Source organism: Aliirhizobium cellulosilyticum, assembly GCF_014198105.1.
GTDB classification, from domain to species: Bacteria; Pseudomonadota; Alphaproteobacteria; order Rhizobiales; family Rhizobiaceae; genus Neorhizobium; species Neorhizobium cellulosilyticum.
Genome location: NZ_JACIGW010000007.1, coordinates 114136 through 225090 on the forward strand (window position 1 = coordinate 114136; position 110955 = coordinate 225090).

Annotated in this window: 113 protein-coding genes, 1 tRNA gene and 2 pseudogenes (2 of these 116 cut by a window edge); 42 read left to right on the forward strand and 74 right to left on the reverse strand. The window is 59.8% G+C overall.

The annotated features are described in order from the left end of the window. From atpA to GGE33_RS22745, 5 genes are all read right to left on the reverse strand, one after another. Positions 1-447, reverse strand: partial view of a F0F1 ATP synthase subunit alpha gene (atpA, locus tag GGE33_RS22725; protein ID WP_183828365.1) — the 5' portion only. Its footprint begins 1083 nt before the window's first position; only the first 447 of its 1530 coding nucleotides appear in the window; it begins with the start codon at positions 445-447; the stop codon falls past the left edge of the window. Then, positions 447-1013 carry a F0F1 ATP synthase subunit delta gene (locus tag GGE33_RS22730; RefSeq protein WP_148148172.1) on the reverse strand — a complete coding sequence of 189 codons (567 nt, stop codon included), beginning with the start codon at positions 1011-1013 and terminating at the stop codon, positions 447-449. The genes atpA and GGE33_RS22730 overlap by 1 nt, the downstream gene beginning before the upstream one ends. 261 nt (positions 1014-1274) lie before the next feature. Continuing rightward, positions 1275-1658, reverse strand: a complete 384-nt coding sequence (locus tag GGE33_RS22735; protein ID WP_148148171.1) for an AGROH133_08824 family phage infection protein — start codon at positions 1656-1658, stop codon at positions 1275-1277. A gap of 124 nt (positions 1659-1782) precedes the next feature. Beyond that, positions 1783-4020, reverse strand: a complete 2238-nt coding sequence (locus tag GGE33_RS22740; protein WP_183828368.1) for a primosomal protein N' — start codon at positions 4018-4020, stop codon at positions 1783-1785. Positions 4021-4074: 54 nt separating this feature from the next. Further along, positions 4075-5004, reverse strand: coding sequence for a GNAT family N-acetyltransferase (locus tag GGE33_RS22745; protein WP_183828371.1), 930 nt, complete (start codon positions 5002-5004; stop codon positions 4075-4077). Between the two features lie 137 nt (positions 5005-5141). Between GGE33_RS22745 and GGE33_RS22750 the strand changes: the two genes are divergently transcribed. From GGE33_RS22750 to GGE33_RS22760, 3 genes are all read left to right on the forward strand, one after another. Then, on the forward strand, positions 5142-6077 hold the full coding sequence (locus tag GGE33_RS22750; RefSeq protein ID WP_183828374.1) for a tyrosine recombinase XerC: 936 nt from the start codon (positions 5142-5144) through the stop codon (positions 6075-6077). Positions 6078-6172: 95 nt separating this feature from the next. After that, complete coding sequence (locus tag GGE33_RS22755; protein ID WP_183828377.1) at positions 6173-7240, forward strand: TraB/GumN family protein; 1068 nt, start codon at positions 6173-6175, stop codon at positions 7238-7240. A 239-nt stretch (positions 7241-7479) separates the two neighbouring features. Beyond that, the gene (locus GGE33_RS22760) at positions 7480-8379 is read left to right on the forward strand and encodes a TraB/GumN family protein (RefSeq protein WP_183828380.1); all 900 of its coding nucleotides are present in this window, start codon (positions 7480-7482) and stop codon (positions 8377-8379) included. A gap of 77 nt (positions 8380-8456) precedes the next feature. Here GGE33_RS22760 and GGE33_RS22765 read toward each other — a convergent pair whose 3' ends face one another. From GGE33_RS22765 to sdhC, 15 genes are all read right to left on the reverse strand, one after another. Further along, a complete protein-coding gene (locus tag GGE33_RS22765; protein WP_183828383.1) occupies positions 8457-8951 on the reverse strand; it encodes a cytochrome b in 495 nt (164 codons plus the stop codon). Between the two features lie 108 nt (positions 8952-9059). After that, positions 9060-10466, reverse strand: coding sequence for a dihydrolipoyl dehydrogenase (lpdA, locus tag GGE33_RS22770; RefSeq protein WP_183828386.1), 1407 nt, complete (start codon positions 10464-10466; stop codon positions 9060-9062). A gap of 62 nt (positions 10467-10528) precedes the next feature. Continuing rightward, a complete protein-coding gene (locus tag GGE33_RS22775; RefSeq protein WP_183828389.1) occupies positions 10529-11173 on the reverse strand; it encodes a LysE family translocator in 645 nt (214 codons plus the stop codon). Between the two features lie 12 nt (positions 11174-11185). Next, positions 11186-11599 carry an MAPEG family protein gene (locus GGE33_RS22780; RefSeq protein ID WP_148148162.1) on the reverse strand — a complete coding sequence of 138 codons (414 nt, stop codon included), beginning with the start codon at positions 11597-11599 and terminating at the stop codon, positions 11186-11188. A 30-nt stretch (positions 11600-11629) separates the two neighbouring features. Beyond that, positions 11630-12871, reverse strand: coding sequence for a 2-oxoglutarate dehydrogenase complex dihydrolipoyllysine-residue succinyltransferase (gene odhB, locus GGE33_RS22785; RefSeq protein ID WP_183828392.1), 1242 nt, complete (start codon positions 12869-12871; stop codon positions 11630-11632). Between the two features lie 60 nt (positions 12872-12931). Next, the gene (locus GGE33_RS22790) at positions 12932-15931 is read right to left on the reverse strand and encodes a 2-oxoglutarate dehydrogenase E1 component (RefSeq protein WP_183828395.1); all 3000 of its coding nucleotides are present in this window, start codon (positions 15929-15931) and stop codon (positions 12932-12934) included. A 213-nt stretch (positions 15932-16144) separates the two neighbouring features. Then, a complete protein-coding gene (gene sucD / locus GGE33_RS22795; RefSeq protein WP_183828398.1) occupies positions 16145-17050 on the reverse strand; it encodes a succinate--CoA ligase subunit alpha in 906 nt (301 codons plus the stop codon). A gap of 17 nt (positions 17051-17067) precedes the next feature. Beyond that, entirely contained in the window at positions 17068-18261 is a 1194-nt protein-coding gene (gene sucC, locus GGE33_RS22800; RefSeq protein ID WP_092999534.1) for an ADP-forming succinate--CoA ligase subunit beta, read from the reverse strand. Positions 18262-18329: 68 nt separating this feature from the next. After that, positions 18330-19292 carry a malate dehydrogenase gene (gene mdh / locus GGE33_RS22805; protein ID WP_112509119.1) on the reverse strand — a complete coding sequence of 321 codons (963 nt, stop codon included), beginning with the start codon at positions 19290-19292 and terminating at the stop codon, positions 18330-18332. Between the two features lie 175 nt (positions 19293-19467). Continuing rightward, complete coding sequence (zapE, locus tag GGE33_RS22810; RefSeq protein ID WP_183828401.1) at positions 19468-20634, reverse strand: cell division protein ZapE; 1167 nt, start codon at positions 20632-20634, stop codon at positions 19468-19470. 24 nt (positions 20635-20658) lie between these two features. Then, positions 20659-21186, reverse strand: a complete 528-nt coding sequence (locus GGE33_RS22815; RefSeq protein ID WP_183828404.1) for a protease inhibitor Inh/omp19 family protein — start codon at positions 21184-21186, stop codon at positions 20659-20661. A 210-nt stretch (positions 21187-21396) separates the two neighbouring features. After that, positions 21397-22176, reverse strand: coding sequence for a succinate dehydrogenase iron-sulfur subunit (locus GGE33_RS22820; protein ID WP_148148156.1), 780 nt, complete (start codon positions 22174-22176; stop codon positions 21397-21399). A gap of 18 nt (positions 22177-22194) precedes the next feature. Continuing rightward, complete coding sequence (gene sdhA, locus GGE33_RS22825; RefSeq protein ID WP_148148155.1) at positions 22195-24039, reverse strand: succinate dehydrogenase flavoprotein subunit; 1845 nt, start codon at positions 24037-24039, stop codon at positions 22195-22197. 6 nt (positions 24040-24045) lie between these two features. Next, the gene (gene sdhD / locus GGE33_RS22830) at positions 24046-24426 is read right to left on the reverse strand and encodes a succinate dehydrogenase, hydrophobic membrane anchor protein (RefSeq protein WP_148148154.1); all 381 of its coding nucleotides are present in this window, start codon (positions 24424-24426) and stop codon (positions 24046-24048) included. 12 nt (positions 24427-24438) lie between these two features. Then, positions 24439-24828, reverse strand: coding sequence for a succinate dehydrogenase, cytochrome b556 subunit (gene sdhC / locus GGE33_RS22835; RefSeq protein WP_148148153.1), 390 nt, complete (start codon positions 24826-24828; stop codon positions 24439-24441). Positions 24829-25106: 278 nt separating this feature from the next. Here sdhC and GGE33_RS22840 point away from each other — a divergent pair, with 278 nt between their 5' ends. Next, on the forward strand, positions 25107-25589 hold the full coding sequence (locus GGE33_RS22840; protein ID WP_183828406.1) for a hypothetical protein: 483 nt from the start codon (positions 25107-25109) through the stop codon (positions 25587-25589). A gap of 12 nt (positions 25590-25601) precedes the next feature. Here GGE33_RS22840 and GGE33_RS22845 read toward each other — a convergent pair whose 3' ends face one another. From GGE33_RS22845 to tsaD, 6 genes are all read right to left on the reverse strand, one after another. Continuing rightward, a complete protein-coding gene (locus GGE33_RS22845; protein ID WP_183828409.1) occupies positions 25602-25985 on the reverse strand; it encodes an ester cyclase in 384 nt (127 codons plus the stop codon). Positions 25986-26875: 890 nt separating this feature from the next. Continuing rightward, entirely contained in the window at positions 26876-27520 is a 645-nt protein-coding gene (locus GGE33_RS22850) for a class I SAM-dependent methyltransferase (protein ID WP_183828412.1), read from the reverse strand. A gap of 10 nt (positions 27521-27530) precedes the next feature. After that, entirely contained in the window at positions 27531-27971 is a 441-nt protein-coding gene (locus tag GGE33_RS22855) for an EVE domain-containing protein (RefSeq protein ID WP_183828414.1), read from the reverse strand. An 8-nt stretch (positions 27972-27979) separates the two neighbouring features. Then, positions 27980-28282: a YciI-like protein gene (locus tag GGE33_RS22860; protein WP_183828417.1), complete on the reverse strand. Its 303-nt coding sequence runs from the start codon at positions 28280-28282 to the stop codon at positions 27980-27982. Between the two features lie 25 nt (positions 28283-28307). Continuing rightward, complete coding sequence (locus GGE33_RS22865; protein WP_183828420.1) at positions 28308-29291, reverse strand: NAD(P)H-dependent glycerol-3-phosphate dehydrogenase; 984 nt, start codon at positions 29289-29291, stop codon at positions 28308-28310. Then, positions 29288-30385 carry a tRNA (adenosine(37)-N6)-threonylcarbamoyltransferase complex transferase subunit TsaD gene (gene tsaD, locus GGE33_RS22870; RefSeq protein ID WP_183828423.1) on the reverse strand — a complete coding sequence of 366 codons (1098 nt, stop codon included), beginning with the start codon at positions 30383-30385 and terminating at the stop codon, positions 29288-29290. Before tsaD ends, GGE33_RS22865 begins: the two co-directional genes overlap by 4 nt. 70 nt (positions 30386-30455) lie before the next feature. On the opposite strand from tsaD, the gene hemC reads away from it, so the two are divergent. The 6 genes from hemC to GGE33_RS22900 all read left to right on the forward strand — a co-directional run bounded on the left by hemC (position 30456) and on the right by GGE33_RS22900 (position 36382). Next, the gene (hemC, locus tag GGE33_RS22875) at positions 30456-31385 is read left to right on the forward strand and encodes a hydroxymethylbilane synthase (protein ID WP_183828426.1); all 930 of its coding nucleotides are present in this window, start codon (positions 30456-30458) and stop codon (positions 31383-31385) included. A gap of 3 nt (positions 31386-31388) precedes the next feature. After that, a complete protein-coding gene (locus tag GGE33_RS22880; protein WP_183828428.1) occupies positions 31389-32099 on the forward strand; it encodes a uroporphyrinogen-III synthase in 711 nt (236 codons plus the stop codon). Positions 32100-32190: 91 nt separating this feature from the next. Continuing rightward, positions 32191-33456 carry a COG4223 family protein gene (locus GGE33_RS22885; protein ID WP_183828431.1) on the forward strand — a complete coding sequence of 422 codons (1266 nt, stop codon included), beginning with the start codon at positions 32191-32193 and terminating at the stop codon, positions 33454-33456. Between the two features lie 14 nt (positions 33457-33470). Further along, positions 33471-35090: a heme biosynthesis protein HemY gene (locus GGE33_RS22890; RefSeq protein WP_183828434.1), complete on the forward strand. Its 1620-nt coding sequence runs from the start codon at positions 33471-33473 to the stop codon at positions 35088-35090. 23 nt (positions 35091-35113) lie between these two features. Then, positions 35114-35596, forward strand: coding sequence for a tellurite resistance TerB family protein (locus GGE33_RS22895; protein WP_148147838.1), 483 nt, complete (start codon positions 35114-35116; stop codon positions 35594-35596). A 3-nt stretch (positions 35597-35599) separates the two neighbouring features. Further along, complete coding sequence (locus GGE33_RS22900; protein ID WP_148147837.1) at positions 35600-36382, forward strand: glutamine amidotransferase; 783 nt, start codon at positions 35600-35602, stop codon at positions 36380-36382. Between the two features lie 28 nt (positions 36383-36410). Here the strand turns inward: GGE33_RS22900 and GGE33_RS22905 are convergent, their stop codons facing one another. Next, positions 36411-37649 carry an MFS transporter gene (locus tag GGE33_RS22905; protein ID WP_183686355.1) on the reverse strand — a complete coding sequence of 413 codons (1239 nt, stop codon included), beginning with the start codon at positions 37647-37649 and terminating at the stop codon, positions 36411-36413. A gap of 189 nt (positions 37650-37838) precedes the next feature. Between GGE33_RS22905 and GGE33_RS22910 the strand changes: the two genes are divergently transcribed. Both GGE33_RS22910 and GGE33_RS22915 read left to right on the forward strand, forming a co-directional pair. Next, the gene (locus GGE33_RS22910; RefSeq protein WP_148147835.1) at positions 37839-38129 is read left to right on the forward strand and encodes a YggT family protein; all 291 of its coding nucleotides are present in this window, start codon (positions 37839-37841) and stop codon (positions 38127-38129) included. Next, positions 38126-38434, forward strand: coding sequence for a DUF167 family protein (locus tag GGE33_RS22915; RefSeq protein WP_183828437.1), 309 nt, complete (start codon positions 38126-38128; stop codon positions 38432-38434). Before GGE33_RS22910 ends, GGE33_RS22915 begins: the two co-directional genes overlap by 4 nt. Here GGE33_RS22915 and ppa read toward each other — a convergent pair whose 3' ends face one another. The 7 genes from ppa to GGE33_RS22950 form a co-directional block, all read right to left on the reverse strand. Continuing rightward, on the reverse strand, positions 38435-38968 hold the full coding sequence (gene ppa, locus GGE33_RS22920; protein WP_148147833.1) for an inorganic diphosphatase: 534 nt from the start codon (positions 38966-38968) through the stop codon (positions 38435-38437). Positions 38969-39102: 134 nt separating this feature from the next. Beyond that, positions 39103-39612, reverse strand: a complete 510-nt coding sequence (locus tag GGE33_RS22925; RefSeq protein ID WP_183828439.1) for a GNAT family N-acetyltransferase — start codon at positions 39610-39612, stop codon at positions 39103-39105. Between the two features lie 198 nt (positions 39613-39810). Then, positions 39811-41631, reverse strand: coding sequence for a translational GTPase TypA (gene typA / locus GGE33_RS22930; RefSeq protein WP_148147831.1), 1821 nt, complete (start codon positions 41629-41631; stop codon positions 39811-39813). Positions 41632-41755: 124 nt separating this feature from the next. Further along, entirely contained in the window at positions 41756-43435 is a 1680-nt protein-coding gene (locus GGE33_RS22935) for an ABC transporter permease (protein ID WP_183828442.1), read from the reverse strand. A gap of 130 nt (positions 43436-43565) precedes the next feature. Further along, complete coding sequence (locus GGE33_RS22940) at positions 43566-44525, reverse strand: ABC transporter substrate-binding protein (RefSeq protein ID WP_183828447.1); 960 nt, start codon at positions 44523-44525, stop codon at positions 43566-43568. Positions 44526-44553: 28 nt separating this feature from the next. After that, the gene (locus tag GGE33_RS22945) at positions 44554-45648 is read right to left on the reverse strand and encodes an ABC transporter ATP-binding protein (protein ID WP_183828450.1); all 1095 of its coding nucleotides are present in this window, start codon (positions 45646-45648) and stop codon (positions 44554-44556) included. 112 nt (positions 45649-45760) lie between these two features. Beyond that, positions 45761-47848 (reverse strand): M3 family metallopeptidase, encoded by a 2088-nt coding sequence (locus GGE33_RS22950; RefSeq protein ID WP_183828453.1) that lies wholly within the window; start codon positions 47846-47848, stop codon positions 45761-45763. Positions 47849-48006: 158 nt separating this feature from the next. On the opposite strand from GGE33_RS22950, the gene GGE33_RS22955 reads away from it, so the two are divergent. Both GGE33_RS22955 and GGE33_RS22960 read left to right on the forward strand, forming a co-directional pair. Continuing rightward, positions 48007-48504, forward strand: a complete 498-nt coding sequence (locus GGE33_RS22955) for a MarR family winged helix-turn-helix transcriptional regulator (protein WP_148147826.1) — start codon at positions 48007-48009, stop codon at positions 48502-48504. Positions 48505-48526: 22 nt separating this feature from the next. Then, the gene (locus tag GGE33_RS22960) at positions 48527-49702 is read left to right on the forward strand and encodes a multidrug effflux MFS transporter (protein ID WP_183828616.1); all 1176 of its coding nucleotides are present in this window, start codon (positions 48527-48529) and stop codon (positions 49700-49702) included. A 53-nt stretch (positions 49703-49755) separates the two neighbouring features. On the opposite strand, the gene GGE33_RS22965 is transcribed toward GGE33_RS22960, so the two are convergent. The 3 genes from GGE33_RS22965 to GGE33_RS22975 form a co-directional block, all read right to left on the reverse strand. Continuing rightward, entirely contained in the window at positions 49756-50979 is a 1224-nt protein-coding gene (locus GGE33_RS22965) for an argininosuccinate synthase (protein ID WP_183828456.1), read from the reverse strand. A gap of 111 nt (positions 50980-51090) precedes the next feature. Further along, positions 51091-51309 (reverse strand): type II toxin-antitoxin system RelE/ParE family toxin, encoded by a 219-nt coding sequence (locus GGE33_RS28025; protein WP_394353686.1) that lies wholly within the window; start codon positions 51307-51309, stop codon positions 51091-51093. A gap of 72 nt (positions 51310-51381) precedes the next feature. Beyond that, entirely contained in the window at positions 51382-51630 is a 249-nt protein-coding gene (locus GGE33_RS22975; RefSeq protein ID WP_183828461.1) for a type II toxin-antitoxin system ParD family antitoxin, read from the reverse strand. 102 nt (positions 51631-51732) lie between these two features. Between GGE33_RS22975 and GGE33_RS22980 the strand changes: the two genes are divergently transcribed. Next, entirely contained in the window at positions 51733-52590 is an 858-nt protein-coding gene (locus GGE33_RS22980) for an SDR family NAD(P)-dependent oxidoreductase (protein WP_183828464.1), read from the forward strand. A gap of 70 nt (positions 52591-52660) precedes the next feature. Further along, positions 52661-53302: a LysE family translocator gene (locus GGE33_RS22985; protein WP_183828467.1), complete on the forward strand. Its 642-nt coding sequence runs from the start codon at positions 52661-52663 to the stop codon at positions 53300-53302. Between the two features lie 21 nt (positions 53303-53323). Here the strand turns inward: GGE33_RS22985 and GGE33_RS22990 are convergent, their stop codons facing one another. From GGE33_RS22990 to GGE33_RS23000, 3 genes are all read right to left on the reverse strand, one after another. After that, the gene (locus tag GGE33_RS22990) at positions 53324-54118 is read right to left on the reverse strand and encodes an ABC transporter ATP-binding protein (protein ID WP_183828470.1); all 795 of its coding nucleotides are present in this window, start codon (positions 54116-54118) and stop codon (positions 53324-53326) included. Continuing rightward, complete coding sequence (locus GGE33_RS22995) at positions 54115-55026, reverse strand: ABC transporter permease (RefSeq protein WP_183828474.1); 912 nt, start codon at positions 55024-55026, stop codon at positions 54115-54117. The genes GGE33_RS22990 and GGE33_RS22995 overlap by 4 nt, the downstream gene beginning before the upstream one ends. Positions 55027-55095: 69 nt before the next feature. Further along, positions 55096-56049, reverse strand: a complete 954-nt coding sequence (locus tag GGE33_RS23000) for an ABC transporter substrate-binding protein (protein ID WP_183828477.1) — start codon at positions 56047-56049, stop codon at positions 55096-55098. Positions 56050-56312: 263 nt separating this feature from the next. On the opposite strand from GGE33_RS23000, the gene GGE33_RS23005 reads away from it, so the two are divergent. Together GGE33_RS23005 and GGE33_RS23010 are read left to right on the forward strand one after the other, a co-directional pair. Continuing rightward, positions 56313-56708, forward strand: coding sequence for a MarR family winged helix-turn-helix transcriptional regulator (locus GGE33_RS23005; protein ID WP_246436409.1), 396 nt, complete (start codon positions 56313-56315; stop codon positions 56706-56708). Continuing rightward, complete coding sequence (locus tag GGE33_RS23010; protein WP_183828483.1) at positions 56705-58573, forward strand: FUSC family protein; 1869 nt, start codon at positions 56705-56707, stop codon at positions 58571-58573. Before GGE33_RS23005 ends, GGE33_RS23010 begins: the two co-directional genes overlap by 4 nt. A gap of 11 nt (positions 58574-58584) precedes the next feature. Here the strand turns inward: GGE33_RS23010 and rlmN are convergent, their stop codons facing one another. Continuing rightward, positions 58585-59829: a dual-specificity RNA methyltransferase RlmN gene (gene rlmN, locus GGE33_RS23015; protein WP_148147817.1), complete on the reverse strand. Its 1245-nt coding sequence runs from the start codon at positions 59827-59829 to the stop codon at positions 58585-58587. A gap of 218 nt (positions 59830-60047) precedes the next feature. Beyond that, positions 60048-60551, reverse strand: coding sequence for an invasion associated locus B family protein (locus GGE33_RS23020; protein ID WP_183828488.1), 504 nt, complete (start codon positions 60549-60551; stop codon positions 60048-60050). Positions 60552-60804: 253 nt separating this feature from the next. Here GGE33_RS23020 and GGE33_RS23025 point away from each other — a divergent pair, with 253 nt between their 5' ends. Next, positions 60805-61365: a sigma-70 family RNA polymerase sigma factor gene (locus tag GGE33_RS23025; protein WP_148147815.1), complete on the forward strand. Its 561-nt coding sequence runs from the start codon at positions 60805-60807 to the stop codon at positions 61363-61365. Positions 61366-61384: 19 nt separating this feature from the next. On the opposite strand, the gene GGE33_RS23030 is transcribed toward GGE33_RS23025, so the two are convergent. From GGE33_RS23030 to GGE33_RS23045, 4 genes are all read right to left on the reverse strand, one after another. Continuing rightward, positions 61385-61777 (reverse strand): YkvA family protein, encoded by a 393-nt coding sequence (locus tag GGE33_RS23030; protein ID WP_148147814.1) that lies wholly within the window; start codon positions 61775-61777, stop codon positions 61385-61387. A gap of 97 nt (positions 61778-61874) precedes the next feature. Continuing rightward, the gene (locus GGE33_RS23035) at positions 61875-62177 is read right to left on the reverse strand and encodes a 4a-hydroxytetrahydrobiopterin dehydratase (RefSeq protein ID WP_183828490.1); all 303 of its coding nucleotides are present in this window, start codon (positions 62175-62177) and stop codon (positions 61875-61877) included. Positions 62178-62207: 30 nt separating this feature from the next. Beyond that, positions 62208-62795 (reverse strand): RNA 2',3'-cyclic phosphodiesterase, encoded by a 588-nt coding sequence (gene thpR / locus GGE33_RS23040; RefSeq protein WP_183828492.1) that lies wholly within the window; start codon positions 62793-62795, stop codon positions 62208-62210. Between the two features lie 69 nt (positions 62796-62864). Beyond that, positions 62865-63515 (reverse strand): arylesterase, encoded by a 651-nt coding sequence (locus GGE33_RS23045; RefSeq protein WP_394353685.1) that lies wholly within the window; start codon positions 63513-63515, stop codon positions 62865-62867. A 55-nt stretch (positions 63516-63570) separates the two neighbouring features. Between GGE33_RS23045 and GGE33_RS23050 the strand changes: the two genes are divergently transcribed. From GGE33_RS23050 to GGE33_RS23065, 4 genes are all read left to right on the forward strand, one after another. Then, complete coding sequence (locus tag GGE33_RS23050; RefSeq protein WP_394353684.1) at positions 63571-64302, forward strand: ABC transporter ATP-binding protein; 732 nt, start codon at positions 63571-63573, stop codon at positions 64300-64302. After that, a complete protein-coding gene (locus GGE33_RS23055; protein ID WP_183828498.1) occupies positions 64299-66842 on the forward strand; it encodes an ABC transporter permease in 2544 nt (847 codons plus the stop codon). Before GGE33_RS23050 ends, GGE33_RS23055 begins: the two co-directional genes overlap by 4 nt. Before the next feature lie 331 nt (positions 66843-67173). Continuing rightward, on the forward strand, positions 67174-67911 hold the full coding sequence (locus GGE33_RS23060; protein WP_148147808.1) for a Bax inhibitor-1/YccA family protein: 738 nt from the start codon (positions 67174-67176) through the stop codon (positions 67909-67911). Positions 67912-68029: 118 nt separating this feature from the next. Continuing rightward, the gene (locus GGE33_RS23065; RefSeq protein WP_148147807.1) at positions 68030-68587 is read left to right on the forward strand and encodes a GNAT family N-acetyltransferase; all 558 of its coding nucleotides are present in this window, start codon (positions 68030-68032) and stop codon (positions 68585-68587) included. 30 nt (positions 68588-68617) lie between these two features. Here GGE33_RS23065 and GGE33_RS23070 read toward each other — a convergent pair whose 3' ends face one another. Beyond that, positions 68618-69007, reverse strand: a complete 390-nt coding sequence (locus GGE33_RS23070; protein ID WP_183828501.1) for a DUF2794 domain-containing protein — start codon at positions 69005-69007, stop codon at positions 68618-68620. A 363-nt stretch (positions 69008-69370) separates the two neighbouring features. Beyond that, entirely contained in the window at positions 69371-70120 is a 750-nt protein-coding gene (locus tag GGE33_RS23075; RefSeq protein ID WP_183828505.1) for a DUF1223 domain-containing protein, read from the reverse strand. Here GGE33_RS23075 and GGE33_RS27755 point away from each other — a divergent pair. Next, positions 70119-70244 (forward strand): hypothetical protein, encoded by a 126-nt coding sequence (locus tag GGE33_RS27755; RefSeq protein WP_281388878.1) that lies wholly within the window; start codon positions 70119-70121, stop codon positions 70242-70244. The two genes, GGE33_RS23075 and GGE33_RS27755, sit on opposite strands and share 2 nt — an antisense overlap. 64 nt (positions 70245-70308) lie before the next feature. Here GGE33_RS27755 and GGE33_RS23080 read toward each other — a convergent pair whose 3' ends face one another. Both GGE33_RS23080 and acnA read right to left on the reverse strand, forming a co-directional pair. Continuing rightward, on the reverse strand, positions 70309-71046 hold the full coding sequence (locus tag GGE33_RS23080; RefSeq protein WP_210297992.1) for a sulfite exporter TauE/SafE family protein: 738 nt from the start codon (positions 71044-71046) through the stop codon (positions 70309-70311). Positions 71047-71264: 218 nt separating this feature from the next. Beyond that, positions 71265-73958: an aconitate hydratase AcnA gene (gene acnA / locus GGE33_RS23085; protein ID WP_183828508.1), complete on the reverse strand. Its 2694-nt coding sequence runs from the start codon at positions 73956-73958 to the stop codon at positions 71265-71267. Positions 73959-74228: 270 nt separating this feature from the next. Here acnA and ccmA point away from each other — a divergent pair, with 270 nt between their 5' ends. The 5 genes from ccmA (at position 74229) to GGE33_RS23110 (ending at position 77401) form a co-directional block, all read left to right on the forward strand. Beyond that, positions 74229-74873 (forward strand): heme ABC exporter ATP-binding protein CcmA, encoded by a 645-nt coding sequence (gene ccmA, locus GGE33_RS23090; RefSeq protein ID WP_183828622.1) that lies wholly within the window; start codon positions 74229-74231, stop codon positions 74871-74873. A 265-nt stretch (positions 74874-75138) separates the two neighbouring features. Then, positions 75139-75798 (forward strand): heme exporter protein CcmB, encoded by a 660-nt coding sequence (gene ccmB / locus GGE33_RS23095; protein WP_183828511.1) that lies wholly within the window; start codon positions 75139-75141, stop codon positions 75796-75798. A 43-nt stretch (positions 75799-75841) separates the two neighbouring features. Further along, a complete protein-coding gene (locus GGE33_RS23100; RefSeq protein ID WP_183828514.1) occupies positions 75842-76612 on the forward strand; it encodes a heme ABC transporter permease in 771 nt (256 codons plus the stop codon). A 1-nt stretch (position 76613) separates the two neighbouring features. Beyond that, on the forward strand, positions 76614-76793 hold the full coding sequence (gene ccmD / locus GGE33_RS23105; protein ID WP_183828517.1) for a heme exporter protein CcmD: 180 nt from the start codon (positions 76614-76616) through the stop codon (positions 76791-76793). Continuing rightward, positions 76790-77401, forward strand: coding sequence for a DsbE family thiol:disulfide interchange protein (locus GGE33_RS23110; RefSeq protein ID WP_183828520.1), 612 nt, complete (start codon positions 76790-76792; stop codon positions 77399-77401). Before ccmD ends, GGE33_RS23110 begins: the two co-directional genes overlap by 4 nt. Positions 77402-77409: 8 nt before the next feature. Here the strand turns inward: GGE33_RS23110 and GGE33_RS23115 are convergent, their stop codons facing one another. The 6 genes from GGE33_RS23115 to dapF form a co-directional block, all read right to left on the reverse strand. Continuing rightward, complete coding sequence (locus GGE33_RS23115) at positions 77410-78591, reverse strand: GGDEF domain-containing protein (RefSeq protein WP_183828523.1); 1182 nt, start codon at positions 78589-78591, stop codon at positions 77410-77412. 112 nt (positions 78592-78703) lie between these two features. Continuing rightward, on the reverse strand, positions 78704-79291 hold the full coding sequence (locus tag GGE33_RS23120; protein WP_183828526.1) for a DUF2585 family protein: 588 nt from the start codon (positions 79289-79291) through the stop codon (positions 78704-78706). Continuing rightward, the gene (locus tag GGE33_RS23125) at positions 79288-79938 is read right to left on the reverse strand and encodes a septation protein A (RefSeq protein ID WP_183828529.1); all 651 of its coding nucleotides are present in this window, start codon (positions 79936-79938) and stop codon (positions 79288-79290) included. Before GGE33_RS23125 ends, GGE33_RS23120 begins: the two co-directional genes overlap by 4 nt. Before the next feature lie 54 nt (positions 79939-79992). Further along, complete coding sequence (gene ftsY, locus GGE33_RS23130) at positions 79993-81567, reverse strand: signal recognition particle-docking protein FtsY (RefSeq protein WP_183828532.1); 1575 nt, start codon at positions 81565-81567, stop codon at positions 79993-79995. A 19-nt stretch (positions 81568-81586) separates the two neighbouring features. Then, entirely contained in the window at positions 81587-82867 is a 1281-nt protein-coding gene (mtaB, locus tag GGE33_RS23135; protein ID WP_183828535.1) for a tRNA (N(6)-L-threonylcarbamoyladenosine(37)-C(2))-methylthiotransferase MtaB, read from the reverse strand. Next, on the reverse strand, positions 82864-83766 hold the full coding sequence (dapF, locus tag GGE33_RS23140; RefSeq protein ID WP_183828538.1) for a diaminopimelate epimerase: 903 nt from the start codon (positions 83764-83766) through the stop codon (positions 82864-82866). The genes mtaB and dapF overlap by 4 nt, the downstream gene beginning before the upstream one ends. Positions 83767-83925: 159 nt before the next feature. Between dapF and GGE33_RS23145 the strand changes: the two genes are divergently transcribed. Then, the gene (locus GGE33_RS23145; protein ID WP_183828541.1) at positions 83926-84597 is read left to right on the forward strand and encodes a spermidine synthase; all 672 of its coding nucleotides are present in this window, start codon (positions 83926-83928) and stop codon (positions 84595-84597) included. A gap of 18 nt (positions 84598-84615) precedes the next feature. On the opposite strand, the gene GGE33_RS23150 is transcribed toward GGE33_RS23145, so the two are convergent. Continuing rightward, on the reverse strand, positions 84616-85203 hold the full coding sequence (locus GGE33_RS23150; RefSeq protein WP_183828544.1) for a biliverdin-producing heme oxygenase: 588 nt from the start codon (positions 85201-85203) through the stop codon (positions 84616-84618). A gap of 54 nt (positions 85204-85257) precedes the next feature. Beyond that, positions 85258-86343, reverse strand: coding sequence for an MBL fold metallo-hydrolase (locus tag GGE33_RS23155; protein WP_183828547.1), 1086 nt, complete (start codon positions 86341-86343; stop codon positions 85258-85260). 303 nt (positions 86344-86646) lie between these two features. Between GGE33_RS23155 and ffh the strand changes: the two are divergent. After that, a pseudogene (ffh, locus tag GGE33_RS23160) lies at positions 86647-87921 on the forward strand (signal recognition particle protein); the annotation flags it as partial. On the opposite strand, the pseudogene GGE33_RS28030 reads toward ffh, so the two are convergent. After that, a pseudogene (locus GGE33_RS28030) lies at positions 87884-88321 on the reverse strand (hypothetical protein); the annotation flags it as partial. The pseudogenes ffh and GGE33_RS28030 overlap by 38 nt on opposite strands. Between GGE33_RS28030 and GGE33_RS23165 the strand changes: the two are divergent. From GGE33_RS23165 to trmD, 4 genes are all read left to right on the forward strand, one after another. Then, on the forward strand, positions 88228-88545 hold the full coding sequence (locus GGE33_RS23165; RefSeq protein ID WP_183828555.1) for a chorismate mutase: 318 nt from the start codon (positions 88228-88230) through the stop codon (positions 88543-88545). The pseudogene GGE33_RS28030 and the gene GGE33_RS23165 overlap by 94 nt on opposite strands. A gap of 80 nt (positions 88546-88625) precedes the next feature. Then, positions 88626-88985 (forward strand): 30S ribosomal protein S16, encoded by a 360-nt coding sequence (gene rpsP / locus GGE33_RS23170; protein WP_148147788.1) that lies wholly within the window; start codon positions 88626-88628, stop codon positions 88983-88985. A 126-nt stretch (positions 88986-89111) separates the two neighbouring features. Further along, positions 89112-89723 carry a ribosome maturation factor RimM gene (gene rimM, locus GGE33_RS23175; RefSeq protein WP_183828558.1) on the forward strand — a complete coding sequence of 204 codons (612 nt, stop codon included), beginning with the start codon at positions 89112-89114 and terminating at the stop codon, positions 89721-89723. After that, positions 89720-90400 (forward strand): tRNA (guanosine(37)-N1)-methyltransferase TrmD, encoded by a 681-nt coding sequence (gene trmD, locus GGE33_RS23180; RefSeq protein WP_183828561.1) that lies wholly within the window; start codon positions 89720-89722, stop codon positions 90398-90400. Before rimM ends, trmD begins: the two co-directional genes overlap by 4 nt. 8 nt (positions 90401-90408) lie before the next feature. Here the strand turns inward: trmD and GGE33_RS23185 are convergent, their stop codons facing one another. Then, positions 90409-91158: a sulfite exporter TauE/SafE family protein gene (locus tag GGE33_RS23185; RefSeq protein WP_183828564.1), complete on the reverse strand. Its 750-nt coding sequence runs from the start codon at positions 91156-91158 to the stop codon at positions 90409-90411. 264 nt (positions 91159-91422) lie between these two features. Between GGE33_RS23185 and rplS the strand changes: the two genes are divergently transcribed. Then, positions 91423-91959 (forward strand): 50S ribosomal protein L19, encoded by a 537-nt coding sequence (gene rplS / locus GGE33_RS23190; RefSeq protein ID WP_148147784.1) that lies wholly within the window; start codon positions 91423-91425, stop codon positions 91957-91959. Positions 91960-92019: 60 nt separating this feature from the next. On the opposite strand, the gene GGE33_RS23195 is transcribed toward rplS, so the two are convergent. Further along, positions 92020-93327: an MFS transporter gene (locus GGE33_RS23195; RefSeq protein ID WP_183828567.1), complete on the reverse strand. Its 1308-nt coding sequence runs from the start codon at positions 93325-93327 to the stop codon at positions 92020-92022. A 119-nt stretch (positions 93328-93446) separates the two neighbouring features. Next, the gene (locus tag GGE33_RS23200) at positions 93447-94472 is read right to left on the reverse strand and encodes a sensor domain-containing diguanylate cyclase (RefSeq protein WP_148147782.1); all 1026 of its coding nucleotides are present in this window, start codon (positions 94470-94472) and stop codon (positions 93447-93449) included. Positions 94473-94823: 351 nt separating this feature from the next. Here GGE33_RS23200 and leuC point away from each other — a divergent pair, with 351 nt between their 5' ends. Beyond that, positions 94824-96233 carry a 3-isopropylmalate dehydratase large subunit gene (gene leuC, locus GGE33_RS23205; RefSeq protein ID WP_148147780.1) on the forward strand — a complete coding sequence of 470 codons (1410 nt, stop codon included), beginning with the start codon at positions 94824-94826 and terminating at the stop codon, positions 96231-96233. 61 nt (positions 96234-96294) lie between these two features. Here leuC and GGE33_RS23210 read toward each other — a convergent pair whose 3' ends face one another. Further along, on the reverse strand, positions 96295-96858 hold the full coding sequence (locus GGE33_RS23210; protein WP_183828570.1) for a L,D-transpeptidase family protein: 564 nt from the start codon (positions 96856-96858) through the stop codon (positions 96295-96297). Between the two features lie 136 nt (positions 96859-96994). Here GGE33_RS23210 and GGE33_RS23215 point away from each other — a divergent pair, with 136 nt between their 5' ends. Together GGE33_RS23215 and GGE33_RS23220 are read left to right on the forward strand one after the other, a co-directional pair. Beyond that, positions 96995-97675: a response regulator transcription factor gene (locus GGE33_RS23215; protein WP_112453880.1), complete on the forward strand. Its 681-nt coding sequence runs from the start codon at positions 96995-96997 to the stop codon at positions 97673-97675. Further along, positions 97676-98131, forward strand: coding sequence for a cyclic nucleotide-binding domain-containing protein (locus GGE33_RS23220; protein WP_183828573.1), 456 nt, complete (start codon positions 97676-97678; stop codon positions 98129-98131). 257 nt (positions 98132-98388) lie between these two features. On the opposite strand, the gene GGE33_RS23225 is transcribed toward GGE33_RS23220, so the two are convergent. The 6 genes from GGE33_RS23225 to tesB form a co-directional block, all read right to left on the reverse strand. Next, the gene (locus tag GGE33_RS23225) at positions 98389-99189 is read right to left on the reverse strand and encodes an exodeoxyribonuclease III (RefSeq protein WP_183828576.1); all 801 of its coding nucleotides are present in this window, start codon (positions 99187-99189) and stop codon (positions 98389-98391) included. 105 nt (positions 99190-99294) lie between these two features. Beyond that, positions 99295-99942, reverse strand: coding sequence for an outer membrane lipoprotein carrier protein LolA (locus tag GGE33_RS23230; protein ID WP_183828579.1), 648 nt, complete (start codon positions 99940-99942; stop codon positions 99295-99297). A gap of 105 nt (positions 99943-100047) precedes the next feature. Next, complete coding sequence (locus GGE33_RS23235) at positions 100048-102744, reverse strand: FtsK/SpoIIIE family DNA translocase (RefSeq protein WP_183828582.1); 2697 nt, start codon at positions 102742-102744, stop codon at positions 100048-100050. Between the two features lie 208 nt (positions 102745-102952). Continuing rightward, a complete protein-coding gene (locus tag GGE33_RS23240; protein ID WP_148147774.1) occupies positions 102953-104314 on the reverse strand; it encodes an ammonium transporter in 1362 nt (453 codons plus the stop codon). A gap of 28 nt (positions 104315-104342) precedes the next feature. Next, on the reverse strand, positions 104343-104693 hold the full coding sequence (locus GGE33_RS23245; RefSeq protein ID WP_183686359.1) for a P-II family nitrogen regulator: 351 nt from the start codon (positions 104691-104693) through the stop codon (positions 104343-104345). Between the two features lie 207 nt (positions 104694-104900). Further along, complete coding sequence (gene tesB / locus GGE33_RS23250) at positions 104901-105779, reverse strand: acyl-CoA thioesterase II (RefSeq protein WP_246436412.1); 879 nt, start codon at positions 105777-105779, stop codon at positions 104901-104903. Positions 105780-105866: 87 nt separating this feature from the next. Here tesB and GGE33_RS23255 point away from each other — a divergent pair, with 87 nt between their 5' ends. Continuing rightward, positions 105867-107081, forward strand: coding sequence for a ubiquinone biosynthesis hydroxylase (locus tag GGE33_RS23255; RefSeq protein WP_183828585.1), 1215 nt, complete (start codon positions 105867-105869; stop codon positions 107079-107081). A 153-nt stretch (positions 107082-107234) separates the two neighbouring features. Here the strand turns inward: GGE33_RS23255 and GGE33_RS23260 are convergent, their stop codons facing one another. The 4 genes from GGE33_RS23260 to GGE33_RS23275 form a co-directional block, all read right to left on the reverse strand. Then, positions 107235-107423, reverse strand: coding sequence for a Trm112 family protein (locus GGE33_RS23260; RefSeq protein ID WP_112505770.1), 189 nt, complete (start codon positions 107421-107423; stop codon positions 107235-107237). Positions 107424-107705: 282 nt separating this feature from the next. After that, entirely contained in the window at positions 107706-108383 is a 678-nt protein-coding gene (locus GGE33_RS23265; protein WP_183828588.1) for an LON peptidase substrate-binding domain-containing protein, read from the reverse strand. A 105-nt stretch (positions 108384-108488) separates the two neighbouring features. Continuing rightward, on the reverse strand, positions 108489-109493 hold the full coding sequence (gene trxA / locus GGE33_RS23270) for a thioredoxin (RefSeq protein WP_183828591.1): 1005 nt from the start codon (positions 109491-109493) through the stop codon (positions 108489-108491). A 62-nt stretch (positions 109494-109555) separates the two neighbouring features. After that, complete coding sequence (locus GGE33_RS23275; protein ID WP_183828595.1) at positions 109556-110065, reverse strand: YbaK/EbsC family protein; 510 nt, start codon at positions 110063-110065, stop codon at positions 109556-109558. 255 nt (positions 110066-110320) lie between these two features. Here GGE33_RS23275 and GGE33_RS23280 point away from each other — a divergent pair. Then, a tRNA-Gly gene (locus GGE33_RS23280) sits at positions 110321-110395 on the forward strand. Positions 110396-110581: 186 nt separating this feature from the next. After that, positions 110582-110818: a hypothetical protein gene (locus GGE33_RS23285; protein WP_148147768.1), complete on the forward strand. Its 237-nt coding sequence runs from the start codon at positions 110582-110584 to the stop codon at positions 110816-110818. A 129-nt stretch (positions 110819-110947) separates the two neighbouring features. Here GGE33_RS23285 and GGE33_RS23290 read toward each other — a convergent pair whose 3' ends face one another. Then, positions 110948-110955: the 3' portion of an aldose epimerase family protein gene (locus GGE33_RS23290; RefSeq protein WP_183828598.1), read on the reverse strand. 1015 nt of this gene lie beyond the right edge of the window; 8 of the gene's 1023 nt are visible here — the last part of the coding sequence; its start codon lies off the right edge, out of view; its stop codon occupies positions 110948-110950.

A 110955-nucleotide genomic window follows, 5' to 3' on the forward strand; every position in this document is an offset into this window, starting at 1 on the left:
GCCAGTCGACATCGGCTCATGAACCGACTTGCGCGGAATGATGCCGGGAGCCTTGACGTCGACGCGCGAACGACGGGTCGCGTTGATCGGGCCCTTGCCGTCGATCGGGTTGCCCAGCGCGTCAACGACGCGGCCAAGCAGTTCCGGACCAACCGGAACGTCAACGATGGCGCCGGTCCGCTTGACGGTGTCGCCTTCTTTGATCGAACGGTCGGAACCGAAGATAACCACGCCGACATTGTCGGATTCGAGGTTCAGAGCCATGCCCCGGATCCCGCCCGGAAACTCGACCATTTCACCAGCCTGCACGTTGTCGAGACCGTAGACGCGGGCGATGCCGTCACCAACGGAAAGAACCTGGCCGACTTCCGAAACTTCGGCATCCTGGCCGAAATTCTTGATCTGGTCCTTGAGAATTGCGGAAATTTCCGCTGCACGGATATCCATCAGCCGACCTCTTTCAATGCAAGCTTAAGGGTGGAAAGTTTGGTGCGAAGGGACGTATCGATTTGACGCGAGCCGACCTTGACGATGAGGCCGCCGAGGATCGACGGATCGATCGTAACGGCGATGGTTACGTCCTTGCCGGTTACGCCCTTCAGCGCCGACTTGAGTTCTTTTTCCTGCGTTGCAGTCAACGCATGAGCCGAAGTGACTTCGGCGGAAATTTCACCGCGATGCTCGGCAGCGATCGCGCGGTAGGCGCGGATCATGCCCGGCAGAGCGAAGAGGCGGCGATTGCCGGCCACAACTTTGAGGAAATTCAAAACGGTCACGGAAAGACCGGCTTTTACAGCAATGGCGCTGACCGCCTTCTGCTGCTCATCTGCAGAAAAGACCGGGCTCGCCACGAGGCGCCGCAAGTCTTCACTTTCGTCCATCATCGCTTGGAACCGATCAAGATCGGCACCGACAGGATCAATCGAACCGGTCTCCGATGCAAGCTCGAATAGCGACAGAGCGTAACGCTCCGCGACACCGGAAATAAGCGGGGATGTCTCGGCCACAGGCATAGTTTCCCTGAATTACACCCCAAGCACCAAGTCCGAAAATGACGATCGGACAAGACCTTGAAATTTATTGAATTTCCATCAGAACCCGCAGAGCCTCCGCTCGCCGTTTCCGACGTTCGCGGTTCGTCTAGCATAGGATGTAGGGACTCGCAACACGCCGAGACGCCGAAAAAGCCGCACCCACAAGGCGATGCAGAGATTATTTGCGGCTTTCGCCAGCAAATCCGGGCCATCGGCATTCGGGCGCGGCGATATGCGACATTAGATGTAGCCGAACACGTAGGCGAGCGGCGCGAGAGACAATACACCCTCAAGTAGAAAAAACGCAATATTCTGCGGCGTTACGCCGCGGTCCACGAAGATCGAAACCAGTCGGCCCAGCGCGCCAAGCGCAAGCACCACCCCGGTCGCCATATAGAACCATTCCTGCGCAAGCAGGATCGGCAATACGCCAAGACCTATATAGCGCGCGCCCGCGGCCCTGACCGAGCCGTAGCCTTCCGGCCTTACCTCTCCAACCTGGAAGGCGGAAAGTCGCAGGCAGGTGCCGGGAAACAGAAAGATCAGCAAGCCAAGCAGCGCCGTTACGGCACAGCCGACAAAAGCAATCTGTTCGTTCAGTTCAGTTGGGAAGTAGAGTTCCATGCCGTCGCACCCCTTCGAATCGCACTGATTCTAGCCAACAGGGTAAACAAGTTGCAAAGATTAGCGTCGCATCATGCAAACATCGCATTGCGCGAGAGCAAGTGGAGAGCGTCAGTCCGAAGGATTACAGGAAGCTCTGCGGGTCGACGTCGAGCTGAACCTGCACGGTTCCCCGCGCCTTGGGACCATTACCGAGCATCGTCTTCAGAAAAGCCTGCATGTCGGAATTCCGCCGCCCATGAACCAGCAGACGGAAGCGATACCGACCGCGAACCAGCGCGATCGGCGCTTCGGCCGGCCCGAGCACCGCAATGCCGGAAACATGTGGGGCCGCAGCACGCAACCCGCGGGCATGGTTTTCCGCGTCAGCCCGCGTATCGGCAGAAACGATCAGCGATGCCAGCCGCCCGAACGGCGGCAAAAGCGCCTTCTCACGCTCATTGATCTCGCGTTCGTAAAACGCGGTGGAATCACCCGAGACGATCGCCTGCATAACCGGATGCATGGGCTGGAATGTCTGGATCAAGCCGTGACTCTTCAAGCCCGTACGCCCGGCGCGCCCGGTCACCTGACTGAGCAGCTGGAATGTCCGCTCGGCCGCCCGCGGATCGCCGTTCGACAGGCCGAGATCCGCATCGACAATGCCGACCAGCGTCATCAGCGGAAAGTTGTGCCCCTTGGCGACAAGCTGCGTGCCGATGACGATATCGACATCCCCCTTGGCGATCGCTTCAAGCTCCAGCCGCATGCGCTTCACGCCGCCGAGAATGTCGGAAGACATGACGATCGTGCGCGCATCTGGAAAATGCTTCTCGACCTCTTCGGCAATGCGCTCAACGCCGGGACCGCACGCAACCAGATTATCGAACGTGCCGCATTCCGGGCAGGCTTCCGGCGTCGGTTGGTGATAGCCGCATTGATGGCATTGGATCTGGTTCCTGAACCGGTGCTCGACCAGCCAGCTCGAACATTGCGGGCACTGGAACCGGTGGCCGCAGACCCGGCAGAGCGTCAGCGGCGCATAACCGCGACGATTTAGGAACAGCAGCGACTGTTCTTTCTTTTCCAGCGTCCGCGCCATCGCCCTAAGCAGAAGCGGTGACAGGAATCCGCCGCGCTCGGGCGGATGCCGGCGCATGTCGATCAGGTGCAGGTCGGGCAAAGCCGCATCGCCGAAACGCGTCGGCAACTGCACGAGATTGTAGCGCCCCGACAATCCGTTGACCTGACTTTCCACCGATGGCGTGGCGGATACCAGCACGACCGGAAAATCGCCGATTCTGGCCCTTACCACCGCCATGTCGCGGGCATTGTAGAAAACACGATCCTCCTGCTTGTAAGCAGGGTCATGCTCTTCGTCGACAATGATGAGGCCAAGCTCTTCGAAGGGCAAAAACAGCGCGGAGCGGGCACCGGCAACCACCCTCACCTCACCCGTCACCACGCCGCGCCAGACCTTTTCGCGCATACGCGGGGAAAGATCGGAATGCCACTCGGCAGGCTTGGCCCCGAATCGCTGCTCGAAACGCTCAAGGAATGCGGGGGTCAACGCGATTTCGGGCAGAAGGATCATCACCTGCTTGCCGCGCCGCAAAGTCTCGGCCACGGCCTCGAAATAGACCTCCGTCTTGCCTGATCCGGTAACTCCATCGATCAGCGAAGCGGCAAACCCGCCCTCACGGATGGAGGCGACAATTTCCCGCGCAGCTTCCTTCTGCGGTCCCTCGATACGCGGCGCAATATAATCGGGCTCCGGTCGCGCCACGACAGGCGGCGGGGGCAGGAAGATCGTATCGAACATTCCCTGCTTGATCAGCCCGTCGATGACGCTGAGCGACACGCCGGCAGCATGCGCCATGCCGCTGCGGGTCCACGGCACGTCCTGCTCCTTTGCCAGATCGAGCACACGCGTTCTGGCCGGGGTCAGCCGATCCGGCTCGCCACCGAGATACCGCAGGCCCTCCACCATCGGCTCGGGATCAAGTGCGGCAGGCGCGCGGATCGCCATGCGGGCAACCAGGCCAGGCGGAGACAATGTATAGGCAGACACCCAATCGACGAAATCACGCATTTCCTTCGACAAAGGCGGGCAGTCGAACACGAGCGTGATCGGCCGAAGCTTTTTCGGATCGAGCCGTTCGTCGTTTTCACCGTCCCAGACGACACCGATAAGCTGCCGCGGCCCGACCGGCACCTGTACGACAGAACCCGGCTCGACATGCATGCCGTCCGGCACCGCATAACTATAGGCCCCCGGCACCGGCAAAGGCACCAGAATCGGCACGACGCGCACCGGCGTCCGCGACGGCAAAAGCGCGTCACCGAACAGCGAACCCATCATGTCAGCAGAATCCTTAGCCATGCGGCGCGACCATGACGAAAGACGGAACAAAAGTGAACAGTTCGATGAAGAAAATCACGCCGTGGCGGCAAGCGTCGGCACAGTCTGGAATTCGAAACGCGCATCGCCATCCCGGGCCAGGTCGAAAACCGTGTGGTTCTCCAGCGCCTTGGTCACCTCGGCCGGATCGCCCTCCAGCTCCTCCGGCTGGATCATGTGACCGACGGTAAAGTCGAACCGGTTGCCCTTCTTGTTGAGCAATTCATAAAACACCGTCATGTCACGCAATTCGGTCGACCACTTGGCGAACCAGTAGAACAGGCCGGAATTGCGCGCGGTGATATGGATCGGCAGAATCGGCAGATTGTATTTGCGTGCCAGGCTGACGGCAGATGTTTTCCATGGCCGCTCGTTCAGCTTTCCATTCGCCCAATAGGCGATGCGGCCGGACGGAAACAGCACCATCACCTTGCCGTCCTCGACCGCCTTGTTGGTCAGGACCAGCGTCTCGCGGGTCTTCAGCTTGCTCTTGTATTCGTCACGCCATTCGACCGGGATGATCATCTCGGCAAACCGCGGGTTGACGCGCACAGCATCGCGATTGGCAAACACCATCAGATCAGGCCGCTTTGCCTTCAACAGATCGAAGACCGCCACCCCATCGGCAATCCCGGTCGGGTGATTGCTGACCAGAATGAAACCGGCCTTTTCCGGAATACGCTCGACATGCTTGGCTTCGATTTGCAGTTTCAGCAGGTCGCTCATATATTCAAAACACTGGAAACCGCTTTTCGGCGCAACGTCGTCGGCGAATTCGATGGCTTTTCCGTAGCGCAGCAGCGTGTAGAGAAACGGCCGCATCACCGGCCAGAACGGGCTGCCGACAATCCGCTGGCCGCGTTCTCCGATCAGCGTATCGACGATATGCCCCGGCCGGCCACGGGAATTGAGTGTAATGGTCTCCGCGAATTGACTGAAGGTCGTCGAATTGTCACGGCGGGCCATACAAACTCCTTGCGCAGGGCAACCTTGTGGCAGCCCTGTATGATAAAACTTTGGCAGACAGCATCGGCTTAGTATTTCCGTAACGCTGTCGGTAGCAATCTGGTGCTCCTTTCCACCAAAATCAACGGTCGAGACGCTTGAACGAACTGCTGATCATCGCCGCGCCGGATCTCGCTGCCAAGCGCCACGAATGGCTGGAAAGCCTGAAAAGCGAGCGCCGGCTGTCGCCCAACACGCTCGATGCCTATGAGCGCGACACGCGGCAATTCCTTACCTTCCTGACCGGTCATCTCGCCGGCCCGCCGGCGATTTCCGACATCCACACGCTCCGCCCGGCAGACCTGCGTTCGTTTCTCGCCGCCCGTCGCCGTGATGGTTCAGGCTCCCGCTCGCTCGGCCGCCACCTTGCAGGCCTCCGTTCCTTCCTGAGCTACATGGAGCGTCAGGGACTGGTGAATGCCGCAGCCGCCGGCGCAATCCGTGCGCCAAAACAGCCGAAATCGCTCCCCAAGCCACTGAGCGACCGACAGGCGACAAGCCTCACCACGACCGAAACCCAGCTTCAGGATGAGCCCTGGATCGCCGCACGCGATGCCGCTGTCCTGGCGCTTCTCTATGGCTGTGGCCTGCGCATTTCCGAAGCACTCGGGCTTCTTCCCGGCGAGATCGAACCCGGCACGACAACGCTGCGCATCAAGGGCAAGGGCGGCAAGACCCGCATCGTGCCGCTTCTTGCCGTCGTGGCGGATGCCGTCACCCGCTACCGCGATATCTGCCCCTATCATCTGACCGACGAAAAGCCTCTCTTCCGTGGAGCGCGTGGCGGCCCGCTACAGCCGGCAATCATCCAGCGCCAGATGCAGAAATTGAGAAGCGCCTTTGGCCTGCCGGATACGGCAACGCCCCACGCGTTGCGCCACTCCTTCGCGACACATCTGCTTGCCGGCGGCGGCGACCTGCGCACCATCCAGGAACTGCTCGGCCATGCCAGCCTGTCGACGACGCAGGTCTATACCGGCGTCGATACCTCGCGCCTGCTTGAGGTTTATGACCGCGCCCATCCTCGCGCTTAAGGCCGGGGCCTGTGAACCAATCGGTAACCAATCCCGTTAAGCAACTGTCGAAGCCGCGATGATACGTTTTGGACCGATTAATCCGGATCCGTGACATGAATTCCTCATTCCTCGACAGCCCCCTTTTCGAACGCCTGCAGGGTTTTGCGCTCTGGCTGCTCGCATTGCTGCATGTCGCGGCCCTCGCCTCGCTGATCCTCATCCTCGGCATGTTGTCATCCGCCGATGCACAGGAAGAAGCCTGCCATGGCGTTAATCTCGTCGACGAGATGAGATCAGAAAATCCGGATGCTTATGCCAAGGCGCTTGCGGAAGCCGAAACGGTCCCGAACGCCAAGGGAATTTTCTGGAGAATAGAAAAGCCGGGCGTCGCCACCTCATATCTGCTCGGCACCATGCATGTCACCGATCCACGCGTCCTCAAAATGCCGCCCGGAGCCGACAAGGCGCTCGCCGATGCCAAGACTATTATCATCGAATCCAACGAGATCCTTGATGACAAAAAGGCCATGGCCGGCATTCTCGCCAAGCCGGAACTGACCATGCTGACCAACGGTAATACGATCGAAAAGCTGATGAAGCCGGATGATCTTGCCGTGCTCGAAGAAGGATTGAAGAAGCGCGGCGTTCCGCTGGCGACCGTCTCTCGCATGCAGCCCTGGATGCTGATGTCGCTTGTATCGCTGCCGGCCTGCGAACTCGCCCGCAAGGGAAACACCGCCTTTCTCGACAAGCGCATCGCACTCGATGCCGCAGCCGAGGGAAAACCGGTCAAAGGCCTGGAAACGCTCGCCGAACAGCTCACCGCCATGGCTTCTATCCCGACCGAGATGCATTTGAAGTCGCTTGTCGAAACGATCAAGCTCGGCCCGAAAATGGATGACGTTTTTGAGACGATGACGCAGCTCTATCTGACCGGCGAGATCGGCTTCACCATGCCTTTCCTCAAGCAGGTTGCGCCTGACGGCGGCGACAATGCCGGTTATGCCGAGTTTGAGGAACTGATCGTGACGAAGCGCAACCACCTCATGGCCGAACGCGCAGCACCTATCCTCGGCGAAGGCAACGTCTTCATGGCCGTCGGCGCCCTTCACCTGCCGGGCAAGGACGGCCTGGTGGAACTGCTGCGCAAACAGGGTTTCACGCTATCGAAAGCCGACTAGATACTTTTTGACGCTCGGCCCGGAGCAGTGAGATTTGGTCATTGCACCGGCTGGAAAACTCTACGATGGTTCGGAGCCTGAAAGCGATATTAACAGCTCTTTCGACGGTTCCCATGTTCGCACATATATTGCATCGTAGCCTTGTTTTCCTGGCCGCCAGTCTTTGCCTTCTTCTTGGCCTGTCCGCTATTGCCAACGCCGAGCCGGTATCATGCGGCGGGATCGATCTCCTCGCGAAAATGAAACGCGAGGACCGCAAGACTTACGACCAGATTCTTGCCGAAGGCCGCAAGATACCGAATGCGCGAGGCCTCTTCTGGAAGATCGAGAAACGCGGCTTCAAACCGTCCTACCTGTTCGGCACGATGCATGTGTCAGATCCGCGGGTGATCAAACTACCCCACACCGTCAAGAAGGCGCATCTCAAGGCCAAGGTCATTGTCCTGGAATCCGACCAGCTGCTGGAACTCGGCAAGGCCCACCTTCTGGCCTTCACCAAGCCGGATATGATGATGATGCCCGCTGGCAAGCGCATCGAAGATTTTCTGACTCCAGAGCAGCGCGGCGTCGTCGATACGGCCCTGACGGCGAGGGGCGCACCGCTTTCGGCAGTAAACTATCTGAGACCCTGGATGGTCACCAGCATCGTTGCCTCAGCCTGTGAGCAATCACGCGCCAAAGACAGAACACCGGTTCTGGATCAGCAGCTGGCACTTGATGCCATCGAGAACAACATACCCCTGAAAGGTCTGGAGACACTTGAGGAGCAATACGGCGCTCTGAACAAGATGTCGCTCGAAGCACAGGTAAAGAACCTCATCTCTGCTATCGCCCATCCCGAGCAGTTCGCGAACATCGATGAGACAATGCTCAGGCTCTATTTAAGCGGTGATATCAGGCCACTAGCACCGCTTTTGAGATGGCTTTCCCAAAACGACACGACGATGGCGGCTGACAGTTTCGCCGAATTCGAAGACGAGGTCATCACCCGGCGAAACCACACCATGGCGGACAGAGCCAAGCCATTCCTGCAGGACGGCAACGCCTTCATCGCCGTTGGTGCGCTTCATGTCCAAGGAGACGACGGCCTGGTCGAGCTATTCAGAAAACAGGGCTTCAAAGTCACGCCTGCGACCTGACCATCTGCGATCATGTCCAACTCCTCCGATGAGATCGAAGACGGTGTCTGTAGACTTGAGGCTGCCGAAATTCTAAATCACGTCCGCCCGCTCGTCATCCGGCGCAGGATATTGGTCTTCCAATAAAACTGATGCACGAGCACGCCGAGAATGTGCAGGCAGATAAGTACCCACAGGACCGTCTTCATCCAGCCGATATGGGCAAATGCCGCCATGCTGTTCTTGAAATAGAAGGCCCCGATCCCCGCAAGCGGCATGATGATGAACATCGCGTAGAGAGCCCAATGGGTGATCGTCGCAACGATGCGCGAAAAGGCTGGCTCTTCCGGCGGATGCGGCGGAGCACCCGTCGCGATGCGAAGACAGAGCCGTGTCAACGCCAGCGCCAGGATCGCGATCCCCACATAGGCATGGATATTCGCTGACGTCATGATGTCCGGCGGGATCGGCTTGTCGCCGAAATACAGTTCTCCGAATGCCGTCATCGCATCGGAAAACAGAAGATTGAACAGGATCAGCACGGCCATCAGCCAATGCAGGATGCGTTGCGGCACAGAGAATGCAGTCTTCATGTCCGTCACCTTCCTGAGTGAGCAATAGACATGAAGTTTAGGACGGATGCGCAAAAGAAAAAGGCGGGACCACAGTCCCGCCTTTCGCATTTCGAATATTCGGACCGATTACATATGGATCGGCTTGGCGAAGGTCGACAGGGCTGCTTCCTTGACGGCTTCCGACATGGTCGGATGCGCGTGGCAGGTACGGCCGAGGTCTTCCGAAGAACCGGAGAATTCCATCAGCACCGTGATTTCGTGGATCATCTCGCCGGCGCCGAAGCCGACGATATGGCCGCCGAGAACCCGGTCGGTTTCCTTGTCGGCAAGGATCTTGACGAAACCGTCGGTCGCCAGCATGGCGCGGGCGCGGCCGTTGGCGGTGAACGGGAACTTGCCGACCTTGTAGGCGACGCCTGCAGCCTTCAGTTCCTCTTCGGTCTTGCCGACAGAAGCGACTTCCGGCTGGGTGTAGACGACACCCGGAATGACATCATAGTTCACGTGACCATGCTGGCCGGAAAGGATTTCGGCGAGAGCAACGCCTTCGTCTTCCGCCTTGTGCGCCAGCATCGGGCCCTTGACCACGTCGCCGATCGCATAGATGCCGGCAACATTGGTCTTGAAGCCATGATCGATCTCGACCCGGCCACGGCTGTCGAGTGCGACGCCTGCAGCTTCCAGCCCGAGACCTTCGGTATAGGGCTTGCGGCCGGTGGAGATCAGCACCACGTCGGCTTCGACGGTGACGGCATCACCACCCTTGACCGGCTTATAGGTAACCTTGGCGCCGGTAGCAGTCTTTTCGACGGCCGTAACCTTTGCTTCGGTACGGATATCCATGCCCTGCTTGGCGATCATCCGCTGGAACTGCTTCGACACGTCGGCATCCATGGCGCCGAGCAGCTTGTCGAGATATTCGATCACGGTAACCTTGGAGCCGAGACGCATCCACACCGAACCGAGTTCCAGACCGATAACACCGCCGCCGACCACGATCATGTTCTGCGGAACCTTTTCCAGTGAAATCGCGCCGGTCGAGGACACTATGACCTTCTCGTCGATCTCGACATTGACGCCCGGAATGCCAGCAACGTCGGAACCGGTGGCGATGACGATGTTCTTCGTCTCCAGTTCCTGCACCTTGCCGTCTTCACCCGTAACGGAAACCTTACCAGCCGCAACGATCTTGCCGGTGCCGATAAAGCCGTCGATCTTGTTCTTCTTGAACAGGAAGGCGACGCCATCGGTGTTCGACTTGATGGTCGCATCCTTGTGGGCCATCATCTTGGTGAGGTTCAGCGTAGGCGCTGCAACTTCCACACCCAGCGTATCGACGCCATGGGCGACCTGGTGGAACATTTCCGAAGCATGCAGAAGAGCCTTCGACGGAATGCAGCCGACATTCAGGCAGGTGCCGCCATAGGTGGCGCGTTTTTCGACGACCGCGACCTTCAGGCCGAGCTGTGCTGCCTTGATTGCGCAGACATAACCGCCCGGGCCACTACCGATAACGACGACATCATAAGCCATGTTCTAATTCCTGATTTCTGGTTTTGGCAGGCTCATTCCCGCCAGCGTTTCGAGAATGGCCCTCAGGCCGCTTTTTCAGTTGCGAGTTTAATTCCGAGCGCGATGAACACCACACCGCTGGTCCGGTCGATCCACTTGCTGGCACGCGAAAACGCCGCCCGCATGCGCGGCGTCGTCATGAATGTGCTGACGCCGACGAACCAGATGATCAGGCAGGTCGCCATCACCAGCCCGTAGCCGAACTTGATCGCCATCGGCGTATGGGCGCCAACGACGGTCGAGAAGATCGACAGGAAGAAGAAGACCGGCTTCGGGTTGAGCGCGTTCGCGGCAAAGCCGAGCGTGAATGCCTTTAGCGCCGACTGGCGCCGCTTGACGCCATCAACCTGCCCATCCGCTGGAACGCTGATCTCGGTCCTGCCCGCCTTCAGCGCCTTCACACCGATATAGACCAGATAGGCGACACCCAGCCATTTAACGATGTTGAACAGATAGACCGACTGCGAAATGATCAATCCGAGACCGAGGATCGTGTAGCTGACATGGAACATCAGCGCCGTGCCGATGCCGAAGCTGGTGATGATCGCCTGCCGGCGGCCATGGACCAGCGCCTGTCGCATCACCATGGCAAGATCCGCCCCCGGCGAGACGATCGCAAAGGAGAAGATCGCCATCAGCGAGATCAGTTCGATCATATAGGCATGCATGTTGAATATCCCTCAGAGCAGCAGCGCGGCCATCATGATCAGCAGTCCGGCAAGGCTCAGTAGCCAGACCATCGAGCGGACATAGGGAATGCCCGCCAGATAGAGCGGAACATAGGCAATCCGCGCGATCAGCCACACCCAGGCGCCACCGATGCCAAGCCCGGTCGGGTCGCCGATAAAGGCAAGCCCGAGAAGCAGGCCGATAAAGGCCGGATAGGTTTCCTGATAGTTCTTCGAGGCACGCGCAGCACGCCCCGCCGCCGCATTCTTCGGTGCGATATCCTCGTCGCGCGGTCCGGCATTCCATTTGGAACCCAGTTCACGCGTGGCAAGAAATCCCTGCAGCAGAATATGAAAGAGCAGCAGGACCACACTCAGACAAAGCACGACCACGAGATGGGTTGCATTTGCCGAAGCGGGTTCCATGCTGCTCTCCCTTAGATCAGGACGTAAGGCTTAGAGATCGAGAACCAGGCGTTCCGGATCTTCCAGGCTTTCCTTGACGCGAACGAGGAAGGTGACCGCTTCCTTGCCGTCGACGATGCGGTGATCGTAGGAGAGCGCGAGATACATCATCGGGCGGATGACGATCTGGCCGCCGACGACGACCGGACGCTCCTGGATCTTGTGCATGCCGAGGATACCCGACTGCGGAGCATTGAGGATCGGCGAGGACATCAGCGAACCGTAGACGCCACCATTGGTGATGGTGAACGTACCGCCCTGCATGTCGGCCATCGAAAGCGAACCGTCGCGCGCTGCCTTGGCAAGACGGCCGAGTTCCTTTTCGACGCCGGCGATCGAGCGCTGGTCGGCGTCACGGATGACCGGAACGACGAGGCCCTTGTCGGTGCCGACAGCCATGCCGACGTGGCAGTAGTTCTTGTAGATGATGTCGGTGCCGTCGATCTCGGCGTTGACAGCCGGCAGTTCCTTCAGCGCGTGGGTCACGGCCTTGGTGAAGAAGCCCATGAAGCCAAGCTTGACGCCATGCTTCTTCTCGAACACGTCCTTGTAGCGGTTACGCAGGTCCATGACCGCCTTCATGTCCACCTCGTTATAGGTGGTCAGCATGGCGGCGGTGTTCTGCGCATCCTTGAGGCGCTTGGCGATCGTCTGGCGCAGACGGGTCATCTTCACGCGCTCTTCGCGAGGCGCATCCTCGGCCGAGGAAACCGCGCGCGGAGCAGCCGGGACGGCAGCCGGGGCCGGAGCGGACGGGCCCTTGGCGATGGCGGCAAGAACGTCGCCCTTCAGAACCTGGCCGCGCTTGCCCGAACCGTCGATATCGGCCGTCGAGATGTTGTTGTCGGCAGCAACCTTGGCAGCAGCCGGTGCAGCCGGCATCGACGATGCGGCAGCCGAGGGGGACGCAACTGCAGCAGCGGCCGGTGCGGCGGCAGCAGGAGCAGCAGCGGGCGCCGGGGCAGCAGCCGGAGCGGCAGTTGCAGCACCAGCAGCACCTTCCGCGATCTGGCCGAGCAGCGCGTCGAGACCGACGGTTTCGCCATTCTGGGCAACGATTTCGGTCAGGACGCCGGAAGCCGGGGCAGGAACTTCGACGGTAACCTTGTCGGTTTCCAGTTCGACCAGCGGCTCATCGGCCTTGACCGTATCGCCGACCTTCTTGAACCAGGTGCCGACGGTCGCCTCGCTGACGGACTCGCCGAGGGTTGGAACGCGGATTTCGGTTGCCATGATCTGTTTCCGTTTTTCTCAAGATTCGTTTCGAACAAATTAGGGGAGACGGCTGAAAAATCAGCCGCCGAGAGCGTCTTCGAGGAAGGCTTCCAGCTGTGCCAGATGCTTCGACATCAGGCCGGTCGCAGGCGATGCTGCTGCCGGACGGCCCGTGTAGCGGACGCGCTGATACTTGGCATCGATATGCGCCAGAACCCATTCCAGGTAAGGGTCGATGAACGACCAGGCGCCCATGTTCTTCGGCTCTTCCTGGCACCAGACCATTTCCGCGTTCTTGAAGCGCGACAACTCGTTGATCAGAGCCTTGGCCGGGAATGGATAAAGCTGTTCGATACGCAGCAGGTAGACGTCGTCGATACCGCGCTTTTCGCGCTCTTCGAGAAGGTCGTAGTAAACCTTGCCGGAGCACATCACGACGCGACGGATCTTGGCATCCTTCTGCAGCTTGATCGGGCCGTCCTTGATGACTTCGGCATCGTCCCACAGCAGGCGGTGGAACGAGCTTTCGCCCGCCAGTTCCGCAAGCGTTGAGGTTGCACGCTTGTGGCGCAGCAAGGACTTCGGCGTCATCAGGATCAGCGGCTTGCGGAAGTCGCGCTTCACCTGGCGGCGCAGGATGTGGAAGTAGTTGGCAGGCGTCGTGACGTTGGCAACCTGCATGTTGTCTTCCGCGCAGAGCTGCAGGAAGCGTTCCAGGCGAGCCGACGAATGTTCCGGACCCTGGCCTTCATAACCGTGCGGAAGAAGGCAGACGAGACCGGACATGCGCAGCCACTTGCGTTCGCCAGACGAGATGAACTGGTCGAACACGACCTGCGCACCGTTGGCAAAGTCGCCGAACTGGGCTTCCCAGAGCGTCAGCGCATTCGGACGTGCCAGCGAGTAGCCGTATTCGAAGCCGAGAACGGCTTCTTCCGACAGCATGGAGTTGATCACTTCATACTTGCCCTGGCCCGGCTGCAGATTGGCAAGCGGGATGTAGCGTTCTTCGGTGTCCTGATCGTAGAGAACCGAGTGACGCTGCGAGAAGGTGCCGCGTTCGCAATCCTGGCCGGAAAGACGGATCTTCGTGCCTTCGACGCAGAGCGAACCGAAAGCAAAGGCTTCCGCCATCGCCCAGTCGAGGCCTTCGCCGGTCTCGACCATCTGCGCACGGTTTTCCATGAAGCGCTTGATCGTGCGGTGCGCGTTGAAACCTTCCGGAATGGTTGACAGCTTGCGGCCGATTTCCTTGAGGCTCTTCATCGGCATCGAGGTCTTGCCGCGACGCTGCTCGTCGGCATCGTCGGCGGAACGCAGACCTGACCACTGGCCGTCCAGCCAGTCGGCCTTGTTCGGCTTGTAGGCCTGGCCGGCTTCGAACTCGGCGTCGAGATGGGCGCGCCAGTCGGCCTTCATCTTGTCGAATTCGGCGTCGGTGATCACGCCTTCGCCGACCAGACGTTCGGCATAGATCTCGGCCACGGCCTTGTGGGCGCGGATGACCTTGTACATCTTCGGCTGGGTGAACGCCGGCTCATCGCCTTCGTTATGGCCGAAGCGGCGGTAGCAGAACATGTCAAGCACGACCGGCTTGTGGAACTTCATCCGGTATTCGGTCGCAACCTTGGCGGCATAGGTGACCGCTTCCGGATCGTCGCCGTTGACGTGGAAGATCGGCGCTTCGATCATCTTGGCAACGTCCGACGGATAAGGCGACGAACGCGAGAAGCCAGGATTGGTGGTGAAGCCGATCTGGTTGTTGATGATGACATGCATCGTACCGGCAACGCGGTGACCGCGCAGACCCGACAGGCCGAGGATTTCGGCAACCACGCCCTGGCCCGCAAAGGCCGCATCGCCGTGCAGAAGCAGTGGCAGAACCTTGGAGCGCTCGGAGAGCGGGATGATGTTGTCCTTTTCCCAGACCTTGGCCAGCATGTCCTGCTTGGCGCGGGCCTTGCCCATCACGACCGGGTTGACGATCTCAAGGTGCGACGGGTTTGCGGTCAGCGACAGGTGAACCTTGTTGCCGTCGAATTCGCGGTCGGAAGAGGCACCGAGGTGGTACTTCACGTCGCCCGAACCTTCGACTTCGTCAGGCTTGAACGAACCGCCCTTGAACTCGTGGAACACGGCGCGGTGCGGCTTGCCCATGACGTTGGTCAGAACGTTCAGACGGCCGCGGTGGGCCATGCCAACGATGACTTCTTCAAGACCCAGCTGGCCGCCGCGCTTGATGATCTGTTCGAGTGCCGGGATCAGTGCTTCGCCGCCATCGAGGCCGAAACGCTTGGTGCCCTTGAACTTGACGTCGAGGAACTGCTCGTAGCCTTCACCTTCGATCAGCTTCGAAAGAATGGCCTTCTTGCCTTCCGGGGTAAAGGCGACGCCCTTGTCCGGACCTTCGATCCGTTCCTGGATCCAGGCCTTTTCTTCCGGGCTCGACATATGCATGAACTCGACGCCGATCGTCGAGCAATAGGTGCGCTCGAGGATCGCGATCATCTCGCGAACGGTCGCGTATTCCATGCCCAGAACGTTGTCGATGAAGATCTTGCGATCGTAATCGCTCTCTTCGAAGCCGTAGGACTTCGGCGACAGTTCGTTGTAGTCCTCGACCGGGCTTGCGATGCCGAGCGGATCGAGTTTGGCATGCAGGTGGCCGCGCATGCGGTAGGCGCGGATCATCATGATGGCGCGCACGCTGTCGCGGCTCGCCTGATGAACATCGGCTTCGTTGACGGTTGCACCCTTGGCAGCGGCAGCGGCTTCAGCCTTCGCCTTCACCTTGGTTTCGATCGCCTTTTCCACCACCGGCCAGTTACCGTCGAGAGCGGAAACAAGGTCGCCACCAGCTGCGATCGGCCAGTTCGAACGCTTCCAGGAAGCGCCCTGCGCTGCCTTCTTCACGTCTTCGGGGCTGTCGGCCAGGGCCTTGAAGAAGGCCTGCCACTCTTCCGAAACCGAATTCGGATCGGCTTCGTAATTGGCATAAAGTTGTTCGATATAGACGGCGTTCGCGCCATCTAGGAACGAAGTGATGAGAAACTGCTCGTTGGCTTCTTGCCGGGACATGGCCTATTGCGGGCGCCGCGCCCGCCTCCTCACGTGGTCGGAACCGAGGACCTCGCCGGCTCCGCATTCTCTGGTCTGTCGTCGTGTCTTGTCGCCGCTGCGACACCGTCTTTTGACGGGTGACCCGCAGGCAAAAAAGCTTCCGCCTGCGGGTTCTAAACCTTGAGGTCCATCGCCGCCTGTCTATCGGCGGCGAGTGACCGTTATGTGGCGTCAGCCCTTGAGAACTTCAACCAGCGTCTTGCCGAGGCGTGCCGGGGAAGGAGACACCTTGATGCCTGCTGCTTCCATGGCTGCGATCTTGGATTCCGCATCGCCCTTGCCGCCGGAAACGACAGCGCCGGCGTGACCCATGGTGCGGCCCTTCGGAGCCGTACGGCCGGCGATGAAGCCTGCCATCGGCTTCTTGCGGCCCTTCTTGGCTTCGTCGATCAGGAACTGGGCTGCATCTTCTTCAGCCGAACCGCCGATTTCGCCGATCATGATGATCGACTGGGTGGCTTCGTCAGCGAGGAACATTTCCAGCATGTCGATGAATTCGGTGCCCTTGACCGGGTCGCCGCCGATGCCGACAGCCGTCGTCTGGCCGAGGCCTTCGTTCGAAGTCTGGAATACGGCTTCGTAGGTCAGCGTGCCGGAGCGCGAAACGATACCGACCGAACCCTTGCGGAAGATCGAGCCCGGCATAATGCCGATCTTGCATTCTTCCGGCGTCAGAACGCCCGGGCAGTTCGGGCCGAGCAGGCGCGACTTCGACTTGTCGAGCTTTGCCTTGACGCGCACCATATCCATGACCGGGATACCCTCGGTGATGCAGGTGATGAACGGAACTTCGGCTTCGATCGCTTCGATGATCGCGTCGGCAGCACCTGCCGGCGGAACGTAGATCACGGTCGCATCAGCACCGGTGCGCTCCTTGGCTTCGGCAACCGAAGCGAAGATCGGCAGCGCCGTGCCGTCGACGCCCGACGACCAGGTTTCGCCACCCTTCTTCGGGTGGATACCGCCGACCATCTTGGTGCCGTAGTAAGCAAGCGCCTGTTCTGTGTGGAACGTGCCGGTCTTGCCGGTCAGGCCCTGAACGAGGATCTTGGTGTCTTTATTGACGAGAATAGACATGTAACAGGTTCCTCAGATTAGGCTTTGATCGCCGCAACGATCTTCTTGGCGGCATCGTCCAGATCGTCAGCAGCCGTGATAGCAAGGCCGGATTCGTTGAGGATCTTCTTGCCGAGCTCGACATTGGTGCCTTCGAGGCGAACAACGAGCGGAACCTTCAGACCGACTTCCTGAACAGCTGCGACAACGCCTTCGGCGATGACGTCGCAACGCATGATGCCGCCGAAGATATTGACGAGGATGCCCTCGACCTTCGGGTCAGCGGTGATGATCTTGAAGGCAGCAGCGACCTTCTCCTTGCCGGCGCCACCGCCGACGTCACAGAAGTTTGCCGGCTCTTTGCCGTAAAGCTTGATGATGTCCATCGTCGCCATGGCGAGACCGGCACCATTGACCATGCAGCCGATATTGCCGTCGAGGGCAACGTAGGCGAGATCCCACTTGGAGGCTTCGATTTCCTTGGAGTCTTCTTCGGTCTCGTCGCGCAGCGCCTTGACGTCGTCATGGCGGAACAGCGCGTTGCCGTCGAAGGACATCTTGGCGTCGAGAACGCGCAGGTGTCCGTCCTTCATGACGATCAGCGGGTTGACTTCGAGAAGAGCCATGTCCTTTTCGCCGAACGCCTTGTAGAGCGCCGGGAAGAGCGACTTTGCGTCTTCGGCAGCTGCACCCGAGAGTTCGAGAGCCTTGGAGATCTTGGCAACGTCGTCAGCCGTCACACCGGTTTCCGGGTCGATGGCGATCGTGTGGATCTTCTCAGGCGTGTCGTGGGCAACGGCTTCGATGTCCATGCCGCCTTCGGTCGAAACGACGAAAGCAACCTGACCGACGGAACGGTCGACCAGCAGCGAGCAGTAAAGTTCGCGGTCGATGTCTGCACCGTCTTCGATGTAGAGGCGGTTAACCTGCTTGCCGGCTTCGCCGGTCTGCGCGGTTACCAGCGTGTTGCCGAGCATGTCCTTGGCGTGAGCCACGACTTCCTCGATCGACTTGGCCAGGCGAACGCCGCCCTTGGCATCGGGCCCAAGTTCCTTGAACTTGCCCTTGCCGCGACCGCCGGCATGGATCTGGCTCTTGACGACGTAGAGCGGGCCTGGGAGCTGCTTGGCAGCAGCTTCGGCTTCTTCGACCTTGAGGATCGCGACGCCTTCGGCAACCGGTGCGCCGTAACCCTTCAAGAGAGCCTTGGCCTGGTATTCATGGATATTCATGGGGCTTGATCCCTATTTGAATGACGTGAGCGCTGGCAAAAGCCAGCGCCGAACTTTTTGGAAGCTGATTACTTCAGCGAAGGAACGAGGGCGATGCAGGCTTCGCAGAGACCGGCAACAGCACCGACCGACTTCTGGAAGGCCGCTTCTTCGTCCTTGTTGAATTCGACTTCGACGATGCGCTCGACACCACCGGCGCCGAGAACGACCGGAACGCCGACATACATGTCCTTGACGCCGTACTGGCCGGAGAGGTGAGCAGCGACCGGCAGGACGCGCTTCTTGTCCTTGAGGTAGGATTCAGCCATTTCGATCGCCGAGGCGGCCGGAGCGTAATAGGCAGAGCCGGTCTTCAGGAGGCCGACGATCTCTGCGCCGCCGTCACGGGTGCGCTGGATGATCTGGTCGAGCTTTTCCTGCGTCGTCCAGCCCATCTTGACGAGATCGGTGAGCGGAACGCCGGCAACCGTGGAGTAGCGAGCGAGCGGCACCATCGTGTCGCCATGGCCGCCGAGGACGAATGCAGTGACGTCCTGAACGGAAACGTTGAATTCTTCGGCGAGGAAGAGACGGAAACGGGCCGAGTCCAGAACGCCAGCCATGCCGACGACCTTGTTCTTCGGCAGGCCGGAGAACTTCTGCAGCGCCCAGACCATCGCGTCGAGCGGGTTGGTTATGCAGATGACGAAAGCGTTCGGAGCATATTTCTTGATGCCTGCGCCGACCTGTTCCATGACCTTGAGGTTGATGCCGATCAGGTCGTCGCGGCTCATGCCCGGCTTGCGGGCGACACCGGCGGTTACGATGCAGACGTCGGCGCCTTCAATCGCAGCATAGTCGCTGGCGCCGGTCAGCTTCGCATTGAAGCCTTCAACCGGACCGGACTGAGCGATGTCGAGGCCCTTACCCTGCGGGATGCCGTCGGCGATGTCGAAGAGGACGACGTCGCCCAGCTCCTTCAGGCTGGCAAGATGCGCCAGCGTGCCACCGATCATGCCCGAACCAATAAGTGCAATCTTCTTACGCGACATGGAAATGCTTCCTCTTCAAATCCTGACCTGCGGCAAGTTAGCGCAGGCTCATCTTGCGGCAGCACGGATAGCCTCATCTGCCAAAAATGGCAAACGATTATTTTGAGACTATATTTTTCAATCGGTTAGATACTATTTGAGTTACGTAAACGTAAGAATTTCTGCCATAAATATGTCAGACTTCCTGCCGCTTCTCATTATGGAGCAACAGATATTCCGCGCTTCTCATCTCGAAAAGTCGCGAAACCGTGCGGTCGAATTCGAAACCTTCGGTGCCTCTACGCTCCGTCAGCAATGCGTCTGGTGTGACTGCAGCCGAAATGAAAAGCCGCACGGAATGATCGTAGAGCGCATCGACCAGATTGATGAACCGCTTCACTTCATTGCGCTTTTCCGCGCCGAGCTGCGGCACGTGATCAACAAAGACGACGTCGAAACGCGCGGCGATGGCCAGATAGTCCGAAGCGCCGAGCGGCTTTTCGCAAAGATCGGAGAATGAGAAACGCGCAGCCCGCCCGACTGCCGCAGGCACATGAATGCTGCGCCCCTTCATCGGCAGTTCGACCGGCTCGGCCCTGTCGCCATCGGTGACCTGATGCCATGCGGCCTCCATCGCCGCATCCGCACGCCCGTCGAGCGGCGTCAGATAGACGGGCAGATTGGCATTCTTCTGCATCCGGTAATCGGTCGGACTGTCCAGCGTCAGCACATCGACATGGCTGCTTAGAAGTCCGATAAACGGCGTAAACAGGCCGCGATTGAGCCCGTCCTTGTAGAGATTTTCCGGCGCAACATTGGAGGTCGCGACCAGCACGCAGCCGAGATCGAACAGCTCGGTGAAAAGCCGCGCCAGGATCATCGCATCGGTAATGTCGGTCACGGAGAATTCATCGAAGCACAGAAGCTCGGCTTCCGCATAAAGTGCGGCGGCAACCGGCGGCACCGGATCGGCCTGCTTCGTCTCACCCCGCTTCAGCTTCTGCCGCTGTTCGTGGATGCGGTTATGCACGTCGGCCATGAACTCATGAAAATGCGCCCGCCGCTTTTTCTGCGTGGGCGCCTTCTTGAAGAACATGTCCATGATCATGGTCTTGCCGCGGCCGACACTGCCATAGACATAAAGGCCGCGCACCTTTTCCGCATGGCCATTGCCGCGACGGGCAAACAGCCAGCCAAGCGCACTCGACTTCTTCGCGGGTTTTGCCTCGCGCAACGCGACGAGCACGCGGTCGAGCCTGGCAGCGACCTCCATCTGCGCCTTGTCGGGCGTCAGAACGCCGGACGCCGCCAGAGCCTTGAGCTCTTCGCAGACGCTCGACGTATATTCTGGAATGGGTTCCACCGAGGGACGCCCCTTATGTCAGTATTAGCGGCTCAGACTGACCTGCTGGCCCGAATTCGTGGTACCGTCGAAGCGGTTGTCGGCGCTCTTGTAGACCCGACCGATCACATCGCCTGCACGGTTCTTGAACTGAACCATCTTGCCGGAGACTTCCCATGAGCCCATGGCCGTCAGCTCACCGGCGCAACCGCGGGTACCACCGCGCGAACCGCTGCCGAGATTGGTGAGCGTCAGGAACATGTCGCAGGATGCGCCGCCATTGGAAACGCGCCAGTTGCCGACCATCTGCTCCTTGGTGACATCGAGCGCGCTGGCGGGAGCAGCCGCGTTCGGGTTAGCCATGGCCATGTTCTGACCACCCTGAGGTGCGGAAGGATATTGCGAAGCGCCACCCGGAGGCGGAAGCTGACCGCCCTGAACACCCTGAACGGGCTGGGCCTGAAGCGGAGCGGGCTGCGCCGGCAGATCACTATAAGGGCTGTAGGATGTCCGCTGGCAACCAGCCAACGCAAGGGTCAGTACCAGACCTGTTGCCACATATTTGAACTGCATCAAAAACTCCTGTCCGGATCATTTCACACTGCCCTACAACTTGGGCACGACAGTTTGGCCGGGAATATCGTAAACGACCTTGGTTAATCAAGGGTATCCAGCCAATCCGGCATAATCGCGACGATCTGCACGGTCAATTCGGCGTGCGCACCGGGCAGCAAGACAAACCAAAGGCCGCAACGAAAGCTGCGGCCCTGGGCTTTTCAAAGACTAGACGCGGCGCTCGACCATCATCTTCTTGATTTCCGCGATCGCCTTGGCCGGGTTCAGCCCCTTCGGGCAGGCCTGCGCGCAGTTCATGATCGTGTGGCAACGATAGAGCCGGAACGGATCCTCGAGATTGTCGAGGCGCTCGCCCTTGGCTTCGTCGCGGCTGTCGATCAGCCAGCGATAGGCCTGCAGAAGAACTGCCGGACCGAGGTAACGGTCGCCGTTCCACCAATAGCTCGGACAGGAGGTCGAGCAGCAGGCGCACAGAATGCACTCATAGAGACCGTCGAGCTTGAGGCGATCCTCATGGCTCTGCTTCCATTCCTTCGCCGGCGTCGGAGACACCGTCTTCAGCCAAGGCTCGATCGAGCGATGCTGGGCGTAGAAGTTGTTGAGGTCCGGAACGAGGTCCTTCACCACCGGCATATGCGGCAGCGGGTAGACTTTGACCGTGCCGGAGATGTCGTCCATGCCCTTGGTGCAGGCGAGCGTGTTCGTGCCGTCGATATTCATCGCGCAGGAACCGCAAATGCCTTCGCGACAGGAACGGCGCAGCGTCAGCGTCGGGTCGATCTTGTTCTTGATGTACAAGAGACCGTCGAGCACCATCGGGCCGCAATCGTCGAGATCGACATAGAACGTGTCGATGCTCGGGTTCTTGCCGTCGTCCGGGCTCCAGCGATAGATGCGATATTCGCGAACGTTCGTGGCGCCTTCCGGCTTCGGCCAGACCTTGCCTTCGGACATCTGCGAGTTTTTGGGGAGAGCGAGTTCAACCATGGTCCAATTCCCTCCGGATCAATACACGCGAGCCTTGGGCTCGATCTTGTAGGGATCGATGCCTTCGGCGATCAGGTCCGTATGGACCGGACGGTAATCGAGCTTGACGTCGCCCTTTTCGTTGACCCAGGCCAACGTGTGCTTGCGCCAGTTGACGTCGTCGCGGCCGGCGAATGCGCCTTCCGTGAAGTCCTCGCGGGCGTGGGAGCCACGGCTTTCCTTGCGGGCCTCGGCGCCATAGACGGTGGTGATCGCATTCGCCATAAGGTTATGCAGTTCCAGCGTCTCGACCAGATCCGAGTTCCAGATCAGCGAACGGTCGGTGACCTTGACGTCGGGCAGCTCGCTCCAAATCTGCGACATGCGCTTGCAGCCCGATTCCAGCGATTCCTGCGTCCGGAACACGGCGGCATCGTCCTGCATGGTGCGCTGCATCTTGTCACGCAGCACGGCCGTCGGCGTTGCGCCATTGGCGTGACGCAGGCCGTCGAAGCGGTCCATGATCTTGTCGCAGGCAGCAACATTGAGCGCCGGGATCGCGCCTTCGCGGTCGATCACCTGGCCGGCGCGGATTGCGGCGGCGCGGCCGAAGACCACGAGGTCGATCAGCGAGTTGGAGCCGAGGCGGTTTGCACCGTGAACCGAAGCGCAACCTGCTTCACCTACAGCCATCAGGCCCGGAATGATCCGTTCCGGATTGCTCGAGTCGGCGTTGAGCACTTCGCCCCAGTAATTGGTCGGAATGCCGCCCATATTGTAGTGAACCGTCGGCAGAACCGGGATCGGCTCGCGGGTCACGTCGACGCCGGCAAAGATCTTCGCCGATTCCGAAATGCCCGGAAGGCGCTCGTGCAGCACGGCCGGGTCGAGATGGTCGAGATGCAGGAAGATGTGGTCCTTGTTCTTGCCGACGCCGCGGCCTTCACGGATTTCCATCGTCATGCAGCGCGAAACGACGTCACGCGAGGCAAGGTCCTTGGCCGAAGGCGCGTAACGCTCCATGAAGCGCTCGCCCTCGGAATTCACGAGGTAACCGCCTTCGCCGCGTGCGCCTTCGGTGATCAGACAGCCGGAGCCGTAGATGCCGGTCGGGTGGAACTGGACGAATTCCATGTCCTGCAAAGGCAGGCCGGCACGCGCCACCATGCCGCCACCGTCGCCGGTGCAGGTATGGGCAGAGGTTGCCGAGAAATATGCGCGGCCGTAACCGCCGGTCGCCAGAACCACCATCTTGGCGGCAAAGCGATGGATCGTGCCGTCGTCCAGGTTCCAGGCAACGACGCCTTCGCAGCGGCTGCCGTCATCGGACATGATCAGGTCGAGCGCGAAATACTCGATGAAGAACTCAGCGTTGTTGCGTAGGGACTGGCCATAAAGCGTGTGCAGGATGGCGTGGCCGGTACGGTCGGCCGCAGCGCAGGTACGCTGTACCGGCGGGCCGGCGCCAAAATTCTGCATGTGGCCGCCGAACGGACGCTGGTAGATTTTACCTTCCTCGTTACGCGAGAAGGGCACGCCGTAGTGCTCAAGCTCGTAAACGGCTTTCGGCGCTTCCATGACCATGTACTGCATGGCGTCAACGTCGCCGAGCCAGTCGGAACCCTTGACGGTGTCATAGAGGTGCCACTGCCAGCTGTCCGGCGTCATGTTCTGCAGCGAGGCGGCAATACCGCCCTGCGCCGCGACGGTGTGGGAACGTGTCGGGAAAACCTTGGTGATGCAGGCGGTCTTGAAACCCTGCTCGGCCATGCCGAGCGTGGCGCGAAGACCCGCACCGCCGGCGCCCACGACGATAACGTCGTAGGAATGGTCGACATAATTATATGCTTTGCCGTTCTGGGCTATCGGAGTCACGGATGCCATGATGGATTATCCTACGAACGCAATTTTCAGAACGGCGAAAAGACAGAGGCCACCGATCAGCATTGCAAAAAATGTATTGAGCATGACGGCCAGGAATTTCAGGCCTTCGTTATGCACGTAGTCGACGATGATTTCCTGAACGCCGATGCGCATATGCACGAGACCGGCAATGATCATCAGGCCGAAAAGCACGGCGATGAGCGGGTTCGACAGCGCCTGGACGACTTCCTCGTAAGGCGCGCCCGCATAGCGGATCAGGAAGATAATGAAGAAGATGGCGAGCGGCACGAGTGCCACTGCAGACATCCGCTGCATCCAGAAATGTTCGGTGCCGTCCTTTGCTGATCCGAGACCACGAACCTTGCCGAGGGGAGTACGCATATCCATGATGTTTCCTCCTCAGATGGCCAGGCCGATGATCCAGACCAGCACGGTCAGACAGATCGATACGATCGGCAGGATCACCGCCACCTTGGTCGCGAAGTGTTTTTCAAAACCATGACCCATGTCCCACACGAAATGGCGGATACCGCCGAGCATGTGGTGGATCAGAGCCCAGGTATAGCCGAACAGGACCAGCAGCCCGATCCAGGTGCCGAACAGCCAGCTGACCCAGTCGAAATAGGGCTTGCCGGATGCAGCTGCGATCAGCCACCAGGCAAGAAGCACGGTGCCGACAGCCAATGCACCACCGGTAATACGGTGGATGATCGACATCAGCATTGTGGGAATCAGTTTGTAAACTTGAAGATGCGGCGACAGAGGCCGATTATTTGTTATATTCGCCATCATTACCTCGCGGCGTCGTCTCAGCGGGCGGGCGCCCGGCAATGCACCATGCCGAGAAAATGTGCATTGCATCATCGGCGTGGTTTAATCTTGGAATTCCAAGACGACAAGATCAATTCCGACGTCGCGTGAATTTAATCGATTGTGAATTGCAAGAGGAAAAGCCTCGGACAAATCGCCGCGGCGCATTAACCATCAATTCCAAAGATTTGGGCGCCGACGTGCGCTGGCGCAGAGAACATGTTAACCTTTGATTAACCATGATCTCGGAGTTCGCCATGATCGCGAATCGCATAAAACCTGTTCTTTTTGCACTTACGCTATCCGGCGCCTTCGCCTCTGTAGCCTCCGCGCGCGATCGTTCTCCGGATTTTAACAGCGGCGAAACCGGTTACCGGGGCCATTATTACGGCCACGGGCATCATGGCCGACGCGGCCAGCTAAAGCTGTTTTCCGATCAGCGCCTGGGCGGCGCCAGCCGTGTAGTGTCATCGGCACGAAACAGCCGTCCCGACAAAGGTTCCATTCAGACACTCGGCTCATTCGCTACTGTCTCGGGCTCGTCGATCATCTACACTGACGGCTATCGCGAAATATACGTCGGCGAGTATGCCTCGGAACCCTCGCGCTCAGGTCTTTCCTATCCCGCACCCAAGGCGAAGATCATCACCGTCACGGAAGAACTTGCCAACGGCAACTTCCGGCCGGTCAACGGCTGCAGTTACGAGATGGATGTCTGCGTCATCCGTGGGGAGAAGTGAGGCCGGATATCCTCACCCAAGCTGGGCTTCGATCGCAGCCTTGTCGATGGCCGACCAGACCTGAGCGATCAGTCCGCCGGAAAATTGGTAGAAGACGTTTTCGGAAAACCGGATACGACGACCATTGACCGGAAGGCCGAAAAGCTCGCCTGCAGGCGTACAATCGAAAACCAATCGGCTCGCCACTTTCGGGGCCTCGACTACCAGGAAGTCGATGGTGAAACGCAGATCCGGAATGGCGCGAAAATCTCCCACCAGCATCTCACGATAACCGGCAAGCCCGATTTGCCGTCCATTATGGACCGCATTCTCATCGACGAAATCGCCAAGACTTTGCCAATCCTGCCGGTTCAGGCAATCGATATAACCGCGATAGATTTCGGACAACTCACACATTCCTATCACTCCTTCCGCATATCTTCCGACCGGTGGCGAACGCGACAAGCAGACGGCCCGTTCCATCCGAGCGCTCACGGCGGATCGCAGGCCTTGGACATCAAGAACACATCGGCGACAGACAACACCGGGGGTAAAATACCCGGACCACGGGGATGATTTCACCCCTCCACCTCAATCTCATCAACGGCTTGAGCCTTGTTGCATCCCCGCTCGCCCAACCCATGCCTAAAATCCCCTCGCTTCCGTCGCCGGAGTGTTGCGCGAGACGTTCGCGGGCAGGCGGGAGCCGGCGCTTTCGTCTGATCCGTAACGTGCGGCAAGGGCGCAAGGGGTGAAACGCATGGGAGAGGGACAACCTTTTCCCTATCAAGCCTCCCCCCGGCAGCCATGCCGGGTTCGGTTGAGCCGTCCAAGTGTGGGAAACCACATGCAGCGAGGCGAGAGGATCACCCGTAGGGACCGGAAGTCCCGAGACAAGCCGAAGGCCACGCATATGCGGAGCCACATTTTATATTCCAAAGAGGTTCCGCATAGGCGTGCGCTTCTCCGGAATGTTTTTTGACAACCACGGCGGGAGACTGCGCGGGGCAGGATTGGTACGTCTGGAACCTGACACCGTAATCGCTTGTGCATGGATCCTCGGGTCGAGCCTGAGGATGACGGCCGATGGGTGGTGCAAAGGTGCCCAAAACATAACTCCCATGGCAATGGATACAGTAACCAGGGCACGAGGCCTGTTTTGGCCTCCAACAGAAACCAAAACCTCCTTCATCCTCGGGCCTGCCCCGAGGATCCAGACACAAGCACGCCGCAGTTCATTTGGTTGTCGCCATCGTCTCTCGGCAGGCGGATGAGGGGCAATCCGCAACGATGTAGAAAAGCCTCCCCTACCCGAACCGCCAGACCGTCGTCTTCTTGACCTCGCTATCCTCCAGCGCCCGCGTCACTGGCACCTCGTAAACCGCAAGCTTCTCCAGCCGCTCCTTCGGCAGATAGCTCCGCCCCGGATCACCGACCAAGACCACCTTGCCTGCATCGGCTAAGGCCGTGAACCACGGCACCAGCGCCGCCGCAAAATCCCGGTCGTAGAAGACATCTCCGGCAAGCACGACCTCGGCATCAACCCTAAGGCCAATCTGGTTCTCGCCCGTGAACCCGATCTCGACCCCGTTCTCGGCCGCATTCAGCGTCACTGCCGTCCGCGTCCATGGATCGATATCCGCCGCCAGCACATGCGCTGCCCCCGCCATCTTTGCCGCAATCGCCACCAGCCCGGACCCGCTGGCAAAATCCAGCACTCGTTTGCCGGCTACCGTTTCAGGATTGTCGAGGATGTAACGGGCCAACCCCTGCCCGCCCGCCCAGGCAAAGGCCCAGAACGGCGGCGGCAGGCCGATCGCCTCCAGATCGTCTTCCGTCTTCAGCCACAGATCATGCGCCTCCGTTGCCAGATGCAGCTTTATCTCCGGCACATGCGGCGGCCGCATGAGATCGGTATTGTCGAGAATGAAGGCCTTCGGCTCGGTCTTCAAGCTTGTGAACTCAGGCGGGAGATTTCGGAGGATTGTCGAGACCGCCGAGACGGCAGATCTCGAAATACTCCTCATCCGTCACCGGCTGCACCGAAAGCCGCATCGAGGTGACGAGCGCCATCTTCTCGAATTTCGGATTGGCCTTGACGTCCTTCAGCGTAACCGGCTTCGGCATATCTGTGACAGCGCGGATATCGACGCAATCCCATTTGGGATCGCCCTTGGCCGAACTATCCGGATGCGACAGCGCACAGACCTCGACGATCCCGACGATCTCCAACCCCTCGTTCGAGTGGTAGAAAAAGCCCTTGTCGCCGATCTTCATCGCCCGCATGTTGTTGCGCGCCAGATAGTTGCGCACACCCGTCCATTCCTCACCGACCGCGCCCTTGGCTTTCTGCTGCTCCCAGGACCAGACATTCGGCTCAGACTTGTAAAGCCAATAGGCCATCTATTGCCTCACTTCTGCTCGTTGGCCGGGTTGTTGAACACCCAGTTCCACGGCTTCACGTCCACCTTCTCGAACAGGCCGGCAAGGTAATAGGGATCTGCTTCCGCAATCGTCCGGGCGGCTGCAATATCGGCGGCTTCGACCACGACAAGGCTGCCATTCGGCTTGCTGTCGTCATCAAGGAACGGGCCGGCAAATTTCAGCGTGCCTTCGGCATTGAGCTTGTTCAGATGCTCCACATGCGCGGGACGGGTATCCATGCGAACCTGCAGGTGGCCGGGCTTGTCGGTGCAGAGAAAGGCAAACAGCATTGGGGTCTCCTGAGTTTTAAATGGACTACTCGGCCTTGATCGGCCGGGTCATGAGCTGTTCCATCGCGGTCATCACATCGAGACGTCCGTCGATAATGGCCGCGACCGCATCCGTAATCGGCAGATCGACCGAAAATTTCCGACCGAGCCGGGCCGCGACCGAGGCCGCAAATGCACCTTCGACCAGCGGCCCACCGACGGTCTGCGCCGGCTCACCCTTCCCGATCGAAATACCGAAACTCAGATTGCGTGACTGATGGCTGGTACCGGTCAGCACAAGGTCGCCGAGACCGGACAGGCCCCGTACCGTATCCGCGTTGCCGCCCATCGCCTCGACCAGTCGCGACATCTCGGCCAAGCCCCGGGAAATCAGCGCCGCACGGGCAGATTCGCCAAGCCCCGCGCCCTCGACGATGCCGCAGGCAATCGCCAGCACGTTCTTCAGCGCCCCGCCAAGCTGCACGCCGATCACATCCGACGAAGCGTAAAGCCGGAAACTGCGGCTGGAGAGAACCTGCGCAAGCCTTTCCGCCAGCACCGGGTCCTGCGCGCCGAGGGACATCGCCGTCGGCAGACCGCGCGCGATATCGGCGGCAAAACCAGGCCCCGAAAGCACCGCCAGAGGCGTCTTCGGCAATTCCGCCGATATGACATCGGTCAGCAGCCGTTCGGCGCGATCGAGCCCCTTGGCGCAGATCACGACGGCAGCATCTTTCGAGAGATAAGGCCCATAATGACGCGCCGCATCGAGCTGCGCCCTCGACGGCATGGCGAAGAGAACGACATTCGCTTCCGCCACCGCATCCGGCTCGGCTGAAAACTGCAGCGCGTCCGGCAAGGGAACGCCCGGCAGTGCGGCATCATGCATGCGGTCGTCGCGCAGATCGGCCATCAGGTTCGGCTGGCGCCCGACCAGCGTCACCGGGTAACGACCCTCCAATGCGAACACGGTCGCAAGTGCCGTTCCGAATGCGCCTGCGCCGATGACGGCGATCCGCTCGTTGGTCATGCCTTCGCCCCTCGTTTGCCGGATCCGAGCAAAGTCTTCGCATCCTTGTCCAGCGGCCAGCGCGAACGCGGTGCCACATTGAGATCATCGGCCGGAAACTCTTCCGCCATCCGCTCCAGGCCCGCCCAGGCGATCATCGCGGCATTGTCTGTGCAGAGCCTCAGCGGCGGTGCGATGAAGCGGAACCCGTGCTCGAGGCAAAGCGCCTGTAGCGTGCGCCGGATTTCCTGATTGGCCGCAACACCACCGGCGACAACCAGCGCCGGCTCGGTTTCGAGACCTACAAACTCCTCACGGAACCGAAGCAGTCCGCGGCCGATGCGGTCCCGAAGCGTGCGCGACACCGCCTTCTGGAACGAGGCGCAGATATCGGCCACATCCTGCTCACTCAGCGGCGCGATCTCGGTCGCAGCCTGCCGTACGGCAGTCTTTAGGCCGGAAAAGGAAAAGTCGAGACGCGCCTCGCCTACCAGCGGACGCGGCAGCGAGAACCGGTCGGGATTGCCGGAAAGAGCAGCCTTCTCGACCGCCGGACCACCCGGATAAGGCAGGCCGAGCAGTTTCGCCGTCTTGTCGAAGGCCTCGCCCAGCGCATCGTCGATCGTCGTGCCCCAGCGCTCGTACTGGCCGACACCGCGGATCAGGATGAGCTGCGTGTGTCCGCCGGAAACCAGCAGCATCAGATAGGGGAAGGAAAGCCCGTCCGTCATCCGCGCCGTCAGCGCATGGCCTTCGAGATGGTTGATGGCGAGAAGCGGCTTGCCCGAAACGCGGGCGATCGCTTTTGCCGTCATCAGGCCGACCAACAGACCACCGATCAGGCCGGGACCGGAGGTCGCGGCAATCGCATCGACATCGTCGAGCGTCACGTTGGCGCGGCGCAAAGCTTCCTCGACCAGCTCGTCCAGCACTTCGACATGGGCGCGTGCGGCGATTTCCGGCACGACGCCGCCATAGGCCGAGTGTTCATCGAGCTGCGACAGGACCACATCGGACAGAATTTCACCGCGTCCGTCCTCATGGCGTGCGACGACCGCAGCAGCGGTCTCGTCGCAGCTTGTTTCAATGCCGAGGATGCGCAGATATGAGGTCATTGGCCCTTGTTCATTGCGATGCCGGATGATCCGGTTTACGAGAGCTTCCGGTAACAACGGAATGAGACGGATGCAAACAAAACCTTTCCGGATCGGTACGCGCGGCAGCCCGCTGGCGCTGGCGCAGGCCCATGAAACGCGGTCACGGCTGATGGCGGCCCATGGTCTGCCGGAAGAGATGTTCGAAGTCGTCGTGCTGTCGACGACGGGCGACCGCATCACCGATCGGTCATTGAGCGAGATCGGCGGCAAGGGTCTGTTCACCCAGGAACTCGAGGAACAGCTGTCCTCCGGCGAGCTGGATATCGCAGTGCATTCGTCGAAAGACATGCCGACCAAGCTGCCGGACGGATTGCATATCGCAGCCTACCTGCCGCGCGAGGACTTTCGCGATGCCTTCATCGGCCGCACGGCCTCGACGCTCAAGGCCCTGCCCGATGGCGCAACGGTCGGCACGGCCTCGCTGCGGCGTCAGGCGCTCATCCGCCGCCTTCGCCCCGATATCCAGCTGACGATTTTCCGCGGCTCCGTCGGCACCCGATTGCGCAAGCTGGATGAAGGCCAGGTCGATGCGACCCTGCTCGCCTTTGCCGGCCTGAAGCGGCTTTCGATGGAAGAGGTCGTGACCGAACTTCTCGATCCCGCCGATTTTCCGCCGGCTCCCGCACAAGGAGCGATCTGCGTCGAAAGCCGCATCGGCGATCCGCGCACGGATGCCCTCATCGTCCCGATCAACGACCGCCTGACTTATGACGCCGTAACCTGCGAACGCGCTTTCCTTGCCGCGCTCGACGGCTCCTGTCGCACGCCGATCGGCGGCTTCGCGATCTGTGACGGAGATCACCTGAAATTCTCCGGCCTGATCCTGACGCCCGACGGTCGGCGCGAACATGCAATCGAAGTCGAAGGCAAGCGCTCGGATGCCGAGGCACTCGGCCTGCGCGCCGGCGAAGCCGTCCGTGCCGCGGCCGGTCCCGGCTTCTTCGACAGCTGGAGCTGACCCTTGCGGGTCGTCGTCACCCGACCTGAAATTTCAGCCGCTAGAACGGCTGAGCGGCTGAAGCTTCTGGGCCATGACCCCGTGCTTCTGCCGCTCAGCAGGGCGATACATCACCGGCAGGTAGCGACACAGGCTCTGGTCCTGCCCCATTCGGCGCTGATCGTGACCAGCGCCGAAGCATTTCGTGCACTTGGCGGCATCGACACCGGCTTGAAGATTGACCGGGATATCCAACTCTTTGCAGTTGGCGAGAAAACGGCTGCGGCAGCAAGGTCAGCAGGTTTCACCAACATCCATATCGGTTCCGGCGACGGTGCCGGACTGGCCGATCTGATCGCCTCTAAACTCGAAAGCCCGGACCGTCCGCTCCTCTATCTCGCCGGAAAACCTCGTGCCGAATCGCTTGAAAATCGGCTTGAGGAACTGGGTCTGCCTGTCCGGGTAGCCGAAATCTACAAAATGATCCCGATTGATTATCACGCAGAAGAATTACGCAAACGACTGCTGACATCTCAGGCTCAAGCCGTGCTTCTCTACTCGCGGGAAAACGCCGCCCGATTTTTTGAGATCGCGGAGCATCACGCGGTCTCCCTTCCCGAAACCGCATTCCTCTGTATCAGCCCCCGCACCGCCCATGCCGTGCCCGTGGCGTTTCGCCCTGATGTCAGGATCGCCGAAAGCCCGGACGAAAACGCCCTGTTCGCGCTTCTTTAACCTGCGACTGATCCAAATTCCGGCTGCGCCCCTTTCCTTAACCGGGGGCACCGACTAGGTTTTAATGAACGCATGCAGAAAAGAGGTCGAGATGGTATCCGAAAAACCACCGCGCCGGTCCAACCCGAACAAGGAACCGGTCACGATCGACCTGACGGCGGAGGAAACCGCCGCAGTGGCCGAGCCCGTCCGCGCCAATGATAGCGACGATGTGATCGATGCGCGTGAGAACGATGCCGCCGAAACGCCGGTAGCTTCAGATATTCCGGAAGCCACGCCAATACCGGAAACGCCACGCTTCGACGAACCGGATCCCGAACCGGTAACGGCATCTGCCGAGACGACGGAAGAAAAGGCCAAGGAAGAAGAACCGCCCCCCTTCCAGCCAAGGGCCAGAACTGAAGACTATTCGACCAGAAATGCGGCCCCGACACCATCGAAGCCCGCAACCTCGACGCTGGTCGCATCCGGCATTTTCGGCGGCATCATCGCTCTGCTTCTGGCCGGCAGCATGCAATATGCCGGCGTCCTGCCCGGCGGCGCATCCTCGTCTTCATCGAGCGACAGCGACGTTTCTGCAGAGATCGCCTCGCTTCGTCAGGAAATCGCATCCCTCGCCAGCAGGCCAGTCGAACCTTCCGCCGATATCACAAGCCGTCTGGCTGCGCTGGAAAGCAGCGCCTCGACGGGTGGCGGCGGATCGACCGAGACGGATCAGAAGTTAGCCGCCCTCGAAGCTGAGCTTACCAGCCTGAAATCGGCAAATGCAGCGGCTGCCGCAACCTCGACACAACTGGCCGGCCGCCTGCAGCAGGCGGAAGCCCAGATCGCCGACAAAGGCCCCGAGCAGCAGGCCGCGCGCGCTGTCGCCGCAGCAGCCCTGAAGAGCGCCGTAGATCGCGGCGGTTCGTTCGAGGCAGAACTGCAGACCTACAAGACCGTCGCTGGCGACGATCCGGCAATTGCAAGCCTCCAGCCGTTCGCCGCCAAGGGCGTTCAGTCGCGCGTCGAGCTTCAGCGTCAGGTCTCCGGCGTGGCGGACAGCATGGTCGAGGCGGTCGCCCAGCCTGATCCCGATCAGGGCCTGGCCTCCCGGCTCTATTCGTCTGCCCTCTCCGTCGTGAAGGTGCGCAAGGTCGGCGACGTCACCGGCAACACACCAGAAGATATCGTCGCCCGTTTCGAGGACCGGCTTCGCTCTGGCGATTTTGCTGCCGCGGCCCGCGAATGGGAGACGCTTCCAGACGCGGCCAAGACGGCATCCCAGTCGTTCAAGCAGGAACTCGACGCCCGCATAGAGGTTGAAAATCTCGTAGGCGGTGCGTTGACCCGCGCGATTACCGGCACTCAAGGCTGAGGACGAAAAACGGAATGGTCAGACTTTTCATTTTCCTTCTCGTCGTTCTCGGTCTCGGCTGGAGCTTCGCATGGCTCGCCGATCGCCCCGGCCTGCTCTCCATCACCTGGCAGGACCACCTGATCGAGACGAGCCTGATGGTTGCCGCAACGATGGTCGTGGCGCTGATTGGCGCCGTCATGCTTCTGTGGTGGGTGATCGGCATCATCTGGACCTCGCCTTACTCGGTCCGCCGTTATTTTCGCGCCCGCAAGCGCGACCGAGGTTATCAGGCGCTGTCGACTGGCCTGATCGCGGCCGGCGCCGGCAACGCGCTTCTTGCCCGAAAGATGAGCATCCGTACCCGCAATCTGCTCAGCGCTGACCAGGAACCGCTGATCCACCTTCTCGATGCGCAAGCCGCTCTCATCGAAGGCAAATATGACGACGCCCGTGCCAAGTTCGAGAGCATGTCGAACGATCCCGAAACGCGCGAACTCGGACTGCGCGGCCTCTACATGGAAGCGCGCCGCCTCGGTGCCAACGAAGCGGCCCGGCAATATGCCGAAAAGGCCGTCGAACACGCGCCTTACCTGCCCTGGGCATCCCAGGCGACGCTGGAATCCCAGAGCCAATCCGGCCGCTGGGACGAGGCCTTGGAAACGCTGGCGCAACAGCGTGCTGCCAATATCATCAGCAGGTCCGAAGCCGACCGCCTGAGAGCGGTTCTCCTGACCGCCCGCGCGGGCGAGCGGCTGGAAAGCGACCCGAGCGGTGCCCGCGAAGATTCCACCGATGCGCTGAAACTGGCCAAGGACCTCGTCCCCGCCGCCATCATCTGTGCCAAGGCGCTGCTGCGGCAGGAAAATATCAAGAAGGCCGCATCGGTCCTGGAAGGCGTTTGGAAGCTTTCGCCGCATCCGGATATCGCCCGCACTTATATCCGCGCCCGCAGCGGCGATAGCACGCTCGACCGGCTGAAACGCGCCGAAAAGCTAGAGGCCATGCGTCCGAACAATATCGAGTCGCTTCTCGCCGTTTCGCAGGCAGCGCTTGATGCTCAGGATTTTGCCAAGGCCAGGGCAAGGGCGGAAGCCGCGGCTCGTGTTGAACCGAGCGAGCGGGTCTACCTGCTGCTGGCCGATATTGAGGAAGCCGAAACCGGAGATCAGGGCCGCATCCGCCACTGGATGCAGCAGGCTCTTCGCGCTTCGCGTAATGCAGCCTGGGTTGCTGACGGCTTCGTTTCGGAAAACTGGCTTCCTGTTTCGCCGGTCACCGGCAAACTCGACGCCTTCGAGTGGAAAGTGCCATTCAGCCAGTTGGAAGGTCCGCTTGTCGAAGGCAAGGTTGCTGCGGACGAAGCGATTGCCGCTCTTCCGCCTGTCATCGTGAACGAGCGGCCACCGGTGGAAACGACAAGACAAAACGCATCCGCAGAGCCGACAATCGTCATAGAAAAGAAACCGGCAAAGCCGGCAGCCGAGCCTGCTGTTGCAGCAAAGACAACAGAGCCGGAGAAAGTCATACCAGCACCTGCTAAAACGCAAGAAAATGACGCCGAACCGGTTCCATTTTTCGGGCGTCCACCGGATGATCCCGGTGTGAAGGATCAAAACGCCGACCCGACCAAAACGCGGTTACGGCTGTTTTAAGGAAAGATGGAGAAGGCCTATCGATGTTGGACCGCATACAGGCCTTTCTCCATACCCTGACATCTCATGAAGACAAGGAATTTGCACCGGACGACCCGCGGGTCGCCTTCGTTGCGCTCTGTTTCCAAGTCATGGAGGCGGATGGTGCCATCTCCAAAAAGGAACAGCAAAAATTCCGTGAACTGATCCGCCAGCGGTATGATCTCAGCGAGGATAGGCTGAAGGCGTTGATCGAGGCCGGCCACGAGGCGGGCCATGAAGCGGTTGACTATTACCGGTTCACTTCCGATCTAAGACGTCATCTCGTCAATGAAGACGACCGCGTCGAACTTCTCGGCATTCTCTGGGACATTGTCTATGCCGATGGTCAGAGAAGCGAGATCGAGGATCATGTGATTTGGAGGATCGCTGACCTTCTCGGTGTTTCTTCGCGGGATCGTGTGCTGCAGCGCCAAGAGGCAGCTGTGCGCCGCGCCGAAGAAAATGCGGAGGAGAGTAAGGACTAACTGATGCTCGTAATGCCTCCGCGAAAGACAGATTTCTTTCCCGTTCTCGTCGTTCTCCATCAGGAGCGCTCGTCGTCCGGCCGCGTTGGCCAGATGCTTCTTGAGAAGGGCTTTCCGCTCGATATCCGCCGTCCGGTTCTGGGCGAAGCATTGCCGCAAACGCTCGCCGGACATTCCGGCGCCGTCATTTTCGGTGGACCGATGAGCGCCAACGATCCCGACCCGTTCGTCAAGCAGGAGACCGACTGGATCGGTGTCCCCTTGAAGGAAAACAAGCCTTATCTCGGCATCTGCCTCGGCGCCCAGATGATGGTGCGCCACCTCGGCGGCAAGGTAGGCGCGAAACAGGGCGAGATCACCGAGATCGGCTGGTACCCCTTACGCCCGACCGAACATGGCCGGCTGCTGATGCAATGGCCGAAAATGGTCTACCATTTTCATCGCGAAGGCTTTGACGTTCCGCGCGGTGTCAAGCTTCTGGCGGAAGGTGACGCCTATCCCAACCAGGCGATCCGTTACGGCGACAATGCCTGGGGCGTGCAGTTCCACGCGGAACTGACCCGCGCGATGATGCAGCGTTGGGTCGTTCACGGCGCAGAGCGCTTCACCATGCCCAACGCGCAGCAGGGCAGCGAGCACCTCGAAGGCCGCATGATGTTCGATGCGCCGCTCAAGGCCTGGCTGTCGGAATTCCTCGATATGGTGTTCCTGAACAAAAAGGCCGTAGCAGCAGCTTCACCCCGATACGGCGCATCGATGCCGGCAACCGAAGTGGCGCAAAGCTGAGCTGCAGCGGGTGTCCGCAGCGACCGGATTAGTTGCGCTCCGGCGCTTCCAGCGTGTCGATCCTTCTGAGCTTCGAAAAGCCGAGCGCCCAGATGACGGTGACGGCAAGCGTGCCGACGCCGCCGATGACGACGGCGGGCACTGCGCCGATGAAATGCGCCATCGTGCCGGCGCGGAATTCGCCTAGCTCGTTTGAGGCCCCGACGAACACCATATTGACGGCGTTGACCCGCCCGCGCACCTCGTCTGGCGTCCAAAGTGCGATCAGCGTTTCGCGGACATAGACGGAGATCATGTCGGCCGCGCCCATGATCATCAGTGAAACGATCGAGAGCCATGGCGTCGAGGAGAGGCCGAAGATCAGCGTGCCGAGACCGAAAAAGCCGACGCCGACAAACATCGCAACCCCTGCATGATGCCGGATCGGGTGGAAGGCAAGCCAGACGGCAACGACGATCGCACCGATACCTGGTGCGGCACGCAACAGGCCGAGGCCCCATGGGCCAAGTTCGAGCACGTCACGTGCGAAGATTGGCATGAGCGCGACAGCGCCGCCGAGAAGCACCGCGAACAGATCGAGCGAGATCGCGCCGAGAACCACTTTCTCGCTGAAGATGAAACGGAACCCGGCAAGCAGATGGGCGACATCGACCTTGGCAGCCGAGGTCCGCTGCGCCGGCTTCGGGATCATGAAGACGAGAAGTGCGGCAAGCGTCAGCAATACGAACGCCACGATGTAGGCAGCCGTCGCGTTCAGCCCATAAAGCAGGCCGCCGAAGACCGGGCCGAGAATGGAGGCTGTCTGCCAGGAAGACGAATTCCAGGCGATCGCATTGGCAAGGTCCTTCTCCGGCACGAGGTTCGGCCCGAGCGACTGCACCGCCGGCCCCATGAAGGCACGCTCGATGCCGAATACGACGAGGATGGCGAAAACCAGCCAGGGTGAAAAGGCGCCGGCGACCGTCAGCCCAAGAAGCGCCGCCGCACAGCCTGCACCGATGACCATGCAGATCGCCATGATCATGCGCCGGTTATACCGATCGGCCACCGTACCCGTGACAAGGATAAGCAGCAGCGAAGGCAGGAACTGGAACAGTCCGATCAGACCCAGATAGAGCGGGTTGCGGGTTTCATCATACATCTGCCAGCCGACCGAAACGCTGATGATCTGGATGGCGAAGCCAGCGAAGAACCGCGACAGGAAGAACTTTGTGTAGGAAGAATGGCGAAAAGCTGCAAAGCGGTCGTCAGAGGCAGGAATGGACATCACAAGCGACTTTCAGTGGACCGTCATGGGCGAATTCGCGTAGCGCCACTGTTAAACATGCTGAAACTGCGGCGGGTGCGACACTTGCCCGTTAGTTCCCCAATGTCTACATGTCTGTCAACTTGGAATTTGTGGGCCGACCGCCGCGATCCTGAAGGATGGGGCCTGGCAACAAGATTGGAGACCTGAATGCTCGCCCTGTTTCAGACCATTGACCTGGCCTTGAACCTCTACACCTGGATATTGATCGCCAGCGCCATCTTCTCCTGGCTCTTCGCCTTCAACGTTATCAATTCGAGCAACCAGTTCGTCGATGCCATCGGCCGCTTCCTCTATAACGTCACGGAACCAGTCCTGCGCCCGATCCGTCGTGTCATGCCAAATCTCGGCGGAATCGACATCTCCCCGATCATTGTTCTGCTGCTGATCTTCTTCCTGCGTTCCTTCATGTGGACGACCCTCTACCCGATCTTCGCGTGAGTTCGATAAGCGTTCACGCCGACCATATAAGGCTGAGCATCAAGCTCACCCCGAATGGCGGCCGCGACGCGATCGATGGTATCGAGACGGATGCGGAGGGTAACGCGTTTCTCAAAGCGCGTGTCTCTGCGGTGCCGGAAGACGGCAAGGCCAACAAGGCGCTGATCGCGCTTCTCTCAAAGAAGCTGCGCGTGCCGAAAAGCTCGATATCTTTCATCTCCGGTGAAACGGCGCGTAAAAAAATCCTCCGGATCGATGGCGATCCGGAGGATTTGAAAATGAAGATCGAAAGCCTGATTGGCTGATTACTTCTGGGCCTTGTAGCGGTCGATCGCCTCGACGATCAGGCGCTTGGCGACGTCGACATCCTGCCAGCCGCCAATCTTGACCCACTTGCCGGGCTCCAGATCCTTGTAGTGCTCGAAGAAGTGCTCGATCTGCTTCAGCGTGATTTCCGGCAGATCGGTGTAGTTCTTGATCTTGTCGTAGCGCTGGGTCAGCTTCGGAACCGGAACGGCCAGGATCTTTTCGTCCTTGCCGCCATCGTCTTCCATGATCATCACGCCGATCGGACGAACGTTGATGACGCAGCCCGGAACCAGCGGACGGGTGTTGCAGATCAGAACGTCGCACGGGTCGCCGTCTTCGGAAAGCGTGTGCGGGATGAAGCCGTAGTTACCCGGATAGGTCATCGGCGTGTAGAGGAAACGGTCGACGATCAGAGCACCGGCTTCCTTGTCCATCTCGTACTTGATCGGCTGACCGCCAACCGGCACCTCGACGATGACGTTGACGTCTTCAGGCGGGTTCTTGCCGATGGAAATTGCATCGATACGCATCGTGATCCTCAATTAGGTTCAATTCACCAAGCGTCGATAGCGAAAATCCGGCTCCAAGGCAATAAGCCATTGAATTGACGGGGCCGGCCACGCAAGGAGAGGAAAGTTATTCCTCGACACACCTTGAGGGCATATCAATTCTGCCAGACGAAGCCGACTTTCTTCAGCTGCGAACCACCGAAATCCTCCATCCCCTCAACGGCATCGTTGCCACCGTGACGGCGGAAGAAGCGGATCGCATGCTCGCTGTCTTCCAGGCACCAGACGACCAGGCCGCGGCAGCCCAGCGAGGTCAAAAGCTTGCGGCTTTCGCCGAAGAGCCGCCGTCCGAGCCCGATGCCCTGGAATTCCGGCCGCAGATAGATCTCGTAGATTTCGCCGTCATAGGGCAGCGCCCGGGCGCGGTTGAGGCCAACCGTCGCGTAACCGGCAATCTCGCCGGCGACGTCAACCACGAGAAGCGTTGCCGGCCCGTCCGTTGCCTTGCGCCACCATTTCTCGCCACGACGTTCCAGCATCTGGATCAGCGGCTTGTGCGGAATGAGACCCGCATAGGCCTGCACCCAGCTCTGCCGGTGTACATCCGAGATGGCTCGGGCATCCTGCGGATCTGCCCGCCGAACATCGATAGACAACGTCTTCATAACGCGACTTTAGGTCCTGCTATGCGGGCTCCGCCATCGGTCAATCATTAACCAGACGGATTGCCCACAGAGTTCTGATGGGGACAATGTCCATCGAGTTAACGCTTTTTTAACCTCGGTTACAAGCTGTGCGATTTGCAGGAACACAAAAAAGCCCGGCTTGCGGCCGGGCTTTTCACAACTAGATTTTAGGACGGCTTAAAGAGCTGCCTTCGACTTGTCGAAGCGCTTGCGGTCGTTGGCGTCGAGATAGATCTTGCGCAGGCGGATCGACTTCGGCGTGACTTCCATCAGCTCGTCGTCCTGGATCCAGGAGAGCGCGCGGTCGAGCGTCATGCGGATCGGCGGGGTCAGGCGGACGGCTTCGTCCTTGCCGGCCGAACGGATGTTCGTCAGCTGCTTGCCCTTGAGAACGTTGACTTCGAGGTCGTTGTCGCGGGTATGGATGCCGATGATCATGCCGGCATAGACCTTCTCGCCCGGCTCGATAATCATCGGGCCGCGGTCTTCCAGGTTGAACATGGCGTAAGCAACAGCTTCACCGGCCTGGTTGGACAGAAGAACACCGTTGGTACGACCGGCAATTTCACCCTTGTAAGGCTGATAATCGTGGAACAGACGGTTCATGATCGCCGTGCCGCGCGTGTCGGTCAGAAGTTCAGACTGGTAGCCGATCAGGCCACGGGTCGGAGCGAGGAACTTCAGACGAACGCGGCTGCCGCCCGAAGGACGCAGTTCGGTCATCTCGGCCTTGCGCTCGGACATCTTCTGAACGACGACGCCGGAATGTTCTTCATCGACGTCGATGACGACTTCTTCGATCGGCTCCATCGTGGTGCCGTTCTCGTCCTTGTGCATGACGACGCGCGGACGCGAAACGGCAAGCTCGAAGCCTTCGCGACGCATGGTTTCGATCAGAACGGCAAGCTGAAGCTCGCCGCGGCCGGACACGTAAAACGAATCCTTGCCTTCGGCTTCTTCGATCTTCAGCGCAACGTTGCCTTCGGCTTCCTTGAACAGACGATCACGGATGACGCGGCTCGTCACCTTGTCGCCTTCGGTGCCGGCAAGCGGGCTGTCGTTGACGATGAAGGACATGGTAACGGTCGGCGGATCGATCGGCTGAGCCTGCATGGCCTCGGTCACCGAAGGATCGCAGAACGTGTCGGCAACGGTGCCCTTGGACAGACCGGCAATGGCGACGATGTCACCAGCGATCGCTTCGTCGATGGCAGTACGCTCGATGCCGCGGAATGCGAGGATCTTGGAAATACGGCCGGTTTCAACCGTCTTGCCGTCCTGGGACAGAACCTTGACGGCCTGGTTCGGCTTGATCGAACCGGAAGCGACGCGACCGGTGATGATACGGCCGAGGAACGGGTTGGCTTCGAGAAGCGTACCGATCATGCGGAACGGGCCTTCTTCGACTGTCGGCTCCGGAACGTGCTTGAGCACGAGATCGAGCAGCGGTGCCAGACCTTCGTCCTTCGGGCCTTCCGGGTTGACGTTCATCCAGCCATCGCGACCCGAACCGTAGAGGATCGGGAAGTCGAGCTGCTCGTCGGTGGCGTCGAGGTTTGCGAACAGGTCGAAAACTTCGTTGATGACTTCTTCGTGGCGACCGTCCGGGCGGTCGATCTTGTTGATCGCGACGATCGGCTTGAGGCCGACCTTCAGCGCCTTGCCGACGACGAACTTGGTCTGCGGCATTGGGCCTTCAGACGAGTCGACCAGAACGATCGCACCGTCCACCATCGAAAGAATACGTTCGACTTCGCCGCCGAAGTCGGCGTGGCCTGGGGTATCTACGATGTTGACGCGAACGCCCTTCCACTCAACCGACGTCGCCTTGGCGAGAATCGTGATGCCGCGTTCCTTTTCGAGATCGTTCGAGTCCATGACGCGTTCTGCAACGCGCTGGTTTTCGCGGAACGAGCCCGACTGTTTCAGGAGCTCGTCAACGAGCGTCGTTTTGCCATGGTCAACGTGCGCGATGATCGCGATGTTGCGAAGTGCCATATTAGAGGTTCTCTGAAGTTGGGGCGCAACAATCACGGGGCCACGCCAATTTCGTTGGCGCGCTCATACCCCGTTTTTTGCAAATGCGAAAGGGGGGCCGAGCGCAACGGCTTAATCCATGGGTCTATTCGGCGACGAGACCGCTCCTTCTCAACAATGCAAGCAGGAGAAGCGGCAGGAGAGTGGTGATGAGAATGGCGATGAACGCCATGGCCATGCCGAGCCCGATCGACCCCTGTTCGAACTGACGCCAGATGAAGGTGGCGATCGTCTGCATGCCGACCGGCGCGATGACGACGGACGCTACCAGCTCACGCGAGGCAAGCGCAAAAACGAGCAGCATGGCCGAGGCGAGGCTCGGAAACACGAGCGGCAGAAGGATACGGCGGAAGGCCGTGATGCCGGACGCGCCGAACACGCGGGCTGCGGCTTCGAGATTGTCACCGATCTGCTGGAAGGCGGCCGTGGAGTAACGCATCGTCTGCGGCAGCAGGATGCAGCAGTAGGCGAGCAGCAGGATGAACGGCGTATTGTAGGGAGTCGCCGGCAGCCACGGCATGTTCCAGGCGAGGATCAGGCCGACGGCAACGACGATGCCGGGAAGCGCATTCGGAATGATCGTCAGGCTGTCGATCGCCAGCCGTCCGCGGATTTTCGTCTTCACCACCGTGTAAGCGGCTGTCACCCCGATGAGACCCGTAATCAGCGCCGTGCCGATACCGAGCGAAAAGCTGTTGGCAAGCGCGCCGAGCGCCCCAGCGCTGTTGCCGAACACCTGCAGGAAATTGTCGAAGCTCATGTTGTCGAGCGCCAGCCCGCCGGAAATCGTCCGCGACATGGCGGTGGCAAGGATCGACAGAAGCGGTACGCCAGTGGCAAGGAACGAGACGATGATGAAAGCCGTAAGTACCGGCCACTTCATCGCCCCGAGCGGCCGCTTGTCCTTGGCGGTCGGCTTACCGTTGACCGTCTGGTAGGAGCGGCGCGCGAGAATCCAGCGCTGGCCGAGGAATGTCACAAGTGACAGGCCGACCAGCAGCAGCGACATGATCGAGGCACCCGGCAGGTCGATCGGCCAGTCGGAAATGCGAAGATCGATACCGGTGACCAGAACCTGGAAACCGGCACGACGGCCAAGCGCTGCAGGCGTGCCGTATTCCTCGATCGCCGCAGCAAACACCAGCATCAGGCTGGCGGCAAGACCCGGAGCAGACAGGGGAAGCGTGATCCGCCAGAAGGCGCGCGCGGGCGTGGCGCCGAACACCCGGCCGACATCCGCATAACGCGCACCGACCGCTTCGACCGTGCGCGATACGGCGAAATAGACGACCGGGAACGTGTTGAACGCCATGACCATGGTCATGCCCGCCAGAGAAAACAGGAAGGGCGAAAGGTTGAAACCCAGCAACTGCTGCAGATACCCGCGCGGCTGCAAGGTCATGATCCAGCCGAGCGTGGCGATATAGGGCGGGATCATGAAGGGCACGAGCAGAGCCACGTCGAACAGCGCCGCCCCCGGCACACGATAGAGCGCGCGAAACACGCCGAGCGGCACAGCCACCACAGCCGAAGCCAGCACGACGCAGAAACCGAGCAGGATCGTATTGCCGGCCATGCCGATCAAGGCACCGTCATTCAGCGTGGCGATAAAGGAGGAAAAAGGCTTCGCAAACGAGCCTTGGCCGAGCTCAGGAAAAACGCCCTGCATGACGACCGCTGCAAAGGGTACGGCAACGACGAGAAGCAGTCCTGCAATCGCCAGCCATGCCGCCGGGGCCGGTCCGCCAACGCTTTTTGCCGCCATCACTCAGTCCTTTATGTCCTGCCGCAGCATTCTTTAAGCCATAGGATGAGATGACCTGAAAAATGATGCGCGACGTTCAAAGTGAAACAACGCCGCCTGCTCCAAAGAGCAGACGGCGTCGCAGCGAAAATTACTTGCCACCAAAAATCTTGGTGACTTCGCCGAGCGTTTCCTTGCGCTTGCCGTAAACGGCAGCGTTGTCGAACTTCAGGAGCTTCAGGTCGCTGATCAGCGGACGGTCGGCGGCAACGTCGCTGCGGGCCGGCATCAGCATCTGGGCGGCAACCATCTTCTGACCGGCGTCAGACAGCATGTAGTCGATGAACTTCTTGGCCTCGTCCTGGTTCTTGGACCAGTTGAGGATCATCGCCGGACGCGGTGCAATGACGGTGCCGGAAGCCGGGAAGACGACCTCGACGCTTTCGCCCTTCTTGGCGGCAGCAAGCGTGATGTAGTCGACCGCGCCGAAGACGGCAGCCTTGGCACCCTGCAGAACCGGGTTCAGCGCTTCGGCATTGGCACCGGCAATGATCGCGCCGTTTGCCTGCAGATCCTTGAACAGCTTGAAATCGTCCTGGCCGGCAAGGGCAGCCGTCAGTTCGAAGGACGAGCCGGACTGTGCCGGGTCGGGAATGTTGACCATGTCCTTGTATTCCGGCTTGGTCAGGTCAGCCCATTCGGACGGCTTAGGCGTGCCGCTCTTGGTGTTCCAGGCAATGCCGAGAGCCGAGATGCCCTGTGCGACGGCATAGTCGGACTTGAGGAAATCCGGAACCTTGGCAGCGTTGGGGCTGGAATACTTGACCAACCAGCCGCGCTTTTCGAAGTCGGTCGCGGTATCCCAGGAAGCCGAGATCAGAACGTCGACGACCGGGTTCGATGCTTCCGCTTCGATACGGGCCATGACCTTGCCGGTGGTCGCCTGGAAGACATTGACCTTGATGCCGGTTTCCTTGGTGAAACCTTCCGACATCTTGTCGATCAGGCTCTGCGGGCCGGCGGTGTAGACGGTGATGTCGGCATGCGCGACGCCGGCCATCAGGACGGCGGCGACGGCGCCGAGTGTAATGCTCTTCAACGACTTGAACATGTCCCAAAACTCCTGTTGGGGTAAATGCTTACGGATGCGGATGACGTGAATTTTCAAACCAGCGGATCTGGCCGAGATCGATGGAAAGGCCGACGCCATCGCCGGGCTTCAGCTTTTGACGGCTCAGGACCTGCAGCTCGACCTGATCGGCGCCGATCAGCGAAACGGTTGCCAGATGCCCGTCGCCGCGGAACTGCGAGCGCAGCACGCTGGCGGCCACCCGATCCTGCTGGATCTCGCCGGGCGTGATGGCCGAGACAGGGATGAGAATGCTGCGCGTGCCGGCCGAGCCATGATCGGCGCGCATCAACGCAACGTCGCTATTGCCGAAGAACCAGCAGGCATCGCGGTTTTGCAACTCGGCAATGCCACCTAGTCGCAGGAAGTCGGCAACTTCGGGGGTCGCCGGCTGCGCCACCAGTTCGTCCGGGCTCGCGAGCTGTTCGATCAACCCGCCGCGCATCACGGCGACCTGATCGGCAAGCGTCAGCGCTTCCGAGTGATCATGGGTGACATAGATGGCGGTGAGGCCGAGCGAGGCGATCAGTTCCGCCAGTTCACCAACCATGTTCTCGCGCAGCTCGCGGTCGAGATTGGAAAGCGGCTCGTCGAACAGGATAAGCTGCGGCTCGCCGACGATCGCCCGCGCGATCGCCACGCGCTGCTGCTGACCGCCCGAAAGATCGCTCGGCCGGCGGCCGGCATAGGCGGAAAGCCCGACGCGCTCCAAGGCATGCATCGTGCGGCTTTCGCGCTCGGCGCGACCGATGCCGCGCATCTCGAGCGGAAAGGAGACATTGCCGCCGACCGTCATATGCGGCCAGAGCGCGTAATCCTGGAAAACCATGCCTAGATTACGCTTTTCCGGCGGTGCGAACATGCCGCTTGCGGCATCGGCAACCACCTGCCCGGCGATCGAGACGGAACCCTTGCTTGGCGCAAGAAGCCCGGCCACCAACCGCAGGAGCGTGGTCTTGCCGCAACCGGAAGGACCGAGAAGCGCAAGCGTCTTGCCCTGCCCCAAAGCCACATCGATGCCCTTGAGTACCGGCGTTGCACCATAGTGCAGCTCCAGTCCGGCCGTCGATACGGCAACGTTGCGTGCAAGGCTATCAATTTTCATGGGAACCGGCGTCGGCAGAAGATGATGCCGGTTCCATAGTCAGCCTGCATGACAGGCGGGTTACATTTTTATGACACCAGGATGACAGTTGTTCGCGAAGAGCGGGATAAGATCAGGCGTCGCCGCCCGAAAGCTCCGCCACCATCGCCAATCCCTTTTTCTTCAGCATCGCCGTCGGATCAGGCAGCTTGCCGCGGAAGGCCTTGTAGGTGACTTCCGGATCAATCGAGCCGCCAACAGAATAAACGTTGTTCTTGAGCTTGCGCGCCATGACCGGATCGAACGGATTTCCGACCTCTTCGAAGGCCGAAAACGCATCCGCATCCAGCACTTCCGACCACATGTAGGAATAATATCCGGCTGCATATCCCTCACCGGAAAACACGTGCTGGAAATGCGGCGTTGCGTGGCGCATGACGAGCGAGGCCGGCATTTTCAACTCCGACAGAACCTCCGCTTGCACCGCCATCGGATCATCCGACGGAGCCCGCGTGTGGAACGCCATGTCGACCAGCGCCGATGCGGTGAACTCGACCGTCGCAAAACCGGCATTGAAGGTGCGCGCCGCCAGAACCTTGTCGAGCAGCTCCTTCGGCATCGGCTTGCCGGTCTCGTAATGCACCGCATATTTTTCGAGGATTTCCGGCACCGTCAGCCAGTGTTCGTAAAGCTGCGACGGCAGTTCGACGAAATCGCGCGACACGCCCGTGCCGGAGACGGACGGATAGGTGACATCCGACAGCATGCCGTGCAGCGCATGGCCGAACTCGTGGAAGAGCGTGCGGGCGTCATCGAGCGAAAGCAGAGCAGGCTTGCCTTCCGCCGGCTTGGCGAAATTGCAGACATTGTAGATGATCGGCAGCTCGCCCTTAGCACCATTCTTCAATGGCAGTTTGTGCTGCGACTGGAACGAACTCATCCACGCGCCGGACCGCTTGGAGGACCGGGCGAAATAATCGCCGAGGAACAGTGCCTTCAGCGCACCGCTCTCGTCGCGCAGCTCGAACACCCGCACATCCGGATGATAGGCGGCAATGCCTTTCAGCTCGGCCAGCGTCACGCCGAACAGCCGCTTGGCAACATCGAAACAGGCTTCGATGACCTTTTCCAGCTGCAGATAGGGCTTAAGCTCGGATTCGGAGAAGGAGAAGGTCCGCTCGCGCAGCTTCTCGGCATAATAACGCCAGTCCCACGGCATGACCGGGTGGTTCTTGCCCTCTTCCGCCACCAGCTTGCCGAGGCTTGCTTCTTCTTCCAGCGCCTTGGAACGCGCCTTGTCCCAGACCTTGTGCAGCAGGTCGTTCACGTTGTCGGCGGTCTTTGCCATCGTGTTGTCGAGTTTCAGGGCCGCAAAGTTTTCATAACCCAGAAGCTTTGCCTTTTCCGCACGCAGCGCCAGCGTCTCGCGAACGATCGCTACATTGTCCCGCGCACCACCGTTTTCACCGCGCGCCACCCAGGCCTTGAACGCCTGCTCGCGCAGGTCGCGCCGGGCCGAGAATGTCAGGAACGGCTCGATGATCGAGCGCGACAGCGTCACCATATAGCCGTCGGCCTCGCCGCGATCCCTGGCGGCAGCAGCCATCGCATCGCGCAGAAAATCCGGCAGGCCTTCCAGCTCGGCCTCGTCGGTCAGCTTCAACGACCATTCCTTCTCGTCTCCGAGAACATTCTGGCCGAACTGCGCACTGAGACCGGCAAGCTTTTCGCCGATCGAAGAAAGCCGGTCCTGCTCGGGCTTCTCAAGCTTGGCACCCGATTTGACGAAGCCTTTCCAGTGGCGCTCCAGCACCCGCTCCTGCTCGAGCGTCAAGCCAAGCTCCGCCCGCTTTTCCCACAAAGCATCGATGCGACCGAAAAGAGCGGCATTGGTGCCGATCTTCGAATAATGCCGTGACATTTTCGGCGCGATTTCCCGCTCCAGCGCCTGGATCGTCTCGTTCGTATGCGCGCCGGCCTTGCCCCAGAACAGGGAGGAGACGCGGGAAAGCTCGTCACCGGCAATTTCCAGCGCCACGACGGTGTTCTCAAAGCTAGGCGCTTCCGGATTGTTGGCGATAGCGTCGATCTCCGCCTCGTGGCTTGCCAGAGCCACCTCGAAAGCGGGAGCGAAATCCTCGTCTTTCACGAGATCGAACCGCGGCAGGCCTTCATGCCCGCTCCAATCGACAAGGGCACGGTTGACGGAAGCGTTGGCCATAAGGGAAATCCTTCTGCGATTCTGATTTGTTTCTGGTCTACAGGATAGGTTGTCGAGTGTCTGGATCAAGTACGACAAAGCGAAGCTTCACGCAGTCGTTCCACGCGGCGGCGAGCTTTTCCGTTTGCGGCCACGCGGAAAGATAGTAAGTCAACCTTATGAGCCTTCCAGTCAAAATCTCCCATGATGTGCCGCAAGGCGATATCCTGGGTCTGTTGATCGTCGATACCGCGCGTGCATTGCGAACGGCGTTTGAAAATCGCATCAACGCGGCAGGGCTGGGCCTCACCCCCGGCGAGGCAAGGGCGCTGATACACATCGCCGATCATGAAGGCAGCCGGCAGCTCGATATTGCCTCGCAGATGAGCGTCGAGCCAATGACGCTCTGCACCTATCTCGACAAATTGCAGACACTTGGTCTGATCGAGCGCCATAAATGCGCAGCCGATCGGCGCGCCAAGCGGATTGCCCTGACAAATACGTCGGATGACATGATCCGCAGGATCCGCGCCGAGCTCCACGTCATTCTCGACCATGCGACATCCGGCCTGTCTCTGGAGGCAAAAAGCCAACTGGAAGCGTCGCTTTCCGCGGTGAATAGGAATCTCCAGGAGACCTCTCCTCCCGCTCCAACGGGTGCCGATGAGCGACGCTGATACCGCCGCCCGCCCGACAATCATGACGGAGCGGCGCACGACCGTCATCGGTGCGCTTCTGACTGCAATCGGGCCAGTGTCGATGGCGGTCTACACACCCGCCATGCCGGAACTGGTTCGCGCTTTCGGCACGACGGAATCCGCCATCAAGCTGTCGCTCTCGCTTTATTTCGGCGGCTTCGCCTTAGCCCAGCTGCTCGCCGGCCCGGTGTCGGATGCCTATGGCCGGAAGAAAGCCTCGATCGCCTTCCTGATGATCTATGTCCTGGGCTCGCTGATCTGCGCCATGGCAATCGACGTCAACTGGATCCTGGCGGGACGGCTGATCCAGGGCATCGGCGCCTCTGTCGGTGTCACCGTTGCCCGCGCTGCCGTGCGCGACCAATTTGTCGGAGGGCAGGCCGCGCGGATCATGAACATGATCGGCATCATTCTGGCGATCGGCCCGGCGCTCGGCCCCACTATCGGCGGACTTGCCCTTTCAGCCTTCGGCTGGCAGTCGATCTTTCTGCTGCTGATCGCCTTCGGCGCGATCGCATTGCTGACCTGCATCTTCGCGCTGAAGGAAACGGCCATTCCTGATCGCTCGCGCCTGCAGCCCGTCACGCTGGTCAAAACCTATGCCGGCCTGATCACCGACCTGCGTTTCCTCTTCCCCTCGCTCATCCTCGGCGGCTCTATCGGCGCGCTTTATGCCCAGGGCACCATGCTGCCCTTCGTCCTGATCGATGTGGTCGGCCTCAGCCCGACGCAATTCGGCCTCGGCATGCTGGCGCAGACCGGCTCCTACCTGACGGGTTCGATCACTCTGCGCATGATCTCCGGCCGCATATCAGGCCCCGCAGCGGTTGCGATCGGCATCGGCTTCTGCGGAACAGGCGGCTTCCTGATGCTGTTGTCCGTACACCTGCTCGATCCGAACTTCCTGTCGATCATGGTCCCGGTCGGCATCTGCACCTTCGGCATCGCCTTTCTGACGCCGCATGTCGTCACCTCCGGCCTCGCCGCATTTCCGAAGGTCGCAGGCTCCGCCTCTGCGCTGATGGGCTTCATCCAGATGGGCGGCGGCTTCGTGGGCGGGCTGGTCGCTGCCACTTTCGCAAACCCGCTGACCTCCTTCGGCACGATCATCCCCATCATGGAATTCACCGCGGTCGCGGCCTACCTCGCCAACCGTTTCATCAGCCGCCGCCAATAAAAAACCCCGCTGCGATGACAGCGGGGCCTGATCTGACAAATCGGTAAGCCCGATTATTTCAGCTGGTTGCGCTTGGCGAGCGTGCGCAGGCGCAGCGAATTCAGCTTGATGAAGCCGGCTGCATCCTTCTGGTCGTAAGCGCCGTGATCGTCTTCGAAAGTGACGAGCTGGTCGGAATAGAGCGACTTGGCGCTTTCGCGGCCGATCACCATGACATTGCCCTTGTAGAGCTTCAGCGTCACTTCACCTTCGACATGTTCCTGGCTCCTGTCGATCAGGGCCTGCAGCATTTCGCGCTCCGGCGAGAACCAGAAGCCGTAATAAATCAGCTCGGCATATTTCGGCATCAGCTCATCCTTGAGGTGAGCAGCGCCGCGATCGAGCGTGATCGATTCGATTGCGCGGTGAGCGGCCAGCAGGATAGTGCCGCCGGGGGTCTCGTAGACGCCGCGCGACTTCATGCCGACGAAGCGGTTTTCAACGAGGTCGAGACGGCCGATGCCGTTGTCGCGGCCATAGTTGTTGAGCTGGGCAAGCAGGGTTGCCGGCGACATGGCGACACCGTTGATCGAGACCGCATCACCCTTGTTGAAGCCGATCTTGATCGTGGTTGCCTGGTCAGGAGCAGCTTCCGGCGAAATCGTGCGCATATGCACATATTCGGGAGCCTCGACGGCCGGATCTTCAAGAACCTTGCCCTCGGAGGACGAGTGCAGCAGGTTGGCGTCGACGGAGAACGGCGCTTCACCCTTCTTGTCCTTGGCAACCGGGATTTGGTGCTGTTCGGCAAAGTTCAGAAGATCGGTGCGGCTCTTGAAAGACCAGTCGCGCCACGGCGCGATGATCTTGATGTCGGGGTTCAGCGCATAGGCCGACATTTCGAAACGAACCTGGTCGTTGCCCTTGCCGGTCGCGCCATGAGCGATCGCGTCGGCGCCGGTCTTCTTGGCGATCTCGATCAGGTGCTTGGAGATCAGCGGACGGGCGATCGACGTGCCAAGCAGATAGACGCCTTCATAAACGGCATTGGCGCGGAACATCGGGAAGACGAAGTCACGGACGAATTCTTCGCGGACATCCTCGATGAAGATTTCCTTGATGCCCAGCATCTCGGCCTTCTTGCGCGCCGGCTCGAGCTCTTCGCCCTGGCCAAGGTCGGCTGTAAAGGTAACGACTTCAGCGTTGAGTTCGGTCTGCAGCCATTTCAGGATGATCGAGGTATCGAGACCGCCGGAATAGGCGAGAACGACCTTCTTTACGTCTTTCGGGAGTGCCATGATGAATATGTCCGTCTGCGGGTGGCGGCGGAGACAAATCCGCCGAAATTGGATCGCCGAAGTTTTTAGCGAGTTTCTGGAGCCGCGCAAGGAAAACCCGGAGAAACAACGTCAGAGATGACGCCGCACATTCATCCGCTGGTGAAGAACACGGATGATGAGCAACACGCTACCTCGCTGCCGATAGATGATCCGATGTGAACCCGTGGCGTAACTCATATAGCCTTTGCGAATATCGTCGATCGGCCTTCCGCGTCTCGCGCCGGCTACCAGACCATCCATGACCGAATCAGCTCGCGATAATAAATATCCGCCTAGGCGACGGACCATGTATCACGCGAGTATAGCCAGATATCTGTGAGATCCCGGCTTGCGCGTGGAGAAAGCCCGTATCCGGTCCGCTCAGCCGACATGTTTGCGATGCAACTCGGCGATGAATTCGTCGGGATCGAACGGCTGCGGCTCGCCCGAAGCCTCGCCTTCATCAATCGCCATCCGAAGCGCCTCGATCTCGTCCTCTTCGCTTTCCTTCAGAAGCCTCAGCGCCTCTTCGATCACTTCGCTTTCGGAAGCATAACGTCCGCCATCCACCTGCTTTTTGACATAGGCGGCCGTTTCTTCATCCACCCTGATCGATATGATCTCGCCCATCGGCCTGACTCCACTTCAATATCCCGTCATGTTGACGGGGTAGCGATAGATACCATATCCCCCCGGACCTTTGAACAGCAGCGTCATAGAGGAGACCGACCCATGACCGTTACTCATCCCGCTCTGAAAAAGGACAATGTCGCCGTCATCACCGGAGCCGCTTCCGGCATCGGGCTTGCTGCGGCGAAGGAATTTGCCCGAATGGGTCTCTCCGTCGTGCTTGTCGATTTGGAGGGCGAAAAGCTCGTTGAGGCGACCCGCGAAGTCACAGCACTTGCCGAGGGCGGCGAACATGACGTCGCGGCAATCGGCACCGATGTGTCGAAGCCGGACGAGATCGCAGCGCTCGAACGGGCCGTCATCCAACGTTTCGGCCGCGTCCATGTGCTGATGAACAATGCCGGCATACAGCCCGGCAGCAGCATTTTCGGCCCGCAGGCGAACTGGGAAAATGTGCTCGCCGTCAACCTGATGGGCGTCGTCAACGGCAGCCGCATCTTCGGCCCCGCGATGATCGCCCATGGCGAACCGGCGCTGATCATCAATACCGGCTCCAAGCAGGGCATCACGACGCCACCCGGCGATCCAGCCTATAACGTCTCCAAATCAGGCGTAAAAACCTTCACCGAAGCGCTGCAGCACGAGCTGCGCAACACCGAAGGCTGCCAGGTCTCGGCCCACCTCCTGATCCCCGGCTTCGTCTTCACTCCGCTCGCAGCTAATGGCCGGACGGAAAAACCGGAAGGGGCATGGACCTCGGAGCAGACGGTTGATTTCATGCTCGAAAGCCTCGGGCGCGGCGATTTCTACATTCTCTGCCCCGACAACGATGTCGATCGGGCCACAGACGAGCGACGCATGGCCTGGGCGATCGGCGACGTAATCGAAAACCGCCCACCGCTTTCCCGCTGGCACCCGGATTTTGCCGACGCATCAAAACAATTCATCAACAACCGTTGATTGATCGAATTGGCATAGGCTCGAAAGCCGGATAAACCGGACGAACAATTTCCGGCTTTCGAGAACGATCATGGAATTCCTGCCGAGCCTGCCGACACTCATCGCCTTCACCGCCGCCGGTCTTCTCCTGTCGATCACGCCAGGGCCGGATATGACATTGTCGATCAGCCGCGCGATCAGCGAAGGCCGCAAGACGGCGCTGCTCGTCGTGCTCGGAACGAACTTCGGCATCGTCTGCCACACGCTTCTGGTCGCCTTTGGGATTTCCGCGCTGATCACCGCCTCGCCGACCGCCTTCTTCATCCTGAAGACCGGCGGTGCTGCCTATCTTCTCTGGCTCGCCATCCAGGCAATCCGCTTCGGCTCCAGCCTGTCGGTCGAAAAGGTCGAGCGGCCGCAAAGCAGCCCGTTTGCCAGCATGTCGCTTGGCTTCTGGGTCAATATCCTCAACCCCAAGGTCATCATCTTCTTCATGACCTTCCTGCCGCAATTCGTCTCGGCGCAGGATCCGCATGTCACCGGAAAGCTGATCTTCTTCGGGCTTTATTTCATCGCCATCGGCATGCCGATCAACGTCATCGTCGTGCTGGCTGCAGACAGGCTTTCCGCCTGGCTGCAGGCCAATCCAAAAATCCTGCGCGGCATCGACTACACCTTTGCCGGCGTCTTCTCGATCTTCGCGGCAAAGATCTTCTTCACACAGGCACGCTGACAAATGACGCGCTGACCGGCATTAGCCGATCAGCAATGCGTCGTCGTCCAGCGTTTCGCCGCGCATCTTGCGGAACATGGCGATCAGGTCCTCGACCTGCAGGTCCTTGCGGCTTTCGCCACTGACATCGAGAATAATCTCGCCGCCATGCAGCATGATCGTGCGGTGCCCGAAATCCAGCGCCTGACGCATGGAATGCGTGACCATAAGCGTGGTGAGCTTGCGCTCCGAGACGACGCGCTGGGTAAGATTCATGATGAACTCCGCCATGCCCGGATCGAGCGCCGCCGTATGCTCGTCGAGCAGAAGCACATCCGAACCAGCCATCGTCGCCATGACCAGCGACACCGCCTGGCGCTGACCGCCGGAGAGAAGATCCATGCGGTCCTTCATCCGATTTTCAAGCCCCAAATTAAGTTCGGCAACCCGCTCGCGAAAGAGCTCGCGGCGGCGCGGGCCGAGCGCCGAGTGCAGGCCGCGGATCTCGCCACGGCGTGCCGCAAGAGCAAGATTTTCTTCGATCGACAGGGAGCCGCAGCTGCCCGCCAGCGGATCCTGGAACACGCGGGCGACCAGACCGGCACGCGCGGATGTCGACTTGCGCGTCACATCGGTCTTGCCGATCATCACCTTGCCTTCGTTGGCCAGCACGTCGCCGGCCAGAACCCCGAGCAGGGTCGATTTGCCGGCACCGTTAGAGCCGATCACGGTCACGAATGAGCCTTCCTCGATCGTCAGGTTGACGCCCTTCAGCGCCTCCTTCTGCAGCGGCGTGCCCTTACCGAAGGTGACATGGATATTGCTGAGATCGATCATGACGAAGCTCCCCGGCGCAGGCGCGGCAGAACGAGCGCCACGGCCACCAGAACGGCGGTGACGAGATTGAGGTCGGAGGCCTTGAGGCCAAGTGCATCCGTCGAAAGCGCCAGCTGGATGGCGATGCGATAGAGGATCGAGCCGACAACGCAGCCGATCAACGCCAAGAGGATGCCACGTGCGCCGAACAGCGTCTCGCCGATGATGACGGCGGCCAGACCGACGACGATGGTACCGACACCGGAGGTGACATCGGCAAAACCGTTGGTCTGCGCAAACAATGCACCACCCAGCGCCACAAGCGCATTGGAAAGCGCAAGACCGAGATAGACCTGCCAGCTCGTATCGATGCCCTGCGCCCGCGACATGCGCGGATTGGCGCCGGTCGCGCGCATGGCAAGCCCGGCATCGCTTTCGAGAAAGCGCCAGACGGCGATCACCGCAATCACCACCAGCACGCCGACGAAGAGCGGCCGCACATAGACTTCACGCAGACCAAGGCCGAAGAACGGGCTCAGCATCGTGTCAGCATTGATCAGCGCCACATTCGGCTTTCCCATCACCCGGAGGTTTACGGAAAAGAGTGCGATCATCGTCAGGATCGACGCGAGCAGGTTGAGGATGCGGAAACGCACGTTGAGAAACGCCGTCATAATACCGGCGGCGGCACCGGCCAGCATGGCGGCCAAGGCTGCAAGCCACGGATTGATGCCGAGGGTAATCAGCACGGCCGCAACCGCAGCACCGAGCGGAAACGACCCGTCGACCGTGAGATCGGGAAAATCGAGCACGCGGAAGGCAAGAAATACACCGATGGCGACAAAGGCGAAAACCAGCCCGAGTTCCACTGCGCCCCAGAAGGCGATCTGACTAAGCACCTTGTCGTGCTCCCCTTTTATCCGTCGCATAGCGCGCCGGTTGGTCGTCGGTCACACCGGATGACGATGATATCACCCGGTGCGTTGATGAGAGGCGGTTTATTCGACCGTGCGCGTGGCGCGCGAAACGATGGCCTCAGGCAGCGTCACGCCCATGCGGGTTGCAGCACCCTTGTTGATGACGAGATCGGTACCGACAGCAACGGTCACCGGAATATCGCCGGGAGCCTCACCCTTGAGGATACGGGCAACGATCGCGCCGGTCTGCTTGCCGACATCGTAATAGTTGAAGCCGAGAGCGGCAACGGCACCACGATCGACCGAGCCGGTATCGGCGGCATAAAGCGGGATCTTGGCTTCTTCGGCAACACCGACAGCTGCCTCGAAAGCCGAAACGATCGTGTTGTCGGTCGGGATGTAGAAGACATCGGCGCGGCCGACGAGACCGCGGGCAGCGCCCTGCACTTCAGCGGACTTTGTCGCAACCGATTCCACCACCGTCATGCCGTTCTTGGCAGCTTCTTCCTTCAACGCCGCGAGGATCGAAACCGAGTTGGTTTCAGCCGTGTTGTAAAGGAAACCGATCGACTTCGCGTTCGGCGAGATTTCCTTGATCAGCTTGATATGCTCGGCAACCGGCGACATGTCCGAAAGACCGGTGACGTTGCGACCGGGCTTTGCCACATCCTTGACCAGCTGCGCGCCGACCGGATCGGAAACCGCAGTAAAGACAACCGGAATATCGCGAGTTGCGGAAACGACGGCCTGGGCCGAAGGCGTGGAGATCGGCACGATGACGCTCGGCTCTTCGCCGACGAACTGGCGAGCGATCTGCGCGGCCGTGCCGGGATTGCCCTGCGCGGACTCATACAGGAACTTCAGGTTCTCGCCGTCCTTGTAGCCGGCCTCGGCCAGTGCTGCCTTCACGCCGTCACGAGCGGCATCGAGTGCAGGATGTTCGACGATCGCCGTCACGGCGACGGTAACGTCGGCAGCTTTTGCAGGCATGGCGAGAGCCGTCGCTGCAGCAAGGGCAAGAATGAAAGCGCGCATAGGTTTCCTCCGGGCGATTTTTAGCTTTTTGGCTTCTTAGGGAGCCGGGCAGCCGAAATCAACAAACACCTGACCGCAGCGACTGATCCGCGACACACCGACACCTGCTTTCGGCAGCCATGCAACAATTGCATCACACCAAGTCGGCAAATTCGCTTGCGTGAAAAATACTTTTAATCCAAATAATTTGAATGCACAGAAAATCAAATGATCCAAAAGCCGTATTCGGCGGCACCGTTGTCGTGTTTGCCAGAAGGTGGCGCATGTTCATCGATGAAAAGCTGGCGGAAAGCGGCCTGACGGACGCCAGCTGGACACCGCTGATCTACCTGCACCGGCTGGGTGACGGCCTGCTTCAGAAGGAACTCGCCGCCGCTTCCGGCCTCGACGAATCCAGCCTCGTGCGGCTGATCGATATCCTGTCGAAACGCGGCCTTCTCGAACGCCGGATCGATCCGGACGACCGCCGCGCACGCAGGCTCCATCTCACCGAAGAAGGCAGGAAGACGGCCTGTGCCATCCGCGCACAGCTCGTGGCGCTGGAAAAAGACCTGCTCGACGATTTCAGCGACGAGGACATTGCAGCCATGCTGCACATCTGCGAACGCGTCGAGGAGAAAATGGAGAAGGCTAAAGCCGGAATGAAGACTGAATCATGAGAGCGCTTTCCGCCATGTTCGATATCGACCCGGCCCGGTTACGCTTCACCGCGCGCACAGCGATCGCAGCCTGCTTGGCGCTGGTGATCGGCACTCTCATCGGCCTTGATCATCCGCAATGGGCAGCGATGACTGTCTGGATTACTGCCCTGCCGACACAGGGCCAGCGGCTGGAGCGGAGCCTGGCCCGTGTCGTAGGCACCATCGCCGGTGCGCTGGCAGGTGTCGGCCTTATGGTTTTGGCCGGCAATGATCCGCTTGGCATCATCATCGGGCTTTTGCTCTGGCTTGGATTGTGTTCAGGGATCGGGAACCTGATTACAGGCCCCGCATCCTATGTCAGTCTTCTCGCCGGCTATTCCGCGGCGATGGTAGCACTCCTCGGCTACGGCCACGAAAGCTCGCTTTTACTGCTCGCGATCGATCGGATAGCAACAATCTGCCTCGGCGGCGCGGTGGGTACGATCGTCGCCCTGGCCTTTTCTCCCAAGCCTCAGCCAGTCGACATTTCCAAGCGTGTGAAAACAGTCATGTGCGAATGCCTCGACCATATAGTCGCGGGAGCAAGCGACAAGGCCGAACGCACACGCCTGATTCTGGAAATTACTGCACTGGATGAAAACCTCGACATAGCATCTGCCGGTTCGATTGGCGTTCGCCGAAAAGCCCGGGACATCCGCAGTCTCCTATCCGCTCTCACTGAACTGCTTCTGGATACACAATCGCCAAGCCATCCAAGCCCTGAAGGGGCACGGATGACACCTCTGGAGCAGAATGACATACCCGAACGATTGCAACTGATGGCAGACGAGCTGGAGGCGGATAAACCGTATCAGGCAAACCTGTTGAAAGCATTGGCGCCGCTCTGGCAGCGCGCGAACCGAACAGCGGCAACGATCGGTCCGGTAGCGGATCGCCACCGGCTTCCGCTTCCGCATCACGACTGGATAGGTGCCCGTTATGCGGCATTCAGATCAATGAGCGCAGTTGCGGCAACCGGGCTGGTTTGGATCCTCACGGGCTGGGCACTCGGACCCTACATGGTCATGGGCGCAGCAATTATGACCTCGGTCTTCTCGACCTTCCCGAATCCCGGTCTGCAAATGCGCTGGGTCGTCGGAGGCTCGATCAGTGGTGCCCTAGCTGCAGTGCTGGCTCATCTCTTCATTTTACCTATGGCAGGCAGCGTCACTATCGCCGCCCTGCTTACAATGCCTCTGATCCTTCTCGGCATGTTCGTCATGGCTCATCGCCGCGTCGGACTGGCTGGCATGGAATACAATCTCATTTACCTGCTGATGATGAATCCGACCGTGCCGGCGGATCCTGAGCTTGGTCATGTACTGTTGCAGGCCTCCGCTGTCCTGCTCGGCCCGGTCAGCGCCTATCTCGCCTTCGTCGCCCTGCCCGTCGACACCCGCCGCCGGCTGGATTTCGTCATCAGGCTGATGGTGCATGAGCTGACCGCCATAGCCGGGGGCGCATTCGACAAGCCCGGGCGCCACCTGCATTGGCGCATGCGCATCTATCATCGCCTTGTCACGCTCGTTCGCTGGAGCGAACGCAGCGGAAACGGAGGAGACTTTGCCGTGAATGGCGGCATGGGAACTCTGCTCATCGGAAACAGTCTACACGCAATCCGCAGCATGATGGAGGAGCCTGACGTTGATGCCGGCTCGAAACGCGCGCTTCGCGCAACGTTGTTAAGCGTTGCCCACCTGTCACGAAAACCCGATCGTGTCGTGAGAGCTTTCAAGAGGGCAGCAGCAAAACTGCAGGCGACATATCCGCAAGATGCCAGCCGATTGAGCGAGACGGCCGCTCTCGTCGCGGCCAATCAGGATTTCTTTCGCCGGGCTGGCTGAGCCCAAAAGGCTCAGTCGTCGTCCTCACCGTGGCCGGCGATCATCATCGCCTCGAAGGCCAGACGCTCGGTCTTGCGCATGCGTTCAGATTCCGACTTCAGCTGGCCGCAGGCAGCGAGAATATCGCGACCGCGCGGCGTGCGGATCGGGGAAGCATAACCTGCCGCATTGATGAAATCTGCGAACTTTTCGATCGTCGCCCAGTCGGAGCACTGGTAGTTGGTGCCCGGCCACGGGTTGAACGGGATGAGGTTGATCTTCGCCGGAATGCCTTTCAACAGCTGAACCATCAGCTTGGCGTCTTCCAGACTGTCATTGACGTCCTTCAGCATCACATATTCGAAGGTGATGCGGCGGGCATTCGACAGGCTCGGATAGGCGCGGCAGGCGTCGAGCAGTTCCTTCAGCGGATATTTCTTGTTGATCGGAACCAGCATATCGCGCAGCTCGTCGCGCACCGCATGCAGCGAAATCGCCAGCATGACGCCGATCTCTTCGCCCGTCCGGTAGATTTCCGGCACGACACCCGAAGTCGACAATGTCACGCGACGCTTCGACAGCGACAGACCGTCACCATCGGTAGCGATCAGCAGCGCGGTCTTGACGCTCTCGAAATTGTAGAGCGGCTCGCCCATGCCCATCATCACGATATTGGTGACCTTGCGGTCGCCTGTCGGAACGAAAGCGCCCGGCGGCGTGTCGGCGCCCGGAAAATCGCCCAGACGATCGCGCGCCAACAGAAGCTGCGACAGGATTTCTTCCGCCGTCAGGTTGCGCACCAGCTTCTGCGTGCCGGTGTGACAGAAGGAACAGGTGAGCGTGCAGCCGACCTGACTGGAAATGCACAACGTGCCGCGGCCTTCTTCCGGAATATAGACGGTCTCGATCTCGACCGGACGACCGGCACCGCGCGACGGGAAGCGCAACAGCCACTTGCGGGTGCCGTCATTCGAGATCTGCTCCTCGACGATTTCCGGGCGGGCAATAGTGAAATGCTCCTTCAGCATCTCACGCATGTCCTTGGCGACATTGGTCATCGCATCGAAATCGGAGACGCCGCGGATATAGAGCCAGTGCCACAGCTGGTTGACGCGCATGCGCAGCTGCTTTTCCGGCACGCCCTTCTCATGCAGGGCTTTCGCCATCTGCGGCCGCGTCAGGCCGATCAGCGAGGGCTTGGATGTGAAAAGATCCGGATTGGCAACCAGCGGCTTCTTGGCGATGGCACCGGGGGCAATGGCCTCTGTGACTGACATATTCTATCCCGTTCGAGCACATGCACATCGCCACCGCTTAGGTAGGCGGAAGGGCTGGGGCATGTCTGTGCGTGAAACCTGTATCGGTCGTGGCAACATCAGGCCCGACCATGTTGGCGCGGGCTTTAGCATCAAAATAGGCCGGCGTCACCCTGTCTTCAACAAACACTAAAGGCCGGTCGAACGACCGGCCTCCGCTTAAATCGACGGCGTGCCGCTTACTTGCAGGTTTCGATTTGCTTCAGTGCAGCCGAAATGCCCTGCAGAGAATAGGCGTAATTGGTTTTCGTGCCACGGCCGGAAACGGCGCTGACGCTCATATTGTGGCCGGTCTTCATCGCGTTGACGAGTGCCGGCTCTTCCGCCGCATTCTCGACCCAGGCAGCCTTTTCCTTGGTGAACATGGTAAAATTCTTGCCGTCGATGGTGACCGTCACCTTCGAATTGGCCTGCAGCGGATAACCGACCATTGCCTGCGGCTCATAGGAAACGCTCTGGCCCGGACGTTGCGACACGATGAAGAAAATGTCACCGTGATCGACGCTGGCAGGTTCCTTGGTGGTCGGAACGGAAAGGACATAGCAGACCGTGCTGTTGCCGGACTTGTACGAATAGGCACCCCATGCCTTGAATTGCTGGATGCGGGTCGGCGTCTGAGCCGAGGCGATGCCTGCGCTTACGAAGGTAAGAGCAAGGGCGAGTGCGACTGTGCGTGCGGACATGGTTTCCTGCCGAGTTTTGTTATACGTGACGCTTCAACGGTAAGGGTGGGTGAAGCGGGCCATGATCTGGTTCATTTTGACTTAATTCTGGTTACCAATCCGTCAACATTGGAATTGGTTGCGCGCTCGCTGTAATGTGCTGTCAATGACACAAGGAATAGGGCAACAGTTTGTCCTCTTCCAAACTCACGCAATGACATTAGTATGGTTGCATAGATGCGAATCTAGGCTTTGAAAGAATTGCGTAGTTTGGATGCAGGGTGACGATCGGGACTACTTTGCGCGCTTGACCAGGGCTGTCGCCATGGAGCGTGATCAGGCAGCCTTTGGCGTGCTCTTCGATCACTTTGCGCCCCGATTGAAAACCTGGCTGATGAGCCAGCGAATTCCCGTCGATGAAGCGGAAGAGCTTGTCCAGGAAGTGATGACCGTACTCTGGCATCGTGCGTCCCTCTACGACCCGCAAAAATCCTCGCTTTCTACCTGGCTGTACCGCATCGCGCGCAATCGCCGCCTGGATGCGCAGCGGCGCGCCAAGGGCAAGGATGCGCTCGGTGATGCGCAGTGGCAGATGATGGATATGCAGGCGACCGACTTGCTTGTCGAAGTCAAAGAACGCGACGCACGGGTGCGTGAGGCCCTGAGTAGGATACCGGGCGAACAGATGGAACTGGTCAAGGCCGCCTTTTTCCTCGGCCAAACTCACACAGAAATTGCCGAGGCTACCGGTCTTCCGCTCGGCACGGTGAAATCCCGCATCCGGCTTGCGTTCCGGCATTTGCGCCGCGCGCTCGAAGACGCGGTGCCGCCGTAAGACTGCATCTGGCCCCAGATCATGCCCGAGCTTTTGCGATATCGGGATCGTCGGCGAGAACCTGATCCGCCGCGTCATAATGGCGATCGGCGATATGGCCCTGTATCAATCTCAGCGCCGCCGCCAGTACCGCGACGTCATCGGTAAAGCCGACCATGACGAACATATCCGGCACCAGATCGAAGGGCAGCACGAAATAGGCGAGTGCCGCCAGAAGCACACCGCGCACTCTGGTCGGTGTCTTCGGATCGACAGCGCAGTAATAGGCAGCCACCAAATCCCGGCTGAACGGCACGAACTTCACCGCCCGCTTCAGCGTCGGCCAGAATTTTGCACGCACCTGCTTTTCGCGACGATCCTGGGTGTCATCGTCGCCGGGCAGGAGAATTTCACCGATCTTTACGTCGTCCATGAGCGCTCCGTTGGAGACCTTCATCGATTTCACGTTTTCTATATGGAGAGCGACAATGGTCTTTCAAAGGCGCCAGTATCTCAAAGGCGGCGGCCTTTCAAAGGCGCCGCCCCCAGGCCTGGTCCATCATTGCGGCGAGGCGGAAATCACGGTCGGTCAACTGCTTCCTCGCATGCGTCGTCAATTTGACATCCACGCGGGAATAACTGTTGCTCCAGTCGGGATGATGATCGAGCTTTTCCGCAGCCAACGCGCATTCTGTCATGAAACCGAATGCCTCGGCAAAAGATCGGAATTTGAAGCATTTGCGAATAGCAAGACCATCCGCCGAAAGCTCCCAGCCTTCGAGCTTGGCCAACTCCCGGCTGACCTCGTCCGGTTCCAGCAATTCGTAACTCATGGGCGCAACGCCCTTTCAGAAACAGCTCTCTTAGAAATAGCTCTTCGCCGTTTCCGCGTCACTATATTCGTAGGCGTAACTGTCATCCCTCAAGGAAAAGATCTCTTCGGTCACATATGGACCTCCGCCGACGGATTCCTTTGAAGACAGGAGCACGAAACGCGAGACCTTGAACGGCGCGGTATGAAAATTGCCCCGGCCCGAGAGGTAGTGCACCACGTCGTCGAGACGGCAGTGCTTCAATCTTGCAAGTGTCACATGCGGCATGAACTTGCGCGGATCGGGCGGCAGTGCGATCCGCTGGCAGATCCGCTCGATTTCGGCCTGCAGCGCCAGCATATCTGGAGAAATTGAGACACCGGCCCAGATAGAATGCGGCTTCTTCGATCCGAAAGAGCCGATACCTGTCAGTTGCGCCTGGAATTCGGGCCGGTCGATCCGGTCCAGCCGATCAACGATCTCGTCGGCGGTACGGTTGTCGACATCGCCGATGAAGCGCAGGGTGATATGATAATTCTCGACGTCGATCCATCGCGCGCCCGGTATTCCACCCCGAAGGAGGGACAGGCTCAAGGCAACATGGCGCGGGACTTCGAGGGCGGTGAAAAGTCTCGGCATACGCAGAACCTCCTCGAATCTCTAGCAGATATCAATAGCGGAACACGCAATCTCGTTCCGTGCAAGTTGTTATTTTGTGGCCGAACCGATCTCCCCCAAAAATGATTCCACCATGGGGAGAGTACGCTCGACCATCACGGCCACGCCCTTTGCGTTCGGATGCATTCCGTCTTCGAGCTGCATGCCCGGCACGGTCGTGACCCCGTCGAGAAAGAATGGATAGAGCGGCACGGCATGTTTTTCGGCGAGCCGTTTGTAGATCGGGTTGAACTTTTCCGCATAGTCGCCCCCCATGTTCGGTGGCGCCAGAATGCCGGCCAGGAGAACCTTGATGCCGCGTTCCTTCAGCCGCGTCAGCATAGCATCGAGGTTCTTTTCCGATTGTTCCGGCGCAATGCCGCGCAGCGCATCATTAGCGCCGAGTTCGAGAATGACGCCGCTCGTCCCGTCCGGAACCGACCAGTCGATGCGCGAAAGTCCGCCGGATGTCGTATCACCCGAAACGCCCGCATTGGTGATCGTCACATTCAGCCCCTTGGCTTTCAGCGCCGCTTCCAGCTGGGCCGTATAGGACTCCGAGGGCGCGAGCTGATATCCGGCCATCAGGCTGTCGCCGAAACCAACCAGATTGATCGCCTTCTCCTGCGCTCTCGCCGAACCTGAGCCGGCAAAGAGAGCAACCATGACGATGAAGTGAAGAAGGCTTGCTTTAAAACTCAACTCACGTCTCCTAGATTTCTACAACTGCGCTGCAGCAAAAGCCCGGCACTACTCCATGGATATAGGGTTATTCGCTTTGACTGAAACCGTTATCGACCTCAAAAATGCCGACCTCACTCTCGGAAGCGCTGCAGCCTCCGTCCATGTACTGAAAGGCATCGACCTGACGATCGCAGCCGGCGAAGCCGTCGGCATCATCGGCCCGTCCGGTTCCGGCAAGTCGACCCTGCTGATGGTTCTGGCCGGTCTCGAACGGTTGGACAGCGGCGAGATCTTCATCAAGGGCGAGCCCCTTCACAGCTTTTCCGAGGACGTTCTGGCGGAATTCCGCGGCCGCAACATCGGCATCGTCTTCCAGTCCTTCCATCTGATCGCCAACATGACGGCGCTGGAAAACGTCGCCGTGCCGCTGGAGCTCGCCGGCGTTTCCGACGCCTTCGACATTGCCAGGCGCGAATTGACGGCGGTTGGCCTGGGCGAAAGGCTCAGCCACTATCCCGGCCAGCTTTCCGGTGGCGAACAGCAGCGCGTGGCGATCGCCCGTGCACTCGCCCCCTCGCCCGCGCTGCTGATCGCCGACGAGCCGACCGGTAATCTCGATACCGAAACAGGAAGGCAGATCGCCGATCTTTTGTTTTCAAAGCAGGCCGAGCGCGGCATGACGCTGCTTCTCGTCACCCACGACAACAGTCTTGCGGCTCGCTGCTCGCGCCAGATCCGCGTAAGATCCGGCGAAATCGTCGAGGATAGCGCCGACCGCACCGCCGGTCAGGCGGTGTCGGCATGAGTGCGGCGATCGCCCGTATCTCCATCGCCTTCCGTCTGGCGCTGCGCGAAATGCGCGGCGGTCTCGGCGGCTTCTACATTTTCCTCGCCTGTATCGCACTTGGAACCGGAGCGATCGCGACCGTCAATTCCGTCTCGACGGCGATCACCGGTGCAATTGCCAATCAGGGCCAGGCACTGCTCGCCGGCGACATGCGCTTCGAACTCAACAACCGCGAAGCCAGCGAAAAGGAACGTGCCTTCCTTGATGGCCTCGGTGAAGTTAGCGTCTCGACCGGCTTGCGCTCGATGGCGCGGATGCCGGACGGCTCCGGCCAGGCGCTGGTCGAGGTCAAGGGTGTCGACGGCGCTTACCCGCTCTACGGGCAGATGCAGACCGATCCTCAGCAGCCGATTGACCAGCTTCTGGCACAACAGGGAAATACCTTCGGTGCCGTCGCCGCGCCGCTGCTTCTGGAGCGGCTGGGCCTTTCGGTCGGCGACGAACTCCTTCTGGGAAATACCCGCCTTGTGCTTAAAGGCACGATCGTCAATGAGCCCGACGCCCTTTCCGATGGTTTCGGTTTTGCACCAAGGCTGATGATCAGCGGAGATGCCCTCGCCGCATCCGGCCTGATCACCATCGGCAGCCTTGTTGAGCATTCTTACAAGATTCGTCTCGAGGACCCCTCGACCCGATCCGCAATCGTCACCCGCGCAAACCGTGATTTCCCCGATGCCGGCTGGTCGGTGCGCACCAGCGATCGCGCCGCGCCTTCGCTTGCCGAAAATATCGACCGTTTCTCGCAATTCCTCACGCTTGTCGGCCTCACGGCTCTCATCGTAGGCGGCGTCGGCATCGCCAATGCGGTGCGCGCTTTCCTCGATGCCAAACGGACGACCATCGCCACATTCAAATGCCTCGGCGCTCCGGCCTCGGTCGTGACGATGATCTATCTTTTCCAGATCATGCTTCTGGCCGCGATCGGAATTGTCGTCGGCCTCGTGATCGGCGCGATCTCGCCCTTCATCGCCTTCCGTTATCTCGAAGGCGTGCTGCCCGTTCCCGAACAAGCAACCATCTATGGCGGCGCTCTGGCGATAGCGTCCGCCTTCGGCCTGCTCGTCACCTTCGCCTTCACCATCCTGCCACTCGGCCACGCGCGGGAAGTGCCGGCAACGGCGCTGTTCCGTGAACAGGGTTTCGAGGCAAGGCGCCTGCCGTCATGGCCCTATCTGCTCGCAGCCGGAGCGGCACTCGCGGCACTCGCGGCGCTGGCTATCTTCTGGGCCGACGACCGGCGCATCGCCTCCGTCTTCCTTGTCGCGGTTGCCGGAGCCTTCCTTCTGCTGCGAGTGGTCGCCGCCGGCATTGCGGCGCTTGCCCGACGGAGCCCGCGAGTCAACTCGCCCGCCCTCCGCCTGGCGATCGGAAACATTCACCGCCCCGGCGCACTGACGCCATCCGTCGTATTGTCGCTCGGCCTCGGTCTCGCGCTGCTCGTGACACTGGCGCTGATCGACGGCAACATGCGCAATCAGCTGACCGGGCGCATCACCCAAGGGGCGCCGAACTTCTTCTTCGTCGACGTCCAGAGCGCCGAAGTCGACGGCTTCCGGCAGCTGTTGAAGACGCAGGCTCCCGAAGGAAAGGTCTTCGAGGTTCCGATGCTGCGCGGGCGCATTCTCGCCTTCAATGGCAAGGACGTCAGCCAGATGAACGTCCCGCCGGAAGGCCGCTGGGTTCTGCGCGGCGACCGCGGCATTACCTACGCGAAGAACAAGCCGGAAAGCTCGACGCTGACCGCTGGCGAATGGTGGCCGGAAGATTATGACGGCGAACCCCTCGTCTCCTTCTCTGCGGAAGAGGCGGGCGAACTTGGCCTGAAGCTCGGCGACACCGTCACCGTCAATGTTCTCGGCCGCAACATTACCGCAAAAATCGCCAGTTTTCGCAATGTCGAGTGGGAATCGCTCTCGATCAATTTCGTCATGGTCTTTTCGCCCAACACTTTCCGCGGCGCGCCCCACGCCTGGCTGGCAACCTTGACTGAGCCATCAGCTTCTGCAGCGAAGGAAGCCGAAATCCTGAGAACAGTAACCACGGCCTATCCGACGATCACAAGCGTCAGGGTCAAGGATGCGATCGACCTGGTCGATCAGCTGGTGGGTCAGCTTGCAACCGCCATCCGGGCGGCAGCGGCAGTCGCGCTCGTCGCGTCGGTTCTGGTCCTGGCCGGCGCGCTCGCCGCCGGCAACCGAGCCCGCACCCATGATGCGGTCGTGCTGAAGACGCTCGGCGGTACCCGCCGCATGCTGATGCGTGCCTTCGGTTACGAATACCTGATCCTCGGCACGGCGACCGCGGTCTTCGCACTGCTTGCCGGCGGATTGTCGGCCTGGTTCGTGGTTGCTCGCATCATGCGCATGCCATCCTCCTTCCTGCCGGACGTCGCAGTACTCACGCTTGTGATCTCGCTGGTTCTGACGGTCGGTATCGGCCTTATTGGCACCTGGCGCATTCTCGGCCAGAAGGCGGCTCCGGTGTTGCGGGAACTCTAGGGTCATTCCAGCATAAGCCAGAACCGGCTTTGCGTCCGGGGTTACACCAAAACAAAGAGATAGGACGGTTTCGCGGTTCGGAGAAGCGTGAAAACGCCCTGGTCACTCAGGGGTTGCAAAATACCGGAAATATCCGTCGAATTCGCGCAATAATATCCCAGAGGTTGCTAAATTACACGCGCAGTTGATGTTTTCCAGCGGCGAACCCCTTGTATGCAAAGCGATCTCGCATCATATTCTACGTCAGGCTTGCTGGAGCTCCGCAGCGGCGCCTGGGTCATATATTAGGGGGCCCGACACCGTAGTAATTCCGGAGCTTAAAGAGGAAACAATGGCTGACTTCAACAACTACCAGAACCGAATGGCGCAGTCCCGTGCGCAGTCCGGTGAGATGATCGATGCAGGCCTGCGCGCCTACATGCTTCGGGTCTACAACCTGATGGCACTCGGACTTGCGATCACCGGTGTTGCTGCTTACGGCACCTATGCATTCGCGGCCTCCAACCCGGCCGTTGCACAGGCGCTTTACGGCGGTCCGCTCAAGTGGGTTATCATGCTGGCTCCGCTGGGCATGGTGTTCTTCCTGAGCTTCCGCATCAACAAGATGAGCGTTCCGGCTGCGCAGATGACCTTCTGGGTCTATGCCGCACTGATGGGTCTCTCGCTGTCCTCGATCTTCCTGGTCTTCACCGGCCAGAGCATCGTTCAGACATTCTTCGTCACCGCAGCATCGTTTGGCGCCCTGTCGCTTTACGGCTACACGACGAAGAAGGACCTGTCCGGCCTCGGCTCGTTCCTGATCATGGGTCTGTTCGGCCTGATCATCGCGTCGATCGTCAACATCTTCCTACAGTCGTCTGCAATGGGCTTCGCGATCTCCGCCATCGGCGTGCTGATCTTCGCTGGCCTGACCGCGTACGACACGCAGAAGATCAAGGAAATGTACTGGGACGGTCACGACTCCGCCACGACGGGCCGCATGGCCATCATGGGCGCACTGACCCTGTACCTCGACTTCATCAACCTCTTCACCTTCCTGCTGCAGTTCATGGGCAACCGCGACGAATAAGCGGAAGAGTGATCGTTACGAAGAAGGCGGCTTTCGAGCCGCCTTTTTTGTTGCCTGGTTTTTTGAGCAAGCCTAGGCTGGACACAGTTTCAAACCAACATCCCGCTTGTTCCCCGCCATGACATTTTCCATTCGCAATGCTACTGCGGCCGACCTTCCGGCCATCACCGAAATCTATCGTGACAGCGTGCTGAACGGCACTGCAAGTTACGAAATCACTGCCCCCGACCTGATCGAGATGACCAGCCGCCAGTCCGGCATCATCGAAAAAGGGTACCCCTATATCGCAGCGGAAGCGGAAGACGGCAGCCTTCTCGGCTATGCCTATGCCTCAGCATTCCGCACCCGCCCGGCCTATCGCTGGCTAGTGGAGGATTCGATCTATCTCGCACCCGAAGCCCGCGGCAAAGGCGTCGGCAAGGCCCTGCTGAAGGAATTGCTGATCCGCTGTGAAGCGCTCGGCTTCCGGCAGATGGTAGCCGTCATCGGCGGCGCCAGCCCCGCTTCGGTTGCCGTCCACAAAAGTCTCGGCTTCGAGATGACCGGCACGCTGAAAGGCACGGGCTTCAAACATGGGAAATGGCTGGATACAGTCCTGATGCAGGTCTCGCTTGGTGAAGGCACTAAAACCGACCCGGATCTTGCAGCCTATCCCGGAACGCTGTTTGCGGGATAACGCGGACTCGTAAGCACCCATCGCTGCGCATCAATCGATCAGCTTCAAAGCCTTGTCGAAAACCTTCAGCACCTGCTGCAGTTCATGACCCCGTTTGATAATCATGCCGTTAGTGCTGATCACCGAATAGGCGCCCTGTTTGCCGGCAAGCTTGGGATTTTTCTCCACTCGGAAAAGCGGCATCTCACCGGATCGTTTGAAGATGGAAAAGACTGCCCGATCCTTCAGATGATCGATCGCATAGTCCTTCCACTCGCCTTCACCGACCATGCGGCCGTAAATCCAGAGAATGGCATCCAGCTCGCGCCGGTGAAATGTCACTGGAACAGGGTCAAGGCTCCGCTTGTATTCGCTGAGACTGACGACAACGGCCGCATCCTGGGCCCGCGCGCCCGCTGGCAAATCAGACTGATCGGCCATCAAAGCTCCAAACGTTACATGTCTTTGGTATGACAGTGTGCCCGACCCGTACAAAAATGCAAGTCATCGAGAAGGCTGCAGCAAGCGTCCCCCGCCGGGACAGATTTTTTCATCTGCCTAAATTCGGACAAAACAGCGCCAAAATCGGCATACATGTTGCGGCTGTTGGTTGGCGCGTTTAGCGCCATTGGCCCGGTCAGGTGCATTGACCCTTACCCCCAGCCCCCCAATGTTTCCGGGCCGGGCCATCCAACAACTTTCCAAGCTCATCGAAAAAAACGGCCGCCGGTTTCGCCCCAGGCAAAGACCGGGCACGATTTCCTGTTTTGAAAAAAGGCAGAAACGTCTTCGGAAAATATCCGGTCAGTCTTTTTTGCGGCCTGCCATCAAGACCGTCGCACCGATGATCGAGGCAGGCTCGCCTCCTGAACCAGATGTCTGCAGGAGGATGGCGCAGCCGTCCTTTTTGGTCTTGCCAAGCGCCTTGCCGGGCAGTTTCAGCGTCATCTTCTGGCCGTTCCACATACCGACCGACTGCACGTCGTAAACGGCATGCCAGTATTCCATGTTCTTGCCGCTGTTTTCGCCCTTGGTCACGTCCACCTGCTGGTGCTTGGTGAAATAGGCAACCACGACATCGGCCTGTCCCTGCCCTTCGCCGATCTCGATCTCGATCTCGTCCGCGTGCATGGTAGCAGCGACGGGGACGGTCAGGCCCTTGCCGGCTTTCTGCAGATCATTGACCTTGCCATTGATGACCGTCTGATCGGTGCCCTTCACATGCTCGCGGCCGTTGATGATCGCCTGCGGCGTGTAGACACCACTGCGCCCCATCGTCTTGGCGTAACCATATTGCCGCTCGGTGTTTTCCTTGGAGGACAGCGTGTCGGTCCAGCCGAGATAGTTCCAGTAGTCCACATGATAGGAAAGCACCACGAGATCACCCTGGGCCACCAGCTGCGACAGCGTGTTGTCGGCCGGCGGACAGGAAGCACAGCCCTGCGAGGTGAAAAGCTCGACGACGCCCTTTGGCGACCGCACCTCTCCGGCCGATGCGATACTGCCAACGAGCAGGCTCGCAAGGACGATAACGGCACGCAAGGCAAACGGCATGGATGACGAACCTTTTGTCAGGGCAATCGCAAGAAGCGGTTGCCATCGGCAGGAAAGAAAACAAATCTCTGGGCTGGCGGAAAATAACCATCCACAATTTCAAGAGAAAGTCACGATGGGGTGAGAACGGAGAATGTGATTAATCGTCGCCTTTTGGTTGTAAAACCAACTTGGGTAACACCGAAGGATTAGACGAGCTTAAGCAAACCCTGCGCGAGATAAACCGCACCTACGCCAGTCACGACCCAACGGGTCCAGGCGCGAAAATTTGCATCCGTCATCTTCTGCAGAATGCCGTTTCCGGCCCGTGCGCCCAGGATCGCAATCGGTGCAGCAATCAGCACAGCGATCGCGTCCACAGTCGGCAAATGCGAGGCTGCATCCCAGTAGAAGGCGATCTTGGCGAGATGCGACAACGTCTGGATCGACGCCTTGGTGGCGATGATCTTGCGGCGGTCCATCTGGGTGCGGATGAAGAAGATATCGACGGTCGGACCGGCGACACCGACGCTGATCGTCATCGCGCCGGAAAGAAGCCCCGCCAGAAACGCATGCGACGGCCGTGAGGCGTCAAGCTGCAATCTGTTGACCGGCAGCCAGACAAGGATCGGCATCAGCCCGACGCCGATCAGAACCACGATCAGGCTCGGCGTATAATTGGTCAGGAACAGGACGACCGCCGACAGCGCTACCCCGGAACACAGGATGGAAAGGATCCGCCAGTCGATATAGGCGCGAGAAAACCAGGCGCGCGATCCGTTCGATACCATCTGGATGACGCCCTGGATCGCGATCGCGGTGCCGACGGGATAGAGGAAGAGCAGAACCCAAAGCAGGATCAACCCGCCGGCCATGCCGAAAATGCCGGAAAGCAGTGACGTCAGAAAGACGGTTACGGCCATTCCGATGAAGATGATGAGAGACAATAGAATACGCCTGAGAGGTCGAGCAGCCCCTCATCCGCCTGCCGGCACCTTCTTCCCCCGCGAGCGGGAAGAAGGGATGTACCGCACCGTTCTGCCACATGTGCAACAACGACGTAGGCCACGTCCCCTCTCCCCGCAAGCGGGGAGAAGGTTAGGGTGAGGGGCGCCCCAATTATTGAAAACCACCCGCCGGAATGCCCGGCGGGTGGCTGATGTCGTTAAGCCGCGAGATCCCGCAGAACCGTCTGCAGGATGCCGCCATTGTTCATGTAGATAACCTCGTCGAGCGTATCGATGCGGCAGAGGATGTTGATCTCCTTCACCGTGCCGTCGCCATAGGTGATCTGGGCGGTCTTCCATTCGCGCGGCTTGATATCGCCTTCGAGGCCCTCGATGGTGACGACTTCGTCACCTTTGAGGTTGAGCGAAGCCCAGGTCGTACCCTCTTCGAAGACGAAAGGAACGACGCCCATGCCGACAAGGTTCGAGCGATGGATACGCTCGAACGACTGGGCGATCACTGCCTTGACGCCCAAGAGGTTGGTACCCTTTGCAGCCCAGTCGCGCGACGAACCGTTGCCATATTCAACACCGGCGAAGATGACCAGTGGAACGCCCTCTTCCTTGTATTTCATCGCCGCATCGTAAATCGACATCTCTTCCTTCGACGGATAGTGGATGGTGTAGCCGCCTTCCTTGCCGTTCGGGCCGAGCATGTGGTTGCGGATGCGAATATTGGCGAACGTGCCACGCATCATCACTTCGTGATTGCCGCGACGCGTGCCGTACTGGTTGAAGTCTGCAACGGCGACGCCGTTTTCGGTGAGATAAGCACCGGCCGGCGAGGACGCCTTGATTGAACCGGCCGGAGAAATGTGGTCGGTGGTGATCTTGTCACCGAAGAGACCAAGCACGCGGGCGCCCTTGATATCCTTCAGGCCCGAGCCCTTTTTGCCCATGCCGACGAAGTAAGGCGGGTTCTGCACATAGGTCGACTTGTCGTCCCAGGCATAAGTCTCGCCATCGGGGATCTGCACCGCCTGCCAGTTCTCGTCGCCCTTGAACACGTCCGCATACTTGCTTTCGAACAGTTCGCGAGTGACGTATTTGGCGATGAATTCCTGCACTTCGGCAGATGTCGGCCAGACATCCTTGAGGAAGACCGGCTGGCCATCGCTGCCGATCCCGAGCGGTTCCGTCGTCAGGTCCTTCTGCACCGTACCGGCCAGCGCATAAGCGACGACGAGCGGCGGCGAAGCCAGATAGTTGGCCTGGACATCCGGCGAGATACGACCTTCGAAGTTTCGGTTACCGGAAAGCACACCCGAAACGATCAGGCCCTTGTCGTTGATCGTCTTGGAAATCGGCGCAGGCAGCGGGCCGGAATTTCCGATGCAGGTCGTGCAGCCGAAGCCGACAAGGTTGAAGCCAAGCGCATCGAGATCATTTTGCAAGCCGGACTTGGCAAGATATTCGCCGACGACCTGTGATCCCGGTGCAAGCGAGGTTTTCACCCATGGAGCAGTCTTCAGACCCTTGGCAACAGCGTTACGGGCCAGCAGACCGGCAGCGATGAGAACCGAGGGGTTGGACGTGTTGGTGCACGACGTGATGGCGGCAATTGCCACATCGCCATGGCCGAGATCGAAATCCGTGCCTTCGACGGCATAACGGTTATCGAGCTGACCCGGCTTCTTGTAGTCGCTTTCCATCGAACCGGCGAAACCGGAAGCAATGTTTTCCAGTGGAATGCGGCCTTCCGGGCGTTTCGGACCGGCCATGGAAGGCACGACATCGCCGAGATCGAGTTCCAGCGTGTCGGTAAAGACAAGTTCGGAACCATCCGTATCACGCCACATGCCCTGCGCCTTCGAGTAGGCTTCGACGAGCGCGATACGCTCCTTGGTGCGGCCCGACATGTTGAGATAATTGACGGTTTCGGCGTCGACCGGGAAGAAGCCGCAGGTCGCGCCGTATTCCGGGCCCATGTTGCCGATGGTGGCACGGTCGGCGACCGGCATGTTGTCCATGCCCGGACCGAAGAATTCAACGAATTTCGAAACCACGCCCTTTTTGCGCAGCATCTGCACGACGGTGAGCACGAGGTCGGTCGCGGTGACGCCCTCTTTCAGCTTACCCGTCAGCTTGAAGCCGATGACTTCCGGCAGAAGCATCGAAACCGGCTGGCCGAGCATCGAGGCTTCCGCTTCGATACCGCCCACACCCCAGCCGAGAACGCCAAGGCCGTTAATCATCGTGGTATGGCTATCGGTGCCAACGCAGGTATCGGGATAGGCGGTGACTTCACCGTCTTCTTCATTGGTCCAGACGGTCTGGCCAAGATATTCGAAATTCACCTGGTGGCAGATGCCGGTGCCGGGCGGCACGACGCGAAAATTCTTGAACGCCTGCTGGCCCCATTTGAGGAAGCGGTAACGCTCGCCGTTGCGCTGGTATTCCAGCTCCACATTGCGGGCAAAGGCAGTCGGCGTGCCGAATTCGTCGACGATCACCGAGTGGTCGATCACGAGATCGACGGGCACGAGCGGATTGATCTTTTCCGGATCGCCGCCGAGCGATTTGATGCCGTCACGCATGGCGGCAAGGTCGACCACCGCCGGAACGCCGGTAAAGTCCTGCATCAAAACGCGGGCCGGACGATAGGCGATTTCGGCCTCGGTCAGCCCCTTATTGCTCAGCCATTCGGCAACAGAGAGGATCTGCTCCTTTGTGACGGACTTTCCGTCTTCGAAGCGCAGCAGGTTTTCGAGCAGCACCTTCATCGAGAAGGGCAGCTTGGAAACACCCGCCAGACCGTTCGCTTCGGCCTTGGGCAGTGAATAATAGACATAGTCCTTGCCGCCTACGGTAAGGACGGAACGACATTGAAAGCTATCGATAGACTTGGTCACGGATTAGAACCCCGCTGATATCAAGAGCCAACACGCGCGTGCGGACGCCTATGCATTAGAAATGCACTATAGGATGCGGGTGCGACCATTTCCGCTGTCCGCACGAGAAGATTTTGGTCTTCAGGTCCGGCGCTGAGTGGAAATCACGCCGGCCGCTGGCGTGGTTGCTATGTATATAGATAGTTTCTAAGAACCTTCCAGACACTTTGTCGCAGCGGGCAAAAGATTTTTTGCGGCTAGATGATTGAGAACTTAAACAAGGTTTCCGTGATGCGGCTGACGGCCGAAAACTTGAGCGCCAGACGCGGCGAAGACCTGATCTTCAAGGATATTTCCTTCACTTTGGAAGGGGGCGAAAGCCTTGTCCTGACGGGGAAGAACGGCTCGGGAAAGTCGACACTGTTGCGCACTGTGGCCGGGTTGTTGCGGCCCGAAAGCGGGCGAGTGACCTGGGAGCAGGATGGTGTAAAGGCTGAAATGCGCGCCGCCGAAGCCTGCCACTATCTCGGCCACCGCAATGCGATGAAGGCCGAACTGACGGTCTCGGAGAACCTTTCCTTCTGGCGCGATTTCCTCGGTGATTTTAATGGAAATGCCGGCATGAGCATCGGCGAGGCAGCCGAAGCGGTCGGCCTCGGCGGCATCACCCACCTGCCTTTCGGATATCTCTCCGCCGGCCAGCAACGCCGCATGGCCTTCGCCAAACTGCTCGTCGCCTGGCGCCCGGTCTGGATCCTGGACGAGCCGACCGCCGCGCTGGATGTGAATGCGGAAGAGGTGTTCACCGCGCTGATCAAGGAGCATCTGGCCGCTGGCGGCATCGTGCTTGCAGCAACCCACCAGCCGCTCGGACTGGAAGATGCGCAGGAATTGCGGATGACGGGGTTTGCCGGGGTGATGGAGGAGATGTGGTGACCCACTATCGTCTCGCCCAGTCAGCCCCCCTCTGCCCTGCCGGACATCTCCCCCACAAGGGGGGAGATCAGCTGGGCGCACGCTCTTCAGACCACTTCAGTCTTGCCGCAAAGCGCATGCTTTTTGGAAGAGCGACAGTCAGGCCGCTTGTGATCTCCCCCCTTGTGGGGGAGATGCCCGGCAGGGCAGAGGGGGGCAGCTCCACCCAGCAAGGCAGCGGTCCTCCTCCAATGGCCAGTAGCGGCACCAACGGAGATCAGCCAGAATGACCGTCCTCCTCCTCCGCGACCTGAAACTCTCAGTCCGCGCCGGCGGCGGTGCGTTGATCGGCGTGCTGTTCTTCATGACGGTCGTCGCCGTTATCCCCTTCGGTGTCGGCCCCGATCTCAATCTTCTCTCCCGTATCGGCCCGGCCATCGTCTGGATCGGCGCACTTCTCTCCGCGCTCCTCGGCCTCGACCGCATGTTCCAGACCGACCGCGAGGACGGCTCGCTCGACCTGATCCTGATGCAGGAACACCCACTGGCGCTGACAGTACTGGTCAAGTGCCTCGCCCACTGGCTCGGCAACGGACTACCGCTGGTCATCGCCTCGCCGCTTCTCGGCCTGTTCATGAACATGAGCGAAGTCGCGATCGGCGCGACCATGCTGACGCTTCTGGTCGGCACACCGGCGCTGACCTTCATCGGCGCGGTGGGTGCTGCCGTGGCCGTCGCTCTTCCCCGCGGCGGCCTGCTGGTCTCGATCCTCGTCTTGCCGCTGGCGATACCGGTATTGATCTTCGGCGTCAGCGCGTCTTATGCCGCTGTTGAAGATCCCGCCCCCTTCATGCCGCCTTTTCTGATATTGGTGGCCATCACGATGTTTTTTGCGGTGATCGGTCCTATCGGCGCGGCACTCGCTTTGCGAAACACGGCCGATTGATTAGAATCATTCTCGAAAACGCACGACCCGGTTAGAAAGTCCAATGCCCGAAAGCCTTGCCATCACGAAAATCTCCGATCTGGCCAACCCGACACGCTTCCTCGGCCTGGCGGCGCGTATCCTGCCATGGATGGCCGGCATCACCGCGATCCTCTTTGCAATCGGGCTTTATCTCACCTTTGCCAGCGAAGGCGATTACCAGCAGGGCATGACGGTGCGTATCATGTATGTGCATGTGCCGGCTGCCTGGCTGTCGATGATGTGCTATTCGGTAATGGCCATGTCGGCGATCGGCACGCTGGTCTGGCGCCACCCGCTGGCCGATGTTTCGCACAAGACGGCAGCGCCGCTTGGTGCAGCCTTCACCCTCATCGCCCTTGCCACCGGATCGCTCTGGGGCAGGCCGATGTGGGGCACATGGTGGGTCTGGGATGCAAGGCTGACTTCCGTTTTCGTGCTGTTTTTGATGTATCTCGGCCTGATTGCGCTCAATCGCGCCATGGACGATCCAAGCCGTGCTGCCCGCGTTTCGGCCGTGCTGATCCTGATCGGCTTCGTCAACATCCCGATCATCAAGTTTTCGGTCGACTGGTGGAACACGCTGCATCAGCCAGCGAGCGTCATCCGCATGGGCGGCCCGACGATCGACAAGGAATTCCTCTGGCCGCTGCTGATCATGGCCATCGCCTTCACGCTGTTGTTCTTCACCCTGCATATCGGGGCAATGCGCAACGAGATCTGGCGCCGCCGTGTCTCGGCACAACGCCGCATGGCCGCCCGCATGGCAGGCCGGACACCGGCGAAGGAGGCGTAAGATGAGCCATACGTTCTACATCTCCGCATCCTATGCCGTCGCCGCCATCGTTATGCTCTGTCTGATCGGCTGGGTCTGGCTCGATGGCCGTGCCCGCCAGCGAGAACTTGCAGAACTGGAAGCCTCCGGCATTCGCCGCCGCTCCGCTCGCCCTGCCCCAACAGACGGAGCCTCGTCATGACATCCGGCACGGAAGAGGCCAACCTCAAACCAAAGCACAACCGCAGCCGCTACGCACTGGCGCTGATCCCGCTTGCCGTCTTTGTGGGCTTTGCCGCGGTCGCCGGAAAGATGCTCTACGATCAGGACGTCAACGGGCTCGACGTTTCCGCCATCCCGTCTGCGCTGATCGGCAAGACGGCGCCATCGCTTGCCTTGCCGCCGCTGGAAGGTTCGAACACTGCCGCCCTTACGGATGCCGCCATCAAGGGCAAGCTGACCCTGGTCAACGTCTTCGCCTCATGGTGCGTGCCCTGCCGGCAGGAACATCCCATCCTGAAGCAGCTGGCGAACGATAGCCGGCTTAACATCGTGGGCATCAACTACAAGGACCGCAACGACAACGCCCTGCGTTTCCTCGGCGAGCTTGGTAATCCCTACAAGGCGATCGGCGTCGACCCGAATGGCAAGGCTGCGATCGACTGGGGCGTCTATGGCATTCCGGAAAGTTATCTGGTCGGCCCGGACGGTACGATCCTTTACAAGAAGGTCGGTCCCTTCGATGAGCGCGGCCTGACACAGCAACTATTGCCAGCGATTGAAAGGGCTTCGGGCGCAGCCAAGAGCTAACTTTATCTTTAAGAAACGATCCTGAGCGGCGGCGGTCCCTCCGGCGGCCGTTGCCCTTCGGTCACAACCCTGTTGCGACCGGAATTCTTGGCCGTATAGAGACAGGCGTCCGCCCGCGCGAGGGCATCATGCACGGAATGATCTCCGGGTGCGGTGGCCGAAACGCCGAAACTCGCTGTAATCATCCCATCGACCCCATGATCTTGCCAGCTCATGGCGGCAAACCCGAACCTCGCCTTTTCCACCATATCCGCCGCTTCCATTCGGCCGATACCAGGCAGAAAACTTACGAACTCTTCGCCCCCAAAACGCGCGATCGCAACACTTCTGAGGTTCGCTCTCAAAATCTGCGCAAACCCGATAATGACATGATCGCCGGCAGCATGGCCGAAGCGATCATTGACCTGTTTGAAGTAATCGATATCCCCGACGATAACAGCCCCTGCAGGAAAGGCACCTCCCTTTGCTTCGGGCAAAGCCAGCTCGAAACCGCGTCGGTTGAACAACCCGGTGAGAGGATCGCGGCACGCCGCATCACGATGACCCATAACCACATCCGAGACGACCGAACCCAAAACAGCCAGCGCCATGATGAAGCCGACGATGCTCGCCGCCATCTGCATCAGAAAAGCATATTCGGAAGACAGGAACTGGTCGAGTGAATCAAAATTGCCAGCAGACGTGGAAACAAGGAGAGCCGTCACCCGGATGGCGGTCTCCAGCACAACCATCGACGCCATAACCACGAGCAAACGATCAATCGCCGACTTGGCAAATCTCCACACGGAAACGATTGCAATACCAAGCAGCACCGCCAACGATGAATCGCCGATTGCAAGCTGCGATCTCAGATCTTCCTCGACAAGGATAAACCAGCAGACGACCGCAAAAGCCGTCAACGTGAAAAGCAGCCGCGGCAGCAACAATGTCGGGCGCCTGAACCTGACAAGCATGGCATGGCCATAGAGAAAAAATGCTGCGTAGAAGAACACGTTCGAGAGCACTGCCTGTGCAGGCAAAGGCAGCGCATAGGCAAGGATAGGAAAGGCAAAGCCGAGCGCCGCCGAAATGTAGCCCAGCCCCCAGTAACGAGCTGAGCCATCGGACCATCGGTCGGCGATCAGAAAAATGCTGCCGAAAACCAGAAAAATGAACGGCAAGAGATAGGAAAAATTATCGGTCTGTTCCATCTGACCCTGCGCAGAAAGCCTTCATGCATCCTGTCGGTTATGAAAAAGCCCTAGGCCCAGAACGTTAACATTTCAACGACAGTGGGGCTCGAAAAGGTACCTCTGCACAGGTTCAGCCGCTGGCGCTCTGCCATGTCCTGACCGCATCTATCGGCCAGATCAACATCAGTACATTGAGCGTGAGGTTGTCACGGATCAACCAGCCGGTGAAAAGCTCGAAAACGATTGCGACCGTGACGGTCAGCCAGACGGGCATGCGGGAAGCAAACAGAAACCCGAGTGTCATGAACACCGTATCCATTGCCGAATTGAGGATGCTGTCACCCGAATAACCAAGCGCCATCGTCGCATTGCGATACCGGTCGATGATGAGCGGCGAATTTTCCGCGATCTCCCATGCGGCCTCGATGAAAACCGCCAGCGCCAGACGCTCGGAGATCGACCGGCGACGCAGGAGCAACCAGCCAAAAGCATAAAACAGGAAGCCGTGAATGATATGCGACGGCGTGTACCAATCGGCCAGATGCTGCGAGTTTCCCGGCGAATTCACCCCCGGTTCGAACAGCTTCACATATCCGCATTCGCAGATCGGCACGCGACCCATGAAATAGAGGATCGTGATCTGCAGCAGAAAAAGGACGAGTGCCGCGATCAGCCAGCGCCGGGAGACATCGTCGGTTTCCGGCGTAAAGGTCGTCACTTGTCACCTTCGGCAACGGTGTCCTGCACGGTGTGGCGCATGATCAGCGGCATCTGCGACAGCGTGAATAGAATGGTGATCGGCATCGTGCCCCAGACCTTGAAATTCACCCAGGCCTCGTCGGAGAAATTGCGCCAGACGACCTCGTTGAGCACGGCGAGAAACAGGAAGAATATCCCCCAGCGCAGGGTCAGCTTCTTCCAGCCCTCCGCGTCGAGATTGAACGCTGCATTGAAGACATAACCGAGCAGCGATTTGCCGAAGAACAGACCGCCGAGCAGCACGACGCCGAACAGCGTGTTGACGATGGTCGGTTTCATCTTGATGAAGGTCTCGTCCTGAAGCCAGATCGATAATCCGCCGAACACCATGACGACCACGCCCGAGACGAAGGGCATGACCGGCAGATGCTTGAAGACAATTTTGGAAATGACCAGCGAGATCACGGTCGCAACCATGAACAGCGCGGTGGCGATCAGCAGCGGCCCGCCAATGGCAGACAGTGCTGGAAACTTGCCGACAAGCCATTCGCCGCGCAGATTGCCAAAGAAGAAGACCAGCAAAGGCCCTAGTTCCAGCGCCATTTTCAGGCCCGGTTTCTGCTTCTCTTCCTTGGTCGGCGTAATATCGCTTTCGATCGTCTGCATAGGTCCCAACTTATTGTCTGTCGTTATCTGGAGCCAAATCGTTTTTCTGTGTCATCAATGCGGCGCAGGCGTAAGCCCTGCAATCGCCTCAGCAAAATCCTTCGCCTCGAAGGGTTCGAGATCATCAATGCCCTCGCCGACGCCGATAAAATAGACCGGTAGGCGATGCTTGGCCGCGATCGCGACCAGGATGCCGCCTCGCGCGGTCCCGTCGAGCTTGGTCATGATCAGACCGCTGACACCGGCAACATTTCGGAAGATTTCGACCTGGTTCATGGCATTCTGCCCGGTCGTGGCATCGAGCGTCTGCAAGACGGTATGCGGCGCTTCAGGATCGAGCTTGTTGAGAACACGCACGATCTTTTCGAGTTCCGCCATCAGTTCCGCCTTGTTCTGCAGCCGGCCGGCGGTATCGATGATCAGCACGTCGGATTTCTTTTCCTTCGCCTTAACATAGGCGTCATAGGCAAGGCCCGCCGCATCGGCGCCAAGCTTGGTACCGATGAATTCCGAATTGGTGCGATCCGCCCAGATCTTCAGCTGTTCGATAGCGGCAGCACGGAACGTATCGCCGGCAGCGAGCATGACCTTGAGGCCCGAGCCCGAAAGCTTTGCCGCAAGCTTGCCGATCGTCGTCGTCTTGCCGGTGCCGTTGACGCCGACCACGAGAATGACATGCGGCTTGTGATTGAGATCGAGCTGCAGCGGCTTGGCGACCGGCGCCAGAACCTTGGTAATTTCGGCCGACATGATGCGCGACACATCCTCGCCGGTCACGTCCTTGCCATAACGCTCGGCAGACAGACTCCCGGTGATCCGCATCGCGGTCTCCACGCCGAGATCGGCCTGGATCAACAGGTCTTCGAGGTCTTCCAGCGTCTCGTCATCCAGCTTGCGCTTGGTGAAGAGAGCGGCGATCTGCCCTGTCAGTTGCGAAGACGTCCGGGCAAGCCCGGCGCGTAGACGCTGGAACCAGGTCAACTTCAGCGGCGGCACGACTGCCACGACTTCCGGTTCGGATATCGAGGTGGAGAAACCCTTGGGGAGGACTGGGGCTGAGTCAGCGGACGCATTACCCACCTCTGTCCTGCCGGACATCTCCCCCACTGGGGGGGAGATCGGCTGGGGACTTACGAGCTGCTCCACATCAACCGTCGTATTTACAGCAGCGTGACCTTCGGAAAGCTCAGTATCTGGGGCAACAGCACCCTGTCCTTCAGCACCCTCATCAAAGGCAACCGGCGGCAGCGCATCCGTGACCTCCCCCCCTGTGGGGGAGATGCCCGGCAGGGCAGAGGGGGGTGTTTCCGCGGAAACGCCACCATCTGTCTCCGCCGCAGCCTCCGCCTCCAGCAGCGACAGAGGCACGATGCCGAGATCCGATGTTTCTTCCGCGCCTGCAAGAACCGCAACCGCTTCATCATCCCCCACGACATCGTCCGAAGGACCGCCGGCTGTCTCGATTTCGGCCGGTGCGACCGGATCAACCGGCGTCACAGGTAATTCCTCGACGGCAACGACGCCCGATACAGGCGACTGGTCTTCAACCGGCTTTTCGACCGGCTGCTCAGCGGGCCGATCGGCTGGCTTGTCGCCGAAGGTGAAGACGCGTTTGATGAAGCTTACCATTACTTACAATCCGTTTCGGTCAGGCCGCCTGCTCATGGGCAGCCAGAAGCCGCATGTCGAGATGTTTGCCGTTATGTCCAGTAATCATAACGCGCTGAATGTCGCGGGGAACCAGTCCCGGCGCTGCAACCAGCGAAAAGTTTTCCGTATGCGCCATGCCATTGTTTTCAATGATGACGGTCTGCTCGGTTCCGACCATCCGGTCGAGATGCGCAAGATGCAGCGCCTCGCCACGGGCGCGAAGCCTCGCGGCGCGCTCCTTGACCCGCACCCGGTCGACCTGCGGCATGCGCGCCGCCGGCGTGCCGGAGCGCGGACTGTAGGGAAAAACATGCAGAAATGAGATGCCGGCCTCTTCGGCCAGGGTCGCAGCCCCTTCGAACATCTCTTCTGTTTCGGTTGGAAACCCGGCGATCATATCCGCACCAAAAGCGATTTCCGGCCGCAGCCGCCGCGCCTGTTCCACGAAGGCAAGAGCCTCGGCTCGGGAATGACGACGCTTCATCCGCTTCAGGATCATGTCGTCGCCATGCTGCAGCGACAGATGCAGATGCGGCATGAAACGCGGCTCGCCAGCGATCAGGTCCCAGAGATGACTGTCGGCCTCGATACTGTCGATCGACGACAGCCGCAGGCGAAGAATTTCCGGTATCTGCTTCAAAAGCGTCTTGGCGAGATAACCGAGCGTCGGATTGCCCGGCAGATCCGTGCCATAGCTCGTCGCATCGACGCCAGTCAGCACGATCTCACGATATCCGCTTTCCGTGAGCTTTCGTGCTTGCTCGACAACTGCCCCCATCGGCACCGAGCGGGAATTGCCGCGCCCATAGGGAATGATGCAGAAAGTACAGCGATGGTCGCAACCGTTCTGCACCTGGATGAAGGCACGCACATGCCCGTCGATATGCTTGACCATCTGCGGCGCGGTCGCCTTGACGCTCATGATGTCGTTGACGCGGAGTTTCTCTTCCGCCGAAACGCCGAAATCCGGCAGGCCGCGATAGGAAGTGCTTTTCAGCTTTTCCTCATTGCCGAGCACGGCATCGACTTCCGGCATGTCGGCAAAGGTTTGCTTTTCCGTCTGCGCCGCACAGCCGGTGACGATGATGCGTGCATGCGGATTCTCCCTCCGCGCCCGTCGGATCGCCTGCCGCGCCTGCCGCACCGCCTCGCCTGTCACGGCGCAGGTATTGACTAGCACGGCATTGTTCAAGCCAGCCTTTTCGGCTTCAGCCCGCATCACTTCCGATTCATAGGTGTTGAGCCGACAGCCGAAGGTTATGACCTCGACGCCGCTCAATTTGCCTTAACCTCAAGTTCCGTATCGCGCGAAAACGTGCCGGTTTCAGGATCGACCTTGCCCGACCATTCCCATTCGGCAGGTCCCGTCATCACCACATGATCGTTTTCCCGCCATTCGATAACGAGCGGCTGGCGACTGGGTGCGGAAGCGACATCGATCGTCACCTTCCGGCCGGTACGACCGGTGCGGGCGGCAGAAACGCCAGCGGCACAGGCAGCCGAACCGCAGGCAAGCGTCAGGCCCGCGCCGCGCTCCCAGGTGCGGGTGCGCAAGGAACTGTCGCTCGTGACCTGCGCCAGCGTGATATTGGCCTTTTCCGGGAACATCGGATGGTTTTCCAGCATCGGCCCGAAACGCTCCAGATCGAAGGTCATCGGGTCCTTGTCGACCCAGAAGACCGCATGCGGATTGCCCATCGACATGGCGGACGGCGAATGCAGGATCGGCGCATCGATCGGCCCGATCTGCAGTTCGATCCGGCTGGTGTCGAAAAACTCTTCCGACAGCGGGATCTTGTCCCACTGAAAGACCGGCTTGCCCATATCGACGGAAATCGTGCCGTCCTCATGCTCCTGCGCATTCAAGATGCCGGCAACCGTCTGGAAGGTGAAGGTCTTGCGGCCGGTCTCTGCAGCCAGTGCCTGCACCACGCAGCGCGTGCCGTTGCCACAGGCCTGCGCCTTTGTGCCATCGCAGTTGAGAATATCGATCCAGGCATCGGTGCCTTGGGCCCTGGGATCATGGATCGCCATGATCTGGTCGAACTCGGTGGCCGGATCGGCTGCAAGAGCGATCGCCGCCTCAGGTGTCACCTTGTCGGTGCGACCACGCATGTCGACGACCAGGATCTTGTTGCCAAGCCCGTTCATGCGCGCGAATTCGACCTGTCCTGCCATGATGATATCCACTCTTCGGGCCGTCAAACCAGCAATGGCCCACTCTTCAAGGCGTATATGGCCGAAAGTGCTGCAAATTACCAGTGGCGGCGCATATGCCTAAAGATTGGCGCAAAGCCGCAACGCGTGTTAGGGGAGCCGCAAAAACGAGGCTTCACGATGTTACCCTGGGTTCAACTGGACAGCGCAAAGATACCGGACGATGGCGGCGAACTGCGCCTGAAACAGCGGGGCCAGGAATTCTCCATCATGCTCGGATCCAACGAGCTGATGAACAGCCGGCTGAGCGGTTCGGAAGAGGCGCTTGCAACGCTCTCCTGGGAAAAGATCAAGGACCGCTCTAAGCCATCCATCCTGATCGGCGGCCTCGGCATGGGTTTCACGCTCCGTGCAGCGCTCGCGATCGTCCCACCGGATGCCACCGTCACCGTCGCCGAACTGGTACCGGCGGTGGTGAAATGGGCGCGCGGACCAATGGCCGAGGTCTTCAAGGGTTGCCTCGACGACCCGCGGACGAAAATCCATCAGGGCGATGTCGGTGAGCTGATCCGCGGTTCAAAGAACAGGTTCGATGCCATCCTGCTCGATGTCGACAATGGTCCTGACGGCCTGACACGCGACAGCAATGATGCGCTTTATAACGGCCGCGGCCTGCGCGCCGCCCGTGAAGCTCTACGCCCCGGCGGTGTGCTCTCCGTCTGGTCATCCGGCCCGGATTACGGCTTTACCAAGCGCCTGAAGGATACAGGCTATGAGGCCGAAGTCGTCAACACCCGCGCCAACGGCAAGCGCGGCGCCAAGCACGTCATCTGGGTGGCGACGCGCCGCTGATGGCGACGCAAGAATAGATTATCCGAAGATTTCGTCGACCAGCGCATGCACGCGCCGGAAGGCAGCCTTGGCGCCCTCGGCAGCCTCAAGCTCTTCCGCTTCGGTAAGCGGCAAATCGTTATAGGCAGCGACAAAATTGCGCCAATGCAGGCCACGACCATCCGGATGCCCTGCCAGATGCCGTGCGCCAAAATCGTCCGACAGGCCGATCTTTGCAGCTTCCTTGCGCAGGAATGCCGCGCCGAGATTGGACCCTTCCGCGACATAGACCCAGCCGAGCGCCTGAGCCGGCGTCAACGGACCGGTCGTCGCGCTGAGTTCTTCCGGGGTGCCGCCGAGATCGGCGATATCCTGACGCAAAGCCTCGTAACGATTCCGCTCGGCCAGACCGGGCAGGCGGCGATTGAGGTCTTCGTCCGCAAAAAGCGGCGCGACATCGGCATGGAAATGATGCTGCACCTCGAGAAACAGGGCGTAACGCTCGCGGCTGGCAAACGGCTCGGCGCGCATGATGCGCTTGTCCAGCGTGTCATGGGTCCCGGTCGTCAGAGCCTTCAGGCGCTGGATACGGGTTTCTTCGGTCGGACGCTCGAGCTCTAACTGCATTACTTTCCCCATGCACTCATGTTTTCCGCATCAAGCAAATCAAGGTGCGACAAGTCAAGCAGGACGTGAAGCCGGAACCTCGAAAACTTCGCCTGGCCGCATCGGCCTGAAACGCTCGCGAGCGATCTTTTGCGCGTCGAGCGCCGCATGCAGCGCCTCCACCGGCTGCTCTATTCCCTCGTCGGTCAGTTTCACCGTGCCCCAGTGATGACCGGCAACGTAGGACGCGCCGCAAAGTTGCATGCCTTTGACGGCCTCTTCCGGATTCTGATGTTGCGCCTCCATGAACCAGCGCGGCTCATAGGCTCCGAAAGGAAGATTGGCGAGCCGGAACGGCCCATGCTTTTCGCCGACAGCTCGGTAATTCCGGCCCTCGTGAAAACCGGTATCGCCGATATGGTAGATTTTTCCGGCAGGCGTATCGAAGACGAAAGCCGCCCAGAGCGCCTGGCGACGATCTCCCAGACCGCGCGCCGACCAGTGGTGGCACGGCTCGCAATGGAAGGTGACGCCGGGGCCGACCGTCTCGTGGCCACCCCAGTCCATCACAGTGATCCTTGCATCCGCCACACGGGAACGAATGATTGCATCATTGCCGAGTGGAGTGATGAAATGCGGCTTGTCACGGCCCTGCAGTACCCAAAGCGTTTCGAGATCCATGTGGTCGTAGTGATTGTGGGTGACCAGTACGATATCGATTGGTGGCAGGTCACCCATTCGGATGCCCGGCGGGTTCACGCGTTTCGGACCTGCAAATCTGAATGGGCTCGTCCGTTCGGACCAGACCGGATCGGTCAGGATGTTTAGCCCCGCCACCTGGATCAGCATCGAAGCATGCCCAATCATCGTCACCACGACCCGGTCACCATCGATGCGCGTCCCCGGCACGGTTTGCGGGAATGGGCTGACGAAAGTTTCGGGCCACGGGATATTACCGTTGCCGAACTTCCAGCGCAAAAGGTCCAGTCCGCCGCGCGGCTCCACGCCCCCCGGATTGAAGAAGGCCTTGCCGTCAAAATGATCGGAGACGGGACCGGAATAATACTTATTACCGGCCATGGCGCTCCTTGCCGTAACCCCGCCGGCAAGTGCCGCGATGGCTGCAAGGCCGGACCATTTGAAGAATGTGCGTCGATTCATGGGATCCTGTATAAAAAGCCATATGGTGCGCTTCAAGCAGACAGACAATCGGCACGCAAATGTTACGAATGCCCGCCACACCTTGACTCTCCGCCCCATTTCCTGTTTAAGCCCGGCAATCTGCTGACAAGTCACGACTTGGAGCCGCCGACCGGGGCCGACATACTGAGCCCGGAGGTCAACATCCGACAGCGCGTTGCGCCCTCGGGTGCTTTTTGGCTTTGCGCGCTTTCGCGTCTTGTTTTTGCCGGCAAAAGACCCGACGTTTCCGGACACCAACTGGAAGCGAAGAAGGAAGACACGATGTTTGAGAACCTGCAGGACCGTCTTGGCTCCATTCTGAATGGACTGACCGGCCGTGGCGCGTTGAGCGAGGCGGATGTTTCCGCAGCGCTCCGCGAGGTTCGCCGTGCGCTTCTGGAAGCCGACGTGGCGCTCGAAGTCGTGCGCGCCTTTACGGATAGAGTACGTGAAAAGGCCGTCGGCGCCGAAGTCCTGAAATCGATCAAACCCGGCCAGATGGTCGTCAAGATCGTCCATGACGAACTGGTCGAGATGCTCGGCTCCGAGGGCGTCAGCATCAGCCTGGCAGCCGCTGCACCCGTCGTCATCATGATGGTCGGCCTGCAAGGCTCGGGTAAGACGACCACGACCGGCAAGATCGCCAAGCGCCTGACCGACCGCGACCGTAAAAAGGTGCTTATGGCGTCGCTCGATACGCGTCGTCCGGCAGCCCAGGAACAGTTGCGCCAACTTGGCGTACAGACCGGCGTGGATACGCTGCCGGTCATCGCCGGCCAGTCGCCGACCGATATCGCCGCGCGCGCCGTGCAGGCGGCAAAACTCGGCGGCCATGACGTCGTCATCCTCGATACCGCCGGCCGCACGCATATCGACGAACCGCTGATGCAGGAAATGGCGGAAATCAAGCGGAAGTCCAATCCGCATGAAATCCTGCTCGTAGCCGACAGCCTGACCGGTCAGGACGCCGTCAATCTTGCGCGCAATTTCGATGAACGCGTCGGCATTACCGGCCTCGTTCTGACCCGTATGGACGGCGATGGCCGTGGTGGTGCCGCGCTTTCCATGCGCGCCGTCACCGGCAAGCCAATCAAGCTGATCGGTGTCGGCGAAAAGATGACGGAGATGGAGGAATTCCATCCCCGCCGTATCGCCGACCGTATTCTCGGCATGGGCGACATCGTTTCGCTGGTCGAAAAGGCCGCCGAAAATATCGACGCCGAAAAGGCAGCCGCCATGGCCGCCAAGATGGCCAAGGGCAAGTTCGACCTGAACGACCTTGCCGACCAGTTGCGCCAGATGAAATCGCTCGGCGGCATGGGCGGCATCATGGGAATGATGCCCGGCATGGCCGGCATGAAGGACAAGCTCGCCGCATCGGGCATGAACGACAAGATGTTCGACCGCCAGATCGCCATCATCGGCTCGATGACCAAGGCCGAGCGCGCCAACCCGGACATGCTGAAACATTCCCGCAAGAAGCGGATCGCAGCCGGCTCCGGCACCGATGCTGCGGAAATCAACAAGCTTCTGAAAATGCACCGCCAGATGGCCGACATGATGAAAATGATGGGCGGCAAGGGCAAGGGCGGCATGATGAAGCAGATGATGGGCGGCCTTGCCTCCAAGATGGGTCTTGGTGGTGGCATGGGCATGCCCGATCTGTCGAAGATGGATCCGAAGCAACTCGAAGCCCTGCAGAAACAGGCGGAAGCCGCAGGCCTGAAGCCGGGCGGCATGCCGGGTCTTGGTGGCGGCCTACCCGGTGGAATGGGTGGCCTGCCCGGTCTCGGCGGAGCAAAGCTCCCCGGCCTCGGCGGTTTCTCCGGCCTGCCGGGCAAGAAGAAATAAGGGAGGACGCGAATGGTTGATCCTGAAGTGAAGGCACGGCTTTCGAGCTACCGCCAGTCGATCGACAATATCGATGCGGCGCTGGTGCATATGCTCGCCGAGCGTTTTCGCTGCACCAAGGAAGTTGGCGTCCTGAAAGCCAAGTACGAATTGCCGCCGGCAGACCCGGCGCGCGAGGAATACCAGATCGAACGCCTTCGCCGTCTGGCAAAGGAAGCCAATCTGGATCCGGATTTCGCCGAGAAGTTCCTGAACTTCGTCATCAAGGAAGTCATCCGGCATCATGAAGCAATCGCCGCCGAACACGGCGGTGCGAAAGAGACTGCCTAACCTTAAGCCCGCCTGACGGCGGCCTTGAAAAGAACCGGACCACCGGACGGTGGCCCAAAAGAAAACTAAGGAGTTAAACAATGTCCCTGAAGATTCGTCTCGCCCGCGGTGGTTCCAAGAAGCGCCCTTACTACACCGTTGTTGTTGCCGACGCCCGTTCGCCGCGTGACGGCCGCTTCCTCGAAAAGCTCGGTTCCTGGAACCCGATGCTCGCCAAGGACAACGAAAAGCGCGTTGAACTGAACGAAGACCGCATCAAGCATTGGCTCGCAAACGGCGCACAGCCGACCGACCGCGTTCTGCGCTTCCTCGCTGAAGCCGGCATCGCAACCCGCGACGCCAAGAACAACCCGGAAAAGGCAAAGCCGGGCAAGCGCGCTCAGGAACGCGCTGCTGAAAAGGCTCAGAAGGCTGCCGACGCAGCTGCCGCTGCAGAATAATTTCTGCAACGATTGCATTCGACGGGCAGTGCGGCAACGCACTGCCCGTTTTCTGTTTGGCCATGCTTGCGTTGCACCGCGAGCGGTTCATGGCTAAATGAGCGCAGACCAATCGGAACACCCGGCATGAAGAAGCTTGAAAACCCAATCCTGATGGCCACGATCGGCGCCGCCCAAGGTCTCCGGGGCGAAGTACGGGTCAAATCCTTCACTGCGGACCCGACAGCCCTTGGCGAATACGGTCATCTTTATGCAGAAGACGGGCGGCGGTTCGAAATCCTCGAAATCCGCGATGCAAAAAACGTCGTCGTTGTCCGCTTCCGCGGCATTAACGACCGTAATGCAGCCGAAGCCCTGAACGGGCTGGAACTCTTCGTCGAACGCGACAATCTTCCTGACGAAGAGCTTGATGAGGACGAATTCTATTATGCCGATCTCGAAGGCCTCGAAGCCGTCGATGCTGAAGGCAAAAGCTATGGCAAAGTCAGCGCGGTATTTGATTTCGGCGCCGGCGATCTGCTTGAACTGAAAGGCCCCGGTCGACGCCCGGCGCTCATCCCCTTTTCCGAAGCAGCGGTTCTGGAGATCGATCTGGACGCAGGCAAAATCCTGATTGACCCTGAGGCCGCCGGCCTGATCGAGGATCCGAACGACAGGGACCCAACCGCAGTCGGCAAACGTCCGCCCAAGCCCCGCCAGGGACCCTCCAAAAAAGCTCCCGGCCAGGACGAAGAATGACATTTCGCGCAACCCTCCTGACGCTCTATCCGGAAATGTTTCCCGGACATCTCGCTTTCTCCCTTTCAGGCAAGGCGATGGAACGTGGCGACTGGTCGCTCGATACGATACAGATCCGCGATTTTGCTGAAGACAAGCACCGCACCGTAGACGATACGCCGGCCGGCGGTGGCGCCGGCATGGTGCTGAAACCGGATATTCTGGCGAGAGCGATCGATTCTGTCGCCGCCGATACCCGCCCCCGCCTGCTGATGAGCCCGCGCGGCAAGCCGCTAAGCCAGAGCCGGGTGCGTGAACTCGCCGATGGCGAAGGCGTCGTCATCGTCTGCGGCCGCTTCGAAGGCGTCGACCAGCGCGTCATCGACGGACGCAACCTCGAGGAAGTGTCGATCGGCGACTACATCCTGTCGGGCGGCGAACCCGCAGCGCTGACCGTTCTCGACAGCATCATCCGCCTCCTGCCGGGCGTCATGGGCAATGCCCATTCCGGCACCAACGAAAGTTTTGAGCACGGCCTGCTGGAACACCCGCATTACACCCGCCCGCAGGTTTTCGAAGGCCAGGAAATCCCGACGGTCCTGACTTCAGGAAATCACGCAGCGATCGAAAAATGGCGGCTGGAGCAGGCTCTAAAGCTGACGCAAATACGTCGCCCGGATTTGCTTGCGGACGACTGACGCCACTATCACCCGGTTACGAAATAATAGACCGTCAGCGCCGATCCCACCGCGACCACGCACCAGCGAAGCACTGCCTGCGGCACGCGACGCGCCAGCCAGACGCCGGAATAACCACCGAGTGCACCTGCCGGGATCATCACCAGCGCCTCCGGCCATGCCACCACATCGCCACTGATGAAGACAACGATCGCCACGCCGGCAATCAGCATGGCAAACAGGTTCTTCATCGCATTGAGGTGATGATAGGTGCCACCGGTCGTGAGCCCAAGCACCGCCAGCATCATGATCCCCATCCCGGCACCGAAGAACCCGCCATAGATCGCGTTGAAAAACTGGCCGACGATGCTGGAAACACTATTGGCGCTATGCTCCTCGGAAGAAACCTTCGGTTTGAGCAAGGGTCCTGCCGCAAAAATTGCCGTCGCCGCAGCAAGCAGCCACGGCACGAGCGCGCGGAAGGACGGATTGTCGAGCGACAGCAGGATCAGAGCGCCGGCGAGCCCTCCCACAAGCGACACGACGCCCAGCACGGCAATGCTCCGCCATCGATGCAGAATTTCCGCTCGATAGGCGATCGTCGATGTCACATACCCTGGAAACTGCACGATCGATGACGTGGCATTGGCCGAGATTGGCGGAATGCCGGCGAGCGTCATCACCCCGAAAGTAAGAAACGTGCCGCCGCCCGCAATCGCGTTGACAGCACCCGACAGAAACCCCGCCGCGGCCAGCAGCAGAATCATCATTATTGTCATTTCGCAATTTCCTCTTCCCGGAAATCCAGATATCCCGTTCTGAGCAAGGCAGCAACGATGCCCGCGACAAAAATTGCGACTGCGGGATGACAAACGCCCCGTATTGGTGTATTGGCCGGCGCGGAAATGGGAAAACTCCCGTCGACCAGCAACAAAGAATGGCGAATTCGCTAGCCCACAAGGCACGTCGCGAGGCCCTCGGATGAGGTGACCAAGGACGGGAGGCGCTCTGGCTGTTTCAGAAGAACTGAAAAGGTTTGACCGATGAACATCATCCAGCAGCTGGAAGCCGAACAGGCAGCCAAGATCGAAGCTCAGCGCAAGCTTCCTGAATTCTCCCCGGGCGACACGGTCCGCGTCAACGTTCGCGTGACGGAAGGTACCCGTACCCGCGTACAGGCTTACGAAGGCGTCTGCATCGCTCGTTCAGGCGGCGGCATCAACGAGAGCTTCACCGTTCGCAAGATCTCCTACGGCGAAGGTGTTGAGCGCGTATTCCCGGTTTACTCGCCGCTCGTCGAAGGCGTCGAAATCGTTCGCCGCGGTAAGGTCCGTCGCGCCAAGCTGTACTACCTGCGCGATCGTCGCGGCAAGTCGGCTCGTATCGTCGAGAACACCGGCACCCGCGCCCGTAAGCTGAACGACGCCGAGCGCGCCGCAGTTGCCGAGGAAAAGGCACGCATTGAAGCTGAAAAGATTGCAGCAGCACAGGCACTGGCCGCCGAAAAGGCAGCACAGGAAGCCGCTGAAGCAAAGGCTGCTGAAGAAGCAGCAAAGGCAGCAGAAGCTTCTGCAGAATAAGATTGCCGGTTACGGCATGAGAAAAAGGCGACCTTCGGGTCGCCTTTTTTGTTTGTGCGACTAGCGTGGACCGTCCGCATGTGCCGACGGCGGCACGTCCTTCGTCTCGCGCCCGAGCATCTGGCCCACGATGATCACCAGCACACCCGCTACAGCAAGGCATGCCGCCAGGAAGAACATTGGCAGGATGTTACTGCCCGTCGCGTCATTGATCCAGGGCACGACATTTTGCGCGATGAAGCCGCCGAGATTGCCGACCGAGTTGATCGCAGCCAGCCCAGCCGCAGCCCCGGCTCCCTTCAGAAAGCGTGACGGCAGGCTCCAGAACACCGGCTGGCCGGCAAAGATGCCCGCTGCGGCAATGCAGAGGAAAGCGAACTGTAGATAGGGCGAGGTCACCAGGACGGAAGCCGCCAGGGCCGCGGCACCGACAAACGCTGGCCCCACAATATAAGGCGTCTTTTTCTCGGTCTTATCGGCAGCCGAAGGAACCACCCAAAGCGCGACGGCGACGATCAGCCAGGGAATGATGTTGATGAAGCCGTTGGTCGTGTTCGATACGCCAAAACCCTTGACGATCGTCGGCAGCCAGTAGCTCAGGCCATAGGCCGCCAGCGGGAAGCCGATGAAGCAGAGGGCCATCAACAGCACGCGCGGATTGATCAGCGCCTTGAAGCCGTGGCCCGCATCCTCGTCCATTCCAGCATTTTCCTGCGCCAGCCGATCTTTCAGCCATTGCTTCTCGTCAATCGTCAGAAACTCTGCCTTTTCGGGCGTGTCGTCGAGATAGAAGAAGGTGAAGGCGCCGGCGATGACGGCGGGAATGCCGGTCGCGAGAAACACCCATTCCCATCCCTCAAGCCCCAGTGTGCCATCGAGATCGAGCAGCATGCCGCCGAGCGGCGCGCCGACCGCATTTGCGAGCGCACTGAAGATCATGAACAGGCCGACCATGCGACCGCGATAATCTTTCGGAAACCAGAGCGTCAGCAGATAGAGCACGCCCGGAAAGAACCCCGCCTCACAGGCACCGAGCAGAAAGCGAAGGATGTAGAACATCGTCATGTTCTGGGTGAAGGCCAGCGCGATCGTCACCAGCCCCCAGGACACGATGATCCGGGTGAACCAGATTCGCGCCCCGAAACGGGTCAGGAAGAGATTGGCCGGCACCTCGAAGATGAAATAGCCGATGAAGAACAGCGAGGCGCCGAGGCCATAGGCATATTCGCTCATCCCGAGTGAATCGACCATCTGCAGCTTCGCGTAACTCACGTTCTGCCTGTCGATATAGGCAATGAGATACAGGACCCCGAGAAGCGGCATCAGCCGCCAGGTGATCTTAGAGATCGTATTGCTTTCAGAGACCAAGATTTCCTCCCCGGCCAGCAGCCGTGTCTGATCTGTGGGGAGGAAATTAGGTGCATCACTGGATGCGGCAAGAGACCGCAGGCCTCTTTGAGACGAGGAAGCCGTTGCCCCGTGCAGGATTACCGCAGCACAAACCGGTCGCGGCCCGCTTCCTTGGCTTGATAAAGCGCCTCATCTACGGCCTTTAAGAGACCCAGCCGCTCCGACCCCGCCTCCGGCGCGAGAGCAGCGCCGATGCTGAGACGCGCGGTGACGATGTTGTCGTCAACGACGAAAGGCCGGCGAAACTCTTGGAGCAGGGATTCGGAAAGCTCGGAAAGCGCTGCGACATCCGGCGGATCGGGCACGAAGATCGCAAACTCGTCACCGCCCATGCGCACGACCACATCCTGCGCCCGCACACACTCGCTGATCCGCTTGGCAGCATGGGTCAGAACCTGATCGCCCGCATGGTGCCCAAGCTTGTCGTTGATCTGCTTGAAACCGTCCATGTCGAGATAAAGCACGCCGAACCCCTGCTGCGAGGAAAGCGCGTTGGCGAGCATCACGTCGATCAACGAGACCAATGCCGACCTGTTGTAAAAACCGGTCAGCGGATCGGTCATGGCCGCAAGCTTCAGCTTTTCCTCGGCAAACTCCATCATGAAATTCGCCTTCTGCAGCCGCAGGAGACCGCTTGCTACATCGGCAAACTGGCGCAGGTTGCGAATCTCGACATCGGTAAGGTCCCGCTGCTCGACATCGAGTAGGCAGAACGAACCGACCGGAAGATCAGGCTCCAGCGATACCGGAGCACCGGCATAAAACCGGAAACCTGGAGCCCCTTGAATTGCGGGAAAACTTCGGAATTCCGGGTGCCGGCTGAGGTCGGGCACCACGACGACTTCGTTGGCATAAACCACGCGGGAGCAGACGGAATCTTCTCGACTGCATTCACCGATCGGAATGCTACCTACCTGGCAGGCAACCCGCTGCCAGTCCTCGTCTATGATATTGACCGCAGCACAAGGGGTGCCGAAAACATCCTTGGCCAGTTGCACGAGCGTGGAAAGTTCAGACGTCGCATTGCCATCGACCGAAATCAGCCCCCGGACGGAAAGCAGACGATCAGCTTCATTGGCAGGAAGCTGGGCTGTAAGTGCCATACGCACCTCCTCGTTGTCCTCATCACCGCCGCCGCATGCAAATAAGGACACAAAAAAAGAGCTTTAACTGCCCGTCGCTTGTGCCATGCGCCCCTAATCGAAGCAATTGCCGTCCCTCTAAAAAACTGGTAATAGACCGGCCATGGGATCGAAATTCGGATGCCTCGCGAACAAATTTATCGTGCTGCAAGACCACAAGCGTCTGCCGGCACGCTTCTTCGCATCCGTATCCGGCGCTCTCAACAGCCGACTTAGCTGACGGTCGCTTAAACGCGACCCGTGCTGCGGCACACGCTTTTGCCGCGACAAATCCCCCTTTTCAAAAAACTGTTCTCGAACGGAATGGCAGCCATGAGCGCACCTCGCACCCTCTACGACAAGATCTGGGACGACCACGTCGTCTCTCAGGACGAAAACGGCACCTGTCTTCTCTACATCGACCGTCACCTGGTTCACGAGGTGACGTCGCCGCAGGCTTTCGAAGGCCTGCGCATGGCCGGCCGCAAGGTCCGCGCCCCCGAAAAAACGCTCGCCGTGGTCGACCATAACGTCCCGACCACGGCCGACCGCCACGAAGGCATCAAGAACGAGGAAAGCCGCATCCAGGTCGAGGCGCTTGCCCAGAACGCTCGTGATTTCGGCGTTGAATACTACTCCGAAAAGGACGTCCGCCAGGGCATCGTCCATATCGTCGGACCGGAACAGGGGTTCACCCTGCCGGGCATGACCATCGTCTGCGGCGACAGCCACACCTCCACCCACGGCGCATTCGGCGCATTGGCGCACGGCATCGGCACATCCGAGGTCGAGCATGTTCTCGCCACCCAGACGCTGGTGCAGAAGAAGGCCAAGAACATGCTGGTGCGTGTCGATGGCAAACTGCCGGAAGGCGTCACCGCCAAGGATATCATCCTCGCCATCATCGGCGAGATCGGTACCGCCGGCGGGACCGGCCACGTTATCGAATTCGCCGGCGAGGCGATCCGGTCGTTGTCCATGGAAGGCCGCATGACCGTCTGCAACATGACGATCGAAGGCGGCGCTCGCGCCGGCCTGATCGCGCCGGACGAGACGACTTTCGAATACATCAAGGACAAGCCGCGCGCCCCGAAGGGCAAGGCCTGGGACATGGCACTCGACTACTGGAAGACGCTCTACACCGAAGAAGGCGCTCATTACGACAAGGTCGTCGTCCTCGATGCCGCAAACCTGCCGCCGATCGTCACCTGGGGTTCTTCGCCGGAAGACGTCACGACCATCGAAGGCACAGTGCCGAATCCGGACGAAATCCAGGATGAGAACAAGCGCACGTCGAAATGGCGCGCACTGGATTACATGGGCCTGAAGCCGGGCACGAAGATGACTGACATCACCGTCGATCGCGTCTTCATCGGCTCCTGCACCAACGGTCGCATCGAAGACCTGCGCGCCGCCGCAAAGGTGGTCGAAGGCAAGAAGGTGGCCTCCAGCGTTTCCGCCATGATCGTGCCGGGCTCCGGCATCGTCAAGGAACAGGCGGAAGCCGAAGGCCTCGACGTGATCTTCAAGGATGCCGGCTTCGAATGGCGCGAGCCGGGCTGCTCGATGTGCCTTGCAATGAACGACGACCGTCTCAGCCCCTACGAGCGCTGCGCCTCCACCTCGAACCGCAATTTCGAAGGTCGCCAGGGCTACAAGGGCCGTACCCACCTCGTCTCGCCTGCAATGGCGGCGGCGGCGGCCGTGGCAGGACACTTCGTCGATATCCGCGACTGGAAATAAACTGCTTTCGTTGAATGACGTTTGAGATGCCCGGCCAAAGTGCCGGGCATTTTGTTTTGGACTACCCCAGAACCTTCACTAACGTCCCTTTTCGCAGATGCGGCAACAGCCGCTTCATGTCGCGCGGATGAACCGCCACGCACCCGGCCGTCGGCTGATAACCCGGCTTGATCAGATGAAAAAAGATTGCCGAGCCGCCGTAGCGCTTGCGAGAGGTAATGTTCCAATCCATCACCAGACAGACATCATAAAGCCCGTCCGTCCGCTTCATTTCTTCATGGCTCGGCTTGAACGGTGCCCCCACGCGCTGAGTGACCAGCCGGTTATAGACCGCATGCTTCGGCTCGTCGCACCACAACATGTCTCCGGATATTCGCCGCATCGAAAGCGGCGTCTGCGGCAGCCTGATCCGCTCGCCGCGGGTGAAGCCGGAAATCAGCTTCATGGCCGCAATCGGCGTCGCCCCATCCCCTTCCCGCTTGAAGGCGGAAGTGCCGGAACCACCGATCGCGGCCTGCAAAGTGATTCCCTTGAACGAGACAATCGCCCTTTGCCGGTTGCGAGGCGCAGTCCGGACGGTCACGACGGATTGCTTTTTGGACTTTTGCACACGGAAAAGCGGCATTTTCTCACGAGGTTTTGCTTTGAATATCATTTTGTTTGAAATCATAGCATCTTGGGCTTTACATCGGGGAGCCCTAAATACGCTTAGATTCCGACAACACGGACGAAAAACGGGCGACACGAAAGGCAAGAGCTGTATGGCAAGAACGATACTCCTGGTAGATGACGACAACGACCTGCGCGAGACGCTGGTCGAGCAATTGTCGTTGTACGACGAGTTTTCGCTGTTGCAGGAGGAGAATGCCACCAAGGCCATGAACACGGCCAAGACGGCGCAGGTCGACCTTCTGATCATGGATGTCGGCCTTCCCGACATGGATGGCCGCGAAGCCGTCAAGCTCCTGCGCAAGAACGGCTTCAAGGCGCCGATCATCATGCTCACGGGCCATGACACCGACAGTGACACGATCCTCGGCCTCGAAGCCGGCGCCAACGATTATATCGTCAAGCCGTTCCGCTTTGCCGTCCTGCTCGCCCGTATCCGCGCACAGCTGCGCCAGTACGAGCAGAGCGAGGATGCGACCTTCACTGTCGGCCCCTACATCTTCAAGCCGAGCCAGAAGCTGCTGACCACTGACGACGGCAAGAAGATCCGCCTGACGGAAAAGGAAGCGGCAATCATCCGGTATCTTTACCGCGCCGGCCAGAAGGTTGTTACCCGCGATGTGCTACTGGAAGAGGTCTGGGGTTACAATTCCGGCGTCACCACACACACGCTAGAAACCCATGTCTACCGTCTTCGCCAGAAGATCGAACGCGACCCGTCCAACGCCGAGATCCTCGTGACCGAAAACGGTGGCTACAAGATCGTCCCGTAAATGGCACTGAACGACGATATAAAGCTTCTTTCAAGCGTTCCGCTGTTCCGCGAACTGGATGGCGATCAGCTGCGTCTGATCGCCTTTGGCGCGGAACGCCGTTCGCTTGCCGAAACGCAGGAACTCTTTCGCGAAGGCTCTCCCGCAGAAGCAGCCTATATCGTCGCCAGGGGGCAGATCGGGCTTTATGCAGCCGACCGCTTTGGCGATATCCGCCACCAAAAAACGGTCGGTCCCGGCACGCTTCTGTCCGAACTGGCGCTGGTGACGATGGTAGAACGTAAATTCACCGCCGTTGCGGCTTCCGATGCCGAAGTGATGAAAATCAGCCGCCAGCTTTTTCAGCGCCTGCTGGAAGAATACCCGCAGGTCGGTCGGTTGATCGAAACCCGTATCCGGGAAAATATCGCCGGGCTTGCCAAGGCGGCTGCGGCGATGGAACACCGGTTCCGGTAAAGCGCCGCCTCTTACGCTCTCACAGCGCTTGTGTTTCGATCCTCGGGTCAAGCCCGAGGATAACGAGTGTTGGACCGATGATATGCCCAAAGCAGGCTTCAATAATGGAAATATGCTCGCTCACCGCGAGACACCAGGAAATTTACGCAGTGCATTTCCTATTTATATCTGGCAGGGCGCTTGATTTGGGCACCAATGCCCCCCTCCTCCGTCATCCTCGGGCTTGACCCGAGGATCCAGACACAAGCCTGCCAGCCTCAGAACTTGAACACCGCCGTCACCGGCACATGGTCCGACGGCTGGTTCCAGCCGCGAGCCTCTTTCAAAATATCGATCCGCTCGAGGAATGGCCCAAGCTCCGGCGAGGACCAGACGTGGTCCAGGCGACGGCCCTTGTTTGCGGCTTCCCAGTCCTTGGCGCGGTAGCTCCACCACGTATAGATCTTCTCCGGCTCCGGCGTGAACTGGCGCATCAGGTCCAGCCAGCCGCCCTTGGCGATCACGTCCTTCATCCCGTCCGTCTCGACCGGCGTGTGGCTGACGATCTTGAGCAACTGCTTGTGCGACCAGACGTCGTGCTCGAGCGGCGCGATGTTGAGATCGCCGACAAGGATCGACGACACGCCGGGCATATCCGCCTTCAGCGCCTTCATCTCCTCGACGAAATCGAGCTTGTGGCCGAATTTCGGATTAATTTCCCGGTTCGGTTCGTCGCCACCGGCCGGGACATAGAAATTATGCAGGCGGATGCGACGCGAGCCGCGCTCGAATATTGCCGAAATATGCCGGGCATCGCCCATGCCGCAATAGTTCTGGCGATGATCCTCGAGAAGCGGGATCTTCGAGGCTATGGCGACACCGTGATAACCCTTCTGGCCATGCACGATGATATGCTCGTAGCCGAGATCCTTGAGCGGCTGATACGGGAACTCCGGCTCCTGGCACTTGATTTCCTGCAGGCATAGAATGTCCGGCTGGTTGCGGACGATGAACTGCTGCACGATCGGCATGCGCAGGCGTACCGAATTGATATTCCAGGTGGTCAGGGAGAATGTCATGGAAAACCTCGATTGTCGGTCGAGGTCTAGGCCATTTCGGGAATCATGAGAAGCAAAAAGGGCCGCGAATGTCGCAGCCCTTCAGATAGCCCGATGATGTGAAATTTACCCCCGGCCGCGAACCTCGGCATAGTCGATCGCAAACACCTTCTCGTCGAGGCTGACGCCTGTCTTGACGTTATAAATCATCACCGAGGTATCCTTGCCCTGATTGTCGGTGATCGTCCACTGGCGCAGGTCATAGGTCTTGCTGTCGAACATCATGGTGATCGTCGAATCGCCGAAGATCGTCTTGTTACCGAGCACGATCGTGGTGAGATCGCTCTCTTCTTTCACGCCGCGCACGGCATCGTTGGAAAGATCGATCCGGTCTGCCAGAAGCAGCGTCAAAGGTGTCTTTGAAAGCGGATAGAGATCCCAGGTCTTCAGTTTGATATTGCCGACAACGACATTTTTTCCATCGGAAATCACGCGCAGCGGCGATGGATCTTCGAAATTGAAACGCAGCCTGCCGGGACGTTCGATATAGAATTTTCCGCCCGTCTGCTCGCCGCGCGGGCCGAACTGCACAAACTCGCCCATCATTGTCTTCACGGACGAAAAGTGGTCGGCGATCTTCTGCGCAGCCGCGCCGCCACCGCTCTGTGCGGAAGCCGCCACAGGCAGAAATGTGGAAGCGGCAAGGCCGAACAGGCCTGCGGAAAACTGTCTACGATCAATCCGGATGGAAAGAGCTGTTTTTTCTTTGGTCATTCTGGTCTCCATCCAAATGCACTGGGCCGCAAACGCGGCGTCATGATGACTTGCCGGCGGCTTGGCAAGCCGTAGCCGACACGATCACGAAAGACTTACCCGCGACTAGCGCTCGATAATGTCGGCCTCGGTCGGCACGAGGATCTCGCGCTTGCCGGCGTGGTTTGCCGGACCGATCAGCCCTTCCTTCTCCATCCGCTCGATCAGCGAAGCGGCACGGTTGTAGCCGATACCGAGACGCCGCTGGACATAGGAGGTCGAAGCCTTGCCATCTCTCAACACAACAGCAACGGCCTGATCGTACGGGTCATCCGAATCCGACAGATTGGAGGTGCCCGCAGGGCCGCCACCGCCGCCGTCTTCATCCTCATCGTCGGCCGTGATCGCTTCGAGATATTGGGGCGACCCTTGAGTTTTCAAGTAGGCGACGATTTCTTCCACCTCATTGTCTGAAACAAACGGACCGTGAACGCGCTGGATGCGCCCGCCGCCGGCCATGTAGAGCATGTCGCCTTGACCAAGCAGCTGTTCGGCGCCCTGTTCGCCGAGGATCGTGCGGCTGTCGATCTTCGACGTCACCTGGAAGGAAATACGCGTCGGGAAGTTCGCCTTGATCGTACCGGTAATAACGTCGACCGACGGACGCTGCGTTGCCATGATGACATGGATGCCGGCCGCACGCGCCATCTGCGCCAGACGCTGCACGGCGCCTTCGATATCCTTGCCGGCGACCATCATCAGGTCGGCCATTTCGTCGATGATGACGACGATATAGGGCATCGGATCGAGATCGAACTCTTCCGTCTCGTACATTGCTTCGCCCGTCTGGCGGTCGAAGCCGGTCTGCACGGTGCGGGTCAGGATCTCACCCTTTTCCTTCGCCTGTTCAACGCGGGAATTGAAGCCGTCGATATTGCGAACACCAATCTTCGACATCTTCTTGTAGCGCTCTTCCATCTCGCGGACGGTCCACTTGAGCGCAACGACGGCCTTTTTCGGATCTGTCACGACCGGAGAAAGCAGATGCGGAATCCCGTCATAGACGGAAAGTTCTAGCATCTTCGGGTCGATCATGATCAGGCGGCACTTCTCCGGTGTATAGCGATAGAGAAGCGACAGGATCATCGTGTTGATGGCGACAGACTTACCCGAACCGGTGGTACCAGCGACGAGAAGGTGAGGCATCTTGGCAAGATCGGCTACGACCGGCTCCCCGCCGATCGTCTTGCCGAGCGCCATGGCAAGCTTTGCCTTGCTGCCTTCAAAGTCCTTCGAACCGATCATTTCGCGCAGATAGACCATCTCGCGGGTACGGTTCGGCAATTCGATGCCGATCGCGTTGCGACCCGGAACGACCGCGACACGGGCGGCGATCGCGCTCATCGAGCGAGCGATGTCGTCCGCCAGGCCAATGACGCGGGAAGACTTGATACCTGGCGCCGGCTCCAGTTCGTAAAGCGTCACGACCGGGCCGGGGCGCACATGGATGATCTCGCCCTTGACGCCAAAGTCTTCCAGCACGCCTTCCAGCATGCGGGCATTCTGTTCCAGCGCATCGGCCGAAAGCGATGCATCACGTGCAATGGCCTTCGGCTCGGTGAGCAGATGGACCGAAGGAAGCTGAAAACCGTCCGGACGAATAAACGAGCCCTGCGCATCGCGCGAGACGCGTGCACTAGGCTTCGGCGCGGGAGCTGCAGGCGTGACACGTGCAGAACGGCCACCGGCCTGAGGTGTACGCGATGCCAGGAACGGAGCGTCGTCATCATCCTCGTCATCGGCAAGAATGCCGGACGGACGGCGGGGGATGTCGTCCATGTCGAATGGCGGATCATCATCGTGGTCATGGCCGTAGATCGGCGGAGCGGAAACCACCCGGCGCGGATTGCCGGAAACCCGTTCACCAGCGCCGTCGAGCGACGGCTCCGTCCGGCGCGTGTCGCCACCGGCAGCCTTTGCCCGCACGGGCTCGTTCAGCTTGCCGAACTCGTCCTCGTTGAAATCGTAAGGCTGGTCGTAAGCCTGGCGCGTACGCGGCTTCATACCCACCATACGGCGCAGACGGGCCTGGGTAATGTACCAATAATGCGCGGCAAGGCCGAGCGGCAGGAAGCGTTCAAGGAACCCGCCGTCATCCTCCTCTTCGTCTTCCTCGTCGCGCCGCGCGCGAGAGACGACGGCCGCAACAGGCTTGTCGTCGTCTTCCTCTTCCACATCCAGCTCGAGCGGATCACCGACGAGACCGGAGGCGAACAGCATCAGCCAGATGCAGGGAACGGTGAAGATGCCGCCCAGCACCATAGCGACCATGCCGGTCGGATAGGCGCCGACAAACAGTGCCGGAAACCGCAGGATCATGTCTCCGATAACGCCGCCGATACCGTTCGGGATCGGCCATGTCTGCGGCGCGGGAAAACAGCCGAGCGTAGCCGAAGCCAGCAGCGTTCCACCGCCCCAGGCGGCGATACGCGCCGGAATGCGATCGAAACGACGGCCGGAGATCAGCGCCAGCGCAAAGGAAAGCACAGGCAGAAGCGCGATGAGCCCGGCAAGGCCGAGAAACTGCATCATCAGGTCGGCAAAGGCCGCACCGCCGAAACTTAGAAGATTGGTGGGGGGATTATCGGTAGCGTAGGAAAAGCTCGGGTCGGCGACATTCCAGGTGGCAAGCGCCGCAACGGCAAGCGCAAGGCCCAGGAAAATACCGAAGCCGATCAGCGCAAGCGCCTGCCGGAGCACGAAAGAGCTGAGAACTGAGCGGGTTGACCGGTTTGCCAATGCCGCCGAACTGCTTCTGCTCATCGTATCTGCCCGCCACCTGTGAAACGAAATAAGGTGCGCAATCCGGCAATGGCCGTCGCACAATTCCAAGACAAGGTAACGCGGGGATGGTTAACGCAGCTTTAACCACATGATCCACAGGCCGCTTCCAAAGACGAAAATGGCCCGGCGCCAGGCCGAGCCATCTGATTGTGGTGAAGAATCAGGCCGGTTGAAACGGCCTTGCCTCTTAGCTGTGATATGCGGATTCGCCGTGTGCAGCGAGGTCGAGACCTTCGCGTTCGGCTTCGACCGGAACGCGCAGGCCGACGATCAGGTCGACAACCTTGTAGAGGATGATCGAGCCGATACCGCACCACAGGATGGTGACGACGACAGCCCAGACCTGGGTCATGAACTGGCCGCCCATGGTGACGCCTTCGGCATAACCGATGCCGCCGAGCGACGAGGATGCGAAGATGCCGGTTGCCAGAGCGCCGAAGAGACCGCCTGCCCCGTGAACGCCGAACACGTCGGCCGTGTCGTCATAACCGAACTTGTTCTTGATGACGGAGACAAAGAAGTAGCAGATCGGCGAAACGAGCAGACCCATGATGATCGCGCCCATCGGACCGGCAATGCCGGCAGCAGGCGTGATGGCGACGAGACCTGCGATCATGCCCGAAACTGCGCCGAGCAGCGAAGCCTTGCCGCGGGTGAAGGTTTCGACGACCGACCAGGAAACGACGGCAGCAGCGGTTGCCAGGAACGTGTTGACGGTTGCGAGCATCGCACCGCCCGAAGCTTCGAGGTTCGAACCGGCATTGAAGCCGAACCAGCCGAGCCACAGCATGGCGGAACCGACGAGCGTCAGCGTCATTGAGTGCGGAGCCATCATGTCCTTGCCGAAGCCGGTACGCTTGCCGACCATGATCGCACCGATGAGGCCTGCAAGACCCGCATTGATGTGAACGACGGTGCCGCCGGCGAAGTCAAGCGCGCCCCAGCCGAAGATCAGGCCGTTTGCGTCCCAGACCATGTGTGCGATCGGGAAGTAGACGAAGGTGACCCAGAGCAGGCAGAAGAGCACGGCAGCCGAGAACTTGATGCGTTCGGCGAAGGCGCCGACGATCAGAACCGGCGTCAGGGCCGCAAACGTCATCTGGAACAGCATGAAGATGAATTCCGGAATGACGACGCCATCCGAGAAGGTCGAAGCCGTCGACTCGATCGTGACGCCGGAGAGGAACATCTTGGCCGTACCGCCCCAGAAGGCAGAGGTGCCGCCGCCGAAGGCGAAGGAATAACCGTAGATGACCCAGGCGAGCATGATGGAGGAACCGATCACGGTGCACTGCATCAGCACGGAGAGCATGTTTTTCGAGCGGACGAGACCGCCGTAGAACAGCGCAATGCCCGGCATGATCATGAAGAACACCAGAAGGGTGCAGAGGAACATGAAGGCGGTGTCGCCCTTGTCCGGAACTGGAGCGGCAGCAGCAGCCTCGGCAGCGGGTGCTGCAGCGGTCTGCGCGAAAGCGACAACCGGCGCAAACAGGGCTGCAGCAGCTGCGCCCATGCGTCCGAGGTTGGAAATCTTGGTCAATTGCATGGTTTGAAAACTCCCCTGTAAGCCGTGCTTAGAGCGCTTCGGTATTGGTTTCGCCGGTACGGATGCGCACGGCCTGCTCGATCGAATAGACGAAGATCTTGCCATCCCCGATCTGGCCGGTCTTCGCAGAAGAAGCGATCGCCTCGACAGCCTTCTCGACGAGATCTGCGGAAACCGCGATCTCGATCTTCAGCTTAGGCAGAAAGCTGACGGCGTATTCGGTGCCGCGATAGATTTCGGTGTGTCCCTTCTGGCGTCCGTAACCTTTGACTTCGGTGACGGTCAGGCCTTGGATACCGACAGCCGTGAGTGCTTCGCGCACCTCATCCAGCTTGAACGGCTTGATAATGGCCATCACGATTTTCATCTGGCTTCCCATCCTTTGTTTATTTCGGCCAAAGCCGACTCTCCTCATCACCGGCAGTAAAGCCTGCGACTGAGCATCTACATTCAAAGGGCGTGCCAGTTTCGAAAGGCTCTTAAGTTATTGAAAAATAAAGATAGAAATCCGAGGCTTCATAAATGAGGCAAGCGAGCGCCATAAAGACGCCGAATTTCTGTGCATTTTAAATTTTTCGCACAAAAATTACTCATTTGCCTTTTTACGAATCAAACCTTCCTGAGCCACGGACGCCACCAGCACTCCTGAGCGCGTGTAGAGACTGCCACGCGTCATTCCCCTGCCGCCGGAAGCGCTTGGGCTGTCCTGACTGTAAAGCAGCCATTCGTCGAACCGAATGGGCCTGTGGAACCACATGGCGTGATCGAGGCTTGCTGCCTGCAGGCGCGGATCGAAAACGGAGGTGCCGTGCGGATAAAGCGAGGCATCGAGCAGCGTCATATCGGAGAGATAGGCAAGGATGGCCGCCTGCAAGCCACGATCGCCGGGCACATCACCGACCGTGCGAACCCAGACATCCTGAAGCGGCTCCAGCTTCTCCGTCGTCAGGTAATGCTTGAGCGACGTAGGGCGAAGCTCAATCGGGCGCGGCCGCTCCCAATAGCGGCGAATGGCTTCCGGCGCCTTGGGCAGGAAAATCCGTTTGAACTCGGCCTCGTCCATCAGCTCCTCCGGTGCCGGCACATCCGGCAGGGCGATCTGATGCTCATAGCCCTCCTCATCCCGCTGGAACGATGAGGACAGGGTGAAGATCGCCCGCCCATGCTGGATCGCCTGCACCTGGCGCGTGGCAAAGCTGCCGCCATCACGAAGCCGCTCCACCTGATAGACGATCGGAACGCTCGGATCGCCAGGACGCACGAAATAGGCATGCAGCGAATGAACGAATCGATCGGCATCGACCGTTCTTTGCGCCGCCACCAGCGCCTGCGCGATCACCTGTCCACCGAACACGCGCTGCCAGCCGATATCCGGGCTCGTGCCGCGATAAAGATTGTGCTCCAGCTGCTCCAGATCGAGCGTCTTGATGAGCTGTTCCATCGGGTTAGGGCGCGAACCTGACATTTTTACGAACTCCGGCAATAGGAAGCGACGACCGGATGATCTATATCCACCCCATCAACAACCACAAGACTGACGGGAGCCTGTGAGATGCTGGACATGATGGTGGTCGGAGCGGGATATGTCGGCTTGGCGGCAGCAGTCGCGGTCAAGCAGGCCGCCCCGCACCTCAACATCGAAGTCGTGGAAGCGGCTCCGGCGCATGTATGGGAGAAGGATGAGCGCGCCTCCGCGATCATCACGGCTGCCAGCAAGATGCTCGACGTACTAGGCGTCTGGGACGATATCCTCGTCCACTCCCAGCCGATCAATCGGATGATCGTCACCGACAGCCGCACCTCCGATCCCGTGCGCCCGGTTTTCCTCACCTTCGACGGCGAGATCGAGGAAGGCAAACCCTTCGCCCACATGGTGCCGAATGTCGAAATGGTGAGAGCACTAAGGGGAGCCGCAGAACGGCTGGGGATCGCCATCCGCCACGGCCTTTCCGCTACTGCTTTCACGACCACGAACACCAGCACGACCGTCACGCTGTCAGACGGCTCCACCATCGAGACCAAGCTGCTCGTCGCCTGCGATGGCGTGCGCTCGAAATTGCGCGACATGGCCGGCATCCGCACAGTCAACTGGCAATACGGACAGTCGGGTATTGTCACGACCGTCGCCCATGAGCGTCCGCATGAAGGCGTGGCCGAAGAACATTTCCTGCCCTCCGGCCCCTTCGCCATCCTTCCCCTACCGAACAACCGCTCGTCTCTGGTCTGGACGGAACGGACGGACGATGCGGAAAGGCTGATCGCCTCCGATGATCTGATCTTCGAGGACGAATTGCAGCGCCGCTTTGGCCACAAGCTCGGCGAACTGACAGTTGTCGGCGGCCGCAAGGCCTTTCCGCTCGGCCTCACCCTGTCACGCGCCTTCGTCGCCCCGCGTTTCGCCCTTGCTGGCGATGCGGCCCACGGCATCCATCCGATCTCCGGCCAGGGCCTCAATCTCGGCTTCAAGGATGTCGCAGCTCTTGCCGAGACCATTGTCGAGGCCGATCGACTGGGTCTGGATATCGGCTCGCTCAACGTACTGGAGCGCTACCAGTCCTGGCGCCGCTTCGACACGTTCCGCATGGGCGTCACCACTGATGTCCTCAACCGGCTATTCTCCAACGACATCACTCCGATCCGCATCGCACGCGATTTCGGCCTCGGCCTCGTCGAGCGCATGCCGAAACTGAAGGATTTCTTCATCACTCAGGCAGCCGGAACGGGCGCGGAAGGAAACCCGAAGCTTCTGGCCGGCGAGCAGATTTGAGTAGCGCAGCGATCACAGGCAAAGCCAACGTACATTGCCGTCATCCTAGGGCTTGTCCCTAGGATCTAATCACGTCGCAAAAAATCGAAGCCCAGCAGATCCTCGGGACATCCTCGGGTTAAACCCGAGGACGACGAAGAGCGATAGGAAACGTCAGTCCTCGATCTTCCGCGCTTCGGACACCAGCATGATCGGAATACCGTCACGGATCGGATAGGCGAGACGCGCGCCTTCCGAGACCAGTTCGTTGCGCTCGCGATCCAGCGAAAGCGTGCCCTTTGTCAGCGGGCACACGAGCAGATCGAGCAGCTTCGGATCGACATTGCTGAGCTTTTCGTCCACCACTTAGAGCCTTTCCTGGTTAAATTGAAACGTTCTGTTGGCTCAAACGGAGTCGGATAGTCGTCCGGCCGGCGCGAGTCGTAGCCAAAGCATACGGCCAAGCCGGCCGGACGACTAGGCGGCCCGTTTCAGCCAACCCGAAGGGCCGGGCATCTTTCCGCCAGGATCAAAGGCGATCGGCTCGACCGTACCTTCGGGTATGCCCTTCGCCAATCGCCTTTGCCCTGACGAAAACCTGCTCCGGCAGAACGCTTCAATTTAACCAGGAAAGGCTCTGAGGCCTCACTGTAAAATCGTATCGGTATCCGCCAGCCCTCTTGCCAGCATGATTTCCGTGATCGCGATCAGCGTTTCCGCCCGCGTCTTAAGATCCGGCGCTTCGAGCAGCGCCTGCTTTTCCGCCGGACCGAAAGGCGACATCATCGATAGCGAATTGACGAGTGTGCGATTGCCCGCGCGCCCGACGCTATCCCAGTCCACTTCCAGCTTGTTGGCGTCGAGATAGGCCCTGAACACCCGCAGCAGTTCCCGCCGGTCGACGGAGGCCTCGTCATCCTCTTCCGACAGATCGCTCATGAAAGGGGCGAACCGGAACATTCGATAAGGCTGACTATCGTCTGCTTCGTCCAGCAGCCGGAAACGGCACACACCGCTGAGCGAAAGGATATAGCGCCCGTCGCCGGTCTCCGCGAAAGAAGTGATACGCCCCAGGCATCCGACGGAGGAAAGCGCTGGCCGCAACGGATCGGACGCATCCGATGGCTCCAGCAGGGAAGGCTGCACAACGCCGATCAACCGGTCGCCGGCAAGGGCCGCATCGAACATGGCAAGATAACGCGGTTCAAAGATATTCAGCGGAAGCTGGCCGCCCGGAAGCAAAAGCGCTCCAGTCAGCGGAAACACCGGCATGACTTCCGGCAGATCTTCACGTTTTACGTACCGCGCGTTTCCCACGTGCATCGGTTCGGCACCTCCCGCAGACTGCTCCTGATTACAGGTCTATAACCCGATATCTGGGGCTCCAACCGCCGATCGCAAGACCGGCGGCAGTGGATAACGTATTGTTTAGGAAAAGAGGATGGACGAAAGACGGCGACGGGCTGCAATCGTCGCGGGATCCTTCGGACCCCAAACCTCGAAGAACTGCAAAAGTTCCCGACGCGCGCCGTCATCGTCAAAAGTCCGGTCCTTGCGCATGATCGTCAGAAGATGGTCGGCCGCCTGTTCACGCTCGCCTTGAACGTTGAGGATTTTCGCAAGCTTCATCCGCGCCGCATGGTCGTCCGGATTGGCTTCCAGTTCGCGCGTCAGCGCCACGGGATCGCCGAGCTTGCGGGCTTCGATGATCTGGTCGAGTTTCTTGGAAACCGCCTGGATCGCCGGATCGGCCGCCATCTCTTCAGGCAGCGATTGGAGCATCTGGCCGACACGTTCCGTTTCGCCCATGGCGATCAGGCACTGCATCATGCCGGCGGCCGCCTTGGCGTTTTCCGGATCGGCCTGCAGCACGGCACTATAAAGCTGCGCTGCTCCCTCGATGTCACTCGCGGCAAGCAGGCCATCCGCTTCACCGAGGATCGCCTCGATCTCGGCTGCCTGATCGGCACCGGCCGGGCCTGCAACCTTGTCGATGAACTGGTTGACCTGGCTTTCAGGAACCGCACCCATGAAACCGTCGACCGGACGGCCGTCGACGAAAGCAATGACCGCGGGGATCGACTGGATGCCGAGTTGGCCGGCGATCGAAGGATGATCGTCGATATTCATCTTGACCAGCTTGACGCGCCCTTGGGCTTCGTTGACCGCCTTTTCGAGCACCGGAGTCAATTGCTTGCACGGACCGCACCAGGGCGCCCAGAAATCGACAAGAACCGGCTGGCGGCGCGATTCGTCCAGAACATCCTTGGCAAAGCCGGCCGTCGTCGTGTCGCTCACGTAACCACCTGCTGCCGTGGCTTCAGGCGCGGGGCTGGCAGCGGGCGAACCGAAGCTTGCCGTCTGGCTGCCGTATCCGCCGCCATAGGATCCGGCGCCGTAAGATCCAGCGTAGGGATTATCGTTGCCGCTCATGGATGCTCTCCCGGGAAATCAGGGTGCGAACCCTTTTAATTGTCTGCCCGAAACATCGTATGTCAGTCTGTAACTTTCAAGACAAGCGGCGTGTGACCGGTCGCCTCCAGAAAACGGATGAGATCGTTTCGTCCAATTGATGTCGTCGCATCATTGGAAAGCGGATGGCCGTTGACGACCTCGTGTTTCATCAGGTCTTCATCCAGCACGAAGGTGACATTCCTGTCCGTGTCGCAAAACGCGCCGAACACCGTCACCGAACCCGGCACGACGCCGAGATATTCGAGCATCATCTCCGGTCTACCGAACGAGACACGGCTCGACGCGCCGATGACCTTGTGAACCGTCTTGAGATCCACCACCGCATGCTCCTCGACCGTCAGGACGAAATACTGGTCCTTCTTGTCCTTCACGAACAGGTTCTTGGTGTGCCCGCCGGGAATCTGATCTCTCAGCTCCTGCGATTCGGCGACGGTGAAAACCGGTTCGTGCTGTTTCGTTGTGTGGGAAATGTCGAGACTGTCGAGAAAAGCGAACAGATCGGCGGCTGTCTTTGGCATATTTTTGGTCACATCCGGGATCGGGATTAGCGGGAGATGCGAACTATAAAGATAAGCCCGACCACCTCCAAGCCATTCTCCACATAATCACCGAAAGCCAAAACCCCTGCAAAGCAAGGGACTTAGCGGAAAATGAAAAAATCTTTGCCCGGATCGTCATTTCTCTGTTGCATTTGAAAATCGTCTGGGCCATATAGCGCCTCGTCGGCGGCAACGAGCCACCGACCAGCCGGCTCCGAACTACCACACGGACCGACGGATTGATGAGCGGGTGTAGCTCAGTGGTAGAGCACAACCTTGCCAAGGTTGGGGTCGAGGGTTCGAACCCCTTCGCCCGCTCCAGTCCCTCCCAGGAAAAAAAGCGATCAGGCTGATGAAGCGTCGGATCAAACCTGACGCATAACATTTTCTTGTAGATCCAGCCATTTTTGATCTTTTCTCTGACCCGCCTCAGGAAAATCTTTCTAGATTGCCGATTGACTTATTCGCCCAAAGCAGAACAAAGTGGGAACGAACAAGGATATTCAAATGGCCCACGCGGAAAAATTCATCGTCCTGCAATTCAAGAAGAATCGCGGCAATATCGTGCCGGGCGAAATGCGTCAGGCGTCAAACGCAGTATCTGCAGAAAAGATTGCCGCTGCCATGGCATCGCGTGTCGTGGGTGTAGCTGCTTATGCAGTGATGGTTGATGAGGAAACCGGCGACATGGCATCACCGCGTCTCATTGCCCAACATGGTGAGACGGCTGATATCGCCGCCTAATTCGCCGGGACACTGTGTGCTGCCCGCAAACAGGGAGCGCAACGCGGCTGAAAGCGGCTAACGGTCTTGCGGTGAACCGAGCAGGCGACACGCCCCTATTTCAGTTTCACAAGAAGCCGCCCCACCGCCTCAACTCT

What these genes read in the sequence shown, in the direction of transcription:
- GGE33_RS22730 (WP_148148172.1), bottom strand. Translation starts at nt 1,013, where the DNA reads ATGCCTGTGGCCGAGACATCCCCGCTTATTTCCGGTGTCGCGGAGCGT.
- GGE33_RS22735 (WP_148148171.1), bottom strand. Translation starts at nt 1,658, where the DNA reads ATGGAACTCTACTTCCCAACTGAACTGAACGAACAGATTGCTTTTGTC.
- GGE33_RS22740 (WP_183828368.1), bottom strand. Translation starts at nt 4,020, where the DNA reads ATGGCTAAGGATTCTGCTGACATGATGGGTTCGCTGTTCGGTGACGCG.
- GGE33_RS22745 (WP_183828371.1), bottom strand. Translation starts at nt 5,004, where the DNA reads ATGGCCCGCCGTGACAATTCGACGACCTTCAGTCAATTCGCGGAGACC.
- GGE33_RS22755 (WP_183828377.1), top strand. Translation starts at nt 6,173, where the DNA reads ATGAATTCCTCATTCCTCGACAGCCCCCTTTTCGAACGCCTGCAGGGT.
- GGE33_RS22760 (WP_183828380.1), top strand. Translation starts at nt 7,480, where the DNA reads ATGAAACGCGAGGACCGCAAGACTTACGACCAGATTCTTGCCGAAGGC.
- GGE33_RS22765 (WP_183828383.1), bottom strand. Translation starts at nt 8,951, where the DNA reads ATGAAGACTGCATTCTCTGTGCCGCAACGCATCCTGCATTGGCTGATG.
- lpdA (WP_183828386.1), bottom strand. Translation starts at nt 10,466, where the DNA reads ATGGCTTATGATGTCGTCGTTATCGGTAGTGGCCCGGGCGGTTATGTC.
- GGE33_RS22775 (WP_183828389.1), bottom strand. Translation starts at nt 11,173, where the DNA reads ATGCATGCCTATATGATCGAACTGATCTCGCTGATGGCGATCTTCTCC.
- GGE33_RS22780 (WP_148148162.1), bottom strand. Translation starts at nt 11,599, where the DNA reads ATGGAACCCGCTTCGGCAAATGCAACCCATCTCGTGGTCGTGCTTTGT.
- odhB (WP_183828392.1), bottom strand. Translation starts at nt 12,871, where the DNA reads ATGGCAACCGAAATCCGCGTTCCAACCCTCGGCGAGTCCGTCAGCGAG.
- GGE33_RS22790 (WP_183828395.1), bottom strand. Translation starts at nt 15,931, where the DNA reads ATGTCCCGGCAAGAAGCCAACGAGCAGTTTCTCATCACTTCGTTCCTA.
- sucD (WP_183828398.1), bottom strand. Translation starts at nt 17,050, where the DNA reads ATGTCTATTCTCGTCAATAAAGACACCAAGATCCTCGTTCAGGGCCTG.
- sucC (WP_092999534.1), bottom strand. Translation starts at nt 18,261, where the DNA reads ATGAATATCCATGAATACCAGGCCAAGGCTCTCTTGAAGGGTTACGGC.
- mdh (WP_112509119.1), bottom strand. Translation starts at nt 19,292, where the DNA reads ATGTCGCGTAAGAAGATTGCACTTATTGGTTCGGGCATGATCGGTGGC.
- GGE33_RS22815 (WP_183828404.1), bottom strand. Translation starts at nt 21,186, where the DNA reads ATGCAGTTCAAATATGTGGCAACAGGTCTGGTACTGACCCTTGCGTTG.
- GGE33_RS22820 (WP_148148156.1), bottom strand. Translation starts at nt 22,176, where the DNA reads ATGGTTGAACTCGCTCTCCCCAAAAACTCGCAGATGTCCGAAGGCAAG.
- sdhA (WP_148148155.1), bottom strand. Translation starts at nt 24,039, where the DNA reads ATGGCATCCGTGACTCCGATAGCCCAGAACGGCAAAGCATATAATTAT.
- sdhD (WP_148148154.1), bottom strand. Translation starts at nt 24,426, where the DNA reads ATGGATATGCGTACTCCCCTCGGCAAGGTTCGTGGTCTCGGATCAGCA.
- sdhC (WP_148148153.1), bottom strand. Translation starts at nt 24,828, where the DNA reads ATGGCGAATATAACAAATAATCGGCCTCTGTCGCCGCATCTTCAAGTT.
- GGE33_RS22840 (WP_183828406.1), top strand. Translation starts at nt 25,107, where the DNA reads ATGATCGCGAATCGCATAAAACCTGTTCTTTTTGCACTTACGCTATCC.
- GGE33_RS22845 (WP_183828409.1), bottom strand. Translation starts at nt 25,985, where the DNA reads ATGTGTGAGTTGTCCGAAATCTATCGCGGTTATATCGATTGCCTGAAC.
- GGE33_RS22855 (WP_183828414.1), bottom strand. Translation starts at nt 27,971, where the DNA reads ATGGCCTATTGGCTTTACAAGTCTGAGCCGAATGTCTGGTCCTGGGAG.
- GGE33_RS22860 (WP_183828417.1), bottom strand. Translation starts at nt 28,282, where the DNA reads ATGCTGTTTGCCTTTCTCTGCACCGACAAGCCCGGCCACCTGCAGGTT.
- GGE33_RS22865 (WP_183828420.1), bottom strand. Translation starts at nt 29,291, where the DNA reads ATGACCAACGAGCGGATCGCCGTCATCGGCGCAGGCGCATTCGGAACG.
- tsaD (WP_183828423.1), bottom strand. Translation starts at nt 30,385, where the DNA reads ATGACCTCATATCTGCGCATCCTCGGCATTGAAACAAGCTGCGACGAG.
- hemC (WP_183828426.1), top strand. Translation starts at nt 30,456, where the DNA reads ATGCAAACAAAACCTTTCCGGATCGGTACGCGCGGCAGCCCGCTGGCG.
- GGE33_RS22885 (WP_183828431.1), top strand. Translation starts at nt 32,191, where the DNA reads ATGGTATCCGAAAAACCACCGCGCCGGTCCAACCCGAACAAGGAACCG.
- GGE33_RS22890 (WP_183828434.1), top strand. Translation starts at nt 33,471, where the DNA reads ATGGTCAGACTTTTCATTTTCCTTCTCGTCGTTCTCGGTCTCGGCTGG.
- GGE33_RS22895 (WP_148147838.1), top strand. Translation starts at nt 35,114, where the DNA reads ATGTTGGACCGCATACAGGCCTTTCTCCATACCCTGACATCTCATGAA.
- GGE33_RS22900 (WP_148147837.1), top strand. Translation starts at nt 35,600, where the DNA reads ATGCTCGTAATGCCTCCGCGAAAGACAGATTTCTTTCCCGTTCTCGTC.
- GGE33_RS22905 (WP_183686355.1), bottom strand. Translation starts at nt 37,649, where the DNA reads ATGTCCATTCCTGCCTCTGACGACCGCTTTGCAGCTTTTCGCCATTCT.
- GGE33_RS22910 (WP_148147835.1), top strand. Translation starts at nt 37,839, where the DNA reads ATGCTCGCCCTGTTTCAGACCATTGACCTGGCCTTGAACCTCTACACC.
- ppa (WP_148147833.1), bottom strand. Translation starts at nt 38,968, where the DNA reads ATGCGTATCGATGCAATTTCCATCGGCAAGAACCCGCCTGAAGACGTC.
- GGE33_RS22925 (WP_183828439.1), bottom strand. Translation starts at nt 39,612, where the DNA reads ATGAAGACGTTGTCTATCGATGTTCGGCGGGCAGATCCGCAGGATGCC.
- typA (WP_148147831.1), bottom strand. Translation starts at nt 41,631, where the DNA reads ATGGCACTTCGCAACATCGCGATCATCGCGCACGTTGACCATGGCAAA.
- GGE33_RS22935 (WP_183828442.1), bottom strand. Translation starts at nt 43,435, where the DNA reads ATGGCGGCAAAAAGCGTTGGCGGACCGGCCCCGGCGGCATGGCTGGCG.
- GGE33_RS22940 (WP_183828447.1), bottom strand. Translation starts at nt 44,525, where the DNA reads ATGTTCAAGTCGTTGAAGAGCATTACACTCGGCGCCGTCGCCGCCGTC.
- GGE33_RS22945 (WP_183828450.1), bottom strand. Translation starts at nt 45,648, where the DNA reads ATGAAAATTGATAGCCTTGCACGCAACGTTGCCGTATCGACGGCCGGA.
- GGE33_RS22950 (WP_183828453.1), bottom strand. Translation starts at nt 47,848, where the DNA reads ATGGCCAACGCTTCCGTCAACCGTGCCCTTGTCGATTGGAGCGGGCAT.
- GGE33_RS22955 (WP_148147826.1), top strand. Translation starts at nt 48,007, where the DNA reads ATGAGCCTTCCAGTCAAAATCTCCCATGATGTGCCGCAAGGCGATATC.
- GGE33_RS22960 (WP_183828616.1), top strand. Translation starts at nt 48,527, where the DNA reads ATGACGGAGCGGCGCACGACCGTCATCGGTGCGCTTCTGACTGCAATC.
- GGE33_RS22965 (WP_183828456.1), bottom strand. Translation starts at nt 50,979, where the DNA reads ATGGCACTCCCGAAAGACGTAAAGAAGGTCGTTCTCGCCTATTCCGGC.
- GGE33_RS28025 (WP_394353686.1), bottom strand. Translation starts at nt 51,309, where the DNA reads ATGGTCCGTCGCCTAGGCGGATATTTATTATCGCGAGCTGATTCGGTC.
- GGE33_RS22975 (WP_183828461.1), bottom strand. Translation starts at nt 51,630, where the DNA reads ATGGGCGAGATCATATCGATCAGGGTGGATGAAGAAACGGCCGCCTAT.
- GGE33_RS22980 (WP_183828464.1), top strand. Translation starts at nt 51,733, where the DNA reads ATGACCGTTACTCATCCCGCTCTGAAAAAGGACAATGTCGCCGTCATC.
- GGE33_RS22985 (WP_183828467.1), top strand. Translation starts at nt 52,661, where the DNA reads ATGGAATTCCTGCCGAGCCTGCCGACACTCATCGCCTTCACCGCCGCC.
- GGE33_RS22990 (WP_183828470.1), bottom strand. Translation starts at nt 54,118, where the DNA reads ATGATCGATCTCAGCAATATCCATGTCACCTTCGGTAAGGGCACGCCG.
- GGE33_RS22995 (WP_183828474.1), bottom strand. Translation starts at nt 55,026, where the DNA reads ATGCGACGGATAAAAGGGGAGCACGACAAGGTGCTTAGTCAGATCGCC.
- GGE33_RS23000 (WP_183828477.1), bottom strand. Translation starts at nt 56,049, where the DNA reads ATGCGCGCTTTCATTCTTGCCCTTGCTGCAGCGACGGCTCTCGCCATG.
- GGE33_RS23005 (WP_246436409.1), top strand. Translation starts at nt 56,313, where the DNA reads ATGTTCATCGATGAAAAGCTGGCGGAAAGCGGCCTGACGGACGCCAGC.
- GGE33_RS23010 (WP_183828483.1), top strand. Translation starts at nt 56,705, where the DNA reads ATGAGAGCGCTTTCCGCCATGTTCGATATCGACCCGGCCCGGTTACGC.
- rlmN (WP_148147817.1), bottom strand. Translation starts at nt 59,829, where the DNA reads ATGTCAGTCACAGAGGCCATTGCCCCCGGTGCCATCGCCAAGAAGCCG.
- GGE33_RS23020 (WP_183828488.1), bottom strand. Translation starts at nt 60,551, where the DNA reads ATGTCCGCACGCACAGTCGCACTCGCCCTTGCTCTTACCTTCGTAAGC.
- GGE33_RS23025 (WP_148147815.1), top strand. Translation starts at nt 60,805, where the DNA reads ATGCAGGGTGACGATCGGGACTACTTTGCGCGCTTGACCAGGGCTGTC.
- GGE33_RS23030 (WP_148147814.1), bottom strand. Translation starts at nt 61,777, where the DNA reads ATGGACGACGTAAAGATCGGTGAAATTCTCCTGCCCGGCGACGATGAC.
- GGE33_RS23035 (WP_183828490.1), bottom strand. Translation starts at nt 62,177, where the DNA reads ATGAGTTACGAATTGCTGGAACCGGACGAGGTCAGCCGGGAGTTGGCC.
- thpR (WP_183828492.1), bottom strand. Translation starts at nt 62,795, where the DNA reads ATGCCGAGACTTTTCACCGCCCTCGAAGTCCCGCGCCATGTTGCCTTG.
- GGE33_RS23050 (WP_394353684.1), top strand. Translation starts at nt 63,571, where the DNA reads ATGGATATAGGGTTATTCGCTTTGACTGAAACCGTTATCGACCTCAAA.
- GGE33_RS23055 (WP_183828498.1), top strand. Translation starts at nt 64,299, where the DNA reads ATGAGTGCGGCGATCGCCCGTATCTCCATCGCCTTCCGTCTGGCGCTG.
- GGE33_RS23060 (WP_148147808.1), top strand. Translation starts at nt 67,174, where the DNA reads ATGGCTGACTTCAACAACTACCAGAACCGAATGGCGCAGTCCCGTGCG.
- GGE33_RS23065 (WP_148147807.1), top strand. Translation starts at nt 68,030, where the DNA reads ATGACATTTTCCATTCGCAATGCTACTGCGGCCGACCTTCCGGCCATC.
- GGE33_RS23070 (WP_183828501.1), bottom strand. Translation starts at nt 69,007, where the DNA reads ATGGCCGATCAGTCTGATTTGCCAGCGGGCGCGCGGGCCCAGGATGCG.
- GGE33_RS27755 (WP_281388878.1), top strand. Translation starts at nt 70,119, where the DNA reads ATGGATGACGAACCTTTTGTCAGGGCAATCGCAAGAAGCGGTTGCCAT.
- GGE33_RS23075 (WP_183828505.1), bottom strand. Translation starts at nt 70,120, where the DNA reads ATGCCGTTTGCCTTGCGTGCCGTTATCGTCCTTGCGAGCCTGCTCGTT.
- ccmA (WP_183828622.1), top strand. Translation starts at nt 74,229, where the DNA reads ATGCGGCTGACGGCCGAAAACTTGAGCGCCAGACGCGGCGAAGACCTG.
- ccmB (WP_183828511.1), top strand. Translation starts at nt 75,139, where the DNA reads ATGACCGTCCTCCTCCTCCGCGACCTGAAACTCTCAGTCCGCGCCGGC.
- GGE33_RS23100 (WP_183828514.1), top strand. Translation starts at nt 75,842, where the DNA reads ATGCCCGAAAGCCTTGCCATCACGAAAATCTCCGATCTGGCCAACCCG.
- ccmD (WP_183828517.1), top strand. Translation starts at nt 76,614, where the DNA reads ATGAGCCATACGTTCTACATCTCCGCATCCTATGCCGTCGCCGCCATC.
- GGE33_RS23110 (WP_183828520.1), top strand. Translation starts at nt 76,790, where the DNA reads ATGACATCCGGCACGGAAGAGGCCAACCTCAAACCAAAGCACAACCGC.
- GGE33_RS23115 (WP_183828523.1), bottom strand. Translation starts at nt 78,591, where the DNA reads ATGGAACAGACCGATAATTTTTCCTATCTCTTGCCGTTCATTTTTCTG.
- GGE33_RS23125 (WP_183828529.1), bottom strand. Translation starts at nt 79,938, where the DNA reads ATGCAGACGATCGAAAGCGATATTACGCCGACCAAGGAAGAGAAGCAG.
- ftsY (WP_183828532.1), bottom strand. Translation starts at nt 81,567, where the DNA reads ATGGTAAGCTTCATCAAACGCGTCTTCACCTTCGGCGACAAGCCAGCC.
- dapF (WP_183828538.1), bottom strand. Translation starts at nt 83,766, where the DNA reads ATGGCAGGACAGGTCGAATTCGCGCGCATGAACGGGCTTGGCAACAAG.
- GGE33_RS23145 (WP_183828541.1), top strand. Translation starts at nt 83,926, where the DNA reads ATGTTACCCTGGGTTCAACTGGACAGCGCAAAGATACCGGACGATGGC.
- GGE33_RS23150 (WP_183828544.1), bottom strand. Translation starts at nt 85,203, where the DNA reads ATGCAGTTAGAGCTCGAGCGTCCGACCGAAGAAACCCGTATCCAGCGC.
- GGE33_RS23155 (WP_183828547.1), bottom strand. Translation starts at nt 86,343, where the DNA reads ATGAATCGACGCACATTCTTCAAATGGTCCGGCCTTGCAGCCATCGCG.
- GGE33_RS23165 (WP_183828555.1), top strand. Translation starts at nt 88,228, where the DNA reads ATGGTTGATCCTGAAGTGAAGGCACGGCTTTCGAGCTACCGCCAGTCG.
- rpsP (WP_148147788.1), top strand. Translation starts at nt 88,626, where the DNA reads ATGTCCCTGAAGATTCGTCTCGCCCGCGGTGGTTCCAAGAAGCGCCCT.
- rimM (WP_183828558.1), top strand. Translation starts at nt 89,112, where the DNA reads ATGAAGAAGCTTGAAAACCCAATCCTGATGGCCACGATCGGCGCCGCC.
- trmD (WP_183828561.1), top strand. Translation starts at nt 89,720, where the DNA reads ATGACATTTCGCGCAACCCTCCTGACGCTCTATCCGGAAATGTTTCCC.
- GGE33_RS23185 (WP_183828564.1), bottom strand. Translation starts at nt 91,158, where the DNA reads ATGACAATAATGATGATTCTGCTGCTGGCCGCGGCGGGGTTTCTGTCG.
- rplS (WP_148147784.1), top strand. Translation starts at nt 91,423, where the DNA reads ATGAACATCATCCAGCAGCTGGAAGCCGAACAGGCAGCCAAGATCGAA.
- GGE33_RS23200 (WP_148147782.1), bottom strand. Translation starts at nt 94,472, where the DNA reads ATGGCACTTACAGCCCAGCTTCCTGCCAATGAAGCTGATCGTCTGCTT.
- leuC (WP_148147780.1), top strand. Translation starts at nt 94,824, where the DNA reads ATGAGCGCACCTCGCACCCTCTACGACAAGATCTGGGACGACCACGTC.
- GGE33_RS23210 (WP_183828570.1), bottom strand. Translation starts at nt 96,858, where the DNA reads ATGCCGCTTTTCCGTGTGCAAAAGTCCAAAAAGCAATCCGTCGTGACC.
- GGE33_RS23215 (WP_112453880.1), top strand. Translation starts at nt 96,995, where the DNA reads ATGGCAAGAACGATACTCCTGGTAGATGACGACAACGACCTGCGCGAG.
- GGE33_RS23220 (WP_183828573.1), top strand. Translation starts at nt 97,676, where the DNA reads ATGGCACTGAACGACGATATAAAGCTTCTTTCAAGCGTTCCGCTGTTC.
- GGE33_RS23225 (WP_183828576.1), bottom strand. Translation starts at nt 99,189, where the DNA reads ATGACATTCTCCCTGACCACCTGGAATATCAATTCGGTACGCCTGCGC.
- GGE33_RS23230 (WP_183828579.1), bottom strand. Translation starts at nt 99,942, where the DNA reads ATGACCAAAGAAAAAACAGCTCTTTCCATCCGGATTGATCGTAGACAG.
- GGE33_RS23235 (WP_183828582.1), bottom strand. Translation starts at nt 102,744, where the DNA reads ATGAGCAGAAGCAGTTCGGCGGCATTGGCAAACCGGTCAACCCGCTCA.
- GGE33_RS23240 (WP_148147774.1), bottom strand. Translation starts at nt 104,314, where the DNA reads ATGCAATTGACCAAGATTTCCAACCTCGGACGCATGGGCGCAGCTGCT.
- GGE33_RS23245 (WP_183686359.1), bottom strand. Translation starts at nt 104,693, where the DNA reads ATGGGAAGCCAGATGAAAATCGTGATGGCCATTATCAAGCCGTTCAAG.
- tesB (WP_246436412.1), bottom strand. Translation starts at nt 105,779, where the DNA reads ATGTCAGGTTCGCGCCCTAACCCGATGGAACAGCTCATCAAGACGCTC.
- GGE33_RS23255 (WP_183828585.1), top strand. Translation starts at nt 105,867, where the DNA reads ATGCTGGACATGATGGTGGTCGGAGCGGGATATGTCGGCTTGGCGGCA.
- GGE33_RS23265 (WP_183828588.1), bottom strand. Translation starts at nt 108,383, where the DNA reads ATGCACGTGGGAAACGCGCGGTACGTAAAACGTGAAGATCTGCCGGAA.
- trxA (WP_183828591.1), bottom strand. Translation starts at nt 109,493, where the DNA reads ATGAGCGGCAACGATAATCCCTACGCTGGATCTTACGGCGCCGGATCC.
- GGE33_RS23285 (WP_148147768.1), top strand. Translation starts at nt 110,582, where the DNA reads ATGGCCCACGCGGAAAAATTCATCGTCCTGCAATTCAAGAAGAATCGC.